Consider the following 113150-nt stretch of genomic DNA (forward strand, 5'->3'; position numbering starts at 1 on the left):
TCGGCCGGGCACCACCGCCCGCTATGACGGTGAGCGGGCGACGGCCCGCCTCCTGGAGGCCGGCCTCCTTCCCGGTTTTCCCGGCGTCCGGCTTGTCAACGGGCTTTCGTTCGGAGGGGGTGCCGACGTCGGCCATGCGCTGCTGGCGGGCTACCGCATCGCCGTCGTTGATTCCCTGTTGGCGCCGCCGGGGAATTACTCGTGGGACGGACACCGCCTGCGGCATCGCGGCCGCCATGCCGGTGATGTGCGGCTCACCGACACGGTGCGCAAGGTTCAGGATCTGTTCCCGGAGTGCAATGTCCGGGGATGGCTGGCTCTGCACGGCAAGCAGGACAACCCGTTCGAACCGATTGTGGACTATCCGCCCTCGCTGGATCGTTCGGCTCTCGTCTCCGTCCACGTTGCCAACGCCGGAACACTGCTTCGGGAGGTTCGGCGCTTCCTGTCCGAGGGCCCTCAACCCAATACAGTCCAGGTGCCGGTGCTCGCACGCTTGCTCGCCGCTGCCGGGCGCTAGGATTGCACAGTGTTCCGCATCCTCTTCCACACTCCAGAAATCCCCGGCAATACCGGGAATGCCATTCGTCTGGCCGCGGTCACCGGCGCTGAACTTCACCTCATCGAACCCCTGGGCTTCGACTTGGAAGACGCCAAGTTGCGGCGGGCGGGTCTGGACTACCACGACCTCGCCGTTTTGACCGTGCACCCTGACCTGGACGCCGCGCTCTCTGCTCTGGAGCCTGATCGGCTGTTTGCCTACACCTCCGAGGGCACCATCACGTACTCGGACATCCAGTACCGTCCAGGCGACGTACTCCTGTTCGGTCCGGAGTCCGTGGGCCTGCCTCCCGAAGTGAAGAACCATGAAGCGGTCACCGCGAGGGTACGGCTCCCCATGCTTCCCTCCCGACGTTCGCTCAATCTGGCCAGCTCGGCATCCATCGTGGTGTACGAGGCCTGGCGCCAGCAGGACTTCAAGGGCGCCCAACTTTCACAACCCATGATGGAGGGCCGTTCGTGACCACGGTAGCTAACCTGTTCGACGACGGCGCCGAGCACTTCGAGCGCTTCGCTCCGGCCCTTTGGAACACCATGGGCAACGCAGTGGTTGCCGCCGCAGATCTGCACATCGGCCAGAGCGTGTTGGATGCCTGCTGCGGAAGCGGAGCGAGCACCATCCCCGCGGCCCAGGTTGTGGGCCCTGACGCGCGAGTTGACGCGGTGGATCTGTCCTCAGGGCTTCTGGCGCTGGCGGCCGCGAAGGCTTCTGCTTTAGGGCTGGACTCCGTCAACTTCACGAAGGCTGATGTCTCCGTGTGGGCCGCTGAACAGACCTATGATGCAGTGCTCTGCTGCTACGGGCTCTTCTTCCTCCCGGACATGGCCGCCGGCGCCCGGCATCTTGCGTCCCAACTGCGCAGTGGCGGCAAGCTTGCCATCAGCACCTGGCAGGACGGCGCCCACGAACCGTTTGTGTCATTGCTGCGGGAGGCCTGCTTCGAAGAACAGCCTGACCTGCGCGATGCCCCGGTTCCTCCACCACTTCGGCAAATGGCCGAAATATCCTCAGTCGAGAAGCTGTACTCTTTCCTGGAGACAGTCGGCTTCGGGTCAATCGAAGTGCACACTGCTCCTCTGCAGATCCCCCTGGACGCTGACCTTGCCTGGACCCTGGTGCTGGGGACGGGCTACCGGTTCCTGCTGCCTCCTGATACAGCGGGCAGGGAGCGAGTGCGCAGCCGCTTCATGGAAAAACTGGGCGACGAGCCGACCCTCAATGCCGACTCCCTGATCGCGGTGGCAATCCGTGAATAACGCCTGATCCGCCGGACCCATCCACCGCGTCAGCCGCTTCGAACTAGAGGTGTTACCAGTTGTAGCGGATCGGGCACGGAAACCTGCAGAAACGGCGGTCGGGCATGGGCGGAGGAACAGTTGGGCGAAATGTCCTGACCCGCGCACGGGGTCATCATGTTCGGGATAGCCATTCCGGCGCTTTATGCTTGAAACCTATGGATACGCCACGTGTGAGCCGGATTAACCCAGCTCGATCAGACCCTGATCAGGCCGACGCGTCCTCTGGCGCCGCGCCTGACCTGGCTGGTCTGCTGGCTCGGATCGCCCAGCAGGACCAGAGCGCCTTCGCGGAGTTCTACGCCCAGACGTCCCGTCGGGTGTATGGACTGGCCCGGCGCGTTCTGATTGACCCGGAGCTGAGCGAAGACACAACGCAGGAGGTCTACCTGCAGGTGTGGAACATGGCGGACCGGTTCAACGCGGAGGCGGGCAGCCCCATGGCATGGCTTATGACCCTGGCCCATCGCCGCGCGGTGGACAGGGTGCGGTCCGAGCAGAGTTCCACTGACCGTGAAGCCCGGTACGGCGCAGCCATGCAGGTCAAGGACCATGACGACGTCGTTGACACCGTCACGCAGCGGCTGGAAGCGGAAGCCGTGGTCCGGTGCCTGGAGACCTTGACCGGCACGCAGCAGGAGTCGGTGCGCCTCGCCTATTACGGCGGGCTGACGTATCGGGAAGTGGCAGAAAAGCTTGGCGTGGCGGTACCCACCATCAAGTCGAGAATCAGAGACGGATTAATCCGGTTGAAAACATGTTTGGGGGTGAACTGAGATGCAGGACAAGGATATGAACAAGCAGTTTGCAGATGATCTTCGGCAGGACCTGGCCGGCGGCCTGGCCGCCGAGTGGGCTGAGATGTATGCCCTGGATGCTGTGAGCGAAGAGGAGCGCGCCACACTCGAGGACTACATCTCAGCTGCCTCTCCTGAAACCCGTGAGGCGTTCAATGCGCGGGTTCGCTCCACACGCGAGACATTGGCGCAGGCTTATGCAACGCAGGAGGACGAACCGCCCGCTGACCTTTTTGCGCGCATCGTCGCGAATTTGCCGGCCGAGGAAGTGTCTTCACCGGCTTTCCCCGTGACCGGCGCTGGGGATGAGCTGGCAGCACGCCGTAGCGCCCGCCGAACCCAGTCTCCTGCTGGTCGCTGGTTGCTTGCAGCAGCGGCTGCGGTTGTCGTGGCGGTGGGCGGTGTGACCGTGGCGCAGAATTTGCAGCCTTCCTCTATCCAGGAGCAGGTCCTGCAGGCCGGGGATGTCCAACGTGAACAGATCGCGATCGGTGACACAGGCACTGCTGAACTTGCGTTCTCGGAGTCGAGGGATGCCGCCGTCGTGACCCTCGATGATGTACCGGCCCCACCGGAGGGCAAGGTGTACCAGATGTGGCGTCTTCCTGCCGACGGCGCATCGCCGGAATCGCTGGGAACCATGACCGGCGAGGACGTTGCGCACACCGAGCTCGAAATTGAAGGCATCCGAACGTACAGCGGCCTCGCAATCACCGTCGAACCGGAGGGCGGCTCTGAAACGCCTACCCTCCCGATCGTCGCGCAGATCCCCTTCGACGCCTGAGAGGGAACGCTGGGATGGGCTCCGAGCTTCAGCCGGACTGCCCATCCCGCGCCTGTCAGAACCCGGCGATCGTAGCTTCGGTGTTGACCGGAACCACCTGAAAGACCTCGGCGCTTCGGTCCGCGGCAAGACCGCCGCGCTGTGCATTAGCGGTCAGGAACGCGCGAACAGTGTTGTCCATCCGCTCAAGGTCGGGGTGCTGGCTGGCGTGGAAACGTAACGCCCGCATCTTGTCTTCCACATGGTCAGTCACATCGACGAAGTGGTTTTCGAGCTGCGTGGGACCACCGAAGAACCAGAGCCAGGGCACGCGATACGCGTCCAGTCCGCGCGCAGCGAGATCGGGGAAAGCATAGGGATTCTCCACAGCGGGATAAATCGCGCGGGTGACGGCCTCGCCGCATGCCAGGTGGTCCGGGTGGCTCTTCTGGATGCGCTCCCAGTTCCGCTCAGGGTGCATGGACAGCACGATGTGCGGCCTGACACTCCGGATGAGCTCCACGACGCCGGCCACCAGTTCCAGGCTCGGTTCCAGGTAGCCGTCCCGGTACCCGAGGAAATGCACCGTTTCGACGCCGACCAGCCGGGCGGCTGCTCGCTGCTCCTGTCGCCGCCGGTCAACTATGTCCGGACGATGCTCATCGGAGAAGCCGCCTGCGTCGCCATCGGTCATGATGCAGTATTCAACGACGACGCCGGCCGCGGTCCACTGAGCCACGGTGCCCGCTGCGCCAAAATCAATGTCATCGGGATGCGCTACGAAACAGAGAACCCGGCTTACCCCGTCTTCCGGCCGTTCAGGAACGTCTGGCATGTTCAGCTCCTGCGGTTGTTGATCTCTGCCGTCGCCTGCGGCAAGACAGTTGACAGGTCACCCACGATGCCGAAATCCGCGATGTCGAAAACCGGGGCGTCCGGGTCCTTGTTCACTGCCACGATGACCTTCGCCGTCTGCATGCCGGCCTTCTGCTGGATGGCGCCGGAGATGCCCGCGGAGATGTAAAGCTGCGGGGAGACCGTCTTGCCCGTCTGGCCGATCTGGGCTGAATGATCAATCCAGCCGGCATCCGTAGCGGCCCTCGACGCACCCACAGCACCGCCGAGCGCGTCGGCAAGTTCCTCGACCGGTCCAAAGTTACCGTCCACTCCCCTGCCCCCTGCCACCACGATGCGTGCTTCGTCCAGCGACGGTCGGCCACTCACGGCCCGTTCGGAACGTTCCGTAATCCGTGCTGCGTGGCTGGGCACTGCGACGTGCACCCGGCGAACCTCGGGGCTGGAACCGCCCTGCACTGTTGCGATCTCCACGCTGTTGGCCTTGACCGTGATGATCGGGCACCCGGTGGTGACGGAAGCGTTCACCGTGTAGGAGCCTGCGAACACCGACTTCGTGACACTGAAGTCCTCGCCCACTGCGATGGCATCCGTGATGACACCTGAAGACAAGCGGATTCCGACCCGCGCAGCGATCTCCTTGGCTTCGAACGTGTTGCCAAGGAGCACTGCATCAGCTTTCGCCTCCACCGCTGCGGCTGCCAGAAAAGCCGCCTTGCCCGCCACGAGCACGTCACCGAGCCCGTCCTCTGCAGGCTGATACAGCACGCCGGCTCCGTGAGCGCCGAGTTCTGCCGAAACACCGTCCGTCAGCACTCCACAGAGTGCAACCACCGGCTCGCCCAGCATTCCAGCAAGGGTCAACAGCTCACGATCGGTCTTGTGCAGGTGCTCACCGGGCGTGTCAATGTAAACGAGGACATTTGCCATTCCAAAGGCTCCTTGAGAAGTGGTTGGCTGGGATCGCTGCGCTCAGAGCAGCTTTTGCTCAGCGAGGAAATCAACCAGTCGCCGACCGGCATCGCCCTCGTCGGTGATGATGACGCCCTGCGAGCGTGGAGGACGCTGCTGCGCCTGCTCGACCCGCGTCCACGCTCCGCTGAATCCAACCTCGGAAGCATCGAGTCCGATGTCAGCAAGGGTGAGGGTGGTGATCGGTTTTTTCTTGGCTGCCATGATGCCCTTGAAGTTCGGGTACCGCGGCTCATTGATCTGGTCCGTCACCGACACCACGGCGGGCAGCGTACTCCTGACCGTCTCAGCCACATTGTCGCTTTCCCGGCGGGCGATCAATTGGCGGCCGCCGTCGTCGTGCGTGAGCTCAAGGCTGGACGCGAAGGTGACCTGGGGCAACTGCAGCAGCTCTGCGAGCTGCGCTGGAACCAGGGAGGTCTCTCCGTCTGTGGAGGCCATGCCCGTCAGTACCAGATCCGCAGTGCCCAGATGGCGTACGACGGCGGCGAGCGCGCGTGAGGTGCCGGAAGCATCCGAGCCGGCGAGGGCATCATCACACAGGTGGATGCCCTCGTCTGCGCCGATTTGCAGTGCCTTTTTCACGGCGTTCACGGCGGCTGGGGGGCCCATGGTGACCGCCATGACGCGGTGACCGTTTCCGCCCTGTGCTTCAACAAGCTGCAGTGCCGCTTCGAGGGCGTACTCGTCGAGTTCAGACAGAATACTCTCGGAGCGATCGGTGGTGCGGTGCTCGCCGTCGAGATGACGGTCGAACTGGGTGTCCGGTACGTGCTTGACCAACACCGCGATATTCAGCGCGGGAATTGCCTCGTCCATTGCTGCCTTTCCTTCGGCCCATTGCTGCCCGCAGACAAGCTAACCACAAAGGTGTCCTGATCACAGCAGGAATATGACGCAGCGGCAGTCCCCTCGAGAGGGAGCTGCCGCTGCGTGAATCCACCGGGTCAGGCCGGCGACTGACCAACCGTTACATCGAGCGTCAGGGTCTCTTCGCCACGGACGAGTTCGATCTGCGTGGACTGCCCTTCAGCGAGCATCCGGACGGCTGCGGTCAGGGCCTGCGGGTCCTCGATCGGCAATTCACCCACCCGGGTAATGACGTCCCCTTCCTGGAAGCCTGCGGTCTCGGCTGGGCTGCCGGGCTCGACCGACTGCACCTGCGCACCAACCGAGAAGGAGCTGGCGCCCGCCGCGCTGTCGGATGCCGCTGCACCGACGCTCACGCCGAGGAAGCCGTGCGTTGCTGCACCGTTGGCGATAATTTCTTCCGCTACTCGCTGGGCGTAGTTGATCGGGATGGAGAAACCGACGCCGATATTGCCGGCGCTCTCCCCCGAACCTGCCGACGCGATCGCGACATTGACGCCGATGATCCGACCCTGCGAATCCACCAGCGCACCCCCCGAATTACCCTGGTTGATCGCGGCGTCTGTCTGGATCACGTTCAGATAGATGGAGCCCTGGGATCCCTGCTGCGGCGCCTGGGAACCATCAGGCGGGAGGAAGTTGAATCCGTCTCCCGGAGCCTGTTCCGGAGCATCCGACTGTTCTTCAGGAACGGCCGACGACTGCACGCTGATTGTGCGATTGAGCGTCGAGACGATGCCGTCCGTGACGGTGCCGCTCAGCCCGAGCGGAGCGCCGATTGCTATTGCAACATCACCGACGTTCAGTTCCGACGAATCAGCGAGGGTGGCCGGCTGAAGGTCCGGCGCATCGATCTTGATGACAGCCAGGTCCGAGAGCGGGTCAGTGCCCACTATCTGAGCCTGGAATACCCGTCCGTCGTTCGTGCGAACTTCAACGGCAGGGTCCGCAACCTGACCCCCCAGGGTGACGACGTGCGTGTTGGTGAGGATGTGGCCCTCAGCGTCAAGAATGATCCCTGAACCTGACCCGCCTGACCCGCCGCCGTTCACGGAGATGGTGACGACGCTCGGTGAAGCTTTGGCTGCGGCGCCGGTAATCTCGTTGACGCTTTCGGTGTCATTAACCACAACAGACTGGGCCTGGGACGTGCCGTTGTTGGGTCCCTGGTTGCCCGTCTCCAGCAGGGCGTCTGCTCCGACGGCCACTCCTCCGCCGAGAAGACCGGCCACGAGCATCCCGGTCAGGAACGTACCGGATCCAACGCGCTTCACGGGCCCACGCTGCTTCTTCCCTTGGCCCGCTGGCCGCGCATACGAACCATACCCGAAGGAAGCACCCTGCTGGTGCCCGCCGGCTGCGTGAGTTTCGGGCCCGTTCCCGACCGAATGATATGGGTCCGCCGTCGGTGCGGTGATCGGCTGGTGCTTCTGTTGCGCCGCGGGGAGGTTGGGGTTGTGGCTGGGCGGATTAGTTGGCCGTGGAGGAAGCGGTCCGTTGTAGGAACCGGTTGTGTTCTCGGTCATCGGTTGTCCTTTCACTGATGCTTCTAGAACTATGGCAAAGCAATCTGTACCCGCGACTGACGTTGCCTGTACGGCGGCTGTGAGCCCACCGGACGACCTCGTTCTTCATTCTCCCGCAGATGGGACAAAGCCGGTTACGGTGCAGGTCCTGGAGCGGTTTCGCTCGCGGCATAGCCCACCCGGTGGACTGCCCCCAGAGCGCACCATAGAATCGCAGTCAGGCGAACCCGGGGGATCTGTGCCTTGCCAACGGCTGTTCGCCAGTTCCCGGAGCGCCCGGCGGACACTGCTGAAGGGTTGTGAATGAAGTCGAGCATTGCACGCATCTGCTCCGCCGCGGGTGTAGGAACAGCCGCCCTGCTGAGCCCTTTGGTTGCCGCTCCCGCCTATGCCGTAGATCCTGTTGATTTCAATTCCCAAACGGTGGTTGACCAAGCGGACGTCCTCTCTGATTCCGAACAGCAAGAGGTTGAACAGTCGATCGAACAGCTGCAGGCTGAGCACGGCTACACCCTGCATGTCGCCTACGTTGACTCCTTCACCAACCCGTCGGACGCCAAACAATGGGCGATAGCCACTGCCGAGACCAGTAGCTTGCAGGCTGACGATGCAATCTTTGTGATCGGCGTCGACGATCGGACAGGCGGCCTCCTTGCGGACAGTTCGAGCGTTGTGGATGACCAGTCGAACGGGATCTACCAGAGTTTCGCCGTACCGGAATTGGAGAACGACGACTGGACGGGCGCTGCTGTCGCTGCAGTCACCGGGGTTGACCAGGTTCTCGACGGCGGCACCGTCAGCCCTGCCGGAACGTCCAGTGACGGAGGAGGAGGTTCGTTCCTCTTCATCGGAGGCCTGCTCGTCCTGGCTGGTGTGGGTGGATACTTCTATCTCCGGTCAAAGCGCCGTAAGCCGGACGCACAGGAGCAGAACCGGCACCCTTCAGAAATCGAGTTCGGACCCGGCCGCGGGGCCGACGGTCAGGTTCTGGATCCGTTGGCTTCACTGAGCGTGGAGGACCTGCGGCTTCGCGCGGGAAGCCTGCTGATAGCAGCGGACGACGCCATCAAATCAAGCGAGCAGGAAGTCGGGTTCGCGCAGGCCCAGTACGGCGATGAAGCAGTCAAGCCGTTCGCGGCGGATATCACCGCAGCGAAGGCCCATATGAGCGAGTCATTCAAGCTTCAGCAGCAGCTTGATGACCACATTCCGGACACAGAGGAAGACCAGCGGAAGTGGCTTGGTGACATCATCCGCCGGTGTGAGTCGGTTAATGCCAGCCTGCAGGAGCACAAGGCAGATTTCGACGCCCTGCGGAAGTTGGAACGCAATGCTCCGCAGGCCCTGTCGGATGCACAGGCTTCCGCGAACGATGTCGGAACGCGGCTGAACGCGGCTGAACGTACGTTGCGAGAGCTCCAGGGACGGTACGCTATCTCGGCGACCGCGCAAATCGAGGACAACGTGGTCCAGGCGCGCGAAAGGCTGCAGTTCGTTGACAATGCCGCTTCCACAGCACAAAGGCATCTGTCCGAGGGCAACACCGGTGCCGCCGTCGTCGCCGTCCGAGCCGCCGAAGAAGGTGTCCACCAGACCAAGGTCCTGCTGGAAGCCATCGATCGCCGTGCCACGGAACTGGGCACTGCCGAACGCGAAATGGAAAGGGCCGTCTCGGATGCGGCCCAGGACGTTGCGCAGGCGCAGGCCATGGTTGCTGCCGGCTCCAACCCTGAACTCGCCGGTCCGGTAGCGGGCACAACGGCAGCGTTGGAATCGGTGAAGCGGGAGATCGCGTCGGGCAAGATAGACCCCGTGGCGCTCCTCCAGCGAGTCGAGACTGCGCATACGCAGCTCGACGCCGCCATCGGCGGAGTCCGTGATCAGGCAGAACAGACCCGCAGGGCACGCGAAAGCCTGCAGCACACCATCATGGCCGCCCAATCACGGATCTCAGGTACGGCGGACTACATTCGTGCCCGGCGCGGCGGCGTGGGCAGTGAAGCCCGGACTAGGTTGGCGGAGGCGGAGCGCAACCTTGACTATGCGATGCGCATCCAGTCGGATGACCCGGTGACGGCGCTCTCCCATGCCCAGCAGGCTGTCGCTTTGGCCGAACAGGCCGGTCAGATCGCGCAGAGCGATGTGGACGGCTTCGGTGGACGTATGGGCGGCTTTGGAGGCGGCGGTATGTTCGGCGGCCGCGGGGACGGCATGGGCGGCGCACTCCTCGGCGGCATCCTCATTGGTTCCATCCTCAACGGAGGCGGGCACGGCGGAGGATTCTTCGGCGGCGGCGGCGGCGGGTTCAGCGGAGGCGGTGACGCCGGCATGTTCGGCGGCGGCGGATTCGGTGGTTTCGATGCCGGTGGCGGCGGATTCGGTGACTTCGGGGGCGGCTTCGGAGATTTTTAGGTGAGCGACCTCAACAGGCAGTGAACTACTCAGGAAGATCGAAAGGTAACCCATGGTAAAGCAATCAATTTTCGGACGTATCGCAACACTGGCGAAGGCCAACATCAACGCAATGCTGGATCAGGCTGAAGACCCGCAGAAGATGTTGGACCAGATGGTCCGCGACTACTCGAACAGCATCGCCGAAGCCGAAAGCGCGGTGGCCCAGACCATCGGTAATCTGCGCATGCTCCAGGAGGACTACAACGAGGACCGAGAGAACGCCCGCAACTGGGGCAACAAGGCGCTCGCGGCCTCCAAGAAGGCCGACGAGTACCGTTCGTCCGGCGATGTGCCTGACGCGGAGAAGTTCGACAATTTGGCCAAGGTTGCTATTCAGCGTCAGATCACCGCTGAAAATGAGGCCAAGGGCGCAGAGCCCACGATCGCGTCTCAGACGGAAATTGTGGAAAAGCTCAAGACCGGGCTGAACCAGATGAAGGGCAAGCTCAACGAACTGACCAGCAAACGCGATGAGCTCATTGCGCGTTCACGCACGGCCGCAGCACAGGCGCAGGTGCATGATGCCATGAAGAGCATCGACTTCATGGACCCGACAAGCGAGGTAGGGCGTTTCGAGGAGAAGATCCGTCGTGAAGAGGCTCGCGTTCTCGGTCAGGCAGAACTTGCCAATTCGAGCCTTGACGCCCAGTTCGAGAGCCTTGAGGACCTCGGCGAGCAAAGTGAGATCGAGGCACGCCTCGCCGCCCTGAAATCAGGCGGCTCCGGAGCCGAGGCGCCCTCTGCCATCGAGCAGGGTGCGGACAGCCCGAAATACTGATTCACCACTCGGCATACGGCGGCGGTTCGAGCCTCGAACCGCCGCTGCTCCCGTTAAAAGTTCGCCAAGCCGCCGGTAGATTGGCTTTATGGCTCTGACCCTGGTGTGGCTCCGCGACGACCTGCGCATCGCAGACAATCCTGCCCTGCACGCTGCTGCAGAGCGTGGCGACGTCGTCGTCTGTTATGTGCTCGATGAAGTGAGTGAGGGAATTCGGCCCCTGGGCGGCGCCAGCCGCTGGTGGCTCCACAACTCGCTGTCCTCGCTCCGCAGTGCATTCGAGGATCAGGGGATTCCACTGGTGCTCCGATCAGGTCCCGCAGCGGACGTGATCCCCCGCCTGATCGAAGAGTCCGGGGCGGATGCTGTCTTCTGGAACCGCCGGTATGTGCTCGCTGAGAGAAACGTTGACGCTGCACTCAAGGGTTCCCTCAGCGACGAGGGGTACCAGGTGCACAGCTTTCAGGCGAACCTGTTGTTTGAACCCTGGGAAGTCACGACGGGCAGCGGCTCCCCGTACAAGGTCTTCACCCCCTTCTGGCGGGCGTGCCGTAACCGTCCCGCGCCACGGGAACCCCTTGATGGACCGACAGTGCTGCGCGGTCCGAACGTCGACTCGGAGGACCTCGACGAGTGGCGCCTCCTCCCCGACACGTTCGACTGGGCAGGTGGCCTCAGACAGACGTGGACGCCCGGAGAGCTGACAGCGCAAGCGCTCCTCGATCGCTTCGTGACCGGCACAGTTGACGGATACGCCGATGCCCGCCAGCTGCCTGACGTTGAGGGAACCAGCCGCCTCTCCCCGCACCTGAGGTTCGGCGAGATCAGCCCATTCCAGGTCTGGCACTCTGCCCGGGCCGCATCCACCTCCGCGACCGCCAGTGACCTCGCGATCTTCACCCAGGAACTCGGCTGGCGTGAGTTCTGCTGGCAGTTGCTCTACCACCAGCCACGTCTGGCCACAGAGAACTACCGACCGCAATTCGACGCCTTCCCGTGGCAGCAACCGGACTCCGACGAACTTGATGCCTGGCAGTATGGGCGAACCGGTTTCCCTTTGATCGATGCAGGCATGCGTCAGCTTTGGCATACCGGATGGATGCATAATCGGGTTCGTATGGCGGTCGGTTCGTTCCTTGTGAAGAACATGATGGTGGACTGGCGTGTGGGCGAACAGTGGTTCTGGGACACCCTGGTGGATGCGGATCCAGCCAACAACGCGGCGAACTGGCAATGGGTGGCAGGCTCCGGCGCAGACGCCGCACCCTACTTCCGGATTTTCAACCCCGTCACGCAGAGCAAGAAGTTTGACCCGGACGGCGGTTACCTTCGTCGATGGATTCCGGAGCTGCGCTCCGCGCATAAAGTTCATGAACCCTGGACGGATCTACCGGCCGGCTATCCTCCGCCGCTGCTGGACCTGAAAGTCTCGCGCGAACGGGCGCTCAATGCGTATCAGGACCTTCGCCAGGACTGACTTCCTTCATCGACCGACGTTTGAGCACCTGCGGTACGGCCACCCACAGCGCCAGAATCGTCATGGACAGACCGATGGCGCTCACCGTTCCCGCCGTCCGGCTCAACACGATGTCGAAGACCAGACCGGTTGTTCCAACGAGGACGAGGGCCACGAGGACCATTGTGGTCCTCAGGATGCGATGGGCATGGCGTACCAAAGCCTCCTTGATGCGCAGCCGGAAGAAGGTCCGGTGCAGGATCACAGTACCGAGCAGCAGGGCCGTGATCAGGGCGGACAACACGACGAGCACGAGATAGACCGCGATCTGAAATGAGTCCAGCTCCGTGAAACGCGACTGAAACGGCAGTGTGAGCAGGAAGCCGGTGAGAATCTGGATACCGGTCTGGAGTACACGAAGTTCCTGGAGTATCTCAAGCCAGTTCCGGTCAACACGCTGGAGCGCCGTCTCCCCGCGTTCCTTATCCTCACCCACAGCGCCCTGCTCGATCATGGACATAGTGTAGGTGAGCCGGGCACGCAAAAGGGCGCAATGATGCGGGAATGACGAAGGTCCCGGAAGCCAAGCTTCCGGGACCTTCGTTTTCTAGTTGCGGGGGCAAGATTTGAACTTGCGACCTCTGGGTTATGAGCCCAGCGAGCTACCGAACTGCTCCACCCCGCGGCGTGATTACTACTCTACCCGCCGCGGGGGCGGATCCCAAATCGGGATCCAGATGCATTATTCGGTGGCTCCTCCGGACGCTTCAGACAAACGCGTTTCGGCATCCAGTGCCCGCTGCAGTGCCTGGTCGAGCCGCTCTTGTGCCTCACCGTAGGCAGCGAAGTCGCCCTCGGCGAGCGCGGTCTGGCCCTCCTGGATTGCCGCGTTCGCTTCCTCCAGCGCCGCCCGGAGATCCGCTGCCGGATCACCCGTGCCCGGCTCTGCGGGTGTGGTGGGCTCCTCCGTCGGCTCCTCCGGGGATTCGTTCCCGGAATCCGAGCCCACCAGCGGCGCAGGCAGATCAGGGGTCTCCCCCACATTCTCGCTGTCTCCGGTCACAGCGCCGGAGTCTCCCTGGAACACCTGGTCCAGTGCTTCATCCAGGGTGGGCGCAAAGCCGACCTGATCACCGAAGCTCACCAGCACACGCCGCAGGACGGGGAAGGACGAGTCCCCCGAGGACTGGACGTACACCGGCTGCACGTAAGCGATTCCGCCACCGATGGGCAGCGTCAGGAGATTACCGCTGATCACTTCGGAGGCGCCCTGGCGCAGCAGGTTCAGCTCCTGCGAGACCTCAGTGTCCGAGTTGAAGAGGTTTGCCGCCTGGCCCGGCCCGACGGCGGAGTCCTGACCGGACGAATCGAGCAATCGCAGGGTTCCATAGGTTTCTGCCTTGACACCGGGTTCACCGGTACCGGCGTCACCGTCCGCTGCAAGGAAGCCGTAAAGGATGTTGCGCGGTTCCTGGCCCTCCGGAACAAATGGAATGAACGGAGTGGTCAGTGAGAAGCTGGCCGACTCCTGATCGGGCATCTGGAGCGAGAGGTAGAACGGAGGCTGCTTGACGTCCTGCTCGCCTTCTTCCAGCGTCGGATCAACCGGTACAGCCCACGCCTGGTTGTTGCTGTAGAAAGGCTGGGTCTCTGTCACGTGGTAGCGCGCGAGCAGCTCCCGTTGGACCTTGAAGAGGTCCTCCGGGTACCGTACGTGCGCCATCAGGTCAGCCGACATCTCGCTGTACGGTTGCAGCGACGTCGGGTACACCTTCTGCCAGGCCTTCAGAATGGGGTCCTGATCATCCCAGGCGTAAAGATCAACCGAGCCATCGTAGGCGTCAACCGTGGCTTTCACCGCGTTACGGATGTAGTTCACCTGCTCAGCAGGCAAGGCGGTGGCGACACCTTCGGCGGTCAGGGAATCCACTGTGGCGGACTGAAGTTCCTGCTGAGTGGAGTACGGGTAGTCGGACGTTGTGGTGTAACCCTCGATGATCCATTTGACGCGCCCATCAACGATGGCCGGGTAGGTGTTGCTATCCAGCGTGAGGTAAGGGGCAACCTTCTCCACGCGCTCAACGGGATCACGGTCATACAGGATCTGGGATTCGCTCGTTACCTGGTCCGACAGGAGTAGATCCGTGGACTGGAACTTGAGTGCATACACCAGCCGGTTGAAGAAGTTTCCCACCTGCGGGCCGCCGTCGCCCAGGAACGTGCTGCGGGCCTCCTGGTCGGATTCCTCCGTCTGGGGCCGGTCGATCTCAAGTGGCGTGGCTCCCTCTGGAGCACCGACGATCGAATACTCCGGTGATTCCTCACCGAAGTAGATGCGCGGCTCAAACGTGCTCTCATCCCCCAGCAGGCCCGTGGTCGGGATACCTGACTGAATGAACTCGGGGCGCCCGTCCGGTTCCACGGTTGAACCGGCTGCTGCAACCACGCCGTAGCCGTGCGTGTAGTAGACGTGCTCGTTGATCCAGCCATCCGGAACACCCGCGGTGTTCAGTTCGCGGACTGCAATAACGGTGTCCTCGATCTCGCCGTCGATCTCGTAGCGGTCGACGTTCAGGATCTCCGGGAACTGGTAGTACTGGCGGAACTGCTGGAGCTGGCTGAAAGCGTCGCTCACAAGGTTGGGGTCCAAAAGGCGGATGTTGGCTGTTGTCTCGCCGTCCTCGTTCAACGCTCCCTCCTGGGGAACTTCCTCAACCCCATAGTCATTGACCTGCACCTGGTCCAGGCCGTAGGCAGCTCGAGTCATCTCAATGTTGCGCTCAATGAACGGCTCTTCCCGGCTGAACTCCGACGGAACAACCTGGAACCGCTGGATGACCCACGGGTATACGCCGCCGGCGAGGATAGCAGTGATGACCAGCATGGCCGTACCGATCACGGGCAGGCGCCACCGGCCAATCACTGCGGAAATGATAAACAGGACCGCAACAATGATGGCGGCGGCGGCAAGAATCGCCTTGGTTGGGATGACTGCGTTCACGTCGGTGTAGAGAGCGCCAGCCCATTTACCGTCGCTGCTGATGACGGTGGAGTAGCGGTCAAGCCAGTAGTTGACGCCCTGCAGGATCAGGAAGAGTGCAGCCAGTACCGCGATGTGCGTCCGGGCTGCCTTGCTCGTGAAGAGACCTTTCTCCTCAAGGCGGATGCCACCGTACAGGTAATGCGTCAGTACTCCGGCGATCCCGCTGATGACGATGACGCTCACCAGGAACCCGAGCAGGAAGCTCAGGAACGGCAAAGTGAAGACGTAGAACCCGATGTCCAGCCCGAATTCCGGGTCCGTCTCTCCGAAGGGCTCCGAATTGAAGAACAGGAGCATCCGTTCCCACTGTGAAGACGCTGCGGTTCCCGCAAACGCGCCGAGCACAACGGGAATGCCGATCATGAGCAGTCTGCGGATCGGTTCGAGCTGGGCCTGGTAGCGGTTCAGGTTGTCCTGGACGCTGCTGTCGGGAGCGTAAATGGGCCGTGAACGGTAGGCGATACGCAAGCTGAAGTAAACGCTTGCGCCCATGATGAGGAAGGCAGCCACGAACAGGCCGATCCGCGAGAGGTTCTCGGTGACAAATACTTCGAGGAAGCCCAGCTGGTTGTACCAGAGGACATCGGCATAAACCTGTGAGAAATACACGAAGCCGACGACGAGCAGACCGAGAACGATCAGGGTCGGTACCAGCGGCCCACGCCGCCGGGGTGGGGAGGAATATGGTTGGCTTGGTCTGCTGCCGAACGGGCGGTCAGGTCCGGATGTCACTATTACCTCATCCTTGGGGGTACGGGAGTGCTGGATGCGCAGCGGCGCACGGTCCACTGTTGTTCATTCTGCCCTGTGCACGTCTGGCCCACACAATTCAGTTCCGCCTGAACCGCGGCGCCCCGGAATCGTTTCGCAATCGTGTCCATTCCGACTATGCCTGTCAGACGGGATCCTCACATGAGGGGAGCTGCGCGCCGTCGTCGTTATCTTCTCCCAGCGTCCGGACGGCGGTGACGGCGTCGTCCAGGGTTTCCACGCGGATGACGCGAAGACCGTCGGGAATATGGCCAACAACTTCAGTGCAGTTTGCGGCGGGCGCAAGAAATACCTCGGCACCCGACTCACTGGCACCAACCAGCTTTTGGCGGATGCCTCCAATGGGCCCGACGGCACCGGATGAGTCGATCGTTCCGGTTCCGGCGAAGTGCCTCCCGCCCGTGAGCTGCCCCTCGGTCAGGGTGTCGACGATCCCGAGGGCGAACATCATGCCGGCAGACGGGCCGCCGACATTGTTCAGGGCAATGTCCACCTCGAAGGGGAACTCGAACTCGGACATCAGAAAGACGCCGAGCTGATAGTCGCCGGACTCCCCCAGCAGCGGCTTCACGGACTCCACCACCGTTTCACCGTTTCGGGCCACAGTGATGTCAACGCTTTTTCCACCCGCTGCATTCAAGGCTTCCTTCAACGGCTCCAGCGACTCGATAGGCTCGCCGTCGATGAGGGTGAGCTGGTCGCCTTCCTGAAGGATGCCTTCAGCGGCCGAGTCCGGGGCGAAGCCTACGACTGAGAGCGTCTCCCCGTACGGAATTTCCAGGTGAGCGAGCGCAGCGGCCACTGCGGATTCCTGCGAGGATGTCATAGCCTCCGCGTTCTGCTCCTCAATGTCCGATTCCGAGACATCCGGCGGGTAGACCAGTTCGCGCGGCGTGACTGCCTGTGCGGGATCCGCCCAGGCACGGAAAGCATCGAAAACGCTGATTGTCTGCCCCGGTCCTCCGGCGACGAAGACGGTGGTCAAATCCAGCGCACCGTCCGTCGGGAAGGTTTCCCTGCCTTCGACGGTGATCAACGGTTCACCGTTAACCTCCCCGATGGTGTTGAAAGTGGGACCGGGTGACTCGACCACGTAGGGAGACGGCAACAGAACAGCCGTTGCCCCGAGGCCCAGCGCGAGCAGCCCTGATACCGCCATGACGGTGAAGCGGGGATCCCTTTTCACGGCATCATGCTTTGGCCTGTTGGTGTCCTGGGAAAGCGGCTGGGTCAACGGATGTCACCTTTGGATTGGGGGCGCCGCAGGTCACCCCGGCGGACGGGAGGTCAGGGCTTCACATGCCAAGCCTACAAGCCCGCTCTGCGCGCTTTGCATCGGAACAAACGTTGCTTTGCCTAGAGCGAACTCGCGCAGGACGTGCGGGACAAGTCTGGGACGTGCCGGTAACGTTTGAGATCCTGACTGACCAGTGCTGCAGCTCGCTACGGCAACTGTAAGTGCCGGGGTTTGCTTCCATTCAGCACCATACGAGCACAATCCGACCAAGTTTCAATCAAGGACCGGTGGTATCGATGAGCTCCACTCCGTCGAACAACGACGACGACACTCCCAAGGATCCGCTTTCCGAGATGCTCGAACGCTTGATGGGCGGCAACATGCAGGGCATGAACCCCCAGGAGATCGCGAAGGCGGCCGGTCTTCCCAATGATCCGCAGGCCATGGCGATGATGATGCAGCAGGTCCAGGCCATGTTCTCCGCACAGTCTGAAGGTCCAGTGAATTGGACGATGGCCAGGGATCAGGCGCGCCGTGCAGCTGCGACGGGCGGCGACCCGTCGGTGGGCAGCAAGGACCAGCGTGAAGTTGACGAGGTACTGCGGCTGGCAGAAATGTGGCTGGATCCAGTCACCGACTTCCCGTCCACCGCTCTCCTTGGGAAAGCGTGGTCCCGCGCGGAATGGGTCGAGGCAACAATGGAGACCTGGAAGCGGCTGACTGAACCGGTGGCGACCAGCATCGCCCTCGCCCTTTCCAACGCGATCACCGAGCAGATGCCGGAAGAGATGAAAACCATGATGGGCGGAGCCGCGTCCATGCTGCAGAACATGGGTGGCGCGATGTTCGGAATGCAGTTGGGCCAGGCTGTCGGCGCACTGTCCCGCGACGTGGTGAGTTCCACGGACATCGGCATACCTTTGGCGGAGAACAGCATGGCGCTGCTCCCTGCCAACGTCGCCGCATTCGGGCAGGGCCTGGACATCTCCGAATATGATGTTCGACTGTTTCTTGCCGTTCGGGAAGCTGCCCATGTGCGGCTCTTCACGCAGGTGCCCTGGCTGACCGGACACCTGCTCGGCGCAATCGAGAGCTACGCGCGCGGAATCCATATCGACATGTCGAAGATCGAGGAAGTTGCCCGCGACATAGACCCGTCGAATCCGGAGTCACTGCAGAGCGCCCTTTCCGAGGGTGTTTTCATGCCCGAGCGCACACCCTCGCAGGACGCCGCACTCGACCGGCTGGAAACCACGCTCGCGCTTGTTGAAGGCTGGGTGGATGAGCTCACCGCGGCCGCTACCGCCAATCTCGACTCATCGGTCGCGTTGCGCGAAGTGGTTCGGCGCCGCCGGGCAACGGGCGGACCGGCAGAAAACGCCTTTGCGTCACTTGTCGGTCTCGAGTTGCGTCCCCGACGTCTCCGTGATGCGGCAACCCTCTGGGACCAGTTGCGTCAGGAGCGCGGAATTGACGGGCGGGATGCAATTTGGCAGCACCCTGACCTCCTGCCTACGCCGGAGGATCTCGATGATCCGGCGGGCTTCAGCAAGAGGCGCCAACTGGCCGAATCCGCCGACGCCGACGTGGATGCAGCGCTGGAGAAGCTGCTCGCGGGCGGGTTCGAGTCCCCTGCTGACGAGGATCCGGCGACGACAGACGAAACTGACTCGGAAGAGGGCGACGGCGGTCCAACAAACAAGGACGACGACCCGCGTTGAGTGGGTAGGTTTTGCCGGTCAGCCCCTCAAGCGGTCCTGTCGGTACTAGGTAGTGGGAGCTAGCGTCCGCTGAGTCCGTGGTCCGCCGCGTAAGCCGCGCCAAGCAGGAACGCCTTGGCTGTTTCAGTGTGAGGGTAATTGTCCAGGAGCGCCCAGAAGGTCCCGTTGTGTGAAGGCTCGATCAGGTGCGCCATCTCATGCAGGATCACATAGTCGATGACCCAATCCGGCATTCCCTGAAGCTTGTGCGACAGCCTGATGGCCCGGGCAGCCGGAGTGGCAGATCCCCAGCGCGAATTCTGGTTGGTAACCCACCGGATGCTGTTGGGCCTCGCGCGTCCTCCCAGGAACCGAGCCGACAATTCTGCAGCGCGCTCGACCAGCCCGGTATCCGAGTGCGTGGGCTGGACGGACTTTGCGTGAAGTTTGGCAACCATTCGTTCGACCCACTGCTTTTCCTGTCCGGCGGTGAAAGTAGCTGGAATCGAAACGACCGCAACTCCGTCCCGCAGATCCACACTGACGGTTCTGCGGCGACGGGCCGAGCGGCGCACTTCCACCGGATAGGGTGCAGTATCCGAGCTGATGGGGAGCTTCTCCTCCTCGGCTGCCCATCGATCCTGAGGGCCGCTAGGCTCTTTCCGCGAGGACACTCAGCACCGACTCTCCGTAGCGGTCCAATTTGGCCGGCCCCACCCCCGCGAGTTGCGCAAGCTTCTCCAGTGAATCAGGGCGGGCTTCTGCAATGGCTACCAGCGTGGCGTCCGTGAAGACAACGAATGCGGGGACGTCAGTTTCACGCGCGGCGTTCAGACGCCACTGGCGCAGTGCTTCAAACGTCTCCTCGCTGTAGTTCGCCGGGCAGTCGCTGCAGCGCCCGATCTTTCGTTCTGCCCCAGAACCCAGCACCTTCCCGCACGTGCGGCAGTGCGCTGGCGCCGATACCTTCCGCTCCCGGCGGGGTATGGGCTGCCGGAATGGACGCGTGCCTCCGGAATCCGGGCGAAGACCATCCAGGAACCTGGATGGTTTGCGTGACGCGCGGCCGCCCGGGGTGCGGGATGTGGACCAGGACAGGCCAAGGTGCTTGCGTGCACGAGTGATGCCGACATAGAGGAGGCGACGTTCCTCGTCGACTGCGTCAGGAGTGTCGGCGAAGGAAATCGGCATCAATCCCTCGCTCAATCCCACCAGGAACACCGCGTCCCACTCAAGGCCTTTCGCCGAGTGAAGCGATGCAAGCGTTACGCCCTGAACCGTGGGGGCGTGTTGTGCTGCTGCCCGTTCTTCAAGCTCGGCGACGAAATCCTGCAGCGTGAAACCCTGCGCTGCGCGGGCCTGGTGAAGCTCGTCGGCAAGCGATACCAGCGCAGCGAGCGATTCCCACTTCTCCCGCACAGCGCCGGAGCTCTGCGGTGCAACTTGGGTGTAACCCAGGGACGCGAGGACATCGCGGACCAGCTGAGGGACGTCGTCATCTGTTGCCACCCGTGCTGCAGCACGCAGCTGCAGCAGGCTGTCGCGCACTTCACGTCGGGCGAAGAACCGCTCGGCACCCCGCAACTGGTAGCCGATTCCCGCGGCGGCGAGCGCCTGCTCATAGGCGCTGGACTGGCCATTGGTCCGGTAGAGGATCGCGATTTCGCTCGCGGGCACGCCGTCACTGAGCAGGCGGGAAATCCGGCGGGCGACCTCCGCTGCCTCAGCCTCGTCATCGCTGCACTCCGTGAAGGTAGGAGCCGGGCCGGGCGGGCGCTGTGCAATGAGTTGAAGTGGCGTGGCCCACGTGCCCGTCCCGCCGCGGCGCCCGGCTTCCGCAGTGCGCGCCGCGAGCAGTGCGTTGGCGAGATTGACGACCTGTGGTGTCGATCGGTAGTCCCGGACGAGCTTGATGACTTCTGCCTGCCGGTACCTGCCGGTGAAATTCAGGAGGTGCGAGCTGGTGGCACCAGTAAACGAGTAGATGGTCTGGCTGGCGTCACCCACTACGCAAAGCTCTTCCCGTTCGCCCAGCCACAGATCCAGGAGCCGCTGCTGAAGCGGCGAAACGTCCTGGTATTCGTCCACCACAAAGTGCCGGTACTGCCCGCGCACTGTTGCTGCCACTTTCGGGTCTTCCTGCAGGATGCCGACGGTGATGAGCAGCACGTCCTCGAAATCGATGACGTTGCGGTCCACTTTGAGGTCTTCATAGGCACTGAACAGCCGGGCCACAGTTGTGGCATCCATGCCTGCCGGTTCCGCCCGGCCGTTCGCGGACTCGACATAGGTATCCGGTGTCAGCATGGATACCTTGGCCCACTCAATTTCAGCAGCAAGGTCGCGGATTGTGGCGCGGTCGGTGCTGAGCCTCAGCCGCCGCGAGGCTTCGGCGATGAGCTGGGCCTTGTGGTCGACAAGGGCGGGCAGGGTTCCACCGACCGCCTGGGGCCAGAAGTATTGCAGCTGCCTGAGTGCTGCCGCGTGAAAAGTGCGTGCCTGAACTCCCTGCGCTCCGAGGTCGCGGAGCCGGGTGCGCATCTCGGCGGCAGCCCTCGCAGTGAAAGTCACCGCAAGGACCTGTTGAGGCTTGTACACGCCTGTGTGTACGCCGTAGGCGATGCGGTGCGTGATTGCGCGTGTTTTGCCTGTTCCGGCTCCTGCGAGAACACAGAGCGGGCCACTCAGTTGGGAGGCCACCGCCCGCTGTTCATTGTCCAGACCGGCGAGGATCTTCTCTTCGACCGAGCCGTCCACTATGGTCTCCCGGCGGATGGCTCTTCCTCCAAAGGACCGCCGTACCAGTGTTCAATCAATGCTCGTGCAATGGAGGCACCGGATGCAACGGACAACCGCTCCTCCTTCAGACCGGCGAACAGTTCTTCCCTGCTGAACCAGCGCACGTCCCTGATTTCGACGCCGTCAGGCACCGGACGTGCATGTGCTGCCTTCGCCGTGAATCCGAGCATCAAGGACGCAGGGAACGGCCAGGGCTGGGAGCCGAGGTACGTGGGCGAGTGAACAACTATTCCTGATTCTTCCTCGACCTCCCGCACGACGGCTGCCTCCAGCGATTCCCCTGGCTCGACGAAACCTGCGAGCGTAGAGAACCGGTTCTGGGGCCACGCAGCGGAGGAGCCCAGCAGCAGGCGGTCTTCCTCGTCCGTCACGGTGACGATGATGGCCGGATCAGTTCGGGGATAGTGCAGGCTTTCATCGGCAGGGCAACGCCTCACCCAACCTCCGTCGATCGGTTCGGTGGGCTGTCCGCAGCGGGGGCAGTGAGTATGGGTGGCGTGCCAGTTGGAGATGGCCACCGCCTCCACGAACAACCCGGATTCCTGTGCCGGCAAATCCGATGCGGCGTCACGCAATCCGATCCAGTCCTCGTCAGCCGCGAGCGCGGGTTGAACGTCTTCATGCTCCACCAGCACGATGTGTGTTCCTGCCGGCATGTCCGCCGTTGTTTCCACCGTACTTCCCAGATAAACAGGGTTCTCCGGACGCTCCACTTCCGCAACAGGGCTCAGCACGAGCCTGCCGTTGCGAAAGGGAGAACGCCTGCGGGCAAGATGCAGGATGCGGGTTTCCGGTTGGTCCCACAATTGATCGAAGAGGTCAGGGGTGATGCGGAAGGTTGAGCCGCGGTCTGCCGTGCCGCGTGCCAGGGGCAGAGATCCGAGTGGTGGGAGGCTTGCGATTGCGGCTGCCTGCATGCCGACGGCTTGGGTCATATTTCTACGGTACGGTCCCGCGCCCACAAAAAGACATTCGAAAGGGCTTTTCTGGAGGAATAGTGGGGGTGAGCGGCGACTCGCCGTTGCTGGACATTCGGGCCGGTGACCTCGCGCGCTTACGGTGGATGATGTGAAACGCTCACCGATGGAACTTGCGGCCCTTGCCAGCGCGGCCGTGCCGGGCCTTGCCCCGACCGGCGTCTCCAGCGCCCCCGATGATCCCGCCGACTTCGAGTCAGCCCTACTGATCGATGACTCCGGCAAGCAGTGGCGCGTTCGCGCACCACGGCACGCCGAGGCCAGCATGCGCCTGGAGACGGAACTGCAGGTACTGCGTGCGTTCACTCCCGCTGTTCGTGCTGAGCTCCCGTTCCTCATTCCTCACGTTGCAGGCACCGTGAGGCTCGGTGACCTTCGCACCTTCGTGTACTCCCACATTGAAGGATCACCGCGGTCTCTCGATGAGCTCGCAAAGGGCGGTCGTGAACTGGCCAGGGAAATCGGCCGCGCAATCGCTGCGGTCCACGAACTGCCCAGGACCCTCGTCAACGAAGCCGACCTGCCTGCGTATGAAGCGAACGAAGTACGGCAGCGCCGGCTCAACGAGCTGGATCAGGCCGCTACCACCGGCAGAATCCCCTCGGATCTGCTGCGTCGCTGGGAGCACGCGCTGGAGGATGTCTCACTCTGGCGATTCAATCCCACCGTGGTCCATGGCGACATCCACGAAGACAACCTGCTCCTTGCGGCGGGCCGCGTCTGTGCGGTGGCAGGATGGACGGACCTTTCCATCGGCGACCCCGCGGATGATTTCGCCTGGCTCGCCGCAACGCAGGACACCGAGTTCGCCGACGAGGTGCACGAGGCCTATGTCAGCGCCCGCCCCGATGCCGCGGACGAGCATCTCTTGCGGCGCGCCGCGCTGGCAGCGGAGTTTGCGCTGGCACAGTGGATGGTTCGCGGCCTGGCCCTCGGCGACGACGGCATGGTCAGCGAAGCCGAAGAGATGATGCGCTCACTCTCCGCCGATCTCGCCGCCGAGGAAGCCGCACTGGCCGCCAACGCTGGGGATGAAGACTTCGTGAGCAGGGATGACGACGCTGAGGTCGCAGCGGCTCCACAGGACCCGGAAAATCTCGAAACTTCCGCTCTCCCCATAATTCCGCGCCCCTAACCGCCGGACCCGGCGCTCGTCGCCTTCCGCACAATTGCTTCCAATGTTTCACTGCTCGCGAGATCGTGTGGCCGAACCAGCTGATCTTCCGCTGCGTAGTAAAACGCTGCCCGAACACCAGCGAGCGGCACGTTTTTCAGACGAGACCATGCCAGCCGGTAGATCGCCAGCTGGATTGCTTTCGCTTCACGGTCCGCCGGCGCCGGAGGCCGCCCGGTCTTCCAGTCGAGGAGGTCCCAGGTGCCGTCGTCGTCCTGAAAGACCGCATCAATCCGGCCGCGGACAACAACGGACCCAACGCGTGTTTCCACGGGCACTTCAATGCCGTACGGCACCCGCTGCGCCCACATCGACTGCCGGAACGTTTCGGCAAGCTGCTCAAGCTGCAGGCCGTCGTCCACGAAGGAGTCGGCCGCGCCTGGAAACTCGCCTAGATCGAGCATCCCTGTTGTTCCGTAAAATTCTTCGATCCACGCGTGGAATGCCGTTCCGCGCCGGGCGGCGGTTCCCGGACGCCGTGGCACAGGCCGTCGCAACCGCCGTGCAACGCCGTCGCTATCCTCTGTGAGCTCGACCATCAGGGAGGCGGAGATATGGGTGGGAAGTTCAACCGGTACGGAGGCAAGTCTGCCCTGCTGCCGCGCCAGCGACTTCCGGACCTCATCACTCCAGCGTCCCGGTAAGTCAATATCTTCGGTGCCCGGTTCAGGGCCAGAACCATGGCGCAGGTCATCCGCCGCTGCCCGAACAGCCGCCGCAGCCAGCTCCATTCCGCCGCGGCGCCGGCGTAGGGGATCGATTGGCCAGATCGCCCTGTCGCTGTGTGCACGAGCGGGATTGTCAGCGCCCACAGCGACGTCTTCGATCCAGGCAAGTTCCCGGTATCCCGGTTCACCGGCCGCCGCGAGTTCCCGCAGCCGTTCCAGATAGCGGGACGGCGCCGTCGGTTTGGAGCGCCCTCCTCCCCATGCCGACGACGAACAGACGAGGACATGGCGTGCCCGTGTAAGTGCCACGTAGGCGAGCCGCCGTTCCTCACGTTCAGTATGGGTCAGGGCGTCCTCAGCGAACAGTTTTTCGCTGTCAAGCCAGGACTTCTGGTCAGGTTGGTCCCAATCCCACTGCGGCAGCTCTGCGGCATCGCCGCGAAGCGGCCACGGTACCGAAGCATCTCCCGAGCTCCAGCGCGATCCGGTTCCGCTCGGAAAAGAACCCTCATTCATCCCCGGCACCAACACCACGTCCCACTCGAGACCTTTGGCAGCGTGCACTGTCAGTAGTTGAACGGCTTCCCTGCTTGTCTCCAGCGCTGTGACAGGTAATCCATCCTCCTCAGAGTCAGCGGCCTCCAGCCAGGCAAGGAAGGCTTGAACGTCAATGCGGTCCGACGTCGAGACGAACCCGCTGACGGCGTCTGCGAACGCGTCGAGATTGCGCCTGGCCTCGTGCACGCTCACTCCAGGCTTGGCAGCAAGCTCAATATCCAGCAGGAGTGTCTGCTCGATTTCACCGATGAGGCTATGCAGGTCATCTCCCACTGACTGGCGCAGCCCGCGCAGTTCGTCCCGCAGACGTACGAGGCGCTCCCTTCCTGTTTCAGAAAGAGTGCGCCCGCTGCCTGATACCCAGCCCACTGGTGGAAGGTGATCAACGGCGTCAACAAGGCTGGCCGGCTCTGCGTCTTCCGTTGGCGTTGGCAGCTGCTCAGGTTCAGACACGGCTGAATCCCGGGTATTGCCCTGGTGGGCAGCGCCTTCCTGCGCATCAGGCTTTCCGGTGCCCACCCGGAGCTGACTTATCCGGAGCTCCCGATCGTAGGCCAGTTGCCGTGCCCAATCACCGAGCGCCATCAGGTCTGCGCTGCCGAGGCGCCAGCGTGCTCCGGCGAGGAGCCGCAGCATCGCATCTGACCGTTCCGGATCCCCGAGGACCCGAAGCACTGAGAGGATCTCGATGATCTCCGCCGTGCGAAGGAGTCCTCCCAATCCAATGACCTGGACCGGTATCCCCAGCGACTGCAGTTCCTGCCGTAACGGCTCGAACTGCCGGCGCCCGCGGCAAAGAACGGCGATGGTCGGGCGCAGCGGCCGACCGTCGTCGTCCAGATCGAAGTACCGACGCCGCTGCTCCTGAATGATGCGGCTCATCGCAGCCGCCTCATTGGCCTGCGGATTGTCCGGTGCGGATGGGTCCTGCGGCGCAGCGGCGCTTTCGCTGCGGTAGCGCGCAAGATACACCTCTCCCAGCGGTGCCTTTGGCCTCGCTAACAGAGCGGGAACCATCAGCTGGTGCTGCGGGCCGAGCCATGGAGGCGGTACGTTGAGCGGTTCAGCCACTGCATTGGCCGCCGCAAGGATGCTCGTGGAGTTCCGCCACGCCACAGAAAGATTAACCATGGGTGCTGGCTCCAGCCGGGCACCGGTGTGCACCGGGAATCGTGACCTGAATGTCCCCAGCTGACCGGCTGATGCCCCACGGAACCCGTAGATGGACTGGTGCGGATCTCCCACCGCCGTCACCGACCGGCCGTCACCGAACAGCCTGGCGAAGAGGACCATCTGTGCATGCGAGGTGTCCTGAAACTCGTCGAGTAGGATAACTGCGTATTTCTGCCGCTCAGCATCGACCGCCTGCGGCACTTCGCTGACGATACGTGCGGCCAGCGACACAAGGTCACCGTAATCAAGCTGCCCGCCCTGACTTTTCGCTGCTGCGTACTGTTCCACCAGCTCAGTGACAGTGACACGGGTCCGCAGTTTATTCAGCAGATCGCGTGCGCCCTGCGTGGACGGTTTCGGCTTTCCGAGCAGGTAGGGGCGGGCCGCTACTGAGTCGATCTGCTCGAGCAGTGAAATCCTCACTGCCGCAGGGTCTACAAGGTGCTCGGCACATTCCGAAGCCATGGTGAGAACAGCTCCGGTCAGCGTTGTCCTCGCCGCCGACAGGTGTTCCCATGGGCCCCGGTAGGATTCAACGATTCTGCCTGCCAGCTGCCAGGACTGCGCCGTGCCAAGCATGACGGCATCGCGCTCCACGCCGAGGCGTAGACCGTAGTCCTGCACGATTCCATTGGCGTAGGAGTGATAGGTGGAGATGGTGGGTTCCAGGCGGTCCTCCCCTGACTCAAGAGTGCTCTCTCCCTGGGCACGGTACAACGCCTGAAGTTGTTGCCGGATGCGGGCAGCGAGCTCACCGGCCGCCTTACGGGTGAAGGTGACGCCCAGGATTTGATCAGGCCGAACCAGACCGTTTGCAACGAGCCACACCACGCGGTCGGCCATGGTTTTGGTCTTTCCGGACCCTGCCCCGGCGATCACCAGCAGAGGCTGAAGCGGAGCTTCGATGATGCGGGTCTGCTCTCCGGTCGGGTACAGGATGTCCGCGCTGGTCCCGCCGGCAAGGAGCTGAGCCAATGCTTCCGCGGAGTACATTGACGCAGTATCCGCCGACGCAGTATCAGTCGCCCGGAGGTGTGCCGCTTCCAGGCTCATTCGGTTACCTGCCTTCCCTCAACGCACAGCGGGCAAATCTCCGGCAGCCGGCACCCGGCGCCGCCGTACGCTGACCGGCTGGGGTCGTGGACGGTTTCAAATTCAGCCGCAGACATCAGTCCAGCAGCCTGCTGAATCATCTCCTGCGGCCAGGAGTCCTCTGGCCCGAGGGCGGGCTGATCCTGAACCTTGGGGGACTTGGCACTTGTGCCAAGGTGCACGAGCGCGGCTCCCCCTAGCGTCTGTATTTCCGCGGGTTTTGCAACCATTCCGGGATTGTCGGCGAGCCCGCCCGCACTGGCAGCGACCTGATACGCGGCAAGCTGCGGGTGGGCCGGCATATCGGAATCCTTTGGGGCTTTCCTCCCGGTCTTGAGATCCACAATGAATAGTCCGCCATCATGGGTAGTTTCGAGGCGGTCGATCTGCCCGCGGAGGCGCGCCTGCCGCTCTCCGCCTTCAACAATCACCGGCAGGTCAACGCTGAAGCTCACCTCAGTGCCGGCCAATGTGCGGCCGGACTTTCTCATCTCCACGAGGTAAGCGCCGAGCTTCCTCACCATTTCCTCGGCACGCCGGAGGTCCGCCTTGGTTTCCCAGGTGTCCTTCATACCGAGGGCGGGCCAGCGGCGGGCCAGTTCCGCGACGTATTGGTTTCCCGTGGCGTCCGGCATGTCCTGTGCGATGGAGTGGACGAGCGTCCCCAGTGACCTGGCGAAGTCAGTGGGCCGTTCTCCTCCAGCCGCCGAGACAAACCAGTTCAGAGGTGAGGCCAGTACCGCCTCCACCTTCGAGGGTGAGACCGGTATGACGGCATCAGAGGGAATGACCGGATCCAACGTAGAGAGCGCCGCCAGGCCCCACCACTGTGCGGGATCTGCACCCGGAACCCGCGGCTCGTGGAGCATCATCCTTCCGAGGTGCCGGACGGCTTCGGCAGCGGTGTCGGCATTTCGTTCAGGTTGCTGGGCGTACTTCCGCAGCTCTGCAACGAGCGCACGCAGGGTCAGCGGACGCTTCACCTCCGTTCGGGGGCGCTCGTAAGTACCGGGCGGAAGCGGGTCGAGGATTTCCAGGAAGGAAGAAGGCTGCTGATCTTCCGACGAAACCGCCACGCAGACCAACTCTTCGGACGCACGGCTGATCGCGGTCGAAAAACTTCGCAGTTCGTCGGCCCGAGTCAACTGCATCAGGGAAAGCGGATCACGGTGATACCGGAAGTCCCGGCCATGCTCCAGAAGCGCAACCAAATCACCTGAGCCCAGCAGCTCTCCCCTGACCCTGAGATTGGGCCATACCCCCTCCTGTACGCCAGCCACGATCACTACCGGCCATTGGCGGCCGGCCGCAGCGGCCGGTGTCATGACCGCGACGGCGGCTCCTTTCTGGGCGCGTGCTGCGAGCGTGTCCATTGGAAGCTCCTGGCTCAGCAGGTACTCCAGGAAACCGGTTGTGGGTGCCCCCGGCATCTGGTCCACGTAACGCTCGGCCGTCTGAAACAGTGCAACAACGGCATCGAGATCCCGGTCCGCGCGTGCCGCTGACGCTCCCTGTTGGACTGCAGCCTCTTCCCATCGGGAGGAGAGCCTGGATGCGGACCACACCGCCCACAGCACTGTTTCAGGCGTACTCGCCTCATCCTGCAACGCGTCACGACCAGCGCTCAGCATCCCATGCAGCCGCCGGACCGGGCGGAGTTGCGCCCTGGGGTCATCAAACGAAGCCTCAGCCAGAAGATCGACAATCAGCTGGTCAGAGTTCCTTGCTCCCCCTTCCAGCCGTTCCTCCTGCCTCAGCAGTTGACGCAGGCGGCGAATCTCAAGCGGCCCGGCCCCGCCGATCCGGGATGTCATGAGTGAAACGGCCAATTCCGCATCAAGCTCTCTCACTCCCGTCACGGCGGCGAGGATGTCAAGCAATGGCCGGACTGCCGGTTCATCGCGGATAGCACGCTCGGCCGGCGGGACGCTGACGGGGATGTCCTGGCCCGCGAGGTACCGCTGAAGCTCAGTAACCTGCGTGCCCGTCCTGGTGATAACGGCGATCTGGTCAAAGCTCCGCCCGTCATCAACATGTGCCTCCAGAATCCGTTGCGCAACGTAGCGCTGCTCATGGAAACCAGAGTCAACCACGTGAACGGAGAGAGTTCCGGCTGTTGGAGTGTCAGCATCGGCCTGTGCCTTGACTGCAGCGGCTTCACCTGGCTCTGTCAGCCTTCGGTAGCCCACAGGCGTTCCGCTCACAGGCGTCCTCGCCGCAATCGATGCCCAGCCCGATGCAAGCATCCCGGACAGGCGGTGGGAGGTGGTCAGCTGCACGGTGCGGACCCCACCAAGCACCTCGTGCAACCGCGCGGCAAGCTCTGGACGGGCACCACGGAAGCCCTGTACTGCGGTGTCGGGGCAGGAGGTAATCAAAGCATCTTTTCCCTCGGCAAGAACGCCGCACAGCGCGTGCATGGCCGTGTTGGACTCCTGATAATCATCGATCAGGATCAGGGAATATTTACTGCGTTCCTCAACGCAGAATCCGGGATTGGTTTCAAGGATGCCCCGCGCGGCGGTCAGGATTCCGGCGGGATCAAAAGCCTCCGGCATCCGGAGGTCCAGAATGTCCCGGTACTCACTGTAGAGGGCTGCTGCGGCGACCCATTCGGGTCGATCAAACCTGCGCCCGAAGTCAGCAAGCTCTTCAGCATGCACACTGTACTCGCTCACACGGTCAAAGAGCTCCCTAATCTCCTGCCTGAAACCTCTTGTTCCAAGAGCGAGCCGTAATCCCGGAGGCCATCGCGCCTCCAGCTGACCCGATAGGCGATGGCCCTCCAGGAGTTCCTTGATGATCAGGTCCTGTTCAGCGCCGGAAAGCAGCCGGGGAGAACGGGTCAGCTCGGGCAGCAGCCCTGCCACGCGGGCTCGACGGATGAGGTCGAAGGCGTAGGACGACCAGGTACGTGCCGGCGGCGCGCTTACGCTGCGGTCCAGACGGGAAGTGACCTCATCCCGAAGGCGTGCTGTGGCCATCCTGGTGGGCGCCATGATGAGGATCCGGTGAGGTTCCACCTTTGAGTCCAGAACCCGGCTGACCGCGGTCTCCACCAACAGCTGCGTCTTGCCGGTTCCCGGACCGCCAAGGACAAGCACCGGGCCCTCTCCCGGGCCCAGGGCCAGCACCTCCTGTTGTTCGGCGCTGAGGACCGGGGTGGGCAGTGCCTGCCCGGCATTGGCCGGCAACCGCAGGCCAGCGGCGGGTAGGCGAACTGCGTCGACGCGCGGAGAGCTACTCATGCTTACACCCCATCATCCGGCTCCGACAATTCGGGTGGACCCTCGTCCCAGGTTGGAACCGCAGCTTGAAAGTCGGCACGGATGCGCTGAAGCGCGGCCTGCTCTGCCGGCCCGGGATTCCAGCGGGACTTCTGCACATCGACCCGGCACCCGGCGGAACCGCCCGCCTCCCGACTCCGTTCGGCCACGGGCCGCAACGCCGTTGATTCGTCCAGATAGTGGCCGACTGCGGTAGCTTCCAACCCCAGCGGCGGCTTACCGTCAGCGCGGAGAACGCGCCACCACGGAACATCGGCGCCTCCGCGCGACATGACCGCTCCAACCTGACGCGGGCCGCCCTTTTCAAGGATCACGGCGATATCGCCATACGTCAGCACCTTCCCTGAGGGAATAAGGCTGACGACGTCGAGGACCGCCTCGTCATAGTCCAGACCTTTCTCGTGCACCAACCCAGACTATCGACAAGCGAACAGCAGCCTGGACGGTTCCCGGGTGCCGACGAACAGCAGAAACGGAAATGTCAGAGCCCCCGGATAGCGTCGGAGCCATGAACAGCTGGCACATGTGTCCCCGGGCGGCCTTCGATCTTGAAACAACCGGCCGCGATCCCCTCACCGCACGTATCGTGACGGCCTCGATCATCCTCGTCGATGGCCGCGGCGAGGTTCAGGAGCATCATGAGTGGCTGGCCGATCCCGGGGTGGACATTCCACCCGAGGCCACTGCCGTCCATGGCATTGCCAGCCAGACGGCGCAAGCGTACGGGTCCCCTGCCTCCCGCGTAGTGAGCCAGATTGCAGGCGTCCTCCTCGGGTTCTTCCGGGACCGAATTCCGGTGCTTGCTTTCAACGCGCGCTATGACTTCACGGTCCTCGCACGTGAGGGTGTGCGCCATGGTGTTGGAACACCCAACCCGTTTCCGGTGCTGGACCCGTACGTGATGGACAAGCACGCAGACCGCTTCCGGCCGGGAAAAAGAACTCTCACCGCCATGTGCGCGCATTACGGCGTCCCGTTGGAGAACGCGCATACTTCGGCCGCCGATGTCCTGGCGACTCTCGGCGTGGCCGCGGTCCTGGCGGAGCGGTTCCCGCACCTGCGCAAACCTGCCTCGGAGCTGCATGAGTTCCAGATGACCTGGGCGCTCCGGCAGGCCGAAAGTTTCCAGGAATACCTCCGCCGCAGCAATCCGGAGGCAGTGGTGGAGGGCCAGTGGCCGGCGATCGCCTCGTGAGTGCAAACGGAATACCGGCGCCCAGGCTGACTCAGCCACCACCTAGAAGCCGCACAATCTTCGACGAAACGGGCATAAATTACGACGACAATGCCTTATCAGTGATCCTCAGCACTAAATTTCAGCCGGATCTTTCACACGTGCCAGAATTGCAGAGCATCGATGCGCGCCTGCCACGGCCGGTTCCCCGGCGGCCCCGGCTGCCGCTTCCTCCCGAACGGCGCGCTGACAATACTTCTTCCCTGCTCGCCGGAGCAGGGGATCCGCAGCCGATCCTGCGGAGCCCCACACAGCATGAGGACCAATGATTACAGTCACCAACCTGCGCAAAACCTACCGCCAGGGCGAGCGAACCATCACGGCTCTGGACGATGTCACCCTTTCAGTGCCCAAAGGTTCAATCCACGGCATTGTGGGACACTCGGGCGCAGGCAAATCAACTCTCGTCCGGTGCCTGACCCTTCTTGACCGCCCTTCGTCCGGCTCAGTCGTCATTGACGGCCGGGACCTTACGCGCGTCAAGGATTCCGAAGTCCGGACAGCCAGGCGTCGTATCGGCATGGTCTTCCAGCATGCCAACCTCATGGACTCGAGGACGGCCTCCCAGAATGTTGCACATCCCCTGGAGCTGGTGAAGACCCCAAAGGGGGAGATCGCCCGTAAGGTCGGCGAATTGCTCTCCCTGGTCGGCCTCGCAGAATTCGCAGACGCCTACCCCTCCCAGCTCTCCGGCGGCCAAAAGCAGCGCGTAGGAATCGCCCGGGCGCTGGCTTCGGATCCGGACGTGCTGCTGTGCGACGAGCCCACCTCGGCGCTCGACCCCGCCACCACTGAGGACATCCTCACGCTCATTCGCAACCTCACCCACACGCTGAACCTGACGGTCCTGGTCATCACGCATGAGATGCACGTGGTGAAGCGGATCTGCGATTCGGTGTCCCTGCTTGAGCGCGGCCGCATCATCGAGCACGGTCCCCTTCAGGACGTTGTCGGTAACCGCACCGGTTCCCTGGGCAAATCCCTGATGCCGCTGCCCTCCACCGCCGTGAATCAGTCTCTACCCGAGCTGGACCTGTTGCTGGTCGGAAGGAGCGCTTCAGCGCCGGTCCTCTCCGAACTGACCCGGCGCTTTGATGCCAGTGTGAACGTCATCGCAGGAACGGTGGAGACACTCGCAGGCTCCCGTTTCGGCAGGCTACGCGTTGAAGTTGATTCCCCGAGGCCTATCAGCGAAATCACCGCCTATCTCGAAGACGCCGGCGTGCACGTGGAGGTTGCGGCATGAATTTCCTCGACAATCTTTTCGAGAACCCTGGAATTACAGAAGCGCTGCCGGAGGAGTTCCTCGCGACTCTCCAAATGATCGGTATCTCGGGATTTTTCACGCTGCTGATCGGACTTCCGCTCGGTGTTTTTCTGCATACCAGCAGCCCGGGAGGCCTGCGTCCCATGCCGGTGACAAACCGCGTTGTGAGCGATGTGGTTGTGAACATCACGCGGTCAATTCCCTTCGCGATCCTCATGGTGTCCCTGATTCCGCTGGCCCGGTTCCTGACCGGATCCTCGATCGGTCCCGTTGCTGCGTCAGTATCGCTGAGTATCGGAGCCATCCCGTTCTTTGCCCGTCTTGTGGAGACGAGCCTGCGTGACGTCACGCCAGGCAAGATTGACGCCGCCCTTGTCATGGGTTCCACCCGTCTCCAGGTGATCACCAAGGTCATGATCGCCGAGGCCCTTCCGTCCTTGATTGCTGCATTCACGACAACCCTCGTCACTCTCGTGGGGTACTCGGCCATGGCAGGAATCATCGGTGGCGGAGGCCTGGGCAGACTGGCCTACAACTATGGCCTGCAACGGTTCGACACCACAGTGATGGTGGTCATTATCGTGATCATTGTCGCGATTGTGCAGATCATTCAGTTCATCGGGGACCGGCTTGCCCAGCGGGTGGACCACCGAACAGCGGCCACGGCCGGTGCCCGCCGCAGCAGACAGGCCCGTCGCGCAGAAGCCGCGAACGTCGTCGGAGTCTGACACTGACCCACAACTTGCCGCGCTTTTCAGGCGCGGCCGACGACGGCCGGTAGCCGCCAGCCGTCTTGAACCCGGCGCCCGGATAACCCCGGCCGCCGGTACTACGAAAGGAACGCACTGAACATGCGTAAGCAGTTTTCGCTGGCAGCCGCCGGACTGGCCGCTCTTCTTGCCCTCTCAGCGTGCGGAGCGGGCGACAGCGCTCCGGCCGCCGCCGTCGAAACCCTCGATCCCGCCAGCCCGGCTACGGTTACCGTAGGCGCGAGCCCGGTACCCCACGCCCAGATTCTGGAGTTCGTACGTGACAACCTGGCCGAAGGCAGCGGCATTGAGCTCGAGATCCAGGAGTTCGACGACTACACCACTCCCAACATCGCGCTGAGCGAAGGCGACCTGGATGCCAACTACTTCCAGCACCTGCCCTACTTCGAGAGCCAGGTCGAGAGCCAGGGCTATGAGTTCGCCCATGGTGAGGGCGTGCACATCGAGCCCTACGCTGCCTTCTCCGAAAAGCACAACGACGTCTCGGCTATCCCCGACGGGGGTCGCGTAGCCATCACCAATGACCCCTCCAACCAGGCGCGCGCCCTCACGCTCCTGCAGGAAGCCGGCCTGCTGGAGAACATCGAAGCAGAGGCCTCCGTCCTGTCGCTGACCGAGGAGCAGAATCCCAAGGGTCTCGAGTTCATCGAGAATCAGCCGGAGTTGCTGCTCAATGATCTGCAGGATCCGACCGTAGATCTTGCCATCATCAACGGAAACTACATTCTGGACGCCGGTCTCAGCACGGAGAACGCCCTCATTGTGGAGTCCGTCGAAAGCAACCCGTATGCGAACTTCCTCGCCTGGAACACCTCCTCCGAGGGTGATGCACGCATCGCCAAGCTCGAGGAGCTGCTGCACTCCCCCGAGGTCAAGCAGTACATCGAAGAAACCTGGCCGAGCGGTGACGTAGCTCCCGCCTTCTAGGACTTCCCCCGCTTCCACAGATACAGAACAGGAATGGCCGGCGCCCCACTGGGGGCGACCGGCCATTCCTGCGCCCTGGATGAAGACCGCGTGAAAGCTAGACGCCCGGGGGCGTCGCTCCTGCGGCAGCTGCGGCGCGCGCGGCGGCCGGCAGCGCCGACACAATGAGTTCCATCGCGGCGTCGTCGTGGGCCGAGGAAAGGAACCACGCTTCGAACACCGACGGCGGGAGGTAGACGCCGGATTCAAGCATGGAGTGGAAGAACGGCGCATACCGGAACGTTTCCTGCGCCTGGGCGTCGGCGTAGTTCACCACGCCGCGCTCGGACGTCCCAAAGGCAATGCTGAACAGGTTTCCGGCACGCTGGACTGAATGGTCGACGCCGGCCCGGGACAGTTCCTCTGATACCGCTGCGGAGAGCTCCAGGGAGCGGGCGTCGATGTGCCGGTAGACCTCGTCGGTTGCGTGGGTCAACTGGGCAACTCCTGCCGCCATGGCCAGCGGGTTCCCGGAGAGTGTGCCCGCCTGATAGACCGGTCCCAGCGGCGCCAGGTATTCCATCACGTCCGCCCGGCCACCGAGCGCAGCGGCAGGAAGCCCGCCACCGATCACCTTGCCGAAGGTCAACAGGTCCGGGGACCACCCCTCGCTCTCGCCGACAAGGCCCCAGTAGCCGCCTGGACCGACTCGGAAGCCCGTGAGGACCTCGTCCATGATGAAGAGCGCGCCATACTCTGCGGTGATCCTGGACAGCGCCGCATTGAAGCCGGGTGCGGGTTCGACTACGCCCATGTTGGCCGGGGCAGCTTCGGTGATGACCGCCGCGATGGAAGCTCCGTGCTCGGCAAAAGCGGCTTCCACCGCCTCAACATCGTTGTACGGCAGCACAAGCGTCTCGGCTGCAGTCGCGTCCGTCACGCCCGCGGATCCCGGCAGCGCCAGTGTCGCAACACCCGACCCGGCGGCCGCGAGCAGCCCGTCCAGGTGACCGTGATAACAGCCGGCAAACTTCACAACGAGGTTGCGCCCCGTGAACCCGCGCGCCAGACGGACCGCGGTCATCGTGGCTTCAGTGCCGGTGGAAACCATACGGATGCGTTCAACGGCGGACACCCGGTCCCGCACCAGCTGCGCCAGTTCCGCTTCAGCCGGCGTGGACGCGCCGAAGGACAGCCCGCGATCAGCCGCCTGATGGACTGCGTCCAACACCGCAGGATGGGCATGCCCGAGCAGCGCCGGCCCCCAGGAGCACACCAGGTCAACGTACCGGCGGTCGTCGGCGTCAGTCACGTATGGACCCTGTGCCGACACGAGGAAGCGGGGAGTGCCGCCCACGGAGCCGAAGGCCCGCACCGGCGAATTCACCCCGCCGGGCATGAGCGTCTGTGCCCGCGCGAAGAGATCCTCGGAGTGTGTCATTTACTTGCTCTCCTTCAGCCAGGTGGCGAGCTCGGTGGCCCAGTACGTGAGGATGATCTGCGCTCCCGCACGCTTGATACCGAGCACTGACTCCTCAATGGAACGACGACGGTCAATCCAGCCGTTCGCGGCAGCAGCCTCGATCATGGCGTATTCACCCGAGATCTGGTAAGCGGCAACCGGAACCGGCGACATAGCAGCCACGTCCGCGACGATATCGAGGTAGCTCATTGCCGGCTTGACCATCACCATGTCAGCGCCTTCCTCGAGATCCAGTTGCACCTCGTGAAGCGCTTCACGGCGGTTGGCCGCATCCATCTGGTACGTCCGGCGGTCACCGGTCAGCTGCGAGTCCACAGCCTCCCGGAAAGGACCGTAGAACGCGGAAGCGTACTTGGCCGCATAAGCCAGCACGGAGATCTCCTGATGACCGGCATCATCAAGGGCGCTGCGGATGACACCCACCTGGCCGTCCATCATCCCGGACGGGCCGAGCACGTGCGCGCCCGCGTTGGCCTGGGCAACCGCCATCTGCGCATAGAGTTCCAGCGTTGCGTCATTGTCCACGGCACCGTCGTCCGCCAGCACACCGCAGTGGCCGTGGTCGGTGAACTCATCCAGGCACACATCGCTCATGATGACGAGGGCATCCCCCACTTCAGAGCGGACATCAGCGATGGCGCGGTTGAGGACGCCGTCGGGATCGATTCCCGCGCTCCCTGTCGCGTCACGGTGCGCAGGAATGCCGAAGAGCATGATGCCTCCGATGCCAAGCCCGGCGGCTTCCGCTGCAGCACGCTTCAGGGTGGCCGAGCTGTGTTGAACCACTCCCGGCATCGAACTGATAGGGACGGGCTCGGTCAGTCCTTCACGGATGAATGCCGGCAGAACCAGCTCCGCCGGACTGAGCCGGTTCTCCGCCGTCAGCCGGCGGATTGCCGGGGTGGAGCGCAGCCGGCGGGGCCGGTGTTGAGGGAAGCTCATGCGTTAGTTCCTCTTCCGATGATTGACGACGGCGGTGCTCACCGCATCTGCAATTCCTGCCGGGCTGGGGGCGGATGCTGTTGCGTCGATCCGCATTCCCAGCGCTGACGCGTCCCGCTCCGTGCGGCGCCCGATGGCGACCGTTGCCACGGTGCCGGGCAGCGATTCCATCATGGCATGCAGCCGGGCCGCGATGCTGGGTGACGTGAGAACGACGACGTCGATTCTTCCCTGCCGAAGGTCGCCCAACAATTCCTTTTGCGTGACCGTTCCTGCCGGCTCGCCGGGGTTGGCGTTGACGGTATCGCCGTCGACCGAGTCGCCGGTGTCAGCACCGTCGTTGACGGCACTGACCCGCCGTTCGGCAGCAGCGGGATAACCGACAGTGACGTAGGCGGTGACCGCGTCGATCATCCAGCCGCGGCCGGCCAGGCCTGCCCGCAGCGTGTCGGCGGCAAGATCCGATTGGGGCAGCAGGGCACGAGCCGGCTGCGCAGGCAGTTCTGCCAGAAGCCCTTCAGCAGATTGGTCCTCCTCTGGGGTCAGCTGAACGTTCACTCCGAGTTCCGCGAGCGCAGCACCGGTAGCGGCTCCAACGGCGGCTACCTTTACGGAACCGATGAGCGATGACAGGGAAACCCGCCGAACGCGTGCCCGCTGCGCTAGAACGCGCACGGCTGTAACGCTCGTGAGCACAAGCCAATCGTAGGAATCTGCAGCATCCAGGAACCGGTCCAACTCAGCGGTATCTGCGGGAAGTTCCCAGTCGATCAGCGGAACCAACAGCGTCTTTGCGCCACGCCGGGTCAGTTCCGCTGCCATTGCGGCACCCCGATCCGCACTCCGGAGCAGCGCGACGGTCAGTCCTGACAGATCACCGTTAGTGCGACCGACGGTCATAGATCCGCGCTGAGCCCGGCAATTTCCGCCGCACCGCTCGCGAGCAGTTCTTCGGCCAGCACGACGCCGGCGCTGGTTGCTCCACCCACTGAAAGGTCCGCGGTGATTTCTGTGCGGCGCAGCAAGCGGCCGCCGTCTGCGCTGCACACCACAGCTTCCAGGGTCAGCACGTCGTCAGTCACTGTGGCATGGGCCCCGATAGGAGCCGTGCAGCCGGCTTCGAGCCTGCGCAGAACCGCCCGTTCAGCCGTAACGGCGAGTCGGGTGGGTAAGTGATCATACTGTCGGAGAGCCTGGGCGAAAACGGAGGCACCGGCGTCGTCGGAGCGGCATTCGACAGCCAGTGCGCCCTGCCCCGGCGCGGGCAGCATCAATTCGGGCGCCAGATACTCCGTGATGAGCCCCTGGCGGCCGAGGCGCGTCAGGCCCGCTGCGGCCAGCACCACGGCGTCGAGGTCCCCCGGTCCGCCATCCACCAGGCCGGCGACCCGGGCCAGGCGGGTATCCACATTGCCGCGGATATCGATGATGGAAAGGTCAGGACGGGCAGCCCTGAGCTGTGCAGCGCGTCGCGGAGAACCGGTCCCTACACTGGAGCCTTCGGGCAGCCCGGCCAGTGTCAGTCCGTCGCGGGCGCACAGTGCATCCCGGATATCGGCGCGTTCGGGGACAGCCGCAACGGTAAGGCCTTCGGCTTCCCCTGTCGGTAGATCCTTGAGGGAATGGACCGCGACGTCGCAGTTGTCATCCAGCAGTGCCTCGCGAAGGGCTGCCACAAAGACACCGGTGCCGCCGATCTGGGACAGTGACGCACGGTTGACGTCGCCGGTGGTGCTCACGCGCACGAGCTCGTAGCCGAATTCGCCCAGAGCTGCGAGCGATTCCGCCACCGTCGTGGTCTGCGTCAGCGCGAGCGCACTGGCACGGGTTCCTACCCGCACGGCCGGGGTCATGCCTGTTCTGCTCCCGGGAGCCCGACGGTGGAATCGGCACCGGCTACAGTGGGCTTCTCTCCCCTGCGGTTTGCGCAGCAGTTGGGCCTGCAGACGTCATACCAGGGACCAAGGTCCGTGGTGGAGGGCCGCTCGATGATGGTGTTGTCCGCGGTGCGCTCGCTGACCAGGTCAATGAGGCCGCTGACGAATTTCGCATGCGTGCCGGGCGTCGGAACGCGCTCGGCTACCAAACCCAGTTCCGCGCAGGTTTCCATCGCCTCGGTATCAAGGTCCCAGACAACCTCCATGTGGTCACTCACGAATCCCAGCGGCACGATGACAACACCCTTGACACCGGTGGCCGCGAGGTCACCTAGGGCGTCGTTGATGTCCGGCTCCAGCCATGGCACGTGCGGTGCCCCCGATCGCGACTGGTACACGAGCGACCATTCGGAATCTGCCGCCGCCGGCACGCGGTCTAGTACAGCCTGCGCAGTGGCAAGGTGCTGGGCAACGTAGGCGCCCTCATCGAGGACCGGCCCGCCGGCTTCGTTCCGGGGGCCGGCGGCTTCGGCGTCAGCGGTGGGAATGGAGTGGGTGGCGAACATGATATGCACCGGAGCCCCGGACTCGCCGTCTGCGGCGAGGCGTTCCTGAACGGACTTCAACCCGCGGGTGACTCCCTCGACGAACGGCTCCACAAACCCGGGGTGATCGAAGTACTGGCGGACCTTGTCCACTTCAAGCCGGCCGGCCAGCCCAGTTTCAACCAGCGCCATACCGAGGTCCTCCCGGTACTGCCGGCAGCTGGAGTAGCAGGAGTATGCACTGGTGGTGACGGCCAGGATCCGGCGGTGACCGGCGTCGTACGCTTCCTTCAGGGTGTCCGCAATGAAGGGGGCCCAGTTCCGGTTGCCCCACAGCACCGGCAGGTCAATGCCGCGGCGGGCAAGCTCTGCCTCCATCGCGGCCTTCAGTTCGCGGTTCTGCTGGTTGATCGGACTAATGCCGCCGTTGGCCCGGTAGTGGTGCGAGACCTCTTCCAGACGCTCGTCGGGGATGCCGCGGCCGCGGGTGACGTTGCGGAGGAAGGGAATGACATCATCCTGGCCTTCGGGGCCGCCAAAGGACGCAAGCACGATCGCGTCGTAATTCTTCGGTGCCATCCGTCCGTTTTCATCGACGCCGTCAAGTGGATTGAACGTGGACGTGCTCATCGGAGTACCTCTGCTACTTCCCGGGCGTCGATCCGCCGGCCCGTGTAGAACGGAACTTCTTCGCGGACATGCCGCCGGGCTTCGGTTTCCCGCAAGTGGCGCATGAGATCCACCAGATCCACGAGCTCGGGAGCTTCCAGGGCCAGAATCCATTCCCAGTCGCCAAGGGCAAACGAGGACACCGTGTTAGAGAGCACCTGGGGGAACTTGCGCCCCTTCATGCCGTGGTCGTAGAGCATTTCGCGGCGTTCCTCGCTGGGAAGGATGTACCAGTCATAGGACCGCACAAAGGGATAGACACAGACCCATTCCGCCGGCGCCACTCCGCGGGCGAACGCGGGCGAATGGCTCTTGGAGAACTCGGCATCACGGTGTACGCCCATGGCGGACCACGCGATGTCTGCACCGGCGAGGGTTGCCGTCCGACGGAGGGTACGGACGGCGCTCTGGAGATCCTCCGCCTGGGAACCGTGGAGCCAGATCATGATGTCTGCGTCTGCACGCATGGCGGAGACGTCATAGAAGCCGCGGACACTGACGCCTGCTGCCTCAAGTTCGGAAGCGGCGGCTTCGAGCGCTGCGCCGCTGTCCGGAGCCCCGGCCGACCGCTTGAAGACTGTCCAGAGCGTGTAGAACTGATCCGTTTCAGTGTCCTCACCGCTCTGCGACGTGTGGCTGGCGGAGGTACTCTGCACGTGGTTATAGCCCGCATTTTCGCTCATGGATCCAGTCTGCTCCTGTCAACAGGCAAATAAAAATTAGAGAGTTCTACAGTCAGTAGAAGGTTACCAATCTCACAACGCCGGGTGTCAACGATCCGCGAGCAGGCGCCTGGCCAGTGCAGCCCCGCGGTCACGGGCATTGTCGATCACCGCTACCAGCCCCGTGCCCGCAAGCCATGCACCGGTGAGTTCAAGCCCGGGCTCAGCGGCTGCCGCAGCGCGAATGCGGGCAACCCGGTCCCGGTGCCCCAGCGTGGCGTGCGGCAGTGCATTCGTCCATCTCACTACGTCCCAGTCAACGACGTCCGTCTGCGTGATCTCGACCCCAAGAAGCGCCGATGCATCCTGCAAGGCGGCCAGATAGAGGTCAGCGTCGGGTTGTTGTGCCGCTTCGTCGTCAACTGCGCCGCGACCGAAGGACAGGCGCAGCACATGGCTTCCCGGGCCTGCCCGCTCGGCCAACCACAGCCACTTGGCGGTGGCGTGAGTCAACGCCTTTGCCCGCATACCGGGCGCATCCCTGGCTACCAGCACGCCCGTCCCGCGCGGCGCCGCATCGAGCTCCGGCACATCAACCACCAGGCTGACCAGAGCCACCGCCGGTACCACAGCCGGACGGTCGTCGGCCAGTCCCGGTACCGTCGGCGTCAGCAGGTCGACGGCGGTGGGACCGTCAGTTGCAACCACCACGGCATCGGTCTGCATAGCGCCGGTCCGGGTGGTCACGGTCCAACCGTTGGCAGTGCGCTGCACGCGCTGCACGCGCTCCGATGCCCGAAGGACTGCGCCGTCACGCTCCAGGCGCTGGGACAGCGCAGACGCCAACTGGTGCATCCCACCCTCAAGACCCGCGACGGCGGTGCCCGCCGGCGCAGCTTTCCGCATGGCGCCCACTGCCGCGCCGAGCGATCCGTGCTTACGCATCATCGCCCGTAATCCGGGGGCGGCCGCGTCGACATCGAGGTCATCAGGATCAGCCGAGAGCACACCACCGACGACGGGAGCCACCAACCGCTTCAGCACCTCCGGCCCCATCCGGGCGCGTACCACCGCACCGAGGCTGAGCTGATCCTGGTTCAGCAGGTTGCCCAGGGGCAACGCACGGTCCAGGCCCGCCCTGAGGCTCGCTGCACGCCCGATCAGCCCGGGCAGCGCAGGATCGCGCACATCCGCGGGTATCCCAAGGATTCCGGATTGTGGCAGCGGGACCGCGGTGGACCCGCTCTCCGCTGACCGCAGGTACAGCCACGCACCGGCCCCATTCGGGGTGCGGATCAAGTTGCCCAGCCCGAGCTCACGCGCCAGAGCCGGCACAGTGTCGGAGCGGGTCGAGAACGACTCCGCACCGGCGTCGAGCGTTAGTCCGGCCAGTTCATGGCTGGCTACGGACCCTCCGAACACCGCAGAGGATTCAAGCACGGTCACGTGCAGACCCGCCACCACCAGTTCCCGCGCAGCGCACAATCCGGCGATCCCGCCTCCGATGATGACGACGGCGGGGCCAGCCTCGACCTGCTTCCCTCGGATCATCGGCTCGGCGGCACCGAATGAATGAGTGAAACTACCCTGGTCAACACCTCGGGGTCAGCATCGGGCGGAACGCCGTGCCCGAGGTTGACCACGTGACCGGGAGCAGACGATCCCGCTTCCAGCACTGCCCGTACGTGCGCTTCGAGTACCTCCCACGGTGCCGAGAGGAGAGCTGGATCGATGTTGCCCTGCAGCGCGACCGTTCCGCCGAGTCTCCTGTTGGCTTCGTCGAGCGGAAGGCGGTAGTCCACTCCCACCACATCGACGCCGACATCCCGCATGGCCACCAGGAGCTCCGAGGTGCCCGTTCCGAAATGCACGAGCGGTGCTCCGAGGTCACGGATATGATCGAGCGCACGGGATGACGCCGGCGCAACGTGCTCTACGTAGTCGTCTAGCCCCAGCGATCCGGCCCACGAATCGAACAGCTGACCGGCACTGGCGCCGGCTTCCAGCTGCGCCCGCAGGAACAGGCCGGAGGCGTCTGCCGCCCACTCGGTGAGTGCCCGCCAGGCATCGGGATCCGCGTGCATCATGGTGCGGGGACCCAGGTGATCGCGGGACGGCCTGCCCTCGACCATATAGGCAGCGAGCGTGAATGGAGCGCCTGCAAAGCCGATCAGCGGCGTGCTTCCCAGTTCAGCGACGGTACGGGCCACCGCCTCCCGGATCGGATTCAGTGCCCGGTCCGTCAGTTCAGGTAACGCTGCGATGTCCGCCGCGCTGCGGATGGGGCTTCCCAGAACGGGGCCAACACCGGGCACAATGTCCACGTCCACGCCTGCGAGCTTGAGCGGGATCACGATGTCGGAGAAGAAGATGGCGGCGTCGACGTCATGGCGCCGCACAGGCTGCAGGGTGATCTCGGCGGCCATGGCGGGATCAAGGCAGGCGTCAAGCATGGCTGTGCCCTCCCGCAGCGCGCGGTACTCCGGCAACGAGCGTCCCGCCTGCCGCATGAACCAGACGGGTCTGCGGGACGGTGTCCGGCCGAGGTAGGACTGGATAAGCGGAGACTCCGACGTCGTTCCGTCCGTCAGGGGGTGCGTTGCGCTGAGGGTCATGGGTCGATTCTGCCGAAGTTCGACCCGCTTGGATAACCGCGTTCCTCGCTGGTGGTCGAAATCACCTTCCTGCAGGGACGAACCGAAGCGGCCATCCGCCTTCACTTCCGCTCAAGGGCGCGGATTCCGACGCTGTAAGGACCTTGGTGGGTTAGGCAACCCTATTAGGGTCCCGATGCCCGTCTTGGCTATGCTGGAATGGCTGTGAATTACTTTTCCTTGGTCGCGACCCACTCGGATATCGACCTGGAGACGGTCGCCCGGCTGAGCGTCGGGGCCGCCCAGGTTGCTTCATCCGCGCTTCAAGACAGCCCGGCGCTTGCCGGCGCGGTATCGCTTGCCACCTGTAACCGCTTTGAAATCTACGGCGAGGCCACCTCTGACGCGGATATCGAGGCAGCCCGCTCATCGCTTATTGCAGCAATCAGTGACACCTCCGGGTTGCCGAAGAGCAAGGTCTCCGGATCATTCACCACCCTCACCGGGCAGGATGTACCGCGCCACCTCTTCAGCGTGAGCGCAGGGCTGGATTCCGCCGTCGTCGGCGAACGGGAAATAGCTGGCCAGGTGCGTCGTGCGCTCGTCGAGTCCCAAAGCACGGGAACCGCCAGCGGCGGTCTTGTGCGGCTCTTCCAGGCAGCCTCCCGTACTGCCCGTGATGTCGGGGCGCAAACCGCCCTCGGAGCGCGCGGACGCTCCATTGTCTCGGTTGCCCTCGACCTCGCTGCGGACCTCTCAAGTACCCGCGACCTCTCGGAGAAGTCAGTGGTTGTCTTTGGTACCGGCGCCTACGCGGGAGCTACCATGGCACTCCTCCGCGAACGCGGCTGCACAGATGTTTCCGTCTACTCCCCCTCGGGGCGGGCTGAGGGTTTTGTCGCCACGCGCGGCGGAACCGCCCTCTCAGACGAAGCACTGCCCGGTGCGCTCACTCGCGCGGATGTCGTCATAGGCTGCAGCGGCAGTGAACGCCGGGTCAGCGCTGCCGACATGCAGCAACTGAGGGAAGGCGTTGACCGCACCCTCGTGATCGTAGACCTCGCACTGAACCACGACTTCGATCCCGAGGTGGCTTCTGTGCAGAACGTGGAACTCATCACGCTGGAGTCGGTGCGCCTGGCCGCACCTGAAGAACAGGCGGAATCACTTCGCCAGGCCGGTGAGTTGGTGTCCGGTGCGGCCGAGGCCTTCCAGGAACAGGCCGCTTCGCGGTCCGTTGATGCTGCAATCGTGGCCCTTCGCAAGCACACTCAACAGGTGCTCGACGCCGAGATGGCCCGTGTCCGTGCGCAGCACGGCTGCACCGCTGCAGCAGAAGAGGTGGAGTTTGCGTTGCGCCGGATGGTCCGCCAACTCCTTCACGTTCCCACGGTTCGTGCGCGGCAGCTCGCCGCGGAGGGACGGCAGGAAGACTACACCTCTGCACTGGAGGCCCTGTACGGGATCGAACCTGAGGACGCCGCTGCACCGCCGCCGGAACAGAGCTGTCCTGTTCACGAGTTGGAAGCCCGCACCGGAACTGTCTGAAGTTTCGGGCGGCGCCCGCGTTTTCCGGCACCTGCTTAGTACTGCTGGATACTGCTGGATACTGCTGGATACTGCTCAGTACACAGGTTTCTCCGGTTCGACGTCATGGACCCACTGCAGGATTCCGCCCTCCACGTTATAGACCCTGCCCGCACCCTGTTCGCGAAGATGCCGGACGACATTGGCGGAACGGCTGCCGGCTTTGCAGTGGACATACATTTCCCGGGCAGTGTCGAGTTCTGTCTCGCCTGAAAGGATCCGGTTCTGGGGCATTAGAGTGGCTCCTTCGATGCGGACAATGTCATATTCGCCCGGTTCGCGCACGTCTATCAGGTCGAAGTCACGCCTACCCGCAGCACGTTCCTTCAGCAGTTCCTCCAGTTGTGCGGCGGTAATCGAGGGCAATTCTTCCGGTTCCTGCTCAGTGTTCGGCGTAAGTCCGCAGAACGCTTCATAGTCGGAGAGTTCAGTGATCGGCGCAGCCGAAGGATCTCTGCGTACCCGCAGTTCGCGCCACGTCATGTCGAGTGCATTGAAAATCAGTACCCGTCCCAAAAGCGTTGAACCGATCCCGGTGATCAGCTTGATCGCCTCGTTGACCATCACTGAGCCGATTTGCGCGCACAACACACCGAGCACGCCTCCTTCAGCGCAGGATGGAACTGCACCCGGCGGAGGCGCTTCCGGGTAGAGATCACGGTAACTGGGGCCTCCCACCGAGGGCTCGGCCCAGAAGACGCTCACCTGACCGTCGAAACGCAGGATGGAGCCCCAGACATAAGGTTTACCGAGGATCTCTGCGGCGTCGCTGACGAGGTACCGGGTAGCGAAATTATCCGTACCGTCAAGGATCAGGTCATACCCGGAAAAAATTTCGATGACGTTGCTGTTGTCCAGACGTACCTCGTGCCGGATCACCGCTACGTGCGGATTGAGGTCCACGATGCTTTGCTCGGCCGAGCTAGCTTTAGTCTGGCCGACATTGCCCACCCCGTGAATTACCTGCCGCTGCAGGTTGGAGACGTCGACGACGTCGTCATCCACAATTCCGAGCGTTCCTACTCCGGCCGCGGCAAGATAGAGGATCGCAGGTGAGCCCAGGCCGCCGGCACCAATCACCAGGACCCGCGCGTTCTTGAGGCGCTTTTGGGCTTCAAGTCCGAACTCCGGAAGGATGAGGTGACGTGAATACCGCTCTATCTCTTCCTTGCTGAGCTCGGCGAGGGGTTCCACCAACGGGCCGGGGGAAAGAGTCAAAGGACGCATGCTTCAATGTATGCCCACGGGCTGCCTGTTGCGTAACACTGTTGCGGCGTCCACTGCACGACCCACTCGGATGCCGTCAGAGCCCGTTGCCGCCCGTTGCGCAGTAGACTGGAGAACCCCGCTGCACGGCTGGGGATTCAGGTCCGTATGAGACACACAACCGAAAGCCCAGACACGTGAGTTCAGAGGCACCGGCAAACGGAAAAGCCACCCGGCTGCCGCGGGACGAGCGGCGGCGGCAATTGCTGAGCGCCGCCCATGAGGTGTTCGTCGCGAATGGATACCACGGCGCGGCAATGGATGAGATCGCCGAAGTTGCGCATGTCAGCAAACCGGTGCTGTACCAACACTTTCCCGGGAAAAGGGACTTGTACCTTGCACTGCTGGAAAGCCATCTAGCATCGCTGACCGAACTGCTGGTCGAGGCGTTGCGGTCCACCACGGACAACAAGATGCGCGTGCACGCCACTATGCGCGCATACTTCCAGTTCATCGCGCAGGACAGCCAGGCCCACCGGATCGTCTTCGAATCGGACCTCAATAACGACCCTGATGTCAGCCGCCGCCTTGAAGCGTTCAATGCACGCTTCGCTGACGAGATCGCCGGCGTCATCTCAGGAGACACGAGGCTTTCCCATCTGGAGGCAACCCTGCTTGGGCGGGCTATGGCCGGCATGGCGCAGGTCAGCGCCCGATACTGGCTGGAGACGGACGGTAGCCTCGACATCGATGCAGCCAGTGAGCTCGTCTACCGTTTAGCTTGGCGCGGAATTAGTCGGTTCCCCAAAGAAATGTAAGTTACATTTCCCTTAGTTCAGAGGCGCCGGGTGTGCACCTCCGAGAGTCATTTGCTCGTCAACGAAAGGCTTTAGCTGTGGAAATCAAGATCGGCGTTCAGAACGTCAACCGCGAAATTGTGCTCGATTCGAACCAGACGGCAGACGAGGTTGCCGATGTGGTCAGCAAAGCAATGAACGGTGGCGCAGAACTTCGCCTGACCGATTCCAAGGGGCGCCAGGTAATCGTTCCCGCCGGTGTTCTTGGCTACGTCGAGATTGGCGAGAGCGAGTCGCGCCGCATCGGGTTCGGCGCTCTCTAACCGGAGTGATCCTCCATGGTTTCGCTGATTGTGGTCACCGGCGTCGCCATCTCCATCGGTTTCTTCGCCTGGTTTGCTGACCGGCGCCATCATCGATATGGAATGCTGCTGCTTCCCGGGATCTCCCTCAGCTCGGCGCTGATCCTGTGGATCATTCTGCAGTTCGCGGGGTTGGGATACCATCCTGATCTGTTCTGGATGGTCTGGCTCCTACCGCTGGTTGCAGCAACCATCGTGACCGCGTGTGCCGCCTGGTGGTTCGGCCGTCACCGCGAGCAGGCAGACGCAGAGGCCATGACTGCAATTCTCAAGCGGCGCTGATCAGCTGACTTCCGCTAGGCGATTCAGCCAAGAGGCACAGCTAATCGGTGCAGCTAATCGGTGCAGCTAGAGATCAGCGCGGCCATCGTGTGGTGACGAAGCGAGCGCATGCTCACGTTTGGGTATCCTTCCTGCCCGTGACGCCAGACGACCAGCCAGAACAGCGTGCCGAAACGCGGCCGCCATTGCCACGGGGTCCTGGGCGCGGGTTACCGCTGTGGCCAGGAGAACCGCGTCACAGCCCAGCTCCATCGCGAAGGCCGCATCCGACGCCGTGCCGATTCCGGCGTCGAGCACAATGGGGACTCCTGCGCGGGACACGATGAGCTCAATGTTGTGGGGATTCAGGATGCCCAGTCCTGTGCCGATCGGTGCACCCAGCGGCATGACCACGGCTGCACCCAGCTGCTCAAGTCGCAGGGCGAGGACGGGATCGTCGTTCATGTAGGCAAAGACGGTGAACCCGCGGGACACCAGCGTTTCGGCTGCTTCCACCAATTCCAGGGCGTCCGGCAGCAGGGTGTGCTCGTCGGCGATGACTTCGAGCTTGACCCAGTTGGTTTCCAGTGCCTCCCGGCCAAGCTCAGCAGTCAGAACGGCTTCACGCGCAGTGAAGCATCCGGCGGTGTTCGGCAGGATACGCATCCCTTGCGAGTGCAGGAGCTGGAACAGCGATGCTCCTGTTTCCGGTGTGTAGCGGCGCATTGCGACGGTGGTCAGTTCCGTCCCTGATGCAGCGAGCGCCTCACCGAGTCCCTCCATGCTGGGCGCTCCCCCGGTTCCCATGATCAGCCGGGAGTTCAACGGGATTCCGTCGATTACGAGGGTGTCGGCGCTCAGCGTTGTGCTCGGGTCCATGTCATCCTCCCTGTACGGCAGTAACGAGTTCGATGTCGTCGCCCTCAGTCAGTTCCCAGCCGGACCACTCGCTACGCGGAATGACCGCCGAGTTGACCGCCACGGCCACACCAAGGCGTGACCCGTCAGCCGGTTGCCCGGTAGGTGTCAGATTTTTGCTGGTGAGCTCGGCCACGAGATGCAACAGGTCCAGGGCGAGGGTAGCTGATTGCACCCCGTTCACGGTGACGGTTTTGGCCAATGCGTTCATGCTTGTCCTTCCTCAAAACGATCCGGCCTGTACCGCTCAAGGCCCGGCGGGCACGGTTTGCCCTCCAGCAGGTCCACGCATAGCGCGGCCGCCACCGGCGTCAGCAGTACTCCGTGGCGGAAGAAGCCGGTTGCAATGATCAGTCCGTCAGCTCCGGGGACAATACCGAGCAGCGGCGCGTTGTCCGGCGTACCGGGACGTGCGCGGCACAGCGCTTCCTCTAGTTCAAGCTCAGCAACGGCCGGAACGAGCTGGCGGGCGTCGCGCAGCAGTTGATAGACGCCCCCTGCTGACACGCCGCTGTTGCCGTCCTCGCGCATTGTTGCGCCGAGTACAACGGTTCCGTCCGCGCGGGGAACCAGATAGACGGCCGTACCACGCACCAGACCGCGAACGGTGTGGCTGAGCAGCGGCTGCAGTGCAGCGGGTACCCGTAGGCGGAGGATGTCACCGTAGATTGGCCGCAGCGGAAGCCGGCACGGCAGCCCTGCAAGTTGTGCGGCCGCAAGACCGTTCGCAACGACAGTGTGGCGGGCCGGAAGGACGCTGCCGTCTTCAAGGATCGCGCCTGTCACACGACGGCCGTCATAATCAAGGCCGGAGGCTCGTGCCTGGACCAGGCGTCCGCGTTCGCCGAGGGCAGCCAGCAGCGCTGCGGCCAGCTTCCGCGGATCGACCTGGTGGTCGTCCGGCGCGGAGAACGCCGCGGTGGCAGCTGGTCCGATCATTGGCTCCGACCGGCGTGCCTCGCGGAGGGACACCTGTTCAACGGACAGGGAATGGTGGGTCTGTACGTCTCGGAGGTCAGCGAGTGCGGTGCGGTCGGCGCCGTCGATCGCCAGGACCAGGGTGCCGGTTTTGCGGTAGCCGGGATCAATTCCCGTCCAGGCGAGGGAGGAAAGGAAGTCCGGGTAGCGACATGCGGAGTCCACCGTGAGCTCGAGAAGGTGCTCTTCGCGGTAATGCAGTTCGCTGGCCGGGGCGATCATGCCTGCAGCGGCCTGAGTGGCGCCGGTTGCGGGATCCGGGTCCACCAGTGCGACCGAATGCCCCCTGCGGATCGCTTCCCAGGCGATCCCAAGCCCAATGATGCCCCCGCCGATCACAGCGACGTCCACGTGTTTCTCCACCAGGAGTCCTTCCCTACGCCGGCATGATCCGGATCAGGTTCGTTGTTCTCACAACGCGGTCGGCGTCGGACGCCCTCTCAGCCGTGTGGCAGACCGGTGATTCCCGGACGCGGCACGGCTCCCGCAGTACCCCCTTATTGTAGGGGTATGAAACTGAGCGCTGCCCACCTTTACCTGTGCACGGATTCGAGACCACAGCAAAAAGACTTCGACGCTTTCGTTGACGCTGCCTTCGAGGGCGGCGTAGACATCATCCAATTAAGGGACAAGTCCCTGGAAGCCGCACAGGAGCTCGAGCTGCTTTCGGTGCTGCGTGCGTCCGCCGTTGCACACGGGAAGCTTTGGTCCGTCAATGACCGCGCAGACATCGCCGCGGTCAGCGGCGCCCCGGTACTGCATGTTGGGCAGCGGGACCTTCCTCCTGCGCTCGCGCAACAATTCCTGCACGACGGCGGCACCATAGGGCTCTCGACGCACTCACCTGCGGAGGTGGCCGGTGCTGCAGCGAACGACGACGTCGGATACTTCTGTACTGGCCCGGTCTGGGCCACGCCGACCAAGCCCGGGCGGACCGCCGTGGGCCTCGAACTGGTGCGCGAAGCTGCGCGGCTGGAGGCGGACCGGGCCCGTGAGGGTTTGGCGTTGAAGCCCTGGTTTGCCATTGGCGGAATCGATCTGCTGAACGTGGAAGAGGTGGTGGCGGCTGGCGCGGCGCGAGTGGTCGTGGTCCGGGCCATTACCGAGGCGGATGATCCGCAGGAAGCGGCGGCGAAGCTCCGGGCACAACTTCCCGCCTAGCTGTAGTCTCCGCAACCGGTGTGTCCCCCACAACCAGCGCCCGCGCCAGCCCGCACCGCCGGCGCCGGGGCGGTGCCGTTGGTCAGGGTGGCTCTGCGTTGGAGCTCGTGCCGGTGTCAGAGCGCGCGAGGTGGTTGTGGATGGCTTGTTCTACTTGCCAGTAGCGGTTGCGTCTGGGTGTTCGTTGCGGGTCGTGGTATTTGGGTGGTGTGAACCAGGGGATTCCGTGGACTGATTCGACTGTCCAGTTTCCTTCGTGGATCTGGTGGTGGTGTCGGGTGCAGAGCAGCACGCCGTCGCTGATGTTGGTGGTTCCGCCTGCAGCCCAGGGAATGATGTGGTGGGCTTCGCACCAGGTTGCGGGCGTGGTGCAGTCGGGGAACGCGCACCCCTTGTCCCTGGCCACGAGCGCCCGTCGCAGATGCGGTGGGAAGAGACGTTGGGCGCGGCCGATGTCCAAGACCTGACCCTTGCCGCCGAGAACGAGCGGGAGGATGTCGGCATCGCAGGCAAGCTTGCGGATGCTGCGGGCACTTATCTGTTGGGCGAAGACCGAATGCCCGTCATGTCCACCGTGCCCGTCGTGTCCGCTGTCTGCCAGGTCTTTGAGGAGGTCACGGTAGTTGATGGTGACCATTACCTGGGGTCGGTGTCCTCCGGTCGCTGGAAGACCATCACCTGCCAGTGCAATCCGGCATGCTGAAACCAGCCCGTCGAGGAGGTTCTGTTCACGGGTCGGCTCGTCCGGACTGGTTAGAGCTTCTTTGCCGCGGTCCGTCGTGCCGTCTCCGTCGGTCGTGCGGTCTCCGTTGCCAGTGGTGCTGTGGGTTCTGGGGTTGGCGGCGGTGTTCATGACGGTGATGAGGTGTTCGAACTGCTCATCGGTGGCGCCGATTTCCATGAAGTGCAGTCCGTGGCGTCTGCCGCGCAGGAACACACCCTGACGTGCACGCAGCGTTTTTTCGGTGGGCTCGGTGCCGTCCTGGTCGATGATGTCTTCCCAGCGTTGGGCGAGGGCCCGCAGGACGTCTTCGTCGGACTCAACGGCCTGGCGGACCAGGTGCTCTTCCATGGCATCCAGCTCACGGCCGGTCGCGACAGTGGAGACCCGGTGCACGGAGTTGCGGATGATGGTGGCGGCACGGCTGCTGACCGCTCCGGCACTCGTGGCTTCAGCCAGAACAGCCAGGGTAGGTGCGGCGGTGGCGCCTGGCCCGGGAACATCGGGCAGGACGTCATGTCCGAGGCGTAACCGGCGGTTCGCTTCGGAGCGGCTGATACCGATTTTCGCCCGCAAATAGTCCGCAGTGTTCTTGTACGGATCTAGGGCGTCAACGGTAGCGAGTTGGTGGTCCTCAGCGGCACGGGCAACCACAGTCTGCAAGTGATCGACCAGGTTGGAGAGCTGCTCGACCTCCACCAGGGTCACCGCGGCCTCCTGCGGGCTAAGCGTCAGGTAGTTGGACTCGAGATCCCGCACGTAAGCCAGTAAGCCGGACCGCATCCCACCCAGGACGGAAGCATCCTCCGGGTGGGGTTCGAGCGGTGCGACGGCCATACCCAAAATTTTATCGAACACGTGTACTAACCGCGACCGAAAACCACCAATGTGCAGGACTAGTGGAACAAACTTATCCACATGCCAGTGAAGGAATCGCCAACCGCTGAACACCCCCACGTCGCGGGTAGCTCCACTCAGGCCGTTAGCCCCAACGAACTCATACGGCGCGAATGATTACGGGTGAGTTGCGCAAAGAGTTGGGCAGTCTGCCGTTCATGATCCGCAGAAGAGCCCTTGAACAGGAGCCCGCCCAGGAACTGGCGTTCGATGCCCACGCGTTGCGCCTGGGTCAGCGCCTCCCCCACCAAACGGCGTCCCCACAGCGCAAGCCGCGAAGCGAGCCGGGGATCGTCGGAAAGAGCTGATTTCAACCGTGGCTGCAGCAGACCCCCCTGCTCGGCAGTTGACTGGATACGGGCAATAATCTCCCGCGTGTCGTCGTCGAGGTGTTCAGCGAGCGCGGTGTAGAAGTCACCGGAGATTGCGTCAATGACGTAGGCCTTCATCAGCGACTCGTACCAGTCAGCCGGGCGGGTCCGCTCGTGGAAGGAGTCGATCGATGCCTGGAAGGGCCGCATTGCCTCTTCAACGTCAACACCGAGGCCCGCAAGGTGCGCGCTGACCATCTCGAAGTGCTCGAATTCCGTCACGGCAAGCCGTCCCAGCGCAGCCCGGTCCCGCAGGGTCGGGGAGAAACGAGCATCCGAGGACAAGCGCTCAAACGCCGAAAGCTCGCCATAAGCCATGACGCCGAACAGGTCGACAACAAACTGATTGAGCGGCCCCAACCCGGTGCCGGCCCTCTCCGCCGGGGATGCTGGCGAAGGGCTCGACGGGGAAGGCGGATGCAAGGCAGTCATGGGAACAAGGGTACCCGCGCGCCGATTCCTTCCGCTGCTCCAGCTGACTGTGTACTACGGTGGGCACTGTGCCGTATTCTCATCTGGATCTGAGCAACCGGGACTCCCAGGTACAGCTCACCGCAGCGCTGGAAAGCCTCCGGCAGGAACTGGAACTGCGCGCCGACTTCCCGCCCGAGGTGTTGGCGGAGGCGAAGGCTGCTGTGGACTCATTCGTACCGCCGGAACGTGACCTCACCGGTCTCGGCTTCATCACAGTCGACCCTCCCGGATCAACCGATCTGGATCAAGCCTTTCACCTGGAGCGCGCCGGATCCGGCTACCGCGTCTGGTACGCCATTGCGGATGTTCCCGCCTTCGTGGCACCGGGCGGTGCGATAGACACGGAAGCCCGCCTTCGCGGCCAGACCATGTACGCACCGGACGGCCGCATCTCCCTCCACCCGGAGAAAATCGCTGAGGACGCAGCCAGCCTGTTGCCGGGCAGGAACCGGTCCGCCTTCGTCTGGGAGTTCGAACTGGACGAGGCCGCACAGGTGGAGTCCGTCGTCGTCGGGCGTGCTGTGGTCAGGAGCCGTGCGCAACTCACCTACGACCAGGTGCAGGAAGACCTCGACTCAGGCGGCGCCGCGGAGAACCTGACCCTCCTGAAGGAGATTGGAACCAAGCGCATCGCACTCGAGAAGGAGCGCGGCGGCGCAAGCCTGAACCTTCCGGAGCAGGAAATCGCGCACGACGGCGAACGCTACTTCATCGTCACGCGCCCGCCCCTTGCGTCTGAAGACTGGAACGCACAGCTTTCGCTGATGACGGGCATGGCGGCCGCCGAAATCATGCTCGAGGGAGGCGTGGGGATACTCCGCACCATGCCGGCCCCTGACGAGACGTCCCTTGCCCGGTTCCGGCACCAGGCCCGCGCGCTCGGGCGCTCCTGGCCCGCGAACGTCCCCTACGGCGAATTCCTGCGCAGCCTCGACACCTCAGATCCGCGCCAGCTTTCACTCATGCATGCTGCTGCGTCACTGTTTCGCGGCGCCGGCTATACATCGTTCGACGGCGCTATTCCCGAGTCAGTTGAGCAGGCGGCGATCGCCGCACCCTATGCCCACACCACCGCACCTCTCAGGCGCCTGGTGGACAGATTTGTCCTGGTGACCTGCGAAGCGCTGTGTGCCGGCAGGGATGTTCCCGACTGGGTTCGGAATGCCCTTCCGGAACTGAATGCTCTGATGTCGTCCTCGAATCAGCTGGCTTCACGACTGGAGAGCGGCGCGATCGCTGCCGTGGAGGCAGCATTGCTGAGCAACCGCGTGGGCGAGGAGTTCGACGCCGTCGTCATCACGGGCTCGAAGCCGTTACCGGACGCGTCGGTCACCGCCAACGGTAACGGCGCGCCGCACGGAGTCATTCAGGTCGCTGACCCTGCGGTCGAGGCACGGTGCGACGGCGTCATGACGGCCGGCGATGAGGTGCGTGTCAGGTTGGTCACCGCTGATATCGCCCGGCGGGAACTGCGCTTTGAACTGGTGCGGAGCGTTCGGCAGGAGGAGTCGCCGTCGGAAAGTGAAAGTGCGGCAGGGTAGACTTGAACGCGTAGTAATGGATGCCCGGTCGTTCTTAAGAACTTAGTTTCAGTTTCCGAACGCGGTGGGCCGCAGTTCAACGAACAGGCGGCCTCCCTGCAATCGACCCGCAATACCTACGCGATCTTAGTCTTCCCAGCTCGGAAGCGGAACGTTCCGCTTCCGAGACGCAGTTGTTAGCCCGCGATCGGCTTCCACTGGACGCCCTGCCTCGTCCTGCTCCGAGCGGGCCCCTGTTTTCGGGCCCGGCGTTGAGCCTGCGCGGCGGCAGTGCCTAATCGAAACGGTAGTAAGAGTGACCACAGACAACCACCACCTCCATGCAGACAACAGCGACGACGAAATCTTCGTAGAAGAAACCCTCGTCACCACTGATGAGCCGCATCAGGAAACTCCTGAGACCTTCGCTGACTTCAATGTCCGCCCCGATATCGTCGAAGCCCTTGCGGACGCGGGGATCGTGCATCCCTTCCCCATTCAGGCCATGACGCTCTCCATTGCCCTCGGCGGCCACGACATCATCGGCCAGGCCAAGACTGGAACAGGCAAGACACTCGGTTTCGGCGTGCCCGCGCTGCAGCGCGTGGTGGGCCCGTCGGATGACGGCTATGACAAACTTCCGGCGCCAGGTGCTCCGCAGGCGCTTGTCGTCGTACCCACGCGTGAGCTTGCCGTCCAGGTTGCCGCTGACCTGACGAAGGCTGCGGCAAAGCGCAATGCCCGCATCGTCACCATTTACGGTGGCCGAGCGTATGAGCCCCAGATCGAGGCCCTCAAGCGCGGAACCGAAGTTGTGGTGGGCACACCGGGACGCCTGATCGACCTGTACCGCCAGAAGATCCTGTCGCTCAAGAACGTCCGCATCGTGGTGCTGGATGAAGCCGACGAAATGCTGGACCTCGGGTTCCTCCCGGACGTCGAGACCCTGATGTCAGCAACGCCCTCGGTGCGCCAGACGCTCCTGTTCTCGGCCACTATGCCCGGCCCGGTCGTTGCCATGGCGCGCCGCTACATGTCCCACCCGACGCACATCCGCGCCGCTGACCCCGAGGACGACGGCGCCACCAAGAAGGACATCCGCCAGGTTATCTACCGTGCGCACAACCTGGACAAGGACGAGGTTGTAGCCCGCATCCTCCAGGCCCGCGGACGCGGACGCACCATCATCTTCACCAAGACCAAGCGCACGGCCGCCAAGCTTTCGGAGAAGCTGATCGACCGAGGCTTCGCGGCCGGAGCCATCCACGGCGACCTCGGCCAGGGAGCGCGCGAGCAGGCCTTGCGGGCCTTCCGCGGTGACAAAATCGATGTCCTGGTGGCCACCGAGGTTGCGGCCCGCGGTATCGACGTTGAGGACATCACCCACGTCATCAACTTCCAGTGCCCGGAGGATGAGAAGGCCTACCTGCACCGCGTGGGACGTACGGGGCGAGCCGGCAAGAAGGGCACCGCCGTCACCTTCGTCGACTGGGATGATGTTCCCCGCTGGGGCCTGATCAACAAGGCCCTCGGCCTCGACCAGGCGGAACCGGTTGAAACCTACTCCTCATCACCGCACCTGTACACGGACCTTGACATCCCCGAGGGCACCAAGGGCCGGCTGCCCCGCGCGCAGCGGAAGCTGGCCGGCATCAACGCCGAGAAGCTCGAGGATCTCGGCGAGACCGGCAAAAAGAACCGCACAAACGACCGCGCGCGCTCCGGCGGCAACAGCGGGCGGCGGGGTTCCGATGAAAAGGCAGGCGGTCGTCGTCGTACCGGTGGATCCGGCTCAGCCGGTGAGGACCGCTCTGCGGACAGCGGTCCAAGGCAAGCGGACCGGACCGAAGGGTCCGAGCGGCCCAAACGCAACCGGTCCCGTACGCGTCGGCGCAACGGCGAAGTGATCCCCAAGCCCGCTGCAGACAGCTGATCAATAGCGTGGAAGCAACACCGGTCCATCCGGCCTGGCGGCCGGATGGACCCAACCTTGTGGTGCAGGCAGACAACCTGGAATACCTTTCCCGGCTGCCGGACAACTCCTTCGCCATGATCTACGTGGATCCGCCGTTCAATACCGGCCGCGCTCAGCGCCGGCAGCAGACCTCGATGGTCCGCAGCGCGCCCGGAGCCGGGGACCGCGTCGGATTCAAGGGGCACAGCTACTCCACCGTCAAGGGCATGCTCGCGAGCTACGACGATGCGTTCGAGGACTACTGGGAGTTCCTTGCGCCCCGCCTGGCGGAGGCGTGGCGGCTGCTGGCAACGGACGGAACACTCTACGTGCATCTGGACTACCGCGAAGTGCACTATGCCAAGGTGATGCTGGACGCCCTGTTCGGTCGCGAATGCTTCCTCAACGAGATCATCTGGGCCTACGACTACGGTGCCCGCGCGAAGAGCCGCTGGCCCGCCAAACACGACAACATCCTGGTGTACGTGAAGGATCCGTCCGGGTACTACTTCAACAGTGCCGAGGTGGATCGTGAGCCGTACATGGCGCCGGGTCTCGTCACACCGGAGAAGGTCGCCCTCGGCAAGCTGCCCACTGACGTCTGGTGGCACACCATCGTTTCCCCGACGGGCAAGGAAAAGACCGGCTATCCCACCCAGAAGCCTGAGGGCCTGGTTCGCCGTGCGGTGGCTGCCAGCAGCCGGCCGGGAGACTGGGTCCTGGACTTCTTCGCGGGCTCCGGAACGCTTGGCGCAGTCGCAGGCAAACTTGAGCGGCGCTTCGTCTGCGTGGACAGCAATGAACAGGCAATCGACGTGATGACCCGGCGCCTCGGCCCATGGTTGGCACCCCCTACCGGATGACGCTGCTTCCGGTCGCCATCTCCTCCAGGCGTGCGAACATCTCCGAACTCGTAACGTTCTCCCCCAGCCGGTTCGGCTTGCCCGTTCCGTGGTAGTCACTGGATCCCGTCACCAGCAGATTGTGCCGGGCAGCGATGCGTTGAAGCTCCTCCCGCCCCTCCGGAGGATTGTCCCTGTGATGAATTTCCAGGCCGAGCAGACCAGCATCGATCATCTCGCCGGTGGTTGCACTATCCACAATCCGCCCACGTGCGGACGCCACGGGGTGGGCGAACACCGGAACCCCGCCGGCTTCGCGGACCAGTGCGACGGCGTCTGCCGGGTGGGGTGCATAGTGGCTCACCCAGTAGGGCGAGCGTGCACTGAGCATGTTCGCGAATGCTTCGCTCCGCGTGCCGACAACGTTCAGCGTCACCAGAGTGTCCGCAATGTGTGGCCGCCCGATAGTCGCGCCGTCAGCAACGTGTTCAAGCACGTGCGCCCAGGAAATGGGATAGTCGGCGGCGAGTTTCTCGACCATGCGCTCGGCCCGGGTAAGCCGAGCGTCCCGGGAGCGTCCGATCTCAGCGAGCAGGCCCGGGTGCTCCGGGTCATGCAGGTAGGACAGCACGTGCACACTGATACCCGTATCGGTGCGGCAGGACACCTCCATCCCGGGCACCAGTACCAGCGACAGATTCCGTGCCTCCTGCGTGGCCGCTGCCCATCCGGCGGTCGCATCATGATCGGTCAGCGCGATGACATCCAGACCGGCAGCCGCGGCAGCGCGCATGAGGTCCGCAGGACTTTCAGTGCCGTCTGAGACGTTGGAATGGGCGTGCAGGTCAATTCTCACCAAACAACTGTACGCCCGCTCCGCTCGTGTCGGCGGTGCCGGATGTTTGGCTCATTTCTCCGCCGGTGGGACCATGGTGTGGTGAGTACAGCAGAGAACACCCCACCGGCAGTAACCATGACCCCGACCGGCACCGGCAGTGACGCCACACCTGTCACACCGGAGGAACAGCCGCTGTCCAGTCGCAACGAGAACCGGTCCCAACGCCCGGATTCTGATGCTTTCAAGGCCTTCATGAGCTCCAGTTGGGCCGCAAAAGGTACTGATCTCCCCGCGGAGGCTGAGGTTGCGCGGTACGCCGCCCAGCGTCGCCTGAAAATCTCCCGCCAGTTCCCGGGTGAGCGCCTTGTCATTCCCGCCGGGCCGTTGAAGGTCCGTTCCAACGACACCGATTACCGCTTCCGGCCGCACTCCGGATTTGCCCACCTGACCGGGCTCGGCCTGGATCACGAGCCGGACGCAGTGCTGGTGATGGAACCTGCCGAAGAGGGCAAGGGCGACGACGGCGGCAATCACCATGCCACGCTTTACTTCCGTGAACTGGCCGGCCGGGACAGCGCGGAATTTTATGCAAACGCACGCTACGGCGAATTCTGGATCGGTTCCCGGCTCTCCCGCGCGGAAGTGCGCGCGCTGCTGGTCCTGGAAACAGCCGACCTTGCCGATCTTGAAGCGGCAATCACGAAGGACGCGGGTGCTGTCGAAATCGGTGGCATCCGGATCCGGTTGCTGCGTGAAGTAGACCTGAACGCGGACGCCCTGGTGGACACCTCCCGAATCAACACCTCCGTGGACCTGGAGGCCTCCGACGAGCTCGACGCAAAGCTCGCGGAGGCCCTGTCCGAGCTCCGCCTGATCAAGGACGATTGGGAGATCGCGCAGATGCGCAAGGCTGTGGAGGCAACGGTGAACGGCTTCCACGAGGTGGTCAAGGAACTGCCGCGCGCCATCACGCATCCCCGCGGCGAGCGCGTTGTCGAAGGAGCCTTCTTCGCGCGCGCCCGGGAGGAAGGCAATGACCTCGGTTACGACACCATCGCAGCCTCGGGAAACAATGCCACGATCCTCCACTGGATCCGCAATAACGGGCAGGTGGGCGCTGAGGACCTGCTGCTCCTGGACGCCGGCGTCGAAGCAGACAGCCTGTATACCGCGGACATAACCCGGACACTGCCGGTCAATGGGAAATACTCGGAGATTCAGCGCAGGGTCTACCAGGCCGTACTGGACGCCGCGGACGCCGGTTTCGCCGCCGCAAAGGTTGGCGTGAAGTTCCGGGAAGTGCATGCCGCCGCTGTGGCCGTCCTGGCTGAACGGCTGGATGAGTGGGGTTTCCTTCCGGTTCCGCTGGAGGAGGCGCTCTCGCCAGAAGGCCAGCATCACCGCCGCTGGATGCCGCACGGCACCAGCCACCACCTCGGTATGGACGTGCACGACTGCGCCCAGGCCAAACGTGAGCTTTACCTGGACGGGACCCTGACGGAGGGGATGGTCTTCACCATCGAACCCGGCTTGTACTTCAAGGACGAGGACCTTGCAGTTCCCGAGGAGTACCGAGGCATCGGCGTCCGGATCGAGGACGACATCCTGATGACGGCGGACGGTCCGGTCAACCTCAGCTCGGCGCTCCCCCGTGAGCCCGACGATGTCGAAGCCTGGATGGAAGGCATCTACAGCCCGACCGGCGAGTAGTGGTTAGATCCGCACCCACTCGATGAATGCGGATTCAACGAACATGGCGTAAAACGAAGAACGCACGAAAAGAAGAAGGCGGACAGCCGTAGCTGTCCGCCTTCCTTGTTCGTAAGCGCCGGGTTTTCACGCGACGCATTCCAGCTATTCCTTGCGGGATTCCTGTGGCTGCGCGTCCTGCACGGCAGGCTCGGCCTGCTCAGGCTGCTCAGGCTGCTCCTTGACGGGCTGGGACTCCACGCGCACTCCGTACTGCGGCCTGCCGTCCGGCAGATCGGGGAACTGGCCGCGGGTGGAGCGTTTGTTGGCGGCCTGCTGTTCCTCGCCGCCTTCAGCGGATTCGGACGTTTCAGCGGACGTGGCGCCGTTCGCGGTCTCCGGTGCCTGCACATGCGGCGGCTGGGCCGGCGGCTGGCTCCAGCCCTCCGGACGCTGGACCGGCGGCTGGCCCTGCTGCGGGTGCTGATTGTGTTGAGGCGGCGTCCCCCACGGCTGAGAGGACACGCCCGCACCTCCCTGTGGACGCGAGTTCATGGGAAGCTGCTGGAGCATCCGCCGCGCTTCGCCTGCAACGGCGGGATCGACGAGAACGTCGTAGCTGGTGGCCACAACCTGGCTGGTGGAGGTGAAGTCACGCTTACCCCGCTGGAACGCATAGGCGATCACGCCGAACAGCACCCAGAAAACGGCGCCGAGCGCCATGGAGGACAGGATCGGCAGGTACGTCGAGTCCCCGCCGAAAAGCGTCAGGATAAAACCGACGAACAGGCCAAACCACGCGCCGGTCGCTGCGCTGGCGAGTGCAACCCGCGGGTAGCTGAGCCGTCCGGTCACGCGTTCCACGGTCTTGAGGTCATTGCCGATGATCGAAACCTGCTGCACCGGGAACTTGCTGTCTGCTAGGTAGTCCACCGCCTTCTGCGCATCCAGATAGGAGTCGTACCGGCCAATGGTCTCGCCCTTCGGCAGCGTACGGCCCTCATCGCGTGAGGCAGTTCGTCCAAAAACGTTTGACATACTTTCATTGTTGCCTAGATACCTCCCACCGTGTCGCCGTATCGCTCGCGGTGAACTTCTCCCGGCGCTGCGCTGTGCGGGCTGTCACGCGATACGGCTCTGGTGCCGCAACGGCAGTAGCCTTGAGGATGTGAGCAGCAACCCAACGCGCGTATTCGTGGCACGCCTACTGGGCCTGGACGTTTTCGACCCGCTCGGAGACCGTCTCGGGCGCCTTCGTGACGCCGTCGTGCTGGACCGCGGACCAGCGGTTGTGCCGCAGGTGGTGGGCCTGGTGGTCGAGGTTCCCGGGAAAAAGCGCGTCTTCGTGCCAATGACACGCGTCACGTCCATCGACGCAGGGCAGATCATCTGCACCGGACTGGTCAATCTCCGCCGCTTTGACCAGCGCGGCGCGGAGCGGCTCGTGGTCGCCGAGGTGTTCGACCGCAGGATCACACTCCGCGACGGCAGCGGTGAAGCCACAATTGAAGACGTCGCCATGGAGAAGGACCGCTCCGGCGACTGGCACGTGTCCCAGATTTTCGTTCGCCGCGGCGGCCCGCAGTCACGGCTTCGGGGCCTGCGCCGCGGTGAGCGGCTCATCATCGACTGGCTCGACGCCTACCATGGCGCTGCAGATGAGCCGCAGGCGGCAACAACATTCCTGGCCCAGCATGATGACCTGAAGGCCGCAGACTTCGCTGACGCGCTCCATGAAATGAGCGACAAGCGCCGCATTGAAGTGGCGGGCGAGCTCCAGGACCAGCGCCTCGCTGACATTCTCCAGGAACTGCCCGACGACGACCAGGTACAGATTCTGTCGTCGCTCGACCGGGAACGGGCGGCCGACGTACTGGGAGAAATGGATCCTGACGACGCCGCCGACCTCCTGAATGAACTGCCGGAGGATCAGAAAGAGGAGCTGCTTCAGCTTATGGAGCCGGATGACGCGAAGGACGTCCGCCGCCTCCTGCAGTACGAAGAGGACACTGCGGGATCCCTCATGACGCCCGTCCCGGTCATCCTGCCTCCGGAAGCCACCGTTGCCGAGGCTCTGGCGCACGTGCGCCGGGAGGAGCTGACACCGGCGCTGGCGTCCTCCATCTTCGTCTGCCGCCCGCCGCTGGAAACTCCGACCGGCCGTTACCTCGGCGTGGTTCACATCCAGCAGCTGTTGCGTTATCCTCCGCCGGAGCCCCTGGGCAATATCGTCGATACCGATCTGGAGCCCGTCAGCGACCAGGCGAATATCAGCGAGGTTTCCCGGATTCTCGCAACCTATAACCTGAACTCATTGCCGATTGTCAACGGCGATGGCCGATTGGTGGGGGCGGTGACCGTTGACGACGTTCTGGATCACCTGCTCCCCGAAGACTGGCGTGCCCAGGATGTCACGCCTGACCTGACGCGGGGAGGCACAAATGGCTGAGAGAACCAGAACTGCGACCACGAGCGGCCTGGACACACCGCGCGAAAGCCGCGCCCGGTTGCTGCCCAGGCTGCGCCCCAACCCTGACGCATTCGGAAGTGCAACCGAGAACTTCGCGCGATTCATGGGCACGCCGCAGTTCCTCTTTTACATGACGGTGTTCGTCGCCGTGTGGCTGGCCTGGAACAGCTGGGCTCCCGAGGACTGGAGATTCGACAGCGCAGCGATCGGCTTCACGCTGCTCACGCTGATGTTGTCCCTCCAGGCCTCCTACGCCGCTCCGCTCCTGTTGCTGGCCCAGAACCGCCAGGATGACCGCGACCGCGTCTCGCTGCAGCAGGACCGGCAGCGCGCGGAGCGCAACCTCTCGGACACTGAATATCTCACGCGGGAAATTGCGGAACTGCGCATCGCCCTGCGCGAGGTAGCCACACGGGACTTCGTCAGATCCGAGCTGCGCTCGGTCATGGAAGAACTGCTCGAGTCAGCAGACGGGCAGGATGCACCGCCCCAGCGCAGGTCCAAACGCAGGGTCTCCGACGCCACCGTTTCCCTCCCCCAGGTGCCGCCGGTGCGCAAGGACCGGCAGTGACGCAGGAATCTGCGGTCCTCGCTGCGCTGGGGAAGGTTCTTGATCCGGAGCTTCGGCGTCCTATCACCGAGCTGGGCATGGTGGAGGGCATTACAACGCACGACGACGGCGCCATCACCATACGCGTCCTGCTCACCATCGCGGGATGTCCGCTTCGCGACACAATTACCCGGGATGTCGAAGCCGCGGTTGGTGGACTGCCCGGCGTCACCGGAGTATCGGTGGAGTTGGCCGTGATGACCCAGGACCAGCGCGACGCGCTGAAAGAGCGGCTGCGCGGCCCCGGAGCGAAACGTGGGATCCCTTTCAATGAGCCGGGCTCGCTCACGCGGGTTCTTGCCGTTGCAAGCGGCAAGGGCGGAGTTGGCAAGTCGAGCGTTACGGTGAACCTTGCGACGGCGATGGCTGCGCGGGGCCTTCGGGTCGGAATCGTGGATGCGGACGTCTACGGATTCTCGGTACCGGGACTGATGGGGATCAGCCAGTCTCCCACGAGGGTGGACGAGATGATCCTGCCTCCGGTGGCGTATGGGGTCAAGGCAATCTCGATCGGCATGTTCGTCGCCGGAAACCAGGCTGTTGCATGGCGTGGACCCATGCTGCACCGTGCTCTGGAGCAGTTCCTGCAGGATGTGTATTTCGGTGATCTTGATGTTCTGTTCCTGGACCTGCCGCCCGGGACAGGCGACATCGCTATCTCCGTGGCGCAACTACTTCCTGACGCCGAACTTCTGATCGTCACGACTCCCCAGTCCGCGGCTGCGGACGTCGCAGAACGGGCGGGCTCCATGGCCGTGCAGACTGGGCAGAAGGTTGCGGGGGTCGTCGAGAACATGTCATGGCTCGAGCTTCCCTCCGGTGAGCGTATGGAGGTGTTCGGCAGCGGCGGCGGCGCCGAGCTTGCGCGCCGACTCACCACGACGGTCGGGTATGACGTCGCTCTTCTCGGCAGTATCCCGCTTGAACCTGCGTTGAGGGAGGGCGGGGACAAGGGGCAGCCCGTGGTTCTGGCACGGGGTACCGGAGCGTCAGAGGAGTTGAACCGGATTGCTTCTGCCCTGGCCGTGCGGCCCCGCGGGTTGAGCGAGAAACTGCTGAAGGTTACTCCTAAGGGAACCTGAGCCGTTCGACGACGCAAAAATTCCCTGGGGAGCGCTTCAAGTGGCCTCGTGATCATAAGGGGCGGCCTGACCGGCGCTCAGGCGTGGGGAGCTGACCGGAGTCTGCGCCGGTGCGGTGCCCTCCGGCGAGTTGACTGAAGCTGCACCGTTCGCCGTTGCTCCGGATGAAGCTGCGATTGAGCGGGACTGGGGTTTCGAGCCGTTTTCACTGACGGGTTTGATGGCGTCTTCGATGTCATCAAGAAGGGCCTCCTTGATGATGCGCCGCGGATCATACTGGCGTGGGTCGAGCTTGCGCCAGTCGACGTCGTCGAATTCGGTGCCTACTTCTTCACGAAGTTGTTCGCGGGCTCCGGTGGCCATCCGGCGCAGCCCCTTGACCAATTGCGCAAGTTGGGAAGCGTATTCGGGCAGCCGTTCGGGACCAAGGACGATGACAGCGATGAGCGCCAAAAGAAGGAACTCGTATCCGTTGATTCCAAACACCTTCGAAGCCTACCTGCAGGACAACCCTGAATCTATTTACGTCACGGCGCCGGCTGCGCCAGCTTCCCAAGCCCGCGGAGGATGCGGCTCAGGGGGTCGCTCGGTGCATCCGGGCGTGAATAGGCCAGCTGGGAGTGTTCATTGAACATCAACTGGCTGACCGCACGCGGCATGTCGGCGACGGGCAGGGTGGAGACCACTGTGTACGTGGCGGAACCGGAATCGATCACAAGCTGCCACGCGCGACCCGGATGCAGCCAAACCGTCTGTTCTGCCCCGCCGATCTCCTCGAATCCATCCTCTTCGACGGTGTTGCCGGTTGCCGCATTGACCGGAGCGGCCTCCATGCCCTCGGTCCCGCCGCGCTGTTCGTAAATGGTCAGGGAATGGCTTCCGTCGGAGAGTTCCAACTGCAGGGTGGGCCTGCCTTCGATCTCAAGCGCTTCAGCGCGGACGAGATCGAAACCGAGCGTCTGCAACTCGGGACAGAACCAGCCGTCGTCACGCAGCTGGTCAATCTGCGTGGAGGTCAAAGTGGCCGGCGCGGCTGTTGCCACGGTCTGGAAGCTTTCCGTCACCGACGCTGAACCGCCTGCAGCCGTCAGGTCACCGGCGTTCACCTCCGATCCAAGCGCGTACGCGGCCGTGAGCGTTGCTACTGCGGCGACGGCGAGTGCGCTGCCCACGGCGATGACGGCACGGTTGCGGTGCATGAACGGCTCGTCGACGGGGACGCTCTCATCGAGAGTGAGGTGAGTCGCCGAAATTCCAGCAGCTCGAGGCTGAGACACATCACCCGATTGCTCCGTGGATCTGCGCAGAATACGCTCGAACAGCTCCTCGGACGGTCCCGGGGTGGATGTGCTCCTCAGCCGCCGGCGGATAGCCTGTTCCTGCTCCACGACTTCGTGGCACTGGTTGCAGCGAAGCAGGTGCTTCTCGACGGCGCACTGACGAGCCAGACTGAGCTCGCCCGCCACATAGTCGATCAGGAAACGGGTTGGGTGGCGCATGGATCTAGCGGGCACCTGCTATGCGCGGCAGGCTGAGGCGGGGTGGGGCGGATTCGGACTGCCGGGGATCCCGGTGGGCAAGTTTCTCCCGAAGGATGGTGCGGCCACGGTGGATCCGAGAGCGCACAGTACCGAGCTTGACGCCGAGCGCGCGCGCAACTTCGTCATACGGAAGTCCCTCCAGGTCACACAGGACAACAGCAGCACGGAAGTCCGGCGGCAGCTCCTCAAGGGCCGCCTGTACGTCGAGGTCGAGGTTGTTGAATTCGAAGCTGCGTTCCGGGCTGGGGTGGGTGCTGGGCAGGCGATTCTCGGCATCATCGGCAAGCCCATCGAAGCGGATGCGATTCTTGCGCCGTGCCTGATCCAGGAAGAGGTTGGTGGTGATGCGGTGAAGCCAGCCGTCCAGCGTTCCGGGCTTGAAGTTAGCAAGCGAACGGAAGACACGCACGAAAACCTCCTGCGTGAGGTCCTCGGCATCATACTTGTTGCCAGTCAGCCGGTATGCAAGCCTGTAGACCTTTGGTGAGTGGTCCCTGACCACTTCCTCCCATGTTGGAGGGACCCAGTCGGATACCTCCTGATCGTGCTCTCCGGTGGTGGCGTTCCCTGCTGGTGCCACTATGCGCGAAGTAGACATCGACCTTCTCCTCTCGCCCTCGATTGAATGTGCGCGATGCCCGCCTATAGAGCCGGAACCGCGTGCATATGGTATTCGGGGCTTTGCCTCTTTTGGATGCCTCGGATCGCATCTCTTGCATATTCATGGTGCCGGATGTAGCTGAGAGCCCGCTGAATAAATGGCGCGAGTCTCCGGGACGCGCGGCTGTCCGGAAACGGCGTTACCGGTGCCCATCCCGGATCGGCAGTAGGCTGGAAGCGGCGGCGTCCGGTAGCCCGGACGGCTACGATCACCCTTTGGCTCCTGGACAGAACGGAACATCATGAGCGCGCAGAAGCAGGCGAATTGGTCCTACACGGAAGGCCTGCCCGTTGAAGATGATGTTTTGCTCCGGGCGAGGGACCGATCCCACGAGCTCGGAGTTTCCCCCGTCAGTACGGGAATTGCGGCGGCTCTGACGGTACTCGCTGCTGCGTCAAAAGCGATGACCGTGGTGGAAGTCGGCGCCGGGGCGGGTGTTTCCGGCGTATGCCTGCTGCGCGGCATGGGCCAGAACTCAGTGCTGACAACTATCGATTCGGATGTAGACCATCTTCGGGCTGCACGCGAGGCCTATGCCGAGGCAGGAATTCCGGCGAACCGCACCCGGACTATTTCCGGGCGGGCAGCCGACGTACTTCCCCGCTTGACCGATGCTGCCTACGACCTTGTTTTCATCGATGCGGACAAGGCCAACCTTCCGCTCTACGCTGACCAGGCAGTCCGTCTGTTGAAGCGCGGAGGACTGATTCTGATCAACGACGCCCTTGACGGTGGCAAGGTTGCCGACCCCGCGGTACGGGACGCCTCCACGAACACCTTGCGGCAGGTAGGCAAGACGCTGCGCACTAACGATCAGTTGGTCAGCACGCTGGTGCCGGCCGGGAATGGTCTCCTGATGGCCGTCAAGATGCCGGCCTGAACTTCCGCCTGAAAACCCTGGTTCTCTAACCCGTTACCGTGAGCAGGCAATCCTTGAGCTTGCCTGCTTCTTCAGCGTTGAGCTCGACGACGAGGCGTCCACCGCCGTCGATCGGAACCCGCATGATGAGGCTGCGTCCCTCTTTGGTGACCTCCATGGGTCCATCACCGGTACGGGGTTTCATCGCAGCCATCTAAGTAGTTTCCTTCCACGGTGCGCGACCGGACGAAGGCCGCGGTCAACATTGCACGGCGGAGACTCCCCCGTACGCTCGTCCTTTCCCTATTATCCCGCAGAAGTGCGTGCCGAGCTAATCGCAGGTGCGGCGCCCATCACACCGCTACGCTGAATTGTTCCGCACCCAGCAGGACGCAAGGTGGTCGTTGACGTATCCGGTTGCCTGCTGCATGGCATAGGCGGTGGTGGGACCGACGAAGCGGAACCCGCGGGATCGGAGTTCTTTCGCAAGCGCGACAGACTCCGGCACTACGGCGGGAACATCGGTGAGTGCTTGCGGCGCTGGTTTCGGCGCCGGCCGGTGCGCGTCCAGGATTCCTCCAAGCGTTGTGCCCGCGGGCAACGCGAGGAGCGCGTGGGCGTTCGCAATGGTTGCGAGGATTTTGGCCCGGTTGCGCACAATGCCTGCATCGCCGAGGAGGCGTGTGACGTCGTCGTCATCGAAAGCGGCAACTCTCCGCGGCTCGAATCCGGCGAAAGCCACACGAAAATTCTCCCGCTTGCGGAGGATAGTGATCCAGCTCAGCCCGGACTGGAACGCTTCGAGACTGATCCTTTCGAAGAGCGCAGCCTCGCCCGTGACCGGGCGTCCCCATTCGTTGTCATGGTAGGCCTCGTAGTCCGCGCTCGACACTGCCCAACCGCACCGCAGGCGGCCATCGCTGCCGCTGACCGCGCTCACCGGCGCTCCCGGTTCTGCTCCTGTAGTGCTTCAATGAGAGCATCGCGTTCGGCGAGGGCGGCTGCCAGACTGTCCAGGACCTCGTCCACCTGATCCATGCGATACCCACGCAGCCCAAGCGAAAAGCGGACACTGCCGATGTCCGTAGCGCTCGGGTGTTCCGGGAGCAGGACCGGCGGCAGGGAAGGCGTCGGTTCAACCAGGCCGGGAAGGGCTCCGGGCTCTCCTCCTGAAGACCCGCTCCCGCGGGGCCACCCACGCCCGACGGCGAAGAACGCAGTGGCGCCCACTGCCGCAACCGCAACCACAACGAGGAAAACCGTCATGGCTTAGGGCCCGGTGTGCCGTGCTGTATCAGCGAGTACGGCACGTACGGCGTCGGCCGGGTCATCGACCAGGTGAACCAGTGACAGGTCCTTCTCCGAAATCATTCCGTTGGCGAGCAGCGTGTTCCGCACCCAGTTCCACAGCGGACCCCAGAACTCGGAACCGATCAGTACGATCGGGAAGGACGTGACCTTCTGCGTCTGGACCAGCGTCATCGCTTCAAAGAGCTCATCCAGGGTTCCGAAGCCTCCGGGCAACACAATGAAGCCCTGTGCGTACTTGACGAACATTGTCTTGCGGGCGAAAAAATAGCGGAAGTTGATGCCGAGATCCACCCACTCGTTCATGCCCTGTTCGAAGGGCAGTTCGATGCCGAGCCCCACGGAAACACCGCCGGCCTCGCAGGCACCCTTGTTCGCAGCCTCCATTGCACCCGGGCCGCCGCCGGTGATGACGGCGTACCCGGCTTCCACCAGGAGCCGTCCCACTTCTTCACCCATTGCGTAGTACGGGGAATCCCTCGGAGTCCGCGCGGAGCCAAAAACGCTGATCGCCCGACCCAATTCGGACAGGGTTCCAAAACCTTCCACGAATTCGCTTTGGATCCGCAGGACCCGCCAGGGATCAGTCTTGGTGAAGGGGGTTTCCTCATCGGAGTCCAACAGGTACTGATCGGACTGCGCCGTGCTCGCCTGGTCCCGACGGAGTTCTACCTGTCCGCGACGCCGCGCCGGTGCCGCGGGAGGGCCTGTGTGCTGATCGTTTGTGCCGCTGTGGGGACTCATATACCCAAGGCTAACCGCCGCAGGGACCCTTCCGCGTTGGTTGCTCTTGAATCACGATTTCCACTTTCGGCCAGCCGCTGTATCGCCGGTCGGGAATTCTTCGCTACATTTCTTTCTATGACTCGTGACACACAGTCGAGCACGCCAACGTCCGCGTCCAACTCGTCAGCACAGCCTCTCGTCTCTTTGAAGAACGTCAACAAGCACTTCGGTGAGCTGCATGTACTCAAGGACATCAACCTCGAAGTTGCCCGCGGCGAGGTGGTGGTGGTGATCGGCCCCTCCGGATCAGGCAAGTCCACGCTCTGCCGCGCCATCAACCGTCTGGAAACCATCGACAACGGCGAGATCCGGATCGACGGGAAGGAAATGCCGGCAGAAGGCAAGGCCCTGGCAAAGCTCCGTGCTGATGTCGGCATGGTCTTCCAATCCTTCAACCTGTTCGCGCACAAGTCCATCCTCGAGAACGTCTCTCTCGGCCCTGTGAAGGTCAAGGGGATGAAGGCCGCCGCAGCGAAAGAGCTTTCGATGTCGCTGCTGAAGCGCGTTGGCGTGGACAACCAGGCACAGAAGCTCCCCGCGCAGCTATCCGGGGGCCAGCAGCAGCGCGTCGCCATTGCACGGGCCCTCGCCATGCAGCCAAAGGTGATGCTGTTTGATGAACCGACGTCCGCGCTGGACCCGGAGATGATCAATGAGGTCCTGGATGCCATGGTTGCACTGGCCAAGGAAGGGATGACCATGATCGTGGTCACCCACGAGATGGGCTTTGCCCGCAAAGCTGCCGACCGCGTGATCTTCATGGCTGACGGCCAGATCGTTGAACAGGCCACCCCGGAAGAGTTCTTCACCAATCCGCAAAGTGATCGCGCCAAGGACTTCCTCGGCAAAATCCTTGCCCACTGACCACCTACGAATTCCCATCAGGAAATAACGCGAGGAGAAATCATGCGAAAAACACGATACGGCGCATTGGCGATGGCCGCGGCTGCCGCACTCACCCTGTCCGCCTGCGGCGGCGGAGGCGAGCCTGAAGGCGGCGGAGAAGGCACCGGCGAAGCAGCTGCTGATTCCGTACGCATTGGCATCAAGTTCGATCAGCCCGGCCTCGGCTTCGACGAGGGCGGCGAGTACACCGGCTTCGACGTCGATGTGGCCAAGTACGTAGCAGGCGAGCTCGGCTACAGCGAAGACCAGATTGAATGGGTGGAAGCCCCTTCGGCCAACCGCGAGAACATGCTGGCCAACGAGCAGGTTGACATGATTTTCGCAACGTACTCGATTACGGACACCCGCAAGGAAACCGTCGACTTCGCCGGTCCATACTTCATTGCCGGTCAGGACCTGCTGGTTCCTGCGGACAGCGACATCTCCGGTCCTGAAGATCTTGAGGGCAAGAACCTCTGCTCAGTCACCGGATCAACGTCGGCGACCAAGATCAAGGAAGAGTACCCCGGCGTCAACCTTGTCGAGCAGCCAGGCTACGCCGAGTGCGTTTCCGTCATGGCGAGCGGTGCTATTGACGCCGTCACCACCGATGACATCATCCTTGCCGGTCTCGCTGCCAATGCGGAAAGCGGCGACTTCAAGGTTGTCGGCAACACCTTCTCGGAGGAGCGCTACGGAGTCGGCCTCACCAAGGGGAGCGAGCTCTGCTCGGACATCAACGCGGCGATCGAGAAGATGATCGAAGAAGGCGCCTGGGAAGAAGCACTGGCGAACAACCTTGAAGGCGTTGACTACGAGCCGAACTCGGAACTGAACCCGCCGACGCCCGATGACTGCGTCTGATTGACACTCATCGCGGTGGGGCGGCTCCGGCTGTCCCACCGCTCATCTATGTATGGGAGGCCGAATAAATGGAGGACTATCTGTCCCTCCTGGTCGAATACGATGTCCTCGGGGCATTCTGGGTCAATATTCAGCTGACCCTGTGGGCTGGGGTTTGGGCGCTGTTGCTGGGCACGCTTCTCGCGCTCATGCGAATCTCACCCATCGCGAGCCTGCAATGGCTCGGCGCGGCGTACGTCAACATCTTCAGGAACACGCCCCTGACGATCATCCTCGCCTTCGGGTTCCTCGGCCTGTTCGGCCAACTCGGCTTCACGCTTGCTGAAGACCTCAATGTCAGCCTCTTCCGGATCGCTATCCTCGGGCTTGCCATTTACCACGCAGCCTTCGTTTGTGAAGCTATTCGCAGCGGAGTGAACACGGTCCCCCTCGGCCAGGCTGAAGCGGCCCGTGCAATAGGTCTCAGTTTCATGCCGGCTGCCCGCCTGATCATTCTCCCGCAGGCGTTCCGAGGGGCGATTGCGCCGCTCGGTAACGTACTGATTGCGCTCATCAAGAATTCGACGGTCGCGGCAGCGGGATCAGTTGCCATCGAGACCTCAACGGTGATGAAGGAGATGATCGAGTTCCGCTCCGACGTTATTTATCCAATTTTCTTCACATTCGCGCTCGGATTCGTCATTCTCGTCATCCCAATCGGCCTGCTCACAACCTGGGCTTCGAAGAAACTGGCGGTGGCACGATGAGCGTACAGCAGGTTCTGTTTGATGCGCCGGGCCCGAAGTCCCGTCGCAATATACTGATCGGCAACATCATCGGTGCCGTTCTGATTGTCGGACTCATCGGCTATCTGATCATGGCACTGGCCGCTCAGGGGCAGTTTGCGCCCGAAAAATGGACTCCATTCCTGGAGTGGGACACCTGGCGGTTCTTCCTGCTCGAGGGGCTGCTCTACACCCTCCGTGCGGCCGCTATCTCGGTTGTCACCTCTATCGTCTTCGGTTTGATCTTCGGTTTGGGTCGACTTTCCCATGTTGCGGTCATCCGGTGGATCAGCGGAATCGTCGTCGAATTTTTCCGGGCAGTACCCGTGCTCCTCATGATGATCTTCTTCTGGTTGCTCCTCGGCACCCTTGACCTCCTCCGTCCGCAGGACTCGCCGTTCGCTGCGGTAGTCCTCGGACTCACGCTGTATAACGGTTCGGTCATCGCCGAACTCGTGCGGTCCGGCGTGTTCAACCTCCCGAAAGGACAGCGAGAGGCAGGACTGGCGATCGGTATGACGAGAAGTCAGTCGCTGCGCTCGATCGAGGTTCCACAGGCACTGGTCGCCATGCTGCCTGCACTAGTCAGCCAGTTTGTCGTCATCCTCAAAGACTCAGCGCTGGGGTACATCATCACGTACTCCGAGCTACTCGCCTACTCCCGTCGGTTGGGATCGGGCGAGGGAAACATCTTCCAGGCCCTCATCGTCGCTGCGGTGATCTTTATCATCATCAACTTCATGTTGACCACTTTCGCCACCAAGCTCTCCGGCCGATTGAGCTTCAGGACGGGCGGGAAGACCCGTAAGGACAAGAACGAGAAAGTACTTTTGACCGACCCGACTAACGCCGGTTAGACCAAACGCAGATTCCTCCGTCGAACAACTGGCTCGCCTCGACCTCAGGTCTAGGCGAGCCAGTCGCTTAATGCCTTGAGGCAGGTGCGGACAGCATCTGCATGGACGTGTTCGTCGTCCGAGTGTGCAAGGAGCGCGTCGCCGGGACCGAAGTTCACGGCGGGTATGCCGAGTGCGCTGAAACGCGCCACGTCGGTCCAGCCGTACTTCGGCTTCGGCTCCCCACCGACTGCAGCGACGAAGGCAGCGGCAGCTGGATGGTTCAGCCCGGGGCGCGCGCCGGCTGCCGCATCCGTCCGCTCCACCTCAAAACCAGCAAGCAGGTCACGCACATACTTTTCGGCGTCCTCGGGGGTCTTATCCGGAGCAAACCGGTAATTCACCTCGGCAACGGCACGATCGGGAATGACATTCCCCGCGGTGCCACCGCTGATCAGGACAGCATTGAGGCTCTCCCGGAAATCCAGTCCGTCCACCGATACCGTGGCCGGCTCGTGGTCCCGAAGCCGAACAAGCACCTCCGCCATTGCGTGAATGGCGTTCTCCCCCATCCAGGCCCGTGCAGAGTGGGCGGCGCGCCCCGTCGTCGTGACATTGAAGCGGGCCGTTCCATTGCAGCCGCCTTCGACAGTGCCGTTGGTGGGTTCGAGCAGCACCGCGAAATCCGCCTCGAGCCAGTCCGGATACCTTTCGGCCAACCGGCCCAGTCCACTGAGGGATGCCTCGACTTCCTCATGGTCATAAAAGACGTAGGTGATGTCCCGGGACGGCTCTGTCAGCGCGGCAGCAAGCGCCAACTGGACGGCGACTCCGCCCTTCATGTCGGTGGCACCGCGTCCATAGAGAACCTCGCCCTCCCAGGTGCTCGGGACGGTACCGCGGGAGCCTGGCACATGCGGCAGCGGCACAGTATCGAGATGACCGGCCAGGATGACCCGTTCGGCACGGCCGAGGTTGGTGCGGCCGATCAGCGAATCACCGTCCCGGACCACTTCCAGGTGGGAACACGCGCGAAGGATCCCCTCCACCTCTTCAGCCAATGCCCGTTCGTTACCCGAGACACTGTTGATGTCGATGATGTCCGCGGTGAGCTGAGCCACATCGGCGAAGGGATCAAGGCGCGCGCTGTCGGAAGCTGTCATGATCCCCAGCGTACTGGCCTCCCGCCCCGCGCCGAGCGAAGCGAGGGGTGGGAAGCCGGGCGTGCGTACTGGGCGATGTGGCGGGAGCCGGTAACAGCTACTCGGTAGAATGGAAGCCATGACTGAAACGGCTTCTGCTTCCCTGACCCCCTCCGAGACCTCCACGCGGACCGCCTTCGGCGTCGGCCTGGCCACGCTGGCTGAAGACGGAACGACACTCGATGTCTGGTATCCGCAGCCGGTTCTTGGCGACGCTTCAGGCGAGGCCGATGCGCTGCGCAGCGAACTAGCGGCTATTGCAGCGCCGGACGCGCTGCGCGGAGTGACCCAGGAAGTAGTCACCACCGTGTCTTCGCTCGACGACGCGCCCGCCGACGCAGCGGATGCCTACCTCCGGCTCCACCTGCTCTCGCACCGGCTCGTCCAGCCGAACAGCATAAACCTCGACGGCCTCTTCGGACTGCTCGCGAACGTCGTGTGGACAAACTTCGGCCCGTGCGCCGTCAACAACTTCGAAACCACCCGCCTGCGCCTGCGTTCCCGCGGCACGGTGGTGGTGTACGGCGTGGACAAGTTCCCACGCATGGTCGATTACGTGATGCCCTCGGGCGTTCGGATCGCCGACGCCGATCGGGTTCGCCTGGGCGCACACCTCGCCGAGGGGACCACCGTCATGCACGAAGGTTTCGTCAACTTCAATGCGGGAACTCTGGGCCACTCAATGGTCGAGGGACGCATTTCCGCCGGCGTCGTCGTGGGCAACGGCTCCGATATCGGCGGCGGGTCCTCGATCATGGGTACCCTCTCAGGCGGCGGCAAGGAACGCATCAGCATCGGCGAGCGCTGCCTCCTGAGCGCACAGGCCGGGATCGGTATCTCCCTCGGTGACGACTGCGTGGTGGAGGCCGGCCTCTACATCACGGCAGGAACCAAGGTGACCCTCCCGGATGGCTCGATCGCCAAGGCTGCCGACCTCTCGGGGCAGTCCGGAGTGCTCTTCATCCGCAACTCGACCACCGGCGTCGTCGAAGCCCGGCAGCGCTCGGGGCAGGGCATCGCACTGAACGCTGCGCTCCACGCCAACTAGGGATTTGAGTGCTCCAGACCAAGAAGCAGGCCCGACGACGGCGCCGCCTTCGCGCAGCCGGTGTCCTCACGCTGTTGACGGCGGTGGTCGGCGGTGGAGCCTACCTGGCCATCAGCCAACTGAACTCCTCTGAGGTGCTGGTCCGTGAGCGGTGCAGCGCCGTCGTCGGTACGGATACCTATGAGCTGGCGCCGGAGCAGGCCGCAAACGCATCCACCATCGCGGGAGTAGCCGTGACCCGTGGCCTGCCGCCGCGCGCGGTATCGATTGCGCTGGCCACCGCCGTCCAGGAATCGGGCCTGCGGAATTTGGACTACGGCGACCAGGCGGGGCCGGACTCCCGGGGACTGTTTCAGCAGCGTCCGTCCCAAGGCTGGGGCACCGAGGAGCAGGTGCAGGATCCCATTTACGCAGCCGGAGCGTTTTACGATGAGCTGGTCACGGTTCCGGGATACCAGAGTCTGCCCATCACGGAGGCCGCACAGCTCGTTCAGCGCAGCGCTTACCCGGACGCTTATGCCGATCACGAGCCTGAGGCGCGCGCGTTCGCCTCAGCGCTGACGGGCCAATCCCCCGCCTCGCTGAACTGCGTACTGCGTAAGCCCGTTGCATCAGGCAGCGCGGCAGCGGTGACCGAACGCTTCGCAGCCGTCTTTCCAGCCCTACCCACAGCTGCAACCGAAGAGGGTCTCGTGACCAGCGCCTCCGGATCAGAGGGGTGGGCCGCGGCACAGTTTGCGGTGGCCAATGCCAAGGAACTGGGCATCACTTCCGTCTCCCATGCGGGACTGCAGTGGAACCGGGCCGACGGCGGCTGGACCACCGCAGAAACTGAGACCGGGCAGGTGCTGATCACCCTTGCCGAGGTCGCCGCCTAGCAGGCGCTACGCGATGATCTCCACCACCGGCTGGACATAGCTCCGGAAGGTCGCTTCGTCGTCGTAGAGGTCCTCGCTCAGAATGAGCATGTCCGGTTCGACATACCAGGCCCGGTCTTCGCTCAGCGGCAGCTCCACCACGGAGAGCGAGAAGTTCCTCGCGGGCCGTCCAAGTTCGAGTTCGCGTTCCCGGACGAGATCACCGAACCGCCGCTGGCCTACGTCGTGCATGCGCTGTTGTTCGCGCTCGCACCAGGATGCGTCACGCTCCTGCGTCCATTCCAATGCGGTCCCATAGTGAGCGTGGGTGAGGCGCTGAAGGGCGGGCATGGAGTCAAGCTCCGGGAAGTCCGGCGGCGTAGGAAGTACCGTACCGTTTCCGTATCCGGCAACCAGTTGGTACCACCAGGCCTCCCACTCCACCCGCAGCGCAGGAACGCCGCCGGCGGCGTGGACCACCTGGCGCGGATTCAGGCAGCGGACAGGGGGCTTCACCGGCGATACTGCAGGCTTGCCGATCACACCGAGGCCGGCGCAGTCCCGCAGATACAGCGCGAAGCACATGGCCAGAGACGTACCGGCTCCCACTTTCCAGGAGGGCGCTCCATTGACGTGCATGCGGTGTCCCCGCCTCTCCGCCGGCATAACCCGAACCGGCTCGCGCGTGATCCTCCAAGGGTAGACCGATAGCCCCAACGTCTCCAGAGCAAGAGCCTGGTGACTCACTTAGGTCCGAAATACCGCTGGTCGGTAGGCTTGAACCCATGAAGATACTCGTCACCGGCGGAAGCGGTTACATTGGCTCGCACACCACACTTGCACTCCTGGAGGCGGGCCACGACGTCGTCGTAGTGGACAACCTCTACAACTCAAGCGAAACCGCCCTGAGGCGGGTGGAGGAGCTGGCCGGCCGCGAGGTGGCTTTCCGCAAGGTGGATCTGCTCGACGAGCACGCGCTCGACGCCGTGTTCGAAGCCGAGGCCGTCGAGGCCGTAATCCATTTCGCCGGGCTGAAGGCCGTCGGTGAATCAGTGGAGAAGCCGCTGTTCTACTACCACAACAACGTGGGTGGAACCCTGAACCTGCTGCGCACCATGGACCGCCACAACGTGCGCACCCTGGTCTTCAGCTCCTCAGCCACCGTCTATGGCGCTTCCGAAGAGGTACCCCTCATCGAGAAAATGCCGCTGGACGCAACCAACCCCTACGGGCGCACCAAGGAGCAGATCGAGGACATCCTGAGCGACGTCGGTGCCTCCGACGCCCGCTGGAACATCGCGCTGCTGCGTTACTTCAATCCGGTGGGTGCGCATGAGTCAGGGCGGATCGGCGAAGATCCAACGGGTATCCCGAACAACCTGCTGCCCTTCGTGGCACAGGTGGCGGTCGGCAGGCGCGAAAAAGTCATGGTCTTCGGCAATGACTACCCGACCCCGGACGGCACGGGCGTCCGCGACTACATCCACGTGGTGGATCTCGCGGACGGCCACGTAGCTGCCCTGAACTTTCTCACCTCCCACTCCGGGGTGCACCGCTGGAACCTGGGGACAGGTAACGGCTCATCGGTGCTTGAGGTGCTCGCAGCCTTCTCCAGGGCGGCCGGCCACGAGATCCCCTACGAATTCGCTCCCCGGCGGCCGGGAGACGCAGCCGTCAGCTATGCGGACCCCTCGTCAGCATTGGCAGACCTTGGGTGGTCCGCGCATAAGTCACTGGACCAGATGTGCGAGGACCACTGGCGCTGGCAGAAGAACAACCCGCAGGGATACGCCTCCTAGCCAAGGCCACGGCAACGTGAAGTACGACGACGGCCGGTCACCTTCCTTGCGGAGGTAACCGGCCGTCGTCGTGCTGTTACTGCGTTTGGAACTTCTAGCGTGCGGGGTAGTGCCGCTCCCCGGCGCCCGTGTACAGCTGGCGCGGACGGCCGATCTTGGTCTGCGGATCCTGCATCATTTCGCGCCACTGCGCGATCCACCCCGGCAGGCGTCCGATCGCGAAGAGGACGGTGAACATTTTCTCCGGGAAGCCCATCGCCTTGTAGATGAGGCCGGTGTAGAAGTCCACGTTCGGGTAGAGCTTGCGTTCGATGAAGTAGTCATCAGCAAGGGCCTTCTCTTCGAGGCGCATTGCGATGTCCAGAAGCTCGTCGTTGCCGCCGAGCTTTGAAAGGATGTCGTGGGCGGTGGCCTTGACGATTTTGGCCCGCGGATCATAGTTCTTGTAGACGCGGTGCCCGAAGCCCATGAGCTTCACGCCGTCTTCCTTGTTCTTGACCTTCTCCATGAAGTCCTCGGGCTGCATGCCCTTGGCCTTGATCTCCCGGAGCATGTTCAGGACGGCTTCATTGGCGCCGCCATGCAGCGGGCCGAATAGCGCGTTGATGCCGGCGGAAATGGAAGCGAACATGTTGGCGTTCGAGCTTCCCACCAGGCGGACGGTGGAGGTGGAGCAGTTTTGCTCGTGGTCCGCATGAAGGATCAGCAGGAGGTCCAGCGCCTTAACCATGGTGGGATCGAGATCATAGGGCTCGGCAGGGAGGCCGAAGCACAAACGCATGAAGTTCTCCACTAGGTTCATGGAGTTGTCCGGGTACAGCATCGGCTGGCCGATGGACTTCTTGTGCGCGTACGCGGCAATGACCGGCAGCTTCGCCATCAGGCGGAACGTGGACAGCTCCACCTGCTCATCGTCGAACGGGTCCAGGGAGTCCTGGTAGAACGTGGACAGCGCCGAGACAGCTGAGGACAGCACCGGCATGGGGTGGGCGTCCCGTGGGAATCCGCCGAAGAAGCCCTTGAGCTCCTCGTGGAGGAGCGTGTGCCTGCGGATGCGGTTATCGAAGGCGGCGAGCTCAGTCGGTGTTGGCAGGTTCCCATAGATGAGCAGGTAGGAAACCTCAAGGAAACTCGAATGCTGGGCGAGCTGGTCGATGGGGTAGCCGCGGTAGCGCAGGATGCCCTGATCGCCGTCGATGTACGTGATTGCTGAGGTGGTGGCCGCGGTGTTCATGAAACCGGGATCGAAGGTAACGGCACCGGTCTGCTTGAGCAGCTTCGAGACATCGTACCCGTGGTTGCCCTCTGCCGCTTGGATCAGCGGGAGGCTCAGGCTTCCTCCGTCATACTGGAGTGAGGCGCCGTTGTGCTCAGTCATTGACTCTCCTTGTGGAGCTTATGGAAAAGCATGCGAAATTGCTGGATCAGCTCAGTCAGCTAAAACGCTACCGGCACAAACGCCTTCAGCACTAATCGGTTGAGGCGTTGTTGTGCAATAGCAACACGGTCTCACGCGGTGAGCCGGGCAGCCGCGGCAGCGACCCGCTCATCAGAACCCGTGAGCGCCACCCGGACGAACCCGTTCCCGGCGTCACCGTAGAACGTGCCGGGACCAACGATGATGCCCAGCTCCGCGAATCTCCTCACCGTCAGCCAGGTGTCTTCCCCCGCCGTCGCCCAGAGGTACAGGCCGGCGTTGGATGCGGAGATGGTCAGCCCGAAGGCCTCGAGAGCCGGTATGAGTTGCTCCCGCCGAGCCCGGTACAGGTCTTTCTGCGCGGCGACATGAGCGTCATCCGAAAGCGCTGCGCGCATGGCTTCCTGCACCGGATACGGCACGATCATTCCGGCATGCTTTCGCGAGTTGATGAGGTTAGCCAGCACCGCGCTGTCACCGGCCACGAACGCGGCCCGGTAACCGGCGAGGTTCGACTGCTTGCTCAGCGAGTAGACGGACAGCAATTGTTCGGTGGACCCTCCGCTGACCCGTGCATCGAGGATGCTGGGCACCGGGTTCCCACCCTGGGCAGGATCCCAGGCGCCCCAGCCCAGTTCGGCGTAACACTCATCGGAGGCAACCATCGCGCCCAGTCCACGGGCGGCGTCGACCATGGCACGCAGGGCTTCAACATCCTGGACCGCGCCGGTGGGATTCGATGGAGAATTGAGCCAGACCAGCCGCACCCGCCCCCGCGTGCCCGGATCCAGTTCAGCCAGCGAGTCCGCGGCCACCGGTGTTGCACCGGCGAAATGGGCTCCCATGTCATAGGTGGGATAGGCAACCGTGGGACGCACAACGACATCGCCCGCTCCCAGCCCCAGCAACGTGGGCAGCCACGCAACAAGCTCCTTGGAACCAACCGTTGGCAGAATATCTGCCGGGTCAAGACCAACAACAGAACGACGACGGCGGTACCACTCGCTGATTGATTCCCTCAGTTCAGCTGTGCCGTGAGTGGTGGGGTAACCGGGCGCATTCGATGCGTCGCGGAGCGCACGCTGGACAACCTCCGGCGTGGGATCCACGGGAGTTCCGATTGAGAGGTTGACCGCCCCGTCCGGATGCTTCCGGGCTTCCTCGACATAGGGCGCCATGGCATCCCACGGGTAGTCCGGAAGGTCGAGCCCGAAGGCCCGTTTGGGTGTCACGCTAACGTCACGCTTCCTGGTTCTGCGGCGGCAGGGCCGCGATGATCGGGTGATCCTTCCCGGTGTTGCCAAGCTTGGCGGCGCCGCCCGGCGATCCGAGATCATCAAAGAACTCGACGTTGGCCTTGTAGTACTCGGCCCACTCATCGGGGGTGTCGTCTTCGTAGTAGATCGCCTCGACCGGGCACACCGGCTCGCACGCCCCACAGTCCACGCACTCATCCGGGTGGATGTACAGCGAGCGTTCACCTTCATAGATGCAATCAACCGGGCATTCCTCAATGCAGGCCTTGTCTTTCACATCCACGCACGGCTGTGCGATTACGTAGGTCACTTCCCACGCCTTCCCTAGGATTCTGGTGCCGCTAACGGCTCTTCGTCGCTCTTCCAGCTTAACGCAACAGGAGTTGGGACCGGCATCGACCGGCGCCCACCGTAATATGACAGGCTATGCCCATGTCCAGCTCCGCCGCACACCTGCTGACTTCCCTGCCGTTGGGAACCCGCGTTGTTGTCCGGTATCGGATCGAAGGCGGCCTCACCGATGCACTCGGCAACCTGGCTGCACGGGACGATCTGTCCTGCACCATTTCAGGAAGGCGCGGGGACGTCGTCGTTCCGCTGGTTGCCGTGACGGCCGCCAAACCGGTGCCTCCCCCACCTCCGCGGCGCGGTCCGAGAACTCCCGCAGTAGGGCCAACCTCGCGATTGACTAAATTCAATCAGTAAGCGCCTGCTGACGTATGCTGGAAATCATGGAAACAGATGAGGACGTCCAGGCACGAGGCAGGGCGCTGAGCTCCCCCGTCCGGCTCAGGATCCTCCGGCTTTGCCTGCATAAGGCACGCACCAATAAGGAAATCGCCGAGGTGTTGGATCTCAACCCCGCCACGGCGCTGCACCATGTGCGGACTCTGCTCGCCACCGAGTTTTTGAAGGCCGAGGAGCCGCGGACGGGCAATCGCGGCGCGAAGGAAATCCCCTATCGCGCCACCGGATTGTCGTGGGGAAGCCGCATGCCCAACGCGGCCCCTGTACTCGTCGAAACGTTCCTTCAGGAAATAGACGGGCTGAACCCCTCGGAGATCGACGTGTGGCGTCTTGGAGTGCGGCTCAACGACGCCAACCGCGCCGAGATGATGGAGAAGATCCGCCACGTGTTCGAGGAATACGCCCGGCGGGAATCGGACGAGGACGGCACCGCGACCTCCATCATGCTGGCCCACCACATAGACCGCACCGCGGACTGAGACAGTACTACAGAGCTTCGTTACAGAGCTTCGGCTTCAGGACGGGCTGACGGCCGCAACGCCCACCAGGACAGGGCAACGGCTGCAACCGTTCCGACGGCCAGTCCCACCACCCAGACATAGCCGGCAATGGCCACAGGCGGAAGCGCGCCCTCCACCTCAACGCCGGCAGCGATAAGGGCACCGGCGGACAAAGAAGCCGCGAGCCCCACCAGGATGTACGCGACTACTCCGGTCAGGGCTGCGAAAAAGATGCTGCGGGCAGCCACGGCAACGAACACGGCAATACTGGTCGCAAGCACTACAGAGGCAAGCGCACCGGCCGGAATCCCGACACCGTTCACGTACCAGATATGGGCATGAAGCGCGGTGCCAAGCACAGCCGCAAGTGAGCCGCCAAGGACGGAGGCGAGGACTCCGCGCGGGCGGTCGCCGCTACGGGCAGAAGGAGCGACGACGGCGGCCGGATTGGCGCCGTCGTCGTCCTTCTGTTTGTTCACCTGCATGCCGGGAGCCGGCAACTGCCTACGCCTGCTAGGCGCGGGCGCGGGAACGGGCAGCGCGCATGCGCTCGTTGGGATCGAGAACCACCTTGCGGATGCGGATGGACTCCGGAGTCACCTCGACGCACTCGTCTTCCCGCGCGAATTCGAGTGATTCCTCGAGCGTGAGATTGCGGGGAGGCGTCAGGTTCTCGAAGGTGTCGGAGGAAGCGGCACGCATGTTGGTGAGCTTCTTTTCCTTGGTGATGTTCACTTCCATGTCATCGGCGCGTGAGTTCTCGCCGACGATCATGCCCTGGTACACCTCGGAGGTCGGCTGCACAAAGAAGGAACCGCGTTCCTGCAGGTTGATCATGGCGAACGGGGTGACCACCCCGGCGCGGTCCGCGATCATCGATCCGTTGGTGCGGTACTCGATGTCCCCTGCCCACGGCTCGTAGCCCTCGGAGTAGGAGGATGCGATTCCAGCGCCGCGGGTGTCCGTCAGGAACTTGGTACGGAAACCGATGAGCCCCCGGGCGGGAACGATGAACTCCATCCGAACCCAACCGGTGCCGTGGTTGGACATGTTGGTCATACGGCCCTTGCGTGCCGCCATCAGCTGGGTGACACCGCCAAGGTACTCTTCGGGAACGTCGATGGTCATGTGCTCCATGGGCTCATGGATTTTCCCGTCAACAGTCCGGGTAACAACCTGTGGCTTGCCAACCGTCAGCTCAAAACCTTCGCGACGCATCTGCTCCACAAGAATGGCCAGCGCCAGCTCTCCACGTCCCTGGACTTCCCAGGCATCCGGGCGGGCGGTGGGCAGAACGTTCAGCGATACGTTGCCGATCAGCTCCTTATCAAGCCTGTCCTTCACCTGTCGCGCAGTAACCTTCGCGCCCTTGACCTTCCCGGCCAGCGGCGAGGTGTTGATACCGATGGTGACGGAGATAGCCGGATCATCCACGGTGATCAGTGGAAGGGGCTGCGGGTTGTTGACGTCGGTCAGGGTTTCACCGATGGTGATGTCCTCGATACCGGCGACAGCAACAATCTCTCCCGGTCCAGCGGATTCGGTGGGGACGCGGTCCAGGGCCTTGGTGGCGAGCAGTTCGGTGATCTTGACGGTCTTCAGTTCACCGTTCTGGCGGGCCCAAGCTACCTGCTGGCCCTTGCGGAGCGTCCCGTTGAAGATACGGAGCAGAGCGAGGCGGCCAAGGAACGGCGAGGCATCCAGGTTGGTGACGTGAGCCTGCAGGACGCCCTCCGGGTTGTACCGCGGCGCGGGGATGTGGTCGATGATGGTCTTGAAGAGCGGCTCAAGATTGTCATTCTCCGGGACGGTGCCGTCTGCCGGCTGTTCCAGAGACGCCGCTCCAGCTCGCGCTGCGGCGTAGACCACAGGAACATTGAGCACGAGGTCAAGGTCGAGATCCGGAACCTCATCGGCCAGGTCCGAAGCAAGGCCGAGCAGCAAATCCATGGACTCGCTGACTACTTCGTCGATGCGGGAGTCCGGACGGTCGGTCTTGTTGACCAGCAGGACAACCGGCAGCTTCGCGGCCAGCGCCTTGCGCAGCACAAAGCGGGTCTGCGGCAGCGGGCCCTCGGAGGCATCAACAAGCAGGACCACGCCGTCTACCATGGACAGTCCGCGCTCAACCTCGCCGCCGAAGTCAGCGTGGCCGGGCGTGTCAATGACGTTGATGGTGATTGTTTCGCCCTCAGCCGATGGGCCGTCGTAGAACACGGTGGTGTTCTTGGCGAGGATGGTGATGCCCTTTTCGCGCTCCAAGTCCCCCGAGTCCATGACCCGGTCCTCAAGATGGTTGTGGGCGGCGAAGGAATTGGTCTGCCTCAGCATCGCGTCAACGAGCGTCGTCTTGCCATGGTCTACGTGCGCCACGATGGCAACGTTGCGAAGGTCACTGCGGATTGCAGTGTTGCTCGTGGATACAGACATGCGGAATGACTCGTTTCGTCGGGGATTTCGTCGGGATTGCGGAGGTGCCGGGGAAAATGGAAGCGGGCAGCACAGCGCGCACTACTACCAGTCTAAGCGCTAGGCAAAAGATGGCCTAACGGGCACATTAAACGACGACGACGGCACCCACCGCAGCGGGCGCAGTCGTCGTTCGTGGAAGCTGGCTACTCGGCTGCGGCCAGGAGCTGCGCGCGCAGCTCACGTCGCTCGCGCTGCTTCTCCGGATCCGGCAGCGGCACAGCCGCAAGGAGCCGCTGCGTGTAGGGATCCTGGGGGTTGCGCAGAATCTGGTCGCGGGTACCCTGCTCGACGATCCTGCCGCGCCGCATCACGCAGATGTGGTCGGCGAGAACGTCCACCACCGCGAGGTCATGGGTGACGAACAGGCAGGCAAAACCCATTTCCTTCTGAAGGTTCTGGAACAGCTCTAGCACCTTGGCCTGGACGGACACGTCCAGCGCGGACGTGGGCTCGTCAGCAACCATGAGCTTGGGCTTCAGCGACAGCGCGCGCGCAATGCCGACGCGCTGCTTCTGCCCACCCGAGAGCTCGTGCGGGTAGCGGTTCCGGTAGGCACGCGGAAGCTCCACCTGGTCGAGCAGTGTCTCGATGCGCTTCTGCAAGGCGGAGCCCTTGGCTTCTCCGGCGAGGAACATCGGTTCGCCGATGCTTTCACCGATGGGCAGCCGGGGGTTCAGCGACGAGGACGGGTCCTGGAACACCATGCCGACGCTGCGCCGAACTGCGCCGAGTTCCCGGGAGGTGGGCTTGAGACCGGAGATGTCAGTACCCACGACCTTGAGCGCTCCTTCGGCAACGGGAAGGAGCCCGACCGCTGCGCGCCCGATGGTGGTCTTGCCCGATCCGGACTCCCCCACCAATCCCATGACTTCGCCTGGACGGATGCTCAAGGTTGCGTTCTCAACCGCACGGAAGGCCGGAACCCGGCCCTGCTTGGGGTACTCGATGGCCACATTCACCAGGTCGAGTACTGCTTCTCCCCTGCTCTCCCGCTCTGCCTGAACTTCCTTCTCCAGACCCTGGAGGACAACCCGCTCCCGGCGCTGAAGCTCTTCAGCGTCTACGCCGGCCAGCTCCGATTTGGTTGCTGCTGCAAGGGCCGCGGTGATGTCGACGTCGTCACCGCCGCCCTCTGCTCCCTGGCCCAGGTGTGGTACAGCTGCGAGCAGATCCTGGGTGTAGGGATGTTCGGGCCGGCTGAAAATTTTCTCTGCCGTGCCTGATTCCACAATGACGCCCTGACGCATGACGGCGATGCGGTCTGCGAGGTCCGCGACAACTCCCATGTCGTGGGTGATGAGCACGATGGCGCTGTCGAGCTTGTTGCGCAGGTTGCGCATCAGGTCGAGGATTTCGGCCTGGACTGTCACGTCGAGTGCGGTGGTGGGCTCATCTGCGATGAGGAGCTTGGGATCACACGAGAGTGACTGGGCGATCATGGCGCGCTGCCGCTGTCCCCCGGAGAGCTGGTGGGGGTAGGAACGGAAGGCTTTCTCGGGATCAGGAAGCTCCACCATGTCCAGCAGTTTGAGGGCGCGCTCCCTCGCCTCATCGGGCGAGATTGCGTTGTGCAGACGCAGAGTCTCGACGATCTGGAACCCGACCGTGTACACGGGGTTCAGCGCCGTCATCGGCTCCTGGAAGATGACCGCGACGTCATTGCCGCGCACCTCCCTCATCTTCCCCGGGGAAAGATTGAGGATTGACCTGCCGTTCAATATCACCTCTCCGGTGACACGGCTGTTGCTGGGCAGGAGCCCGAGAAGCGCCATCGAGCTTGCGCTTTTGCCTGACCCGGACTCCCCGACGATCGCAAGCACTTCACCTGCGTTCACGTAGTAGCTCAGGTCAATGGCCGCCGGGACCCATTCCTTCTCCACCCCGAAGTCGACGCTGAGGTTTCGAACTTCGAGCACCGGTCCGCGAGCGGATTCCGTTGGATCATTGCTCCCGTTGCCGTCAATGATGTCGTGGGTCATAGTGCTGTCCTTCCACTGTGTGACCGTGCGTACGGCGCTTTTGGGCGGGCTGTTTTCCCGCTGATTACTGCGCTGACACTAAATGTTGGAAATATGGGGGGATGAACTCGCCTACCGGTCCGATCCAGACCACTGTCTTCCGCCCCCGCAGCAGCCGCTGGATACTCGCGATTGCGGGCGCCGTCGTCGCGGTGGGTCTGATCGCCTCCGTTGTGACGTCCGGACTGCAGGCGCTCGCTACTGCCGCGCCGCTGCTCGCGGTAGCGGCCGTGGCATGGTGGTTGTTCTGGTTTCCGGCGGTGGTTGTCGGGCCTACCGGCGTTCAACTGCGCAACCCGGTCCAGACCGTTGATGTTCCGTGGGCCGGCCTCATCCACGTCGACACCAAGTACGCACTGAAGCTCGTCACGCCGAGCGGCAGCTACAGCGCCTGGGCTGCGCCTGCTCCCGGAGTTCGCGGAACCCACGCGGGCAAGCCGGAGCACATGCAGAACCTTCCGGGCACCAGCTACGGAGCGGGTGGAAGCGTTCGCCCCGGGGACCTCAGCAACACCGATTCCGGCCTTGCTGCCCTGCTGGTCCGATCCGAGTGGGAACGGCGTGTGGACAGCGGTCTGATCGACGTTGACGCTACCGAGGCAGCGCGGGTGGAGCGCCGCATCAACTGGCAACCGCTTGGCGTGATCGCCGGCCTGCTGCTGCTGAGCGTCATTACCTTCGCCCTGCAGTGACAGCAGACCGGCGCGACCGGCGCTGAGCCGGGCACCAAAGAGTATGCGGTTCATCAGGCCGGCTTCTTAGGTTCTGCAGCCTTCTTGGCGTTGAACTTCTTCTGCCGGGGGTCGAAGGCATCTCGCAGCCCGTCACCGATGAAGTTGATCGACAGGCAGATGATCACAATGAACAGACCCGGCCACCAGAAGAGCCACGGGCGGGTGCTGAACGCCGCCTGGTTGGCACTGATGAGGCTACCCAACGAGATATCAGGAGCCTGGACGCCGAGTCCGAGGAAGGACAGCGCCGTCTCCAGCAGGATCGCGGACGCCATGACCAGGGTGGTGTTGACGATGATCACGCCCACGGCGTTCGGCACGATGTGCTTGAAGATGATCCGCGAGTTGGAAGCGCCTGCGATGCGGGCTGCATCGACGAACTCCCGTTCGCGGAGGCTGAGGAATTCACCGCGGACCAAACGCGCGAGGCCGGTCCAGATGATGAATCCGACGAAGACTCCCAGTAGGATGACGCCGGCGCTGCCGCCGAAGATCGCCCCGAAGAAGGTGCCCGGCCCAGAAATGGAGTTGCCGAACGTGCCCAGCACCGCTGCGATGATCACCAGCGGGATGATGATGATGACGTCAGTGAGACGCATCAGCAGCGTTTCCACCCAGCCGCGGAAGTATCCGGACACACCACCAATAACGACGCCGATGATGCCGCCCACGAGTCCAATCAGGAACATCACAATCAGGGACAGCTGCGCACCGCGCATGGTCATGGCGAAGAGATCGCGCCCCACGCGGTCCTGCCCAAAGGGATGGTCACCAAAATTGAACGGCAGTGTCCAGGTGGGTGCACCCGTGGGATTGGCAAGTGGCGGTGTTTCCACGTAGTCCCACTTCCACCAGCCGGGAATTCCGGCATAGCCCACTGAGGTAAACGCCATGATGACGACGCCCGCAAAAATGACCATGCTGACCACAGCGGCAGTGTGGCCGAAGAAACGCTTGCGGACCAGTTGGCCCTGACTGAGGCCTCTCGCCTCAGGCTGCTTCGATCGCTTTGATTCTTGTGCTGCAGTGCTCATGCTTTCACCCTCACTCGCGGGTCAAGAACGGAGTAGACGAGGTCGGCCACCAGGTTGAAGACCAGGGCAACAATGCCCGTGATCAGGAAGACTCCCATGACCGGATTGAGGTCCTGCCGTCCGAGTGCCTGAACGAACAGTTGGCCCATGCCGCTGAAGGCGAACACCTGCTCGGTGATGATGGCGCCGCCGATGAGCGCACCAATGTCGAAGGCAACGAGCGTGGCCAGCGGAATGAGCGCATTGCGGAATGCGTGACGCATCACGACCGTGCGTTCCCCCAGGCCCTTCGCCCTTGCGGTACGAATGTAGTCCTGATTCATGATTTCCAGCATCGACGCCCGTGAATAGCGGCTGTAACCCGCAAGGGAGATCAACATCAGGGCAATCGTGGGAAGCAGCAGGTGCGTATACGTGTCCAGTCCCCGCACCCAGAAGTCTCCTTCGAGGTTGGGGGTGGAGGCACCGATTGTCGCGATTGGACGGCCGTTGACCCGGTTGTTGTTGAAGTAGGAGGGCCACGCCTGCATGAAGCGGTCCAGCAGGATCAGGAACCCCATCAGGAACGCGGTGAGCCCCGCTGCTGTCATGTTCTGACGCTTGTCGTAACCGCCCATGAAGTATCCGACGACGAGGCCGACCAGGACGGTGGCAACACCGAGCAGAACCACCATCAGGAGCGTTGCACGGTCCAACAGGGGCTGCACCGCGAAGTACGCGACAATTCCGATCGCGACGACGATCAGGGAGCTGTAGAGGGCCTTGCGATTCTTCAGGCCGGCAGTCAGCAGGGTCACGCCGTAGGCGATGCCGACCGAGAGGAGAGCCACGACAATCGGTCCAAAGCCGGGCGTGAGGAACCAACCGGTGAGGTCGAGGAACCAGATAATGCCGAAGGCGAAGACAAATCCGATCGCTGCCCACAGAAGGCGGCGCTTCAGGGATCCTGACGTACTCAGGTAAAAGAGGAATGCGCCAACCAGCCCGCACACCATTGTGGCAAAGAAGCTGATGTCCGGTTCACTCAGGAAGTTGTTGAATCCGATTGCCCCGAACTCCTTCAGGAGAACAGCAACCCAGAACACCGGCAGCGAGAAGAAGAGGAACGCCATGAACGTGACACCGTAATCGAGTCCGCTGTACTGCCGGAGCGCGGTCACGATGCCCAGCGTGATGCCAATGACAATGGCAAGGATGGTGGCGGCAGTGACGAGCATGATGGTCTGCCCCATTGCACGACCGAGGAGCTGTGTCACCTCAATACCGGTCACACTGTTGCCGAGATCGCAGGTGAGTGCGAACGGGACGACGCAGCGAACTGCGCCGGATACCCAGGAGAAATACCGCAGGATGGGCGGCACATCGAGATCCAGTAGATCGATTCGCTGCTGGATGAGCTGCTCACGATTGGGGGCGTTGCTTTGGCGCAGATCCGCGAGTGGATCTCCTGAATATGCAGTCAGGATGTACACGAGGAACGAAGCGCCAAAAAGAATGAGTACGGCGGCGATCAGCCGCCTGACAATGTACGTCAACATAGTCTTTTTTGGCCTCAGGGGTTTAGGAAGCGGGTTGTGCCCGACATGTCGGACTGAGTGTAATCCACGTTACGTTTAGTCGAAATTTGGCACTTGCCAATCACTGCAGAAGTGCCTGAGCACCCGAAAGCGCTGGGGCCAGTAGTGCGACCCCAGCGCTTTCGATTAGCTAGTGAACGTGGGCGGTGCGGAGCTGTTTAGGCTACCGACCACTCCCAGAAGTTCCACCAAACTCCAACCAGACCCGGGTTGAAGGTCAGACCCTGTACGGCCTCATCCGCGGCGTTGATGCCGATGGACTGGAACAGGGGCAGACCATAGCCGGTCTCGAAGAGACGGGTATCAACGACGATCTGGAGTTCCTGCTGCTCTGCCGGATCGATGGTGACAATCAGCTCATCCATGGCGGCCTGTGCTTCTTCATCGCAGAAGCCGTTGAAGTTCGAGGCGGAGTCACAGCCGTACAGCTGGGGCACACCGTTCACTCCAACGCCAGGGCTGACCCAGCCGAAGATGGTTGCGTCATAGGTTCCGCCGCCGAGGGCTGATCCCCATTCGTTGCCGGGAAGCCCGCCGTCAACCACGGTGAAGCCAGCCTGCTCGGCGCTCTCCGCGATCAGTGTGTAGGCGTCAACACGGTTCGGGTTGTCAGCGTTGTACATGATGCGAACCTCAGGGGTTGCACCTGCCAGCAGTTCCTTGGCCATGTCGATGTTGGGCTCAGCGAACTCCTGCGATCCGTTGACCGGTACAGCGGCGTCGTAGCCTTCCGTTCCGATGTCGAAGATCTGGGAGTTGCGGGGCTCAGCTTCGGGATCCAGCGGGCCGATGACCGACTCGACGATGGAATCACGAGGGATGGTGTACATGAACGCACGGCGAACATTCTCATCCTCGAACACGCCGGAGTAGTTCAGGTCGATGTGGTCGAAGGAAAGCTCTTCGCCCTCAAGGATCTGGATTCCGTCGATTGCCTCGAGGGAGGCAAGGGTGTCAGCGGAGGCCTGCGGCTGAACAATGTCAACCTCGCCGTTCTGAAGAGCCTGGACCTGGGCGTTGGCATCACCGATGTAGCGGATGGTGATTTCATCCAGTGCGGGCTCGGGGCCCCAGGCGTAGTCCTCGTTGCGGACCAGCGTCATGGACTGGTCAGGAGTCATGTCCTGAACGATGTATGGACCGTTCGACAGGTAGAGTGCCGGATCAGACGGCAGCGTGGTGGTGTCGAATGCTGTGTTCCAGTACTCAGCTACCGCCTGCAGCTCGGGACGATCCTCAGGGCTCTCAGGATCTCCTGCGGGAGCGGTCTGAATCAGTTCGACCAGGGCGTCCTCATCAGCCAGTCCGCCACCGGTGGCAACAACGTGCGCCGGGGTGTCGAGGATGCCGAACGCAATTTCGTAATCAGCGTACGGCTCGGTGTATTCGAGCGTCATGGTTCGACCGTCTTCGCTGATTTCAGGAAGACCAGTCAGTCCGAGTCCGTCGGTGGCACCGGCGTAGGCGAAGTAGGTGGTTCCGGTTTCAGCCTCCGGGTTTTCATCATCGAAATGACCCGACTGTACGGCCCAGGACAGCAGAAGGTCGCCGGCATCGACGGGCTCGCCATCTGACCAGGCAACACCTTCATTGATCGTGTACTCAACGGTGAGCGGATCCTCAGACGTCACCTCATAGGTGCCGAATTCTTCGTTGCGGATGACCTCGAGCGCGTCATTCACGTAGTAGAAGTCCTGATGCGTCAGGTAGCTGACCTTGCCGTTGATGTCGACGTTGCCAGTGGCGCTGTCAGAGTTGAACGAAGTGAAAGGGTTGACCTCGGCAACGGTTACGGCGCCGCCTGATGCTTCGCCCTCGCCGCCTGTGCCGGGATCTTCGCCGCCGCCGCTTTCGGCGCAGGCGCTCAGTGCAAGTGCAGCTATCGCAGCTACACCTACGGCTTTGGAAGTACGTCCGAAACGCATTCCGCCTCCTTGTTTCATGTTGTGGAAGATGTCCTTCATGGTTTTACAAAGGACTGACACGCACTTTGATTCAAAGTGGCGTGCCTCACATGCAGAAAGCCTAAGGGGTATTTATTACTGCTTGGTATCAAAAGCAAAGCGTGTTGATGGTTGTTACCGAGATGCAACCAAATTTTCCCATCAGGGCACGGCATGGCAACGGTACGGCTCCAGTTGCAGCCCGGCACAGTCATCGACCGATACCATGCGCAGCCTGGGCTGAACTCTTCCGAATACGGCAGACTTGCAGGTGTGGATAGCCTGCACGTACTCCCGGGTCCCGGCGCGCCTCAGGGCTTCACAGTGCCGGCTGGAGAACTGCTCGAGCAGTTCTCCCATGCGTCTGGACCAGGAGGCCAAGGCGTCAACACTACGGACTCGCGTGTCCAACTCAGTCTCGACCTCGGGACTACGACAGCTCTAACTGAGGTACAACGCGAACTCGCCCTCGCGCGACTGGCCGCCCGGTTGTCGGGCACCGTGCTCACGATCAGCGCTGCTGAGCACCGTTCCCAGCGACGCAATCGGACGGCGGCAAGGAAACGGCTGGCCGAGCTCCTCCGCGAGGCCGTCGCTCCCACGACCATCCGTCGTCCAACCCGACGTACACAAGGGTCACAACGTCGCCGACTGGAAGACAAGCGTGGGCGGTCCGAGATCAAGCAGAATCGGAGGCGCCCACGTCCCGGCTGAATCACTTCCGGGCAAGGGAGGTCAGGGAACAGGCACCGCTACATCGACGATGCCGACGAACCGGCTGCCAATTCCGTCGTACTCGCTGCGAACCAGACCCGGAATTACCGGTGGGATTTCATCGAGGGAATGGTGGGCGCAACAAACGTAAGTGAACGGCGGCCACCACTTCTTGGGCCGCGCGGCTTCCGAGAAACCACAGACCGCGCAGGTCAACTGGACCCAGACAGGTCGATTACTCGTCCGGTTTTCCTTGGACTGAACGAGCCAGACCGGTGGATTGTGCAAAAGCTCGGACAACTCAGCGTCTGAGAGCCGGGCAGGGATTCCGTGACGGTGTGCCATCTCCAACGGAATATCAAGGATCTGAGCTGCCTCACGTCGCGTAACCACCAGTTAAGGATATGGGACGCGGGTTTCCGGCCCCGGTCCTCCCGACATCAAACGTTGAATCGGAACTCCACCACATCGCCGTCGACCATGATGTATTCCTTGCCTTCGATACGGACCTTGCCGCGAGACTTGGCTTCGGCCATGGAACCGGCCGAGACCAGGTCATTGAAGGAAACCACCTCGGCCTTGATGAATCCGCGCTGGAAGTCTGAGTGGATGACTCCGGCCGCCTCCGGGGCAGTCGCGCCCTTGCGGATGGTCCAGGCACGCGCTTCCTTCGGACCGGCCGTGAGATAGGTCTGCAGCCCGAGGGTGTGGAACCCAACGCGGGCAAGCTGGTCCAGTCCGGACTCTTCCTGTCCGTTCATCTCCAGCATTTCACGCGCTTCCTCCGGATCCAGCTCGACCAGATCGGCTTCGAGCTTGGCGTCAAGGAAAATGCAGTCAGCGGGTTCGACCAGGGCGCGCAGCTCGTTCTGACGCTCAGTGCTGCCGAGAACGGCGTCATCGGCATTGAACACGTAGATGAACGGTTTGGCCGTGAGCAGGCTCAGCTCCCGCAGATGCTCCATCTCGAGCTTGTCGCTTGCGACCGAAGCGAAGATCGTATCCCCGCGTTCGAGGACACCCTGCGCCGCCTGCATTGCAGTCAGCTGCGCAGCCTCGCGCTTCTTGATCTTCACTTCCTTCTCAACGCGCGGGATTGCCTTCTCCAGCGTCTGAAGATCCGCGAGGATGAGTTCGGTGTTGATGGTCTCCATGTCGGACACCGGGTTCACGGCGCCGTCCACATGCACCACGTCCGGGTCGTCGAAGACACGCACTACCTGCGCAATGGCTTCAGCTTCGCGGATGTTTGCGAGGAACTGGTTACCGAGGCCTTCACCTTCCGAGGCTCCCTTGACGATGCCTGCGATGTCCACGAAGGACACCGTTGCGGGCAGCACGCGCTGAGAGCTGAACAGTTCGGCCAGCTTTCCCAGGCGCGGGTCCGGAAGACTGACAACTCCGACGTTCGGCTCGATCGTTGCGAACGGATAGTTTGCGGCCAGGACGTTGTTCCTGGTGAGAGCGTTGAAGAGGGTTGATTTGCCGACGTTGGGCAGTCCGACGATGCCAATAGTAAGAGCCACGGGAAAACAGTCTACCGTCGTGGACGAGGCGTCGGCGCGGAGCCCCGCGGAGCCGACCTATCCCGGAATTGTCGGAGGCACCTGCCATGGTGGAGAAATGGACGGAAACACTCTTCTTCTCGTAGTTCTCACCGCAGTGCTGGGGCTGGTCTTCGGTGCGGGTATCGCCGTCGTGCTCTTGCGCCCGGTCCTCGCCGGGCTGCGCAATGACATGGACGACGCCGGCACCCGCCTTGGCACGGCGGTGTCTGCCCGTGCCGCGGCAGAAGCGGAGAACCGGATCCTGCTCGCACAGAACCGGCAGCTTCTCGAACAGTCCGGTCAGGACCAGTCGGTTCTGCGTGCCATTGCACCGCTGGCGGACAAGCTCGGTCAAGTGCAGGCGCACGTGGGTCACCTGGAAAGGGAGCGTGCGCATCAGTTCGGTCAGCTCGCGCAGCAGCTGCAGGAGGCACAGCTATCGGATTCGAAGCTGTTGTCCACGACCCACTCGCTGGCTTCCGCGCTCCGCAGCACCACCGCGCGCGGGCATTGGGGTGAAGTGCAGCTGAGGCGGATTGTGGAAGCCGCAGGCATGCTCGCCCGTGTGGATTTCTCCGAGCAGGCCACCCTCACCATCGCGTCCCGGGAGGGATCCTCCAACCTTGTCCGTCCCGACATGGTCATCCAGTTGCCGGGGAACAAGCAGATCGTCGTCGATTCAAAGGTCCCGCTGGACGCTTATCTGGAAGCCCAAGGACAGCCGGGCGGAGAGGACCAAGAGCGCAATGGTGCGGAGGAATCGCGCCGCAGCGAACTCCTGACCCAGCACGTCAAGGCGGTTCGCTCACACGTGGATACGCTGGCGCGGAAAAAGTACTGGGAGGGGACCGACAATTCCCCCGATCTGGTGGTGTGCTTTATTCCGCTCGAGTCGGTGCTGTCGAGCGCACTCCAAACGGACCCGGCGTTGCTGGACTACGCCTTCGCGCGGAATGTGGTGCTGGCCTCCCCCGTGACGCTGCTCGCGATTCTGAAGGGGGTCGCGTTCAGCTGGCGTCAGGATGTCCTCACGGAAAATGCCAAGGAGTTGTATGACCTCTCACGGGAACTGTATGAACGGCTGGGCACCATGGGTTCACACATCACCCGTCTGGGCAGTTCGCTCAAGAGCTCGGTCGAGAAGTACAACTCGTTTGTCGGCACACTGGAATCCCGGGTGCTTCCCACCGCGCGCCGGATCAACGCATTTGAGACGGACGCGAGCGCCTCAGAGCTGACCACCAAGCCGGTGGAGACCACACCCCGGCTGTTGAGCGCGCAGGAACTCATCGATACAGAATCGGAGGACGAGCCCGCAGAGCGAACGGCGTAACTTACGGCTTGCTGGAGAGACGTCAGGAAGTGGGTCGCTGTCCCCGGCCGCCGAGCCCGCTCGAGGGATCTCCCATGGCCTTCAGCGCTGCGCGTATTTCCTTCGGCAGCGAGAAGATGATGTCCTCTTCTGCAGTAACCACTTCTTCGACGTCCGCGTAACCATAATCGGCGAGTAGCCGCAGGACGTCCTGCACCAGATTCTCGGGCACGGAAGCGCCAGAGGTGACTCCGACCGTGGACACTCCTTCAAACCAGGACTCATCCACTTCATTGGCGAAGTCAACGCGGTGTGAAGCCTTCGCTCCGTACTCAAGCGCTACCTCTACCAACCGCACGGAGTTGGAGGAGTTTGCGGAGCCCACCACAATGACGAGATCCGCATCCGGCGCAATCTTCTTGATTGCCGCCTGCCGGTTCGACGTGGCGTAACAGATGTCATCGCTCGGAGGATCCTGCAGCGTAGGAATCCGCTTCTTCAGCAACGCCACAGTCTCCATGGTCTCGTCGACGCTGAGCGTGGTCTGCGAGAGCCAGATCACCTTGCTGGGGTCGCGCACCGTTACGCTGTCCACGTCTTCAGGTCCGTTAACGATCTGGATATGTTCAGGGGCTTCGCCGGCGGTTCCCTCCACCTCTTCATGGCCATCGTGACCGATCAGAAGGATGTCGAAGTCATCCCGCGCGAAACGCACTGCCTCGCGGTGGACCTTGGTCACCAACGGACAGGTGGCGTCGATGGTCCGGAGATTGCGCTCTTCTGCTGACCTGATCACTGCGGGCGAGACTCCGTGTGCAGAAAACACCACGAGCGCTCCTTCCGGAACCTCGTCGTTCTCCTCAACGAAAATGGCGCCCTTCTCCTCCAGCGTGGACACCACGTGAAGGTTATGGACGATCTGCTTCCGCACATACACCGGCGGCCCGTAGTGTGCCAGTGCCTTCTCTACGGCGATGACGGCGCGGTCAACGCCCGCGCAGTATCCGCGGGGCGCAGCCAGGAGTACCTTGCGTTGGCCGGCAACCGGTGCAGCGGCGTGGACTTCTTCCGGCGAGCGCCGGTTCCGGGGCACCATGGGCATGGGTACCGATACAGCTGTGGAGGACATACCTCCATGCTAACGGCCCGCACATCTCCGCCCGGCGGGGCATGGGTGCTGTCCGCTCAGAGCCGAGCGCTTCAGTGAGCAGAAAAGTAGGAGGTGCGGTGCTAGCGGCGGGACCCACTGAGCAGCCGACCCACGACGCCCGCGACCAGCAGCAGGATCCCCGCTGCCAACGCCGCGAGACACCATTCCTGGAAGCTGGATGCTGCGCGCTCGGCAAGCGCGGCCTTGAAGACGTCGGCCACTGCACTTTCATCCCCAACCTGGTTCGCCAGGCCGGGCACCAAACCGGAGGTGATCCACAGCACCCCACCAGTGAGCAGGATTCCGAGTCCGAGGAGAGCGAGCGTTGTGCTTCGACGACGAGCCAGTACAAGGGCGAGAACGGCTCCCACGCCGGCCGCGATCGCAAGTGCCGGCCACAGGTCGGCGGCAGTTTCTGCCCTCTCCCCGAGATCAAACGGGTCTGTGCCACCGATATTTACCAGAGTTCGCTCGGGTTCCGGTACATCGACTCCGAATTGACCGCCAAGTTCGGCAGTCACCAGGCCTACGAGCGGTGCAACGTCGAGGGTGAACACCGCGGGACCACCGGAGTCACTATCTAATTGCTCCTGCCCTCCGAAAGTCAGGCCATGTGAGCGCCGCAGGGTGTCCTGCCAGGCCCGATCGAAGTCGGGCAACTGTGCAATGCCCTGCGCTACGTCCCGCACCACCGGCTCCACCGCGTTCGCCACTCCCGGGGGCAGCTCGACACTGGCTGTTGCTTCCTCCGCAAGCGCACCTGCGAGCGTACCCGTGAATTTTGCATCGTCAGCAAGAGGCGCGGTCAGCTGGACGAAGCCGTCTTCGGCCACCACATTGGAAGCGAGCCAGGCACTGGGCAGGGCCACCACACCAAGCATCAGTGCAAACAGGACAAAGAAGGCCGATCCGGCTGTTCTCATCAGCTCCCGTTCCCTTGATTGACGATCCTACGATTATGCCTGCGCCCGCGGGGGCCGTCGTTGCGGCGGCACCGGCGGGCGGAAACTCTCTTCCTGCACATTGCGGTCCGGGTTCAACCGTTGTCAGGAGCACCTGATAAACATTAACCAGTGGCACGGCACCAGCTCGTCCCCTCCGTGTGACGCGAGGGTGGCAGGTGACGAGTGCCGGACAGGCTGATAGGGCGGGTCTTGTATTGGAAGGAAGCGGTATTTGATGAACCACGACGGCGCGCCGGTAGGCACCGTGGTCACAGCTGACTCCTCCGTGTCCACGGATCCGACAACCCTTCCCGAGACGGCGGGGGAAACCTCGGCTGATCAGCCCTGGCCGCTCCATGTGCTCTCCGAGAAGCTGAAAGCCCATATCGAGCGCGCCCCCGCCGCCTGGGTTGAAGGGCAGGTTATTGAACTCAACAAGCGCGGTTCCATGTGCTTTGTCACCCTCCGTGATGTTGATGCTGAAATCTCGCTGTCGCTCACGGTCTGGGGCACAGTTCTGGATCGGCTCACCATGCCCCTGGAGCGTGGCTCCCGGGTGGTAGCCAGACTCAAAGCGGACTTCTGGGTGAAGACAGGGCGCCTGTCAATGCAGGCGTGGGACATTCGGCCGGTCGGTCTGGGTGACCTGCTTGCGCGAATAGAGCGGCTACGCCAGGCTCTTTCGGCCGAAGGACTTTTCGCGTCGCATCGGAAACGTGCGCTCCCGGCGCTCCCCCACCGGATCGGCCTCATCACGGGACGCGATTCCGATGCGGAGAAAGACGTGCTGAAGAATGCCCGCCTGCGCTGGCCTGCAGTCGAGTTTGAGATACGCGAGGTTGCTGTGCAGGGCGTCAACGCCGTCTCGCAGATTCGTTCGGCGTTGCTGGAACTCGATCATATGCCGGAGGTCGATGTCATCATCATTGCCCGCGGCGGCGGCTCGCTGGAGGATCTTCTGGCCTTCAGCAATGAGGATCTGGTCCGGGCGGTCTCAGCGGCCACCACGCCGATTGTCAGCGCGATCGGTCATGAGGCTGATCATCCGCTCCTGGATGACGTGGCGGACCTTCGGGCCTCAACGCCAACGGATGCGGCAAAGCGCGTTGTCCCCGACGTCAGCGAGGAGTTGCAGCGCATCCGGCAGGCACGGGCGCAGCTTTCACGCTGCGTGGACCAACTGATGTCCCGCGAGACTGAGCGGCTGGCACATCTGCGCTCCCGCCCTGTGCTGGCCCAACCGTCCGGAATGGTGAGCGTCCGCCATGATGACCTGGTACGGCTGCGTGACCGCAGCACCATGGCAATTGAAGGTGCAGTAGCACGAGAAGCAGACCGGGTTTCCCACCTTCGCGCCCACGTGAGGTCCCTCTCTCCGCAGAACACTCTGGACCGGGGCTATGCAGTGGTGCAGAACGAGGAGGGCGACGTAGTCCGGACCCCCGATCAGGCACCATTGGATTCCCTGCTCGCCATCAGGGTGGCGGGCGGACGAATCAGCGCCCGTTCCGAAACTTCGAAGAAGCCCATCATCGAATCTCCCACCAGCGAGGACCAGAAATGACCGAATCTCCGGCGAGAGTGACAGAAGCAGCAACCGATGTTTCCCAGCTGAGCTATGAAGAAGCCCGTGAGCAGCTGGTGAAGGTGGTCAGCCAGCTCGAGGCAGGCGGAGTGAGCCTGGAACAGTCCCTTGCGTTGTGGGAACGGGGCGAAGCCCTCGCAGACCATTGCGAACGATGGCTGGAGGGCGCACGCAAACGGCTCGCGGCGGCACGCGACCAGACCGATGCACCGGGCGCATCCGAAAGCTGATCAGGTAGCGGCGAGCTTCGCTTTCTCTGCGGCAACGTCAAAAGTCGCTTTCGGCCAACTGAGCTGCATTCCGGCAAGCACGTCAGTCAGCAACTGCTGGACCGCTATTCGGGCATACCACTTCCGGTCAGCCGGCACTACAAACCAGGGCGCATCCGGAGTGCTCGTCCGTTCGATGGCAACCTGGTAAGCGTGCTGGTATTCATCCCAGAGCGCCCGCTCGTCCAGATCCCCCGGGTTGTACTTCCAATGTTTGTCCTTACGCTCTAGCCGCTCCGCCAGACGTTCCTTCTGCTCTTCCTTGCTCAGGTGCAGCATCACTTTTACGACGCGCGTTCCGGAATCCACCAGGCCCGCCTCAAAATCCCGGATCTCGTCATACCGCGCCTCAATCACCTCCGGCGTTGCCAGCTGGCGCACCCGATGAATCAGGACATCCTCATAGTGTGACCGGTCGAAAACGCCGATCATTCCCGGACCGGGAAGCTCCTTCCGGATCCGCCACAGGAAGTCATGCTTCTTCTCAGTGGGCGTCGGTGCCTTGAAGGCATGATGCTCGACACCCTGCGGGTCCACTGCCCCCACCACATGCCGGACAATGCCGCCCTTGCCCGCCGTGTCCATGGCTTGCAGAATCAGCAAGACGGAGATCGAACTGCCGAACCGGCTCTCCGCGAACAGCTTCTCCTGCAGTTCGGACAAGCCCTTCTTGCCGGCTTCGAGACGCGCCTTCCCCTCCTGCTTGTTGCCGTCGAAACCCGGTGTTGAGTGCGGGTCTATCCGTGCGAGATCCACATCCGGTCCCGCAAGCAGAGCCTGCGTGGGCGAAACGCTGAAATCGGGTACTACGTGCATGGAACCTCCTCGTTGAGGCGCCCGCCGGGGCGCACGGATCAGGGCTTGTACGTACTCAGGAACTCCGCCAGACGACCGATCGCGTCTTCGATGTCTTCGACGCTCGGCAGGGTGACCATACGGAAATGATCCGGGTTGGTCCAGTTGAACGCGGTCCCATGCGAGATCAGGATCTTCTGCTGCTTCAGCAGGTCCAGCGCAAATTGCTCGTCGCTCTTTATGGGGTAGACCTCGGGATCAAGCCGCGGGAACAGATACAGCGCACCCTGTGCCAGTTCGCAGGAAACGCCGGGGATTGCATTAAGCAACTCATGCGCCTTGTCACGCTGCTGGCGGAGACGGCCGCCCGGAAGGATCAGGTCATTGATGCTCTGGTATCCGCCAAGGGCAGTCTGGATAGCATGCTGAGCAGGCACGTTAGCGCACAGGCGCATATTAGCGAGCAGGTTGATGCCCTCGATGTAATCGGCAGCGCGATGCTTGGGCCCCGAGATGGCCATCCAGCCGCTTCGGAACCCGGCGATGCGGTAGGCCTTGGACAGGCCGCTGAAGGTCAGGCACAGGACGTCGTCGCCGGTGACTGAGGCAGCGTTCACGTGCACGGCGTCGTCGTACAGGATCTTCTCGTAGATCTCGTCGGCAAAGATGATGAGGTCATGGCGCCGGGCGAGATCCACGATCTGCTTGATCACTGAGCGCGGGTAGACAGCGCCCGTGGGATTGTTCGGGTTGATCAGAACGATCCCCCGGGTCTGCGGGGTGATCTTGGACTCGATGTCCTCGACGTCCGGCCACCAGGAGTTGCTCTCATCGCAGAGGTAGTGAACCGCTGTTCCGCCCGCCAGGCTGACCGAAGCGGTCCACAGTGGATAGTCCGGCGTTGGCACCAGGACTTCCTCGCCGTTGTTCAACAGGGCCTGCAGCGAGAGCGTGATGAGTTCGCTGACGCCGTTGCCCAGATAGACGTCATCCACGTCGATATTCTGGATCCCGCGGCCCTGGTAGTACTGAACCACTGCCGTTCGGGCGGAGAAAATTCCTCGGGAATCGCTGTAGCCCTGCGCATTGGGCAGGTGGCGGATCATGTCGACGAGGATCGCGTCCGGCGCTTCGAACCCAAAGGGCGCGGGATTGCCGATGTTCAGCTTGAGGATGCGGTGGCCTTCCGCCTCCATGTACTTGGCGTGCTCAAGCAGTGGCCCCCTAATGTCGTAGAGGACGTTGTGCAGCTTGTTGGATTGCTTGAAATCGGCCATCAACCCAGAATGCCATAGCCCGGGCCTGCCCCACCGCATTGTGATGAATGCGACTGGGGCATGCCCGGGCGAACGGCGTTACTCGCCGGCCAGACCCTTTTCCTCGAGCCAGTCAGCGGCGGCATCTGCGGGATTGCGCTTTTCGTCGCCGCTCACCTCGCGGTTGAGGTTGATCAGGTCCTCCGTGGTGAGCATGCTGGAGACCTCGTTCAGCACCTCCCGTGCTTCCTCGCCAACCGTATCCAGGTTCACCAGCGGGAGCACCTGCTGGGCGATGAAGTTGTTGGCCGGGTCTTCCAGCACCACAAGATCATTGTCGGCGATCGACGGTGTCGTGGTGTAGATGTCGGCAACCTGGATGGTGTCATTCAGCAGCGCTTCCAGCGTCACTGCGCCGCCGCCGTCGTTGATGGGTTCAAAGGACTTCGGCACGCAACCGTAGTTCTCTTCCAGGCCGGGCAGGCCGTAAGCACGTTCAGAGAAGGTGCTCGGCGCGCCGATCACCAACTGGTCACAGACTTCGGCCATGTCCTCGATCGACGTCAGACCGTATTCCTCAGCCGTTGCAGAGGTGACCACCATGGCGTCCTTGTTCTGGGCTTCAGAAGGCTCCAGGACCCCGAGGTTGACATCGGGCGACTCCGCTTCCAGCGCTTCGGGCAGCGCGCTGATGATGTCCTCTGCCGACTCCGCGGTTGCTTCCGAATCCAGGAAGAGGAGCAGGTTTCCGCTGTAGTCGGGGATGATGTCAACTGATCCGTCGACGAGCGCCTGGTAGTAGATCTCACGCGATCCGATGTTGAGCTGGGTGTCAGCCTCGATGCCCGCGGCATTGAGCGCACCTGCATAGATCTCGGCAATGATCTGGCTCTCGGGAAAGTCTGCCGAACCGACGGTCAGCGGACCGCTGCTGCCCTCCGCGCCTTCGCTCTCCGTTCCACCCTGCGGGTCTGAGTTGACCCCGCAGGCAGTCATGGCAAGCGCCGCGGTTAGCCCTGCGGTCAACCCGAGCAGACTGCGGCGGAAGCCGCGCGTGGATGTTGTGGTCATGGTGTTCCTCCTTGTGAACTGACGTGGGCTTCCTGCCCACCGGTCTTTGGTGATTCCGCCGGCGTGCGCGATGTGCGCAGGCCCGGCGAGACAGCAAATCGTTGAAGCAGTGCCATCACGCCGTCAACGGCAATGGCGACAACGGCGATCACCACGGCACCGCCGAAGAGGCGCCCGTTGTCCCGCAGCTGGGTGCCTTCGATCAGGAAGACTCCCAGCCCTCCCAGATTGATGAAAGCGACGACGGCGGCCGTCGCCACCACTTGAAGGACGGCTGCGCGGAAGCCACCGAGGATCACCTGGAGCCCGTTGGGAACCTCCACCCGGAACAAGACCTGCGCTTCGTTCATCCCCATGCTTCGGGCGGCGTCCACGACTGCAGGGTTCACCGATGAGATTCCTGCATAGACGCCCGCGAGGATGGGCGGGACGGCGAGGAGCACGAGTGCCCAGATCGGCGGCATCAGTCCAAGGCCTGCCAGCAGCACGAACAGGATGAGAACGCCCAGGGTGGGGAGGGCGCGCAGGATTCCGACGCCGGAAACAATGATGATGCGGCCCTTCCCCGTGTGCCCCACGATCAGGCCGACCGGCACGGCGATTGCAGCGGCAATAAGGATGGTGAGCGCTGTGTACCACAGGTGTTCGATCACCCGGACCGGGATTCCACCGGGTCCGCTCCAGTTCGACCCGAACGTCAGCCACTCGAACATCTGGACCAGCAGGTTACTGCTTGAGTAGTCCATCAGTAGACACCTCCCGCACGTGAGGCATCTGCAGAAAGGTTCGCTTCATTCGTCACGGTCATCGGGTCAGCGGTGACCTTCGTCAGCCGCGCCCAGGGAGTGAGCAGCCGTTCGAGCAACACCAGCATCAGGTCCATGACGAGGGCAAGGACGAGAGTCACGACTATCCCAATCACGATCACAGTCGGGAAGGATCTGAACAACCCGTCGGTGAACAGGGTGCCGAGGCTTGGAATACCGATCAGCGCGCCTACGCTGACCAGCGAAATGTTGGTCACGGAGATCACCCGCAGGCCTGCGAACAGCACTGGAATGGACAACGGCAGGTCCACGGTCAGGAAGCGGCGCAATGGGGTGAAGCCCATTGCGACCGCTGCCTGGCGGACGCCGTCGTCAATGGAATTGAGCGCATCCAACGTTGACCGGACCAGCAGCGCCACCGCATAGATGGTCAGCGCGACGATGACGTTGATCATATCCAGGACCTGCGTTCCGAGTATGAGCGGAAGCAGCACGAACATGGCAAGCGATGGCACCGTGTACAGCAGTGCGGACGTAGTGAGTATCACTCCCCCAAGCGGCTTGCTGAGCCGGGCCGCCTGTGCAACCGGAACCGCAATGATGACACCGAGGACCAGGGGCAGGATGGCCTGCACGAGGTGGTATCCCGTGAGCTCCGCAATATAGGAGAAGTTGTCGATGAACCACTGCATGTCAGACCGCCGTGTTGTGATCGGTACGGCCGCGGTCCAGTCGCGCCTCCTCGATGAGCTCAAGGACCTCGGCCGCTTGGACCACACCGAGGACCCGGCCATCATCGTCGACTGTCACGCCCAGGCCTGACGGCGCGGACAACGCCGCATCAAGAGCGCGGCGAAGCGAATCACCACGGCGGTACAGCGAACCGCCAGGCACCAGGTCCTGCGCCGATCGGACGGTGTCCTGCATCGCCCTCGGCACCCATCCCTGGGGGCGTCCATCGTCGTCGACCGCCAGGGTCCAGGAGGAATCGACGGAGACGCTCGGATCTGCAAGCCGGCTTACCCTCACCGTCTCAATGGGGTGGACCTGCACGCCACCGCCATCCTGGAAAGAAAGGCGGCGGAACCCGCGGTCCCTGCCCACAAATCCGGCCACGAAATCATCCACGGGCGCGCGCAGAATCTCTTCCGGCGCCGCGTACTGGGCCAGCCGGCCACCAGTGGCAAAAACTGCCACCTTGTCACCGAGAATGGTGGCTTCATCGATGTCATGAGTGACAAAAACGATGGTCTTGGCGAGGTCCCGCTGGAGCCGCAGCAGCTCTTCCTGAAGTTCGTGGCGAACCACCGGGTCAACTGCGCTGAAGGGCTCATCCATCAAGAGGACCGGCGGGTCCGCAGCAAGTGCGCGTGCAACGCCGACACGCTGCTGCTGGCCGCCCGACAGTTGGCCTGGGTACCTCTTTCCGAGGGCCGGCGCGAGGCCGACGACGTCGAGCAGCTCAGCTGCCCGCTTCCGTGCAGCTGTCCTGGCCACGCCATTCAACCGCGGCACAGTCATGATGTTGTCCAGCACGGTGCGATGCGGCAACAGCCCGGAAGACTGCATGACGTAGCCCATTGATCGTCGCAGCTCTGATGCGCGCTGCCCGCCGATGTCCTGGCCGTCAACGAGGATGGTCCCGGACGTTGGTTCCACCATCCGGTTGATCATGCGCAGGGACGTGGTTTTGCCGCAGCCCGATGGCCCCACGAGGACCGTGATTGTTCCCCGATCAATGTCCATACTGAGGTTCTCCACAGCGGCCGTGCCACCGCCATAGTTCTTGGACACGTTACGGAACTGGATCATTGCCCTGGGGCTGGAACTGCCCGCGCCGGGGCCCGAAGTCTCGCCGGTCATGAAGCCATACCTTTCATCGACGTCGGGCCCGGCCCGCGGCCGTTCCCTGGCGATTCTGCTTACCCGGCAAGCGCGAAAACGCTTGGCAGGGGCATCACCTTGTTGAGTCTAGCTAGGCGTTCGTTGTGCACAAGCGCTTGTATGGCCCGGACGGAAACTTTGTCTCGAATCGTTAACACGGAACCGGTTCCCTGTTAACGGGCGCGGTTGTGAGCCGACAATTCGGGGTGCCTCATCCCTCGCGGAAGCGATTGCGGAAGTCCTTCGCGAGCGCCGCTTCCTTTGCCATGCGGTGGAAGGAACGGCCGTGCCGGCGCTGCTCTGCGACGCTCTGGCGGCGGTGAAGGCCGGCAAGCTCGCGCTGCATCTTCTGGTAGCTCAACCAGCGGCGCTCCTCCAGCTCACCCGTGCCAAGAGCGTTTTGGACGGCGCACCCGGGCTCGGAACCGTGCGCACAGTCCGTGAACCGGCAGTGTCCGAAGAGCTCCTCAACATCACCGAAGACCGCCTCCAGCCCGTCCTCCGCATCCCACAGGGCGAACCCCCGCACGCCCGGAGTGTCCATGAGCACCGAGCCGGCTCCCAGCGGAATGAGCTCCCGCACCGTGGTGGTATGCCGTCCCTTTCCGTCACCCGCACGCACCTCCCCGGTGTCCTGGGCGTGACAACCCACCAGCGCGTTGATCAGCGTCGACTTGCCGGCGCCCGAGGGACCGATCAGCGCCAGGGTGCTTCCCACGCCGATCCTCGAGTGAAGGGCATCAAGGCCGTCCCCGGCCTCGGCGGAGGTGGTGAAGAGCTCCACGCCGCGGGCGCGCTCGATGGTCTGGCCCACAACCTCGTCGAACCGGCTGCTCAGATCGGCTTTGGTCAGGATGACAAGGGGCACAGCGCCCGAGTCCCACGCGGCCACGAGGGTCCGTTCAAGCCGGTTGGCCGAGAGCGGACGGTCGATCGGCACCACCACTCCCACCAAATCAACATTGGCCGCGAGGACCTGCGCTTCGGACAGCGGATCGTGCGCTCTCTTGCGCTGCAAAGTCGAGTAGCGCGGCAGGAGGCCGACGACGGCGGGAGGCGCTGCGTCGTCGTCAGAGATTCGTGCCAGCGCCACCCAGTCACCGGTGACCACTGTGCCATCGGTGTCCACGTGCAGCGGTCCGTTGGCGGTGATGAGCAGGACCCGCCCCCTGTCGGCACGGATTGCACGCGCCGGTTCGAGCGCAGGGTGACCTGGTGTTGGAACGGCGGATGGGAAGGTGAAGGAAAAGAGATCGCGGATGCGGTCGGTAAAGCCGTACTCGGAAAGCGTGTTCAAGGAAAGTCCTTCTTCAGGAGCCTTCCACCACGGAAAGAATCAGTGCGATTGCGGGCGGGAGGCGGAGGTTATGACGAGGGCGGTGCGTGCAGCTGTCAGGCAGGATGCAGCAATGGAAACCGTGTTCATAACGTCACCTCCGTCAGCCTCGAGGGCAATCGATCGCGTGTGTGGTCCGCCGGGTAGGAAGCGGAAGAGTTTTATAGTAGCGCCCGGCCCGGGCTTTGGTAAGAGAGCCGGATCGCTGTGTCAACGAGTTCGACGCGTGTCAGATTGGGCACCTCAGCAAGCGGCACCCAGGCCGCTTCATCAGTGGAGCCGTCCAGTTCGTGGACCAACTCACCGGAAACCGCGTGCGCTCGGTAGACAATCCGCAGCGCGTGCATCGGTTTGCCGGAACCGTTCAGCCTATCCTCCGGCGCAATGTGCAGGCTGTCGACGCCCAGGAGCTCCTCGAGTTCGACGACGTAGCCGGTCTCCTCCAGCACCTCGCGGACGGCGGCGGTTGGCGCATCCTCTCCCAGTTCCAGACCGCCTCCCGGTAGCGTCCATCCCTGCCTGCCGTGCTCGTTCCAGTGCGCGAGCAGAATCATTCCATCCCGCACGACGACGGCATACGCTCCTACCCGGGTGTCCCATTCCTGCGCCATGAACGCCAGTGTAAACCTGCCCGCCGGCTACAGCGCGCCCGTTCGCAGGAGGTAGTCCACGCCGTGCACCGGGTCCACGCTGAGGAAGCGCACATCTGTGAAGCCGTCTTTCGCGAGCCCGGCCTTGATCAATTCCTGCAGCTTTGGCTGATGCACGGCGAGCCCTCCGCCGATGATGACCGGACTGTGTGCTCCGAGAACCGAGGCCACGTCGGCAACCAGCCCACACAGATAACGTGCGCCGTCGTCGATGATCCTTTGGGCGCCGCTGTCGCCGGCCCCAGCGGCCTTGAACACCAGGTGCGCCTGACCTGCCCAGTAGCGCCTACCCGACGGCCGGTGGAACAGGGCTATGAGTTCTTCGGGTTTCTGCGCGCCGGTGGCCTCAAGAACCGACTCGCCCAGCACCCCCAGCGGTTCTGCGCGGTTGAAGCGGTGGAGCGTTGCGCGCACTGCTTCCCTGCCCACCCAGTAGCCGCTGCCCTCGTCTCCGAGCAGGTACCCCCAGCCGCCTGAGCGCGCCTGCCGACCCGCGCCGTCCAGCCCCCAGGCCACGGACCCCGTGCCCGCGATGACCGCAATTCCGGTGGAGGCTGCGCCGGCGGCAAGGATCAGGCGGGTGTCATGGACAACGTCGATCCGGGCGTTCGGCACCTGCCCGGCGATCAGCTGTCGGAGGGCGCCGGCGTCGTCGTCGGTATCCACGCCGCCCGACCCCGCCACGACGTGACCCACCTGCCCGCCCAAGGCTGTGAAGAGCTCTGCGAGGTTCCGCGCCGCTTCCTCCGCTGTGACGTTTTGGACATTAGCGCTCCCGCTCTTTGCTTCTGCGGCCACAACACCTGCGCTCCAGCGCACCCCGTGGGTCTTGGTACCGCCGATATCGAGACCGACGACGTCGGCAGCTGGGTTTTCGTGCTTGTGCTCTGGCATGAGCACAAGGTTACGCACCGCCGGTAGGCTGGAGGAATTCCCGCAGACAGGACCACAGGCAGGAACTCAGGCAAGGCAGGAGCACCCGCATGACGAACAGTGGCAAACCGGACGGACTGGATCCGGTGGACCGTCGAATCGTGCAGGAATTGCTCGCTGACGCACGGATCACCAATGCGCAGCTCGCCGAGAAGGTGGGCGTTGCACCATCCACTGCGCTGCTCCGGACCCGCCAGCTAACGGAGCGCGGAGTCGTCAGCGGCTATCACGCCGAGGTGAATCTGGCCGCAATCGGCCGTGCTGTGCAGGCCCTGATCTCCGTGCAGCTCAATGGGCACAACCGCGAGGAAATCGACAGGTTCACCTCCCGCGTGCCCGCACTCCCCGAGGTGGTCGCCACGTACCATGTTTCAGGTGCGGTGGATTACCTCATTCACCTCGCGGTGGCAGACACGGACGCCCTGCGAGACTGGGTACTGGACTACCTCACCACCGATCCGGTGGTAGGACATACGGAGACCACCCTGATCTTCAACCGCATGGAGGGCAACGCGGGCCTGCTGGCCGGAGAGGGCTAGAGGCTAGAGCCACAGCCCTGAATGACGGAGAGCCGTTCCGTCGCGGAGACGGTCCTCGTGTGCACGGTGGTCAACCATCGTGTGTTCCTGCGCAGCGCGCCGTTCGCCTGTGCTGACGAGCCAGCGGCCAACAGCAATGAGCAGGGCTTCGAATCCGGAGGGTTGTGCTGGTGGGTAGAGACCGGCAAGCGTGGTCATGGCGTGTGCTCTTTTCGGGAAGCAGGCTCAGGGAACTGGCCCTGGACGATCGGAAAGGTGTTCAGGTGGATCTGCACGGCCTTGGCGTCCGGCGAAGCATTGCCGTCCGGCCGGTACTTTTCGAAGAGGTCGCGTGCAAGGCGCATCAGCTCATCCGACAGCTCAGCGAGTTGGGCAGCGGTGAGACGGGCGTTGATGGTGGAGATGACCGAGGCATCCAGCCACTCCTCCGGCAGTACGAACGGACCGCGTTCCATGTAGTCCTCGAGCAGCGCGGCCCGATTATGGCTGAACTCCCGATTGACGATTGCGGCAACCTCCCGGGTACCGGGATCATGCGCCATTTCACTGGAGTAGAGGTTGAGGGCACCGGGTGGGCGCTCCCACCAGCGCTCTCGCGCTGATCCCCGACCTTCCACTTCACGGACAAGCTCGTGCCGCGCCAACTGCCTCAGGTGGTAGCTGGTGGACCCGCTCGACTCCCCGAGCCGGGCTGCGAGCGCACTGGCAGTCTGCGGACCGAACTGCGACAACGCGTTCAAAAGCTGGATCCTCAGTGGATGCGTCAGCGCTTTCAAAGCGTTGATATCGACAGTGCGATCGTTCGGTTTGGCAGACTCCATGAGAGGAGAATACACCTGCAAAGATTCCTTTGCAATGCTTTCTTTGCAAATATTTTCTTTGTAGATTCAGGCCTTTGATGCAGCGCTTCGGCGAAGGTAAATCGCCATACCGACGCAGGCAGCCGCAATCACAGCCGAAAAGAAAGTGACCGCAGTCATCAGCCCCAGTGCATCCACGGCGAGGCCCAAACCAAGCACCGGGACGGCGCTTCCGAGGTAGGTGATCACATAGACGGTGCTGATGATCTGTGCATGCTGGGAGCCTTCAACCTGCTGCGCGACCGCGTTGAAGAGGATTCGGAAGGCGATCCCCTGCCCCGCTCCAGCAAGAACCAACGCGGCAACAAAGAGGGAAACGCTGCCCACACTGCCCGCGAGCGGAACAAGCGCAACCCCGCCCGCCATAATGAGCAGCCCAACTGCTCCGGCCTGCGCGGGTTTCGCTGCGCCCTGCGGGAATAGCTGGCTCGCAGCCGAGACCGCCAGGACCAGCCCGGCAAGCACGCCCACCAAAGGCCTGCTGACCTCTCCGGCCATGGCGGTGACATAGGTCGGTGCCAGGCTGAGCGAGAAGCCGAACACGGCGAAACTGAGAAAGCCGACGGCGGCAGCGGACCAGAACGCCCTGCGCGCGGTCCTGGACACCGCTGGGCGTCTTGGCTTCAATGCGGACAATGGGCGGGCAGGCAGCGCGGGCTTGATCGCGGGGCGGGCATCGAGGCGCACCAATGGAATCAGAAGCAGCGCGAGGAAGACGGCGTAAATCCCGAACGGAACCCTTGTCGGCTCGGGAAGCAGGGACAGGAGTCCGCCCACGATCGGCCCTGCAGCCACTCCCCCCGCGGACGCAACCAGCGTAAAGCGTGACGCCCATTCCGGACGGTGCGGCAACAGATCCCGCAGCGCTGCAGAACTGGCGCCGGTAGCGCACGCCACTGCCGCTCCCTGAAGGCAGCGGCCCAGGACCAGCATGGGCAGCGATGTGGCTGTGCCGAACACAACAACACCCACTACGCCGGTGAGGACGGCGAGCACCAGTGCAGCCCGGCGCCCGATATGGTCCGACCAGTGACCGACCAGGAGCAGGCCCGCGACAAGGGTCAGAACGTACGCGGAGAACGCTACCGTCGTATCGAAGGCGCTGAGGCCGAGGTTGGCGCGGATCAGCGGGTATAGCGGGGTCGCGAGATTGGCCCCCACCAGCAGCGTGGCCAGCACGACGACGGTGAGGCCGAGCCGTGTGCGCCTTGATGCGTCCCAGCGGGGAGACTGCGCGGTTGCAGGACGCATCCGCAATTCGCTGATGACGCTCATGTACACCTTCCGCCGATTCCTACCATTCCTCCTATTGATGGTGAGGTCTGGGGGTTAGCGTGGCAGCTGAATTCGGCATACTCTGATCATCGTGCTCAAAATTCGTGGGAGATTAGGCTCCCCGGTGGGCTGAACGAGGAGTTGTACGCATGCTGGACCGAACAGACATCCGTCTCCTCCGCGAGTTGGTCCACGAACCGCGCTCGCAGGTCAGCCAGCTCAGCGAGACTCTCGGCATGGCCCGCAACACCGCGCAGGCGAGGATGCAGCGGCTGTTCAGATCAGGCATCCTGCGCAGGAGCGGAAGGGAACTGGACCTTGCGCGGCTGGAGTACGACGTCGTCGCTTTCGTCACGATCGAAGTAACCCACCGGGAACTGGACGGTGTCATCTCGGCACTGCGCACGCTGGAACAGGTGCTCGAGGTTCATGAGATCTCAGGCCGTGGCGACGTATGGTGCCGGGTGGCGGCGAAAGACACCCATCACCTCCAGTCAGCGCTGCGGTCGGTCCTGCGCATCAAGGGCGTAATCCGAACCGAGACAGTGCTGGCCCTGCATGAACACATCCCGTACCGCGTGGAGCCTCTGCTTGACCGGCTGCTTGCCGAGAAGTCACAGGCCAAACCGTCTTCGGAATCCTGATCGCCGCCCGGAAATAGCCGCTTCCGTTCTCATCTGCATCTCATGATGTGTGGGGATACTTGGTACATGAAACGGTCACAGGTGCATACCTGGCTCATTACCGCAGCCAGCGCGGGAGCTGTTGTTGCGGTTGGCGTGGCGATGATCGGCTCGTTGCGCGGGCCTGCACCGGAGAACCTGGGTCCAGCCGTAGGCGTGACCGACACGCAGGTACCGGCGCCTCCGGGCACTCCCTCGCCTAGCCCCACGCAAACTCCCACCCCGGCAAGCACCGCGGCTCCGTCCGTTTCCCCCTCGGAAGTGCCCGCCCCTCCCGCGCCGGAGCCCTCGGCCGAAGCGACTGTCGAACCTACGGAAGCGGCCTCGCCGCCACCCGCTGTTGTTCCCGCCCCGCCGCCCGTGATCCAGGACGACGATGACGACAGAGGTCGGGGACGCGGCGGCGATGACGGCATTGAGGATGACGGCGAGGTAGATGATGACTAGGCCCAACGCCGGAGCATCCACCCGTCCCGCAACGGGCCCGGCCTTGCCGCCACTGGGTGAGGCACCACCCACGGAGCGGATGGCGCTGGGCCCTCCCCCGTCCGCTGAACCGACGATCCTCGTGAAGCTGCCGCACGTGGTGGAACCAGACGCTCCCGCTGCAGCTGGCGAACGCGAGGGCAAACCCGGACTCCGGACCCGTATCCTCCAGTCGCTGCGCGGATACTCATCGGTGCGCACCCGGGTGCTGGCGGCAATGCTGGTACTCAGCGCGCTGGGGCTGCTGCTCGCCGGCGCCACTGCCTACGCACTGCAGCGCAACGACCTCAACAGCGAGATGGATGAATCACTGGCCCGCAGCTTCCAGGAGCTGGAAACCCTGTTGGCAACCGGTATTGATCCCGACACACTGGAGCCGTTCGTGGAGGCGGACCAGCTGGTCTACCTCCTCATGCAGCGCACGCTGACCCAGCCCAATGAAGGAATGATGGCGGTACGCGGTGACCAGGTGATTTTCTTCGCGAACGAGGAGGTCGACGTCCGCCTTGAGGATGATCCGGAGCTGGTCAACTATGTAACCGATGTAGCGCCGCCGGATCAGGTAACCATTCAGTCGGTAAGTACCGCCTTCACCGACTACCGGGTTCTGGTGGCCCCGGTCATGCTCGCGAATGATACCCAACCGACCTTTTTCGTACTGGGATTTGATGCCGAGGCGGAGCACCAGCAGCTGAACCGGACCTTCGGCACCTATGCGCTGATCAGCTTCGCCACGCTGGCGCTCATCGGCGTCGTAGGATTCCTCCTCGTCGGCAAGCTGCTCGATCCTATCCGCAGGGTCCGCACAACTGCGCAGCGCATCACGGACACGGACCTCTCGCAGCGGATCGAGGTGACCGGCAATGATGATCTTTCCGACCTGACCCGCACGGTCAACGCCATGCTCGACCGCCTGGAGGGCTCGTTCACCTCACAGCGCCAACTGCTCGACGACGTCGGTCACGAATTGCGCACGCCGATCACCATTGTGCAGGGGCACCTGGAGCTGCAGGACTCGTCAGACCCGAGGGATGTCCAGGCGGTGCGCGACATCGCCCTGGATGAGCTCGACCGGATGCGCCTGCTGGTGGATGACCTCGTAACCCTCGCCGGCATAGCAGGGCCGAACTTCGTGCGCCCCGAACCTGTAAATCTCGGCAGACTGACCGACGATGTGATGGACAAGGCACGGACACTGGGGGCCCGCCGCTGGATCATCGATTCGCGGGCGGAGGCAATTGCAGTGCTGGATCCACGCAGGATCACTCAGGCGTGGCTGCAGCTGGTGGCCAACTCGGTGAAATTCACGGAGGAAGGAACCACCATAGCGATCGGCTCCCGCAAGGACGACGACGGCGCGTGGCTCTGGGTGCGCGACGAAGGCACGGGCATCGCCCGTGAGGACCAGAAGAGGATCTTCGATCGCTTCGAACGTGGGCCGAGCAGCAAGCGCACCGAAGGCGCCGGTCTCGGCCTCACGATCGTCAGCGCT

General features: G+C 63.2%; 107 protein-coding genes, 1 tRNA gene and 1 pseudogene (1 of these 109 running past the window's edge). 45 read left to right on the top strand and 64 right to left on the bottom strand.

The features are described from left to right. From P4U43_RS04175 to P4U43_RS04195, 5 genes and pseudogenes are all read left to right on the top strand, one after another. A pseudogene (locus P4U43_RS04175) lies at positions 1–520 on the top strand (molecular chaperone DnaJ); the annotation flags it as partial. 9 nt (positions 521–529) lie between these two features. After that, a complete protein-coding gene (locus P4U43_RS04180; RefSeq protein WP_277357593.1) occupies positions 530–1024 on the top strand; it encodes a tRNA (cytidine(34)-2'-O)-methyltransferase in 495 nt (164 codons plus the stop codon). After that, on the top strand, positions 1021–1818 hold the full coding sequence (locus P4U43_RS04185) for a class I SAM-dependent methyltransferase (RefSeq protein WP_277357594.1): 798 nt from the start codon (positions 1021–1023) through the stop codon (positions 1816–1818). The genes P4U43_RS04180 and P4U43_RS04185 overlap by 4 nt, the downstream gene beginning before the upstream one ends. Positions 1819–2015: 197 nt before the next feature. After that, positions 2016–2633 (top strand): ECF RNA polymerase sigma factor SigK, encoded by a 618-nt coding sequence (gene sigK / locus P4U43_RS04190; RefSeq protein WP_404800699.1) that lies wholly within the window; start codon positions 2016–2018, stop codon positions 2631–2633. A 16-nt stretch (positions 2634–2649) separates the two neighbouring features. Further along, positions 2650–3438, top strand: coding sequence for an anti-sigma factor (locus P4U43_RS04195; RefSeq protein WP_277357596.1), 789 nt, complete (start codon positions 2650–2652; stop codon positions 3436–3438). Positions 3439–3493: 55 nt separating this feature from the next. On the opposite strand, the gene P4U43_RS04200 is transcribed toward P4U43_RS04195, so the two are convergent. The 4 genes from P4U43_RS04200 to P4U43_RS04215 form a co-directional block, all read right to left on the bottom strand. Continuing rightward, the gene (locus P4U43_RS04200) at positions 3494–4252 is read right to left on the bottom strand and encodes a PIG-L deacetylase family protein (RefSeq protein WP_277357597.1); all 759 of its coding nucleotides are present in this window, start codon (positions 4250–4252) and stop codon (positions 3494–3496) included. Positions 4253–4254: 2 nt separating this feature from the next. Further along, complete coding sequence (locus P4U43_RS04205) at positions 4255–5202, bottom strand: electron transfer flavoprotein subunit alpha/FixB family protein (protein WP_277357598.1); 948 nt, start codon at positions 5200–5202, stop codon at positions 4255–4257. Positions 5203–5244: 42 nt separating this feature from the next. Next, positions 5245–6063 carry an electron transfer flavoprotein subunit beta/FixA family protein gene (locus P4U43_RS04210; protein ID WP_277357599.1) on the bottom strand — a complete coding sequence of 273 codons (819 nt, stop codon included), beginning with the start codon at positions 6061–6063 and terminating at the stop codon, positions 5245–5247. A 128-nt stretch (positions 6064–6191) separates the two neighbouring features. Next, positions 6192–7640, bottom strand: a complete 1449-nt coding sequence (locus tag P4U43_RS04215) for a S1C family serine protease (RefSeq protein WP_277357600.1) — start codon at positions 7638–7640, stop codon at positions 6192–6194. Positions 7641–7943: 303 nt separating this feature from the next. On the opposite strand from P4U43_RS04215, the gene P4U43_RS04220 reads away from it, so the two are divergent. The 3 genes from P4U43_RS04220 to P4U43_RS04230 all read left to right on the top strand — a co-directional run bounded on the left by P4U43_RS04220 (position 7944) and on the right by P4U43_RS04230 (position 12349). Beyond that, the gene (locus P4U43_RS04220; RefSeq protein WP_277357601.1) at positions 7944–10052 is read left to right on the top strand and encodes a TPM domain-containing protein; all 2109 of its coding nucleotides are present in this window, start codon (positions 7944–7946) and stop codon (positions 10050–10052) included. A gap of 52 nt (positions 10053–10104) precedes the next feature. Continuing rightward, positions 10105–10872: a PspA/IM30 family protein gene (locus P4U43_RS04225; RefSeq protein ID WP_277357602.1), complete on the top strand. Its 768-nt coding sequence runs from the start codon at positions 10105–10107 to the stop codon at positions 10870–10872. An 88-nt stretch (positions 10873–10960) separates the two neighbouring features. Then, positions 10961–12349, top strand: coding sequence for a cryptochrome/photolyase family protein (locus P4U43_RS04230; RefSeq protein ID WP_277357603.1), 1389 nt, complete (start codon positions 10961–10963; stop codon positions 12347–12349). Here P4U43_RS04230 and P4U43_RS04235 read toward each other — a convergent pair. The 4 genes from P4U43_RS04235 to P4U43_RS04250 all read right to left on the bottom strand — a co-directional run bounded on the left by P4U43_RS04235 (position 12318) and on the right by P4U43_RS04250 (position 17328). Next, positions 12318–12842, bottom strand: a complete 525-nt coding sequence (locus P4U43_RS04235) for a DUF6328 family protein (RefSeq protein ID WP_277357604.1) — start codon at positions 12840–12842, stop codon at positions 12318–12320. The genes P4U43_RS04230 and P4U43_RS04235 overlap by 32 nt on opposite strands. A 97-nt stretch (positions 12843–12939) precedes the next feature. Further along, positions 12940–13013 (bottom strand) — tRNA-Met (locus P4U43_RS04240). A gap of 57 nt (positions 13014–13070) precedes the next feature. Beyond that, positions 13071–16025: a UPF0182 family membrane protein gene (locus P4U43_RS04245; protein ID WP_277357688.1), complete on the bottom strand. Its 2955-nt coding sequence runs from the start codon at positions 16023–16025 to the stop codon at positions 13071–13073. 241 nt (positions 16026–16266) lie between these two features. Next, positions 16267–17328: a YlbL family protein gene (locus tag P4U43_RS04250; protein ID WP_277357605.1), complete on the bottom strand. Its 1062-nt coding sequence runs from the start codon at positions 17326–17328 to the stop codon at positions 16267–16269. Between the two features lie 347 nt (positions 17329–17675). Here P4U43_RS04250 and P4U43_RS04255 point away from each other — a divergent pair, with 347 nt between their 5' ends. Then, a complete protein-coding gene (locus P4U43_RS04255) occupies positions 17676–19100 on the top strand; it encodes a zinc-dependent metalloprotease (RefSeq protein WP_277357606.1) in 1425 nt (474 codons plus the stop codon). A gap of 59 nt (positions 19101–19159) precedes the next feature. Here the strand turns inward: P4U43_RS04255 and P4U43_RS04260 are convergent, their stop codons facing one another. Genes P4U43_RS04260 through nudC form a run of 3 tightly spaced genes read right to left on the bottom strand, consistent with a single transcriptional unit; the run spans position 19160 to position 22813 of the window. Continuing rightward, positions 19160–19753, bottom strand: coding sequence for a M48 metallopeptidase family protein (locus tag P4U43_RS04260; RefSeq protein WP_318533001.1), 594 nt, complete (start codon positions 19751–19753; stop codon positions 19160–19162). Then, on the bottom strand, positions 19731–21836 hold the full coding sequence (locus P4U43_RS04265; RefSeq protein WP_277357607.1) for an ATP-dependent DNA helicase UvrD2: 2106 nt from the start codon (positions 21834–21836) through the stop codon (positions 19731–19733). Before P4U43_RS04265 ends, P4U43_RS04260 begins: the two co-directional genes overlap by 23 nt. After that, positions 21836–22813 carry an NAD(+) diphosphatase gene (gene nudC, locus P4U43_RS04270; RefSeq protein ID WP_277357608.1) on the bottom strand — a complete coding sequence of 326 codons (978 nt, stop codon included), beginning with the start codon at positions 22811–22813 and terminating at the stop codon, positions 21836–21838. The genes P4U43_RS04265 and nudC overlap by 1 nt, the downstream gene beginning before the upstream one ends. A gap of 133 nt (positions 22814–22946) precedes the next feature. Between nudC and P4U43_RS04275 the strand changes: the two genes are divergently transcribed. After that, positions 22947–23990, top strand: coding sequence for a macrolide 2'-phosphotransferase (locus P4U43_RS04275; protein ID WP_082566187.1), 1044 nt, complete (start codon positions 22947–22949; stop codon positions 23988–23990). On the opposite strand, the gene P4U43_RS04280 is transcribed toward P4U43_RS04275, so the two are convergent. Genes P4U43_RS04280 through P4U43_RS04290 form a run of 3 tightly spaced genes read right to left on the bottom strand, consistent with a single transcriptional unit; the run spans position 23987 to position 31214 of the window. Continuing rightward, complete coding sequence (locus P4U43_RS04280) at positions 23987–27481, bottom strand: ATP-dependent helicase (RefSeq protein WP_277357609.1); 3495 nt, start codon at positions 27479–27481, stop codon at positions 23987–23989. The genes P4U43_RS04275 and P4U43_RS04280 overlap by 4 nt on opposite strands. Next, complete coding sequence (locus P4U43_RS04285; protein ID WP_277357610.1) at positions 27478–30768, bottom strand: ATP-dependent helicase; 3291 nt, start codon at positions 30766–30768, stop codon at positions 27478–27480. The genes P4U43_RS04280 and P4U43_RS04285 overlap by 4 nt, the downstream gene beginning before the upstream one ends. Before the next feature lie 2 nt (positions 30769–30770). Then, positions 30771–31214, bottom strand: a complete 444-nt coding sequence (locus P4U43_RS04290; RefSeq protein ID WP_277357611.1) for an MGMT family protein — start codon at positions 31212–31214, stop codon at positions 30771–30773. A 101-nt stretch (positions 31215–31315) separates the two neighbouring features. Here P4U43_RS04290 and P4U43_RS04295 point away from each other — a divergent pair, with 101 nt between their 5' ends. The 4 genes from P4U43_RS04295 (at position 31316) to P4U43_RS04310 (ending at position 35005) form a co-directional block, all read left to right on the top strand. Continuing rightward, positions 31316–32002 (top strand): 3'-5' exonuclease, encoded by a 687-nt coding sequence (locus tag P4U43_RS04295; protein WP_277357612.1) that lies wholly within the window; start codon positions 31316–31318, stop codon positions 32000–32002. A 304-nt stretch (positions 32003–32306) separates the two neighbouring features. Then, on the top strand, positions 32307–33287 hold the full coding sequence (locus tag P4U43_RS04300) for a methionine ABC transporter ATP-binding protein (protein WP_277357613.1): 981 nt from the start codon (positions 32307–32309) through the stop codon (positions 33285–33287). Next, entirely contained in the window at positions 33284–34036 is a 753-nt protein-coding gene (locus P4U43_RS04305) for a methionine ABC transporter permease (RefSeq protein WP_277357614.1), read from the top strand. Before P4U43_RS04300 ends, P4U43_RS04305 begins: the two co-directional genes overlap by 4 nt. 123 nt (positions 34037–34159) lie before the next feature. Then, a complete protein-coding gene (locus tag P4U43_RS04310; RefSeq protein ID WP_277357615.1) occupies positions 34160–35005 on the top strand; it encodes a MetQ/NlpA family ABC transporter substrate-binding protein in 846 nt (281 codons plus the stop codon). 97 nt (positions 35006–35102) lie between these two features. Here the strand turns inward: P4U43_RS04310 and hemL are convergent, their stop codons facing one another. From hemL to hemE, 8 genes are all read right to left on the bottom strand, one after another. Continuing rightward, positions 35103–36425, bottom strand: coding sequence for a glutamate-1-semialdehyde 2,1-aminomutase (hemL, locus tag P4U43_RS04315; RefSeq protein WP_277357616.1), 1323 nt, complete (start codon positions 36423–36425; stop codon positions 35103–35105). Further along, positions 36426–37409: a porphobilinogen synthase gene (gene hemB, locus P4U43_RS04320; protein ID WP_277357617.1), complete on the bottom strand. Its 984-nt coding sequence runs from the start codon at positions 37407–37409 to the stop codon at positions 36426–36428. It abuts the gene before it with no gap. A 3-nt stretch (positions 37410–37412) separates the two neighbouring features. Further along, positions 37413–38309: a uroporphyrinogen-III synthase gene (locus P4U43_RS04325; RefSeq protein ID WP_277357618.1), complete on the bottom strand. Its 897-nt coding sequence runs from the start codon at positions 38307–38309 to the stop codon at positions 37413–37415. Further along, positions 38306–39262 carry a hydroxymethylbilane synthase gene (gene hemC / locus P4U43_RS04330; RefSeq protein WP_277357619.1) on the bottom strand — a complete coding sequence of 319 codons (957 nt, stop codon included), beginning with the start codon at positions 39260–39262 and terminating at the stop codon, positions 38306–38308. Before hemC ends, P4U43_RS04325 begins: the two co-directional genes overlap by 4 nt. Continuing rightward, positions 39259–40461, bottom strand: coding sequence for a ferrochelatase (locus P4U43_RS04335; protein WP_277357620.1), 1203 nt, complete (start codon positions 40459–40461; stop codon positions 39259–39261). The genes hemC and P4U43_RS04335 overlap by 4 nt, the downstream gene beginning before the upstream one ends. Then, the gene (gene hemQ / locus P4U43_RS04340) at positions 40458–41183 is read right to left on the bottom strand and encodes a hydrogen peroxide-dependent heme synthase (RefSeq protein ID WP_277357621.1); all 726 of its coding nucleotides are present in this window, start codon (positions 41181–41183) and stop codon (positions 40458–40460) included. The genes P4U43_RS04335 and hemQ overlap by 4 nt, the downstream gene beginning before the upstream one ends. A gap of 87 nt (positions 41184–41270) precedes the next feature. Then, positions 41271–42713 (bottom strand): protoporphyrinogen oxidase, encoded by a 1443-nt coding sequence (gene hemG / locus P4U43_RS04345; RefSeq protein WP_277357622.1) that lies wholly within the window; start codon positions 42711–42713, stop codon positions 41271–41273. After that, entirely contained in the window at positions 42710–43777 is a 1068-nt protein-coding gene (gene hemE, locus P4U43_RS04350; protein ID WP_277357623.1) for a uroporphyrinogen decarboxylase, read from the bottom strand. Before hemE ends, hemG begins: the two co-directional genes overlap by 4 nt. Before the next feature lie 198 nt (positions 43778–43975). Here hemE and P4U43_RS04355 point away from each other — a divergent pair, with 198 nt between their 5' ends. Continuing rightward, on the top strand, positions 43976–45304 hold the full coding sequence (locus P4U43_RS04355; RefSeq protein WP_277357624.1) for a glutamyl-tRNA reductase: 1329 nt from the start codon (positions 43976–43978) through the stop codon (positions 45302–45304). A 75-nt stretch (positions 45305–45379) separates the two neighbouring features. Here P4U43_RS04355 and moeB read toward each other — a convergent pair whose 3' ends face one another. Beyond that, positions 45380–46570 carry a molybdopterin-synthase adenylyltransferase MoeB gene (gene moeB, locus P4U43_RS04360; RefSeq protein ID WP_449658165.1) on the bottom strand — a complete coding sequence of 397 codons (1191 nt, stop codon included), beginning with the start codon at positions 46568–46570 and terminating at the stop codon, positions 45380–45382. A gap of 176 nt (positions 46571–46746) precedes the next feature. Here moeB and P4U43_RS04365 point away from each other — a divergent pair, with 176 nt between their 5' ends. The 3 genes from P4U43_RS04365 to P4U43_RS04375 all read left to right on the top strand — a co-directional run bounded on the left by P4U43_RS04365 (position 46747) and on the right by P4U43_RS04375 (position 47990). After that, complete coding sequence (locus P4U43_RS04365) at positions 46747–47367, top strand: TetR/AcrR family transcriptional regulator (protein WP_056549639.1); 621 nt, start codon at positions 46747–46749, stop codon at positions 47365–47367. 77 nt (positions 47368–47444) lie between these two features. Then, positions 47445–47669 carry a DUF3107 domain-containing protein gene (locus P4U43_RS04370; RefSeq protein ID WP_056549637.1) on the top strand — a complete coding sequence of 75 codons (225 nt, stop codon included), beginning with the start codon at positions 47445–47447 and terminating at the stop codon, positions 47667–47669. Positions 47670–47684: 15 nt separating this feature from the next. Then, a complete protein-coding gene (locus tag P4U43_RS04375) occupies positions 47685–47990 on the top strand; it encodes a hypothetical protein (RefSeq protein ID WP_277357626.1) in 306 nt (101 codons plus the stop codon). Positions 47991–48056: 66 nt separating this feature from the next. Here P4U43_RS04375 and P4U43_RS04380 read toward each other — a convergent pair whose 3' ends face one another. From P4U43_RS04380 to thiO, 3 genes are read right to left on the bottom strand one after another with little or no spacing between them, the layout of a single operon-like run. Then, positions 48057–48848: a thiazole synthase gene (locus P4U43_RS04380; RefSeq protein WP_277357627.1), complete on the bottom strand. Its 792-nt coding sequence runs from the start codon at positions 48846–48848 to the stop codon at positions 48057–48059. Position 48849: 1 nt separating this feature from the next. Then, positions 48850–49098: a sulfur carrier protein ThiS gene (thiS, locus tag P4U43_RS04385; RefSeq protein WP_277357628.1), complete on the bottom strand. Its 249-nt coding sequence runs from the start codon at positions 49096–49098 to the stop codon at positions 48850–48852. After that, the gene (gene thiO, locus P4U43_RS04390) at positions 49095–50228 is read right to left on the bottom strand and encodes a glycine oxidase ThiO (protein ID WP_277357629.1); all 1134 of its coding nucleotides are present in this window, start codon (positions 50226–50228) and stop codon (positions 49095–49097) included. Before thiO ends, thiS begins: the two co-directional genes overlap by 4 nt. A gap of 147 nt (positions 50229–50375) precedes the next feature. On the opposite strand from thiO, the gene thiE reads away from it, so the two are divergent. After that, complete coding sequence (gene thiE / locus P4U43_RS04395; protein ID WP_277357630.1) at positions 50376–51026, top strand: thiamine phosphate synthase; 651 nt, start codon at positions 50376–50378, stop codon at positions 51024–51026. An 82-nt stretch (positions 51027–51108) separates the two neighbouring features. On the opposite strand, the gene P4U43_RS04400 is transcribed toward thiE, so the two are convergent. Then, positions 51109–52584 (bottom strand): HNH endonuclease signature motif containing protein, encoded by a 1476-nt coding sequence (locus P4U43_RS04400; RefSeq protein ID WP_277357631.1) that lies wholly within the window; start codon positions 52582–52584, stop codon positions 51109–51111. A gap of 137 nt (positions 52585–52721) precedes the next feature. Continuing rightward, a complete protein-coding gene (locus tag P4U43_RS04405) occupies positions 52722–53447 on the bottom strand; it encodes a ferritin-like fold-containing protein (RefSeq protein ID WP_277357632.1) in 726 nt (241 codons plus the stop codon). Positions 53448–53515: 68 nt separating this feature from the next. On the opposite strand from P4U43_RS04405, the gene P4U43_RS04410 reads away from it, so the two are divergent. The 3 genes from P4U43_RS04410 (at position 53516) to P4U43_RS04420 (ending at position 57826) form a co-directional block, all read left to right on the top strand. Then, positions 53516–55030 carry an RNB domain-containing ribonuclease gene (locus P4U43_RS04410; RefSeq protein ID WP_277357633.1) on the top strand — a complete coding sequence of 505 codons (1515 nt, stop codon included), beginning with the start codon at positions 53516–53518 and terminating at the stop codon, positions 55028–55030. A gap of 295 nt (positions 55031–55325) precedes the next feature. Further along, positions 55326–56942 carry a DEAD/DEAH box helicase gene (locus P4U43_RS04415; protein WP_277357634.1) on the top strand — a complete coding sequence of 539 codons (1617 nt, stop codon included), beginning with the start codon at positions 55326–55328 and terminating at the stop codon, positions 56940–56942. Continuing rightward, positions 56942–57826, top strand: coding sequence for a DNA-methyltransferase (locus tag P4U43_RS04420; protein WP_277357690.1), 885 nt, complete (start codon positions 56942–56944; stop codon positions 57824–57826). The genes P4U43_RS04415 and P4U43_RS04420 overlap by 1 nt, the downstream gene beginning before the upstream one ends. On the opposite strand, the gene P4U43_RS04425 is transcribed toward P4U43_RS04420, so the two are convergent. Next, entirely contained in the window at positions 57816–58661 is an 846-nt protein-coding gene (locus P4U43_RS04425) for a PHP domain-containing protein (RefSeq protein ID WP_277357635.1), read from the bottom strand. The two genes, P4U43_RS04420 and P4U43_RS04425, sit on opposite strands and share 11 nt — an antisense overlap. A 117-nt stretch (positions 58662–58778) precedes the next feature. On the opposite strand from P4U43_RS04425, the gene P4U43_RS04430 reads away from it, so the two are divergent. Then, positions 58779–60353 (top strand): aminopeptidase P family protein, encoded by a 1575-nt coding sequence (locus P4U43_RS04430; protein ID WP_277357691.1) that lies wholly within the window; start codon positions 58779–58781, stop codon positions 60351–60353. Between the two features lie 144 nt (positions 60354–60497). Here the strand turns inward: P4U43_RS04430 and P4U43_RS04435 are convergent, their stop codons facing one another. Continuing rightward, positions 60498–61370, bottom strand: coding sequence for a general stress protein (locus P4U43_RS04435; RefSeq protein WP_277357636.1), 873 nt, complete (start codon positions 61368–61370; stop codon positions 60498–60500). A 130-nt stretch (positions 61371–61500) separates the two neighbouring features. On the opposite strand from P4U43_RS04435, the gene P4U43_RS04440 reads away from it, so the two are divergent. Genes P4U43_RS04440 through P4U43_RS04450 form a run of 3 tightly spaced genes read left to right on the top strand, consistent with a single transcriptional unit; the run spans position 61501 to position 64494 of the window. Continuing rightward, complete coding sequence (locus P4U43_RS04440; protein ID WP_277357637.1) at positions 61501–62781, top strand: magnesium transporter MgtE N-terminal domain-containing protein; 1281 nt, start codon at positions 61501–61503, stop codon at positions 62779–62781. Further along, a complete protein-coding gene (locus P4U43_RS04445; protein ID WP_277357638.1) occupies positions 62774–63373 on the top strand; it encodes a DUF1003 domain-containing protein in 600 nt (199 codons plus the stop codon). The genes P4U43_RS04440 and P4U43_RS04445 overlap by 8 nt, the downstream gene beginning before the upstream one ends. Next, positions 63370–64494, top strand: coding sequence for an Mrp/NBP35 family ATP-binding protein (locus P4U43_RS04450; protein ID WP_277357639.1), 1125 nt, complete (start codon positions 63370–63372; stop codon positions 64492–64494). Before P4U43_RS04445 ends, P4U43_RS04450 begins: the two co-directional genes overlap by 4 nt. A gap of 36 nt (positions 64495–64530) precedes the next feature. Here P4U43_RS04450 and P4U43_RS04455 read toward each other — a convergent pair whose 3' ends face one another. From P4U43_RS04455 to sigE, 3 genes are read right to left on the bottom strand one after another with little or no spacing between them, the layout of a single operon-like run. Beyond that, positions 64531–64980 (bottom strand): Sec-independent protein translocase family protein, encoded by a 450-nt coding sequence (locus tag P4U43_RS04455; RefSeq protein WP_277357640.1) that lies wholly within the window; start codon positions 64978–64980, stop codon positions 64531–64533. 41 nt (positions 64981–65021) lie between these two features. Then, positions 65022–65993, bottom strand: a complete 972-nt coding sequence (locus tag P4U43_RS04460; RefSeq protein WP_277357641.1) for an anti-sigma factor family protein — start codon at positions 65991–65993, stop codon at positions 65022–65024. A gap of 4 nt (positions 65994–65997) precedes the next feature. Then, entirely contained in the window at positions 65998–66633 is a 636-nt protein-coding gene (sigE, locus tag P4U43_RS04465) for an RNA polymerase sigma factor SigE (RefSeq protein WP_277357642.1), read from the bottom strand. 304 nt (positions 66634–66937) lie between these two features. Here sigE and P4U43_RS04470 point away from each other — a divergent pair, with 304 nt between their 5' ends. Continuing rightward, positions 66938–67576, top strand: coding sequence for an O-methyltransferase (locus P4U43_RS04470; RefSeq protein ID WP_277357643.1), 639 nt, complete (start codon positions 66938–66940; stop codon positions 67574–67576). 25 nt (positions 67577–67601) lie between these two features. Here P4U43_RS04470 and P4U43_RS04475 read toward each other — a convergent pair whose 3' ends face one another. The 4 genes from P4U43_RS04475 to P4U43_RS04490 all read right to left on the bottom strand — a co-directional run bounded on the left by P4U43_RS04475 (position 67602) and on the right by P4U43_RS04490 (position 69607). Continuing rightward, the gene (locus P4U43_RS04475) at positions 67602–67769 is read right to left on the bottom strand and encodes a DUF3117 domain-containing protein (RefSeq protein WP_081737717.1); all 168 of its coding nucleotides are present in this window, start codon (positions 67767–67769) and stop codon (positions 67602–67604) included. Between the two features lie 147 nt (positions 67770–67916). Beyond that, positions 67917–68495, bottom strand: a complete 579-nt coding sequence (locus tag P4U43_RS04480; RefSeq protein ID WP_277357644.1) for a DNA-3-methyladenine glycosylase I — start codon at positions 68493–68495, stop codon at positions 67917–67919. Continuing rightward, the gene (locus P4U43_RS04485) at positions 68492–68821 is read right to left on the bottom strand and encodes a DivIVA domain-containing protein (RefSeq protein WP_277357645.1); all 330 of its coding nucleotides are present in this window, start codon (positions 68819–68821) and stop codon (positions 68492–68494) included. Before P4U43_RS04485 ends, P4U43_RS04480 begins: the two co-directional genes overlap by 4 nt. A gap of 3 nt (positions 68822–68824) precedes the next feature. Further along, entirely contained in the window at positions 68825–69607 is a 783-nt protein-coding gene (locus tag P4U43_RS04490; RefSeq protein WP_277357646.1) for an LOG family protein, read from the bottom strand. Positions 69608–69724: 117 nt separating this feature from the next. Here P4U43_RS04490 and P4U43_RS04495 point away from each other — a divergent pair, with 117 nt between their 5' ends. The 4 genes from P4U43_RS04495 (at position 69725) to P4U43_RS04510 (ending at position 73019) form a co-directional block, all read left to right on the top strand. Next, a complete protein-coding gene (locus P4U43_RS04495) occupies positions 69725–70513 on the top strand; it encodes an amino acid ABC transporter ATP-binding protein (RefSeq protein WP_277357647.1) in 789 nt (262 codons plus the stop codon). A gap of 42 nt (positions 70514–70555) precedes the next feature. Continuing rightward, positions 70556–71398: a glutamate ABC transporter substrate-binding protein gene (locus tag P4U43_RS04500; protein WP_277357648.1), complete on the top strand. Its 843-nt coding sequence runs from the start codon at positions 70556–70558 to the stop codon at positions 71396–71398. A 68-nt stretch (positions 71399–71466) separates the two neighbouring features. Further along, entirely contained in the window at positions 71467–72144 is a 678-nt protein-coding gene (locus P4U43_RS04505) for an amino acid ABC transporter permease (protein ID WP_277357649.1), read from the top strand. Continuing rightward, positions 72141–73019 carry an amino acid ABC transporter permease gene (locus tag P4U43_RS04510; RefSeq protein ID WP_277357650.1) on the top strand — a complete coding sequence of 293 codons (879 nt, stop codon included), beginning with the start codon at positions 72141–72143 and terminating at the stop codon, positions 73017–73019. The genes P4U43_RS04505 and P4U43_RS04510 overlap by 4 nt, the downstream gene beginning before the upstream one ends. Positions 73020–73069: 50 nt before the next feature. Here P4U43_RS04510 and dapE read toward each other — a convergent pair whose 3' ends face one another. Next, positions 73070–74161 (bottom strand): succinyl-diaminopimelate desuccinylase, encoded by a 1092-nt coding sequence (dapE, locus tag P4U43_RS04515; protein WP_277357651.1) that lies wholly within the window; start codon positions 74159–74161, stop codon positions 73070–73072. A gap of 118 nt (positions 74162–74279) precedes the next feature. Here dapE and dapD point away from each other — a divergent pair, with 118 nt between their 5' ends. Together dapD and P4U43_RS04525 are read left to right on the top strand one after the other, a co-directional pair. Next, a complete protein-coding gene (gene dapD, locus P4U43_RS04520) occupies positions 74280–75248 on the top strand; it encodes a 2,3,4,5-tetrahydropyridine-2,6-dicarboxylate N-succinyltransferase (protein ID WP_277357652.1) in 969 nt (322 codons plus the stop codon). Between the two features lie 8 nt (positions 75249–75256). Next, a complete protein-coding gene (locus tag P4U43_RS04525; RefSeq protein WP_056544339.1) occupies positions 75257–76126 on the top strand; it encodes a hypothetical protein in 870 nt (289 codons plus the stop codon). Between the two features lie 6 nt (positions 76127–76132). Here the strand turns inward: P4U43_RS04525 and P4U43_RS04530 are convergent, their stop codons facing one another. Next, positions 76133–76744: a hypothetical protein gene (locus tag P4U43_RS04530; protein ID WP_277357653.1), complete on the bottom strand. Its 612-nt coding sequence runs from the start codon at positions 76742–76744 to the stop codon at positions 76133–76135. Between the two features lie 146 nt (positions 76745–76890). Here P4U43_RS04530 and galE point away from each other — a divergent pair, with 146 nt between their 5' ends. Continuing rightward, a complete protein-coding gene (gene galE, locus P4U43_RS04535; protein ID WP_277357654.1) occupies positions 76891–77904 on the top strand; it encodes a UDP-glucose 4-epimerase GalE in 1014 nt (337 codons plus the stop codon). Positions 77905–77998: 94 nt separating this feature from the next. Here galE and P4U43_RS04540 read toward each other — a convergent pair whose 3' ends face one another. From P4U43_RS04540 to fdxA, 3 genes are all read right to left on the bottom strand, one after another. Beyond that, positions 77999–79282 (bottom strand): citrate synthase, encoded by a 1284-nt coding sequence (locus tag P4U43_RS04540; protein WP_277357655.1) that lies wholly within the window; start codon positions 79280–79282, stop codon positions 77999–78001. Between the two features lie 131 nt (positions 79283–79413). Then, a complete protein-coding gene (gene dapC / locus P4U43_RS04545; protein WP_277357656.1) occupies positions 79414–80553 on the bottom strand; it encodes a succinyldiaminopimelate transaminase in 1140 nt (379 codons plus the stop codon). Between the two features lie 7 nt (positions 80554–80560). Beyond that, positions 80561–80887: a ferredoxin gene (gene fdxA / locus P4U43_RS04550; protein ID WP_056544327.1), complete on the bottom strand. Its 327-nt coding sequence runs from the start codon at positions 80885–80887 to the stop codon at positions 80561–80563. 122 nt (positions 80888–81009) lie between these two features. On the opposite strand from fdxA, the gene P4U43_RS04555 reads away from it, so the two are divergent. Beyond that, positions 81010–81282 carry a putative acetyltransferase gene (locus P4U43_RS04555; protein ID WP_277357657.1) on the top strand — a complete coding sequence of 91 codons (273 nt, stop codon included), beginning with the start codon at positions 81010–81012 and terminating at the stop codon, positions 81280–81282. Positions 81283–81308: 26 nt separating this feature from the next. Continuing rightward, positions 81309–81803, top strand: coding sequence for an ArsR/SmtB family transcription factor (locus P4U43_RS04560; RefSeq protein ID WP_277357658.1), 495 nt, complete (start codon positions 81309–81311; stop codon positions 81801–81803). Between the two features lie 20 nt (positions 81804–81823). Here P4U43_RS04560 and P4U43_RS04565 read toward each other — a convergent pair whose 3' ends face one another. From P4U43_RS04565 to P4U43_RS04575, 3 genes are all read right to left on the bottom strand, one after another. Next, positions 81824–82309 carry a hypothetical protein gene (locus tag P4U43_RS04565; RefSeq protein ID WP_277357659.1) on the bottom strand — a complete coding sequence of 162 codons (486 nt, stop codon included), beginning with the start codon at positions 82307–82309 and terminating at the stop codon, positions 81824–81826. Positions 82310–82337: 28 nt separating this feature from the next. Beyond that, on the bottom strand, positions 82338–84254 hold the full coding sequence (gene typA, locus P4U43_RS04570; protein ID WP_056544321.1) for a translational GTPase TypA: 1917 nt from the start codon (positions 84252–84254) through the stop codon (positions 82338–82340). Between the two features lie 185 nt (positions 84255–84439). Further along, positions 84440–86275: an ABC transporter ATP-binding protein gene (locus P4U43_RS04575; protein ID WP_277357660.1), complete on the bottom strand. Its 1836-nt coding sequence runs from the start codon at positions 86273–86275 to the stop codon at positions 84440–84442. A gap of 101 nt (positions 86276–86376) precedes the next feature. Here P4U43_RS04575 and P4U43_RS04580 point away from each other — a divergent pair, with 101 nt between their 5' ends. Next, a complete protein-coding gene (locus P4U43_RS04580; protein WP_277357661.1) occupies positions 86377–87006 on the top strand; it encodes a PH domain-containing protein in 630 nt (209 codons plus the stop codon). A 53-nt stretch (positions 87007–87059) separates the two neighbouring features. Here the strand turns inward: P4U43_RS04580 and P4U43_RS04585 are convergent, their stop codons facing one another. The 3 genes from P4U43_RS04585 to P4U43_RS04595 form a co-directional block, all read right to left on the bottom strand. Next, positions 87060–88082 carry an ABC transporter permease gene (locus P4U43_RS04585; protein WP_056544313.1) on the bottom strand — a complete coding sequence of 341 codons (1023 nt, stop codon included), beginning with the start codon at positions 88080–88082 and terminating at the stop codon, positions 87060–87062. Then, entirely contained in the window at positions 88079–89620 is a 1542-nt protein-coding gene (locus tag P4U43_RS04590; RefSeq protein WP_277357662.1) for an ABC transporter permease, read from the bottom strand. The genes P4U43_RS04585 and P4U43_RS04590 overlap by 4 nt, the downstream gene beginning before the upstream one ends. A gap of 197 nt (positions 89621–89817) precedes the next feature. Beyond that, entirely contained in the window at positions 89818–91584 is a 1767-nt protein-coding gene (locus tag P4U43_RS04595; protein ID WP_277357663.1) for an ABC transporter family substrate-binding protein, read from the bottom strand. Positions 91585–91875: 291 nt separating this feature from the next. On the opposite strand from P4U43_RS04595, the gene arfB reads away from it, so the two are divergent. Next, positions 91876–92316, top strand: coding sequence for an alternative ribosome rescue aminoacyl-tRNA hydrolase ArfB (gene arfB / locus P4U43_RS04600; RefSeq protein WP_277357664.1), 441 nt, complete (start codon positions 91876–91878; stop codon positions 92314–92316). 21 nt (positions 92317–92337) lie between these two features. On the opposite strand, the gene P4U43_RS04605 is transcribed toward arfB, so the two are convergent. Both P4U43_RS04605 and ychF read right to left on the bottom strand, forming a co-directional pair. Further along, positions 92338–92709, bottom strand: coding sequence for a hypothetical protein (locus tag P4U43_RS04605; protein ID WP_277357665.1), 372 nt, complete (start codon positions 92707–92709; stop codon positions 92338–92340). Between the two features lie 47 nt (positions 92710–92756). Then, positions 92757–93842, bottom strand: a complete 1086-nt coding sequence (gene ychF, locus P4U43_RS04610) for a redox-regulated ATPase YchF (RefSeq protein WP_277357666.1) — start codon at positions 93840–93842, stop codon at positions 92757–92759. A gap of 19 nt (positions 93843–93861) precedes the next feature. Between ychF and P4U43_RS04615 the strand changes: the two genes are divergently transcribed. Then, a complete protein-coding gene (locus P4U43_RS04615; RefSeq protein ID WP_318533004.1) occupies positions 93862–95196 on the top strand; it encodes a DNA recombination protein RmuC in 1335 nt (444 codons plus the stop codon). A 22-nt stretch (positions 95197–95218) separates the two neighbouring features. Here the strand turns inward: P4U43_RS04615 and P4U43_RS04620 are convergent, their stop codons facing one another. Together P4U43_RS04620 and P4U43_RS04625 are read right to left on the bottom strand one after the other, a co-directional pair. Next, a complete protein-coding gene (locus P4U43_RS04620; protein ID WP_277357667.1) occupies positions 95219–96304 on the bottom strand; it encodes a 4-hydroxy-3-methylbut-2-enyl diphosphate reductase in 1086 nt (361 codons plus the stop codon). A gap of 101 nt (positions 96305–96405) precedes the next feature. After that, a complete protein-coding gene (locus P4U43_RS04625) occupies positions 96406–97248 on the bottom strand; it encodes a hypothetical protein (protein WP_277357668.1) in 843 nt (280 codons plus the stop codon). 256 nt (positions 97249–97504) lie between these two features. On the opposite strand from P4U43_RS04625, the gene xseA reads away from it, so the two are divergent. Both xseA and P4U43_RS04635 read left to right on the top strand, forming a co-directional pair. After that, positions 97505–98833, top strand: a complete 1329-nt coding sequence (xseA, locus tag P4U43_RS04630) for an exodeoxyribonuclease VII large subunit (RefSeq protein WP_277357669.1) — start codon at positions 97505–97507, stop codon at positions 98831–98833. After that, entirely contained in the window at positions 98830–99084 is a 255-nt protein-coding gene (locus tag P4U43_RS04635; protein WP_162441235.1) for an exodeoxyribonuclease VII small subunit, read from the top strand. Before xseA ends, P4U43_RS04635 begins: the two co-directional genes overlap by 4 nt. On the opposite strand, the gene P4U43_RS04640 is transcribed toward P4U43_RS04635, so the two are convergent. The 9 genes from P4U43_RS04640 to P4U43_RS04680 form a co-directional block, all read right to left on the bottom strand. Beyond that, complete coding sequence (locus P4U43_RS04640; protein WP_277357670.1) at positions 99085–99939, bottom strand: polyphosphate kinase 2 family protein; 855 nt, start codon at positions 99937–99939, stop codon at positions 99085–99087. 38 nt (positions 99940–99977) lie between these two features. Next, positions 99978–101195: a pyridoxal phosphate-dependent aminotransferase gene (locus P4U43_RS04645; protein ID WP_277357671.1), complete on the bottom strand. Its 1218-nt coding sequence runs from the start codon at positions 101193–101195 to the stop codon at positions 99978–99980. A gap of 78 nt (positions 101196–101273) precedes the next feature. Beyond that, positions 101274–102245: an ABC transporter substrate-binding protein gene (locus P4U43_RS04650; protein ID WP_277357672.1), complete on the bottom strand. Its 972-nt coding sequence runs from the start codon at positions 102243–102245 to the stop codon at positions 101274–101276. Then, positions 102242–102991: an ABC transporter permease gene (locus P4U43_RS04655; RefSeq protein ID WP_277357673.1), complete on the bottom strand. Its 750-nt coding sequence runs from the start codon at positions 102989–102991 to the stop codon at positions 102242–102244. The genes P4U43_RS04650 and P4U43_RS04655 overlap by 4 nt, the downstream gene beginning before the upstream one ends. Then, complete coding sequence (locus P4U43_RS04660) at positions 102991–103704, bottom strand: ABC transporter permease (protein ID WP_277357674.1); 714 nt, start codon at positions 103702–103704, stop codon at positions 102991–102993. The genes P4U43_RS04655 and P4U43_RS04660 overlap by 1 nt, the downstream gene beginning before the upstream one ends. A gap of 1 nt (position 103705) precedes the next feature. After that, a complete protein-coding gene (locus tag P4U43_RS04665) occupies positions 103706–104824 on the bottom strand; it encodes an ABC transporter ATP-binding protein (RefSeq protein WP_277357693.1) in 1119 nt (372 codons plus the stop codon). A 283-nt stretch (positions 104825–105107) separates the two neighbouring features. Continuing rightward, the gene (gene rsgA, locus P4U43_RS04670) at positions 105108–106193 is read right to left on the bottom strand and encodes a ribosome small subunit-dependent GTPase A (RefSeq protein ID WP_277357675.1); all 1086 of its coding nucleotides are present in this window, start codon (positions 106191–106193) and stop codon (positions 105108–105110) included. 200 nt (positions 106194–106393) lie between these two features. Next, positions 106394–106843, bottom strand: coding sequence for an NUDIX hydrolase (locus P4U43_RS04675; protein ID WP_277357676.1), 450 nt, complete (start codon positions 106841–106843; stop codon positions 106394–106396). A gap of 27 nt (positions 106844–106870) precedes the next feature. Next, positions 106871–107776 (bottom strand): N-acetylglucosamine kinase, encoded by a 906-nt coding sequence (locus tag P4U43_RS04680; RefSeq protein WP_277357677.1) that lies wholly within the window; start codon positions 107774–107776, stop codon positions 106871–106873. Positions 107777–107865: 89 nt separating this feature from the next. On the opposite strand from P4U43_RS04680, the gene P4U43_RS04685 reads away from it, so the two are divergent. After that, the gene (locus tag P4U43_RS04685; RefSeq protein ID WP_277357678.1) at positions 107866–108354 is read left to right on the top strand and encodes an Lrp/AsnC family transcriptional regulator; all 489 of its coding nucleotides are present in this window, start codon (positions 107866–107868) and stop codon (positions 108352–108354) included. A gap of 3 nt (positions 108355–108357) precedes the next feature. On the opposite strand, the gene P4U43_RS04690 is transcribed toward P4U43_RS04685, so the two are convergent. The 3 genes from P4U43_RS04690 to P4U43_RS04700 all read right to left on the bottom strand — a co-directional run bounded on the left by P4U43_RS04690 (position 108358) and on the right by P4U43_RS04700 (position 110489). Beyond that, positions 108358–108552, bottom strand: coding sequence for a hypothetical protein (locus tag P4U43_RS04690; protein ID WP_277357679.1), 195 nt, complete (start codon positions 108550–108552; stop codon positions 108358–108360). Then, on the bottom strand, positions 108549–109175 hold the full coding sequence (locus P4U43_RS04695) for a winged helix-turn-helix domain-containing protein (RefSeq protein WP_056544257.1): 627 nt from the start codon (positions 109173–109175) through the stop codon (positions 108549–108551). The genes P4U43_RS04690 and P4U43_RS04695 overlap by 4 nt, the downstream gene beginning before the upstream one ends. A 66-nt stretch (positions 109176–109241) precedes the next feature. Continuing rightward, positions 109242–110489 carry an MFS transporter gene (locus P4U43_RS04700; RefSeq protein WP_277357680.1) on the bottom strand — a complete coding sequence of 416 codons (1248 nt, stop codon included), beginning with the start codon at positions 110487–110489 and terminating at the stop codon, positions 109242–109244. Positions 110490–110638: 149 nt separating this feature from the next. Here P4U43_RS04700 and P4U43_RS04705 point away from each other — a divergent pair, with 149 nt between their 5' ends. From P4U43_RS04705 to P4U43_RS04715, 3 genes are all read left to right on the top strand, one after another. Beyond that, complete coding sequence (locus P4U43_RS04705) at positions 110639–111133, top strand: Lrp/AsnC family transcriptional regulator (protein ID WP_277357681.1); 495 nt, start codon at positions 110639–110641, stop codon at positions 111131–111133. Positions 111134–111199: 66 nt separating this feature from the next. Then, on the top strand, positions 111200–111619 hold the full coding sequence (locus tag P4U43_RS04710) for a hypothetical protein (RefSeq protein ID WP_277357682.1): 420 nt from the start codon (positions 111200–111202) through the stop codon (positions 111617–111619). After that, a protein-coding gene (locus tag P4U43_RS04715; RefSeq protein WP_277357683.1) for a sensor histidine kinase crosses the window boundary here: on the top strand, positions 111609–113150 show its 5' portion. 129 nt of this gene lie beyond the right edge of the window; 1542 of the gene's 1671 nt are visible here — the first part of the coding sequence; its start codon is at positions 111609–111611; its stop codon lies off the right edge, out of view. Before P4U43_RS04710 ends, P4U43_RS04715 begins: the two co-directional genes overlap by 11 nt.

It is taken from the genome of Arthrobacter vasquezii (genome assembly GCF_029455255.1).
Lineage (GTDB): Bacteria > Actinomycetota > Actinomycetes > Actinomycetales > Micrococcaceae > Arthrobacter_D > Arthrobacter_D parietis.

What these genes read in the sequence shown, in the direction of transcription:
- sigK (WP_404800699.1), top strand. Translation starts at nt 2,016, where the DNA reads ATGGATACGCCACGTGTGAGCCGGATTAACCCAGCTCGATCAGACCCT.
- P4U43_RS04195 (WP_277357596.1), top strand. Translation starts at nt 2,650, where the DNA reads ATGAACAAGCAGTTTGCAGATGATCTTCGGCAGGACCTGGCCGGCGGC.
- P4U43_RS04200 (WP_277357597.1), bottom strand. Translation starts at nt 4,252, where the DNA reads ATGCCAGACGTTCCTGAACGGCCGGAAGACGGGGTAAGCCGGGTTCTC.
- P4U43_RS04205 (WP_277357598.1), bottom strand. Translation starts at nt 5,202, where the DNA reads ATGGCAAATGTCCTCGTTTACATTGACACGCCCGGTGAGCACCTGCAC.
- P4U43_RS04210 (WP_277357599.1), bottom strand. Translation starts at nt 6,063, where the DNA reads ATGGACGAGGCAATTCCCGCGCTGAATATCGCGGTGTTGGTCAAGCAC.
- P4U43_RS04215 (WP_277357600.1), bottom strand. Translation starts at nt 7,640, where the DNA reads ATGACCGAGAACACAACCGGTTCCTACAACGGACCGCTTCCTCCACGG.
- P4U43_RS04220 (WP_277357601.1), top strand. Translation starts at nt 7,944, where the DNA reads ATGAAGTCGAGCATTGCACGCATCTGCTCCGCCGCGGGTGTAGGAACA.
- P4U43_RS04225 (WP_277357602.1), top strand. Translation starts at nt 10,105, where the DNA reads ATGGTAAAGCAATCAATTTTCGGACGTATCGCAACACTGGCGAAGGCC.
- P4U43_RS04230 (WP_277357603.1), top strand. Translation starts at nt 10,961, where the DNA reads ATGGCTCTGACCCTGGTGTGGCTCCGCGACGACCTGCGCATCGCAGAC.
- P4U43_RS04235 (WP_277357604.1), bottom strand. Translation starts at nt 12,842, where the DNA reads ATGATCGAGCAGGGCGCTGTGGGTGAGGATAAGGAACGCGGGGAGACG.
- P4U43_RS04255 (WP_277357606.1), top strand. Translation starts at nt 17,676, where the DNA reads ATGAGCTCCACTCCGTCGAACAACGACGACGACACTCCCAAGGATCCG.
- nudC (WP_277357608.1), bottom strand. Translation starts at nt 22,813, where the DNA reads ATGACCCAAGCCGTCGGCATGCAGGCAGCCGCAATCGCAAGCCTCCCA.
- P4U43_RS04280 (WP_277357609.1), bottom strand. Translation starts at nt 27,481, where the DNA reads ATGAGCCTGGAAGCGGCACACCTCCGGGCGACTGATACTGCGTCGGCG.
- P4U43_RS04285 (WP_277357610.1), bottom strand. Translation starts at nt 30,768, where the DNA reads ATGAGTAGCTCTCCGCGCGTCGACGCAGTTCGCCTACCCGCCGCTGGC.
- P4U43_RS04295 (WP_277357612.1), top strand. Translation starts at nt 31,316, where the DNA reads ATGAACAGCTGGCACATGTGTCCCCGGGCGGCCTTCGATCTTGAAACA.
- P4U43_RS04300 (WP_277357613.1), top strand. Translation starts at nt 32,307, where the DNA reads ATGATTACAGTCACCAACCTGCGCAAAACCTACCGCCAGGGCGAGCGA.
- P4U43_RS04305 (WP_277357614.1), top strand. Translation starts at nt 33,284, where the DNA reads ATGAATTTCCTCGACAATCTTTTCGAGAACCCTGGAATTACAGAAGCG.
- P4U43_RS04310 (WP_277357615.1), top strand. Translation starts at nt 34,160, where the DNA reads ATGCGTAAGCAGTTTTCGCTGGCAGCCGCCGGACTGGCCGCTCTTCTT.
- hemL (WP_277357616.1), bottom strand. Translation starts at nt 36,425, where the DNA reads ATGACACACTCCGAGGATCTCTTCGCGCGGGCACAGACGCTCATGCCC.
- hemB (WP_277357617.1), bottom strand. Translation starts at nt 37,409, where the DNA reads ATGAGCTTCCCTCAACACCGGCCCCGCCGGCTGCGCTCCACCCCGGCA.
- P4U43_RS04325 (WP_277357618.1), bottom strand. Translation starts at nt 38,309, where the DNA reads ATGACCGTCGGTCGCACTAACGGTGATCTGTCAGGACTGACCGTCGCG.
- hemC (WP_277357619.1), bottom strand. Translation starts at nt 39,262, where the DNA reads ATGACCCCGGCCGTGCGGGTAGGAACCCGTGCCAGTGCGCTCGCGCTG.
- P4U43_RS04335 (WP_277357620.1), bottom strand. Translation starts at nt 40,461, where the DNA reads ATGAGCACGTCCACGTTCAATCCACTTGACGGCGTCGATGAAAACGGA.
- hemQ (WP_277357621.1), bottom strand. Translation starts at nt 41,183, where the DNA reads ATGAGCGAAAATGCGGGCTATAACCACGTGCAGAGTACCTCCGCCAGC.
- hemG (WP_277357622.1), bottom strand. Translation starts at nt 42,713, where the DNA reads ATGATCCGAGGGAAGCAGGTCGAGGCTGGCCCCGCCGTCGTCATCATC.
- hemE (WP_277357623.1), bottom strand. Translation starts at nt 43,777, where the DNA reads ATGACCCTCAGCGCAACGCACCCCCTGACGGACGGAACGACGTCGGAG.
- P4U43_RS04355 (WP_277357624.1), top strand. Translation starts at nt 43,976, where the DNA reads ATGGCTGTGAATTACTTTTCCTTGGTCGCGACCCACTCGGATATCGAC.
- moeB (WP_449658165.1), bottom strand. Translation starts at nt 46,570, where the DNA reads ATGCGTCCTTTGACTCTTTCCCCCGGCCCGTTGGTGGAACCCCTCGCC.
- P4U43_RS04375 (WP_277357626.1), top strand. Translation starts at nt 47,685, where the DNA reads ATGGTTTCGCTGATTGTGGTCACCGGCGTCGCCATCTCCATCGGTTTC.
- P4U43_RS04380 (WP_277357627.1), bottom strand. Translation starts at nt 48,848, where the DNA reads ATGGACCCGAGCACAACGCTGAGCGCCGACACCCTCGTAATCGACGGA.
- thiS (WP_277357628.1), bottom strand. Translation starts at nt 49,098, where the DNA reads ATGAACGCATTGGCCAAAACCGTCACCGTGAACGGGGTGCAATCAGCT.
- thiE (WP_277357630.1), top strand. Translation starts at nt 50,376, where the DNA reads ATGAAACTGAGCGCTGCCCACCTTTACCTGTGCACGGATTCGAGACCA.
- P4U43_RS04400 (WP_277357631.1), bottom strand. Translation starts at nt 52,584, where the DNA reads ATGGCCGTCGCACCGCTCGAACCCCACCCGGAGGATGCTTCCGTCCTG.
- P4U43_RS04405 (WP_277357632.1), bottom strand. Translation starts at nt 53,447, where the DNA reads ATGACTGCCTTGCATCCGCCTTCCCCGTCGAGCCCTTCGCCAGCATCC.
- P4U43_RS04430 (WP_277357691.1), top strand. Translation starts at nt 58,779, where the DNA reads ATGACCCCGACCGGCACCGGCAGTGACGCCACACCTGTCACACCGGAG.
- P4U43_RS04435 (WP_277357636.1), bottom strand. Translation starts at nt 61,370, where the DNA reads ATGTCAAACGTTTTTGGACGAACTGCCTCACGCGATGAGGGCCGTACG.
- P4U43_RS04445 (WP_277357638.1), top strand. Translation starts at nt 62,774, where the DNA reads ATGGCTGAGAGAACCAGAACTGCGACCACGAGCGGCCTGGACACACCG.
- P4U43_RS04460 (WP_277357641.1), bottom strand. Translation starts at nt 65,993, where the DNA reads ATGCGCCACCCAACCCGTTTCCTGATCGACTATGTGGCGGGCGAGCTC.
- sigE (WP_277357642.1), bottom strand. Translation starts at nt 66,633, where the DNA reads ATGTCTACTTCGCGCATAGTGGCACCAGCAGGGAACGCCACCACCGGA.
- P4U43_RS04470 (WP_277357643.1), top strand. Translation starts at nt 66,938, where the DNA reads ATGAGCGCGCAGAAGCAGGCGAATTGGTCCTACACGGAAGGCCTGCCC.
- P4U43_RS04475 (WP_081737717.1), bottom strand. Translation starts at nt 67,769, where the DNA reads ATGGCTGCGATGAAACCCCGTACCGGTGATGGACCCATGGAGGTCACC.
- P4U43_RS04485 (WP_277357645.1), bottom strand. Translation starts at nt 68,821, where the DNA reads ATGACGGTTTTCCTCGTTGTGGTTGCGGTTGCGGCAGTGGGCGCCACT.
- P4U43_RS04490 (WP_277357646.1), bottom strand. Translation starts at nt 69,607, where the DNA reads ATGAGTCCCCACAGCGGCACAAACGATCAGCACACAGGCCCTCCCGCG.
- P4U43_RS04495 (WP_277357647.1), top strand. Translation starts at nt 69,725, where the DNA reads ATGACTCGTGACACACAGTCGAGCACGCCAACGTCCGCGTCCAACTCG.
- P4U43_RS04500 (WP_277357648.1), top strand. Translation starts at nt 70,556, where the DNA reads ATGCGAAAAACACGATACGGCGCATTGGCGATGGCCGCGGCTGCCGCA.
- P4U43_RS04505 (WP_277357649.1), top strand. Translation starts at nt 71,467, where the DNA reads ATGGAGGACTATCTGTCCCTCCTGGTCGAATACGATGTCCTCGGGGCA.
- P4U43_RS04510 (WP_277357650.1), top strand. Translation starts at nt 72,141, where the DNA reads ATGAGCGTACAGCAGGTTCTGTTTGATGCGCCGGGCCCGAAGTCCCGT.
- dapE (WP_277357651.1), bottom strand. Translation starts at nt 74,161, where the DNA reads ATGACAGCTTCCGACAGCGCGCGCCTTGATCCCTTCGCCGATGTGGCT.
- dapD (WP_277357652.1), top strand. Translation starts at nt 74,280, where the DNA reads ATGACTGAAACGGCTTCTGCTTCCCTGACCCCCTCCGAGACCTCCACG.
- P4U43_RS04530 (WP_277357653.1), bottom strand. Translation starts at nt 76,744, where the DNA reads ATGCACGTCAATGGAGCGCCCTCCTGGAAAGTGGGAGCCGGTACGTCT.
- galE (WP_277357654.1), top strand. Translation starts at nt 76,891, where the DNA reads ATGAAGATACTCGTCACCGGCGGAAGCGGTTACATTGGCTCGCACACC.
- P4U43_RS04540 (WP_277357655.1), bottom strand. Translation starts at nt 79,282, where the DNA reads ATGACTGAGCACAACGGCGCCTCACTCCAGTATGACGGAGGAAGCCTG.
- P4U43_RS04555 (WP_277357657.1), top strand. Translation starts at nt 81,010, where the DNA reads ATGTCCAGCTCCGCCGCACACCTGCTGACTTCCCTGCCGTTGGGAACC.
- P4U43_RS04560 (WP_277357658.1), top strand. Translation starts at nt 81,309, where the DNA reads ATGGAAACAGATGAGGACGTCCAGGCACGAGGCAGGGCGCTGAGCTCC.
- P4U43_RS04565 (WP_277357659.1), bottom strand. Translation starts at nt 82,309, where the DNA reads ATGCAGGTGAACAAACAGAAGGACGACGACGGCGCCAATCCGGCCGCC.
- typA (WP_056544321.1), bottom strand. Translation starts at nt 84,254, where the DNA reads ATGTCTGTATCCACGAGCAACACTGCAATCCGCAGTGACCTTCGCAAC.
- P4U43_RS04575 (WP_277357660.1), bottom strand. Translation starts at nt 86,275, where the DNA reads ATGACCCACGACATCATTGACGGCAACGGGAGCAATGATCCAACGGAA.
- P4U43_RS04580 (WP_277357661.1), top strand. Translation starts at nt 86,377, where the DNA reads ATGAACTCGCCTACCGGTCCGATCCAGACCACTGTCTTCCGCCCCCGC.
- P4U43_RS04585 (WP_056544313.1), bottom strand. Translation starts at nt 88,082, where the DNA reads ATGAGCACTGCAGCACAAGAATCAAAGCGATCGAAGCAGCCTGAGGCG.
- P4U43_RS04590 (WP_277357662.1), bottom strand. Translation starts at nt 89,620, where the DNA reads ATGTTGACGTACATTGTCAGGCGGCTGATCGCCGCCGTACTCATTCTT.
- P4U43_RS04595 (WP_277357663.1), bottom strand. Translation starts at nt 91,584, where the DNA reads ATGCGTTTCGGACGTACTTCCAAAGCCGTAGGTGTAGCTGCGATAGCT.
- P4U43_RS04620 (WP_277357667.1), bottom strand. Translation starts at nt 96,304, where the DNA reads ATGTCCTCCACAGCTGTATCGGTACCCATGCCCATGGTGCCCCGGAAC.
- P4U43_RS04625 (WP_277357668.1), bottom strand. Translation starts at nt 97,248, where the DNA reads ATGAGAACAGCCGGATCGGCCTTCTTTGTCCTGTTTGCACTGATGCTT.
- xseA (WP_277357669.1), top strand. Translation starts at nt 97,505, where the DNA reads ATGAACCACGACGGCGCGCCGGTAGGCACCGTGGTCACAGCTGACTCC.
- P4U43_RS04635 (WP_162441235.1), top strand. Translation starts at nt 98,830, where the DNA reads ATGACCGAATCTCCGGCGAGAGTGACAGAAGCAGCAACCGATGTTTCC.
- P4U43_RS04640 (WP_277357670.1), bottom strand. Translation starts at nt 99,939, where the DNA reads ATGCACGTAGTACCCGATTTCAGCGTTTCGCCCACGCAGGCTCTGCTT.
- P4U43_RS04645 (WP_277357671.1), bottom strand. Translation starts at nt 101,195, where the DNA reads ATGGCCGATTTCAAGCAATCCAACAAGCTGCACAACGTCCTCTACGAC.
- P4U43_RS04650 (WP_277357672.1), bottom strand. Translation starts at nt 102,245, where the DNA reads ATGACCACAACATCCACGCGCGGCTTCCGCCGCAGTCTGCTCGGGTTG.
- P4U43_RS04655 (WP_277357673.1), bottom strand. Translation starts at nt 102,991, where the DNA reads ATGGACTACTCAAGCAGTAACCTGCTGGTCCAGATGTTCGAGTGGCTG.
- P4U43_RS04660 (WP_277357674.1), bottom strand. Translation starts at nt 103,704, where the DNA reads ATGCAGTGGTTCATCGACAACTTCTCCTATATTGCGGAGCTCACGGGA.
- P4U43_RS04665 (WP_277357693.1), bottom strand. Translation starts at nt 104,824, where the DNA reads ATGATCCAGTTCCGTAACGTGTCCAAGAACTATGGCGGTGGCACGGCC.
- P4U43_RS04675 (WP_277357676.1), bottom strand. Translation starts at nt 106,843, where the DNA reads ATGGCGCAGGAATGGGACACCCGGGTAGGAGCGTATGCCGTCGTCGTG.
- P4U43_RS04680 (WP_277357677.1), bottom strand. Translation starts at nt 107,776, where the DNA reads ATGCCAGAGCACAAGCACGAAAACCCAGCTGCCGACGTCGTCGGTCTC.
- P4U43_RS04685 (WP_277357678.1), top strand. Translation starts at nt 107,866, where the DNA reads ATGACGAACAGTGGCAAACCGGACGGACTGGATCCGGTGGACCGTCGA.
- P4U43_RS04690 (WP_277357679.1), bottom strand. Translation starts at nt 108,552, where the DNA reads ATGACCACGCTTGCCGGTCTCTACCCACCAGCACAACCCTCCGGATTC.
- P4U43_RS04695 (WP_056544257.1), bottom strand. Translation starts at nt 109,175, where the DNA reads ATGGAGTCTGCCAAACCGAACGATCGCACTGTCGATATCAACGCTTTG.
- P4U43_RS04700 (WP_277357680.1), bottom strand. Translation starts at nt 110,489, where the DNA reads ATGAGCGTCATCAGCGAATTGCGGATGCGTCCTGCAACCGCGCAGTCT.
- P4U43_RS04705 (WP_277357681.1), top strand. Translation starts at nt 110,639, where the DNA reads ATGCTGGACCGAACAGACATCCGTCTCCTCCGCGAGTTGGTCCACGAA.
- P4U43_RS04710 (WP_277357682.1), top strand. Translation starts at nt 111,200, where the DNA reads ATGAAACGGTCACAGGTGCATACCTGGCTCATTACCGCAGCCAGCGCG.